Below are 112,681 nucleotides of genomic sequence, written 5' to 3' on the forward strand. Positions count from 1 at the left end.
TGTACTAATTGCTTCAATTGGATGTTCTATTTCAAAGCGGATAGTTTTATCAGGATTCTTTTGATTCCGAATAACTTGAATATGCTCCAGGAATTTTTGGGCAATTTCGACTGCATCACCAGAAGCGATCGCAACAGGTTGCCGATGTCCTTCTCGATACTCTAGCAATCTATGCACTTGTCCAGAGTCAATATGTCGGATATCGGTACGGCAGACGGTAATCGCTTCAGCTTCACTTGGTAAAATATCTGCGCCTATTAAGGCATTCAAGAAAGTGTTTTTGCCTGCATTCAGAGGAGCAATAACTGCAACTTGATACTTCTGCTCTTTTAAAGCATATAACGCTTGAGTAATGTCATTTTCGATGCGTTGTAACGCCTTGGTATCGTCTTCCTCCCCTTCGCGTGTTGCTCGAATTTCTTGAAGGGACTGTAAGAGTAGCCTACCTGTGATGTAAATGCTGTCGTGTGCTGCTTGAAACTGTTCAGAAGACATAGCAATCGTCCGCCGAAAGGGGCTAGCGTAAGTTAGCTAAAGCTTACATCAGCTGAACGCAGAAGAAACAAACAAGAGTGACAGTTGCGATAGCGAAACGCTGACTTGTCAGTTCGCAGGCTACTACACGCTCAAGCATTGCAGACACAAGTCGCGATCGCGTACAGCCCTTTGGGCATGAAAACAGCGAAGCGAGGCTTTAGTCTAGCGCCAACCTGTCGGTTCGCATCCGTCCACCCATCTTTTTTACGTCTCGCTTGGCTCCTTCCCCGCTAGGGAAAAACGAAGACAATGCTTTAGAAATCGAGCCGGAATCTCCGGACAGCCGCCAAAATGAAGATGGACGTAAGAAGCATGAACGTGATGCACTGCCCATCCCTCACTGGTAACAGGACTCTTGGGATCGTACCCCCGAATTTGAAAAAGTGGCGCTTCCGGTTCCTCAGTTAGGTGAGAACGGTGAAACTCATGCCCCCAAACGGTTCCCCCAGCCGGGAGGAGGGGACTTTCTTGCAGCGCGATCGCTTGCCGATACCCTAAACTCAGGCGCGAACTCATGGCGGCTGTGGTGGGTAAAACTCCTACCATTGGGTAAGAATTTCCCTCAAAATCTACAATTTTTTCAGACAAATACATTAAACCGCCACACTCGGCATAAGTGGGCATTCCCGCCAAAATAGCCTTCCGCACTGCATCACGAGTCGCGGTATTTTCAGCCAAGTTTTGGGCAAAAACTTCCGGGAAACCACCCCCAAAATATAATCCTTGGATGCCTTCTGGTAAGCTTTTGTCCGTCAGCGGACTCCAAAACACCAATTCTGCTCCCAGGGATGCAAGTATATCTAGATTGTCTTGGTAATAGAAGCTAAAAGCGCGATCGCGGGCAACCGCAATTTTTAAGGGATCGAGGATATCCCCTGAAGGCTGGGATGAAGGATGAATTAATTCTATTTGTTGCCTTTGTTCTACCTTGAGAAGTGGCAAGAGGTGTTCCCACTCAAAGCAACTGTCTCCCAAATCCGCAAGCCGATCGATTAAAGCGTCCATCTGAGACAGCTCTGCGGTGGGCACCAAGCCCAGATGTCGGTCGGGAATGCTGATATTCTCTTGCCGCCGCAAAATGCCTAGAACGGGCAACTGCAAGGGTTCTAGAGCATCTTTGAGAAGTTGCAGGTGGCGATCGCTTCCCACCCGATTTAACACCACTCCAGCAATCTTGATTCTAGAGTCAAAAGAACGATAGCCATGAGCGATCGCTGCCACCGAACCAGATAACCGGCTGCAATCTAACACCAACAGCACGGGTAAATCCAAAAGCCGCGCAATATGAGCCGTACTTCCAAAGTCAGTGCTGAGTGCAAAATTTTCCGTTTCTTGCTCAAGATTTAACTTTTCATTCTGAATTCTCTTGACTCCGTCAAATAGCCCCATGACCCCTTCCACGAGGGCATAGTCGCTTCCGTAACGATGAGCAAGAAAAGACTGCTGCACGTAAGTTTCAGAGGTCAGTACCGGGTCTAAATTCCGGCAAGCACGACCAGTCACGTACGTGTGAAACATCGGGTCGATGTAATCTGGCCCTACTTTAAAAGATTGAATCTGGTAACTCCGACGACATAAAGACGACAGCAGGGCGAGCGTAACTGTCGTTTTGCCCACCCCGCTGCGTTCTCCGGCGATCGCTAATGCCATATTTACTCATTGCTTGTTGTTCATCGTTCATCTATGTTGCGATGAACAGTTGCTATGAACAATGAACAATTCGCGATTAACCATTCGCGCTCGCTAATTTGAGAATTGCCGCCGTGATCGCCATACTTTCTACGTAAAGCATATCCCGGCTCCAACGCCGTAACTGCTGACTTAACAAGAACTCAGCTTTTTGGTCAGACATCGGCGTTACCTGTTGAATCCGGCAAGCTTGGGCACCACCACCTGCCTCCATCCGCATACAACCCGTCGTTTCGGAACACAAAACCGTACAACAGTCTGCATCCAGGTTCGTCGAACTCAGACGTAGCGCAATCAAGTCACCCGGTATATCGCCCCAGTCAGCAGTAGGAATCCCTGCCAACTCCGCTTCTATTGTCCGCTGATCGGGAGCAACAAATTCAATCCGCTTGATGTCATAATCACCGCCTTCTTTGGTATATGAAACGGGGTGCCACTGCAACCGGCTCGCCAGCCAACCAATAAACATCAATGCTTGGTCAGGATTGCCCTTTTCATAATTAATCGTCACCTTATCCACTTCCTTAAGAGCCTCGCGGCGCTCTGGTGGATCGAAAGCTTCAGCGGTTAATTCTTGCCACGGAGCCAGCCGACGCCAATTGAGGTCGGCAACCGGAATGCCTTGTTCCAGAAGGGTTTGTACCCGCAGTAAATCATCCTGTGGTTCGTTGAAAACACAGGAGTCAACGATCACAGAATTGCAGACTGCTGCCAGCCGCTTAAACAGAGCATCATTGGGATCGGGCGTACCCTTCCACCAGAGAAACTTAGGCAGACCGCCGATTAGCAACCCACTCACAATCCCACCGATACGTTCCAAAGCTTCGGCGGTGCCTTGCAGAGTAATGTATTCGCAGCAGATCAGCGTATTATGACTTTGCTTTTGAATCGGGCAATAGGCTGAGACTTGGGCAGTCACGCCTTCATCTTCCCCAGAGACGGGACACAGGGCAATGATGCGACAGGGGTTAGCGGCAGCGATCGCATCCGCAATTCTAAAGCTATCTGAGGAAGACTGCTGACCATTACTGGCATCTGCCTCTTTTGTATTCCCATCGGAGCGCTTCTTTGCTTGCTCTACTCGCAGTCGGTCGAGGATTCCGGCATCCGTCTTGCCCGTTACTGGCAGTCCATAAGCTTTCTGAGCCGTCTTGATCGCCGCCTCTGTCAGCGGGCCATCAATTCCATCGATCGGGCCTTTGTAAAATCCTAAAGCTGCCAACAGCTGCTGAGTTTCCTCCGGTTCGTAAACCACAAAAGTAAATGTGGTTGCCCGCGTAGCCATCGGAGACTCGCCATTATCATTGTCGCTATTGTAGCTTTGCCAAATTTGATGCAGTTCCGCCTCAATTTCTGTCATTGAGACATCTTTGGGCGGTTGTATTGAAACAATCGGAAGAGATTGTGTTGCCATATTCAGTGATTGAAGAAAAGGTAATTGGTAAAAAGGTAATTGGTAATTGGTAAAAAGGTAATTGGTAAAAAGTTTTAAGTTGTAGAGACGCGATTTATTGCGTCTGAGTTTTGAATGGAAGAGTTTCTTCTAACTTCAAACTCAATACTTACAACTCTGATTACCCATTACCGATTACCCATAAACCAACTACAATCTGCGCCAGCGGCGTCCATCTTGATTAATCAAGAATTCTGCTTCCTCTGGCTCCCAGGTTCCCGCTTCATACTGGGGAACCGATGCTGGGTCAGTGCTTGCTTCCCAAGCGTTTAATGCCGGTGTTACGACACGCCACGCTTCTTCCACTTCATCAGCTCTCGTGAACAAAGTTTGGTCGCCTAACATACAGTCGATTAACAGCCGGTCATAAGCATCGGACGTTGCCATCCCAAACGAGGAACCATAGCTAAAGTCCATATCTACCGAGCGCGTCCGCAGTTCTGTTCCCGGCATTTTGGCTTCAAAACGCAGAGAAATTCCTTCATTCGGCTGAATCCGCATCGTCAGCACATTCGGACTTGCTTGCTGGGCGGCAGATTGAAAGATTAAGAAAGGAACTTCGCGGAAGTGGATGGAAATCTCGCTGACCTTCTTGGGTAGACGCTTGCCGGTTCGCATATAGAAAGGAACTCCTTGCCAGCGCCAGTTATCAATTAGCAGCTTCATCGCTACATAAGTTGGCGTCGTGGAGTTGGGGTTGACCCCCGGTTCTTCTCGATATCCAGGCACCGGCTTACCCTTCATCCATCCAGCAGAGTATTGACCCCTAACCGCTGATAATTCCAGGTTATGCACGTCTGCCAGGTGAGTTGCTTGCAGAACCTTCATTTTTTCGGTGCGGATACTATCGGCATCTAGGGAATTGGGCGGTTCCATTGCCGTGAGACAGAAAGTCTGCATCAGGTGGTTCTGCATCATATCCCGCAAGGCTCCGGAGCTTTCGTAGTATCCGGCACGGTCTTCGACGCCTACGGTTTCTGCCACCGTAATTTGAACGTGATCGACAAACTGTCGGTTCCAAATCGGCTCAAAAATTGCGTTAGCGAAACGGAAAACCAGGAGATTCTGAACCGTTTCTTTACCCAGATAGTGGTCGATGCGGTAAACCTGTTTTTCTTGGCAAACCTGCTGCACTACGCGGTTTAGGGCTTGGGCGGAGTTGAGATCCCGTCCAAAAGGTTTTTCAATCACCAGACGGGTTTTCAGTGGGTCATCGAGCATACCCGCCGTACCCAATTGGCGAAGCGCTTCTGGGAAGAAATTTGGAGAAACGGAGAGGTAAAATACGCGGTTTCCTCGCGTTCCGCGCTGACCATCCAATTCTGCTAAGAAGGCTTTCAGTCTCTGGTAACTTTCGGGCTTGTCAATATCACCAGGGCAGTAGTATAGACCTTGGGCGAAGTCGTGCCAGAGTTCTTCTGAGCCAATCCCATCGCTAAATTCTTCGATCCCCTCGCGCATCTGCTCCCGGAAGTAGTCGTGGCTCCACTCCCGACGCGCCACGCCGACAATGGTCATTTCCGCTGGCAGGCGTCGTTGCAGCTTCATCTGATAGAGAGCTGGCACGAGCTTCCGTTGCGTCAAGTCTCCGGATGCCCCGAAGATTACCAATATCTGCGGCTCTGGTATCCGTTCCTGCCGCAACCCAACACGTAAAGGATTTTCTAGCAGTGTGACCATAGAAGGATAGTTTTGAATTTTGAATCTTGAATTTTGAATTTTGAGTTTTGAGCTTTGAGTTTTAAATTCCTAGCTGAATTGATAACTTTGAATTATCAGACCCCTTTCTTAACTTAAAACTCAGCACTCAAAACTCAAAACTTTCTTACACGGGTTGCAGATGTTTGATTTTCTCTTCCAAGGATGCGGTTAGAGATTCAAAGGGCTTCACAAATTTCTCAATTCCTTCGACTAGCAATTCGTCCATCACTTCGTCTAGATTGATGTCGATGTCGGGGTCTTTGAGACTTTCAATCAGCTGATAGGCTTCTTCCACCCCAGTTTCAATGCGAGAAGCAACGTCGCAGTGGTCGGCGCAGGCTTCGATGGTATTCGGTGGCAAGGTGTTTACTGTGTCTGGGCCAACCAGCTCATCCACATACATGACATCGCTGTAGCTGGGGTCTTTGGTGCTGGTACTTGCCCACAACAACCGCTGGACATTTGCACCTTTTGCTGATAGGGCTTTCCAGCGATCGCTCTTAACGATCTCTTTGTACTTCTGGTAGGCAATTTTGGCGTTAGCGATCGCGATTTTGCCCTTAATTGCCGTCAGTTCTGCCTTTTTCTCGATTCTATCCACGCCTGCTTTCAGCATGGCATCAATACGAGCATCAATATTAATATCGATGCGGCTAAGGAAGAAACTCGCTACCGAGGAGATTCTGCTGATGTCTTTGCCTTCCGCTGCCCGCTTTTCTAAGCCGCGAATGTAAGCCCAAGCGGTCTCAACATAGCTCTCAACGGAGAATAGCAGCGTCACGTTGACGTTGATCCCCTCTGAGATGACTTGCTCGACGGCTGGCAAACCTGCCGTAGTGCCGGGAATCTTGATCATGACGTTATCTTTACCGATTTCTTGGTAATAACGCCGAGCTTCCTCAATCGTGCCTTGGGTGTCGTGGGCGATGTTTGGCGGTACTTCAATACTGACGTACCCATCCAGACCTTCAGAGGAGTCATAGACAGGGCGGAGGATGTCGCAGGCATTGCGGATATCCTCAAACACCAAGGATTCGTAAATCTTTTCAACGGGCAATCCAGCTTTGATCCCGGCTTCAATATCGGCGTCGTAGATGGCATTTCCAGCGATCGCTTTTTCAAAGATGGCTGGATTAGAGGTGATCCCGCAGATCCCTTTATTCTCAACCATATCTTTGAGTTCGCCGCTTTGAATCAAATCACGGGTCAAGTTATCCATCCAGATACTCTGACCGTATTGTTTGATCTCTAATAGATGATTGTTTGGCATATCTGTCATTTTTTGGCTCCTAACAATTGTCTTTGTAACGCTAGATCGAGAATGTTCCCGTTGAGCAGCTTGAAAGGTCAATGCGGGAATTTTTCAAGAAAGCAAAACCTTATTGAGGCACGCGCGATCGCGCGATCGCGTTTTTATCCTCATCCCATGCCCGTTTCTGAATAAAAGATTCCACCAAGGTGACATCTTCTTTGCTACCGATCAGCAATGGCGATCGCGCATGAAGGGCATTTGGCACTACGTCCAAAATCTCTTGCGTACCCGTACTTGCTCGACCCCCGGCTTGCTCTATTAAAAAGGCTAAGGGAGCCGATTCATACAGCAACCGCAATTTTCCTTCTGGTTTTTTCACAGTACCGGGGTAAAGGAAAACACCTCCTTGGAAGAGAATCCGGTGAATATCGCCCACCAGCGCCCCGCCGTATCGAGCCGTATAGCCTTCCTGTCGATGAACATAGCGGATATAGTCTCGCAAGGGTTCTTCCCACTGCCAGAAATTTCCCTCATTGACACTATAAATAGAGCCGTGATTGGGAATCTGAATGTTTTCACTCGAAAGGATAAACTCGCCTAAGCTGGGATCGAGGGTGAAAGCATGAACCCCAGTACCAATCGAATAAACCAGCATCGTGCTAGGCCCGTATAGCACATAACCTGCGGCGATTTGTTTGCGCCCGTTTTGCAATAAATCACCGCCGGTTTGATTTTCATCCGTTCCTTCTTGTTGGCGAATTGCGAAGATGGAACCCACGTTGATATTGATATCTACATTCGAGGAGCCATCAATCGGGTCATAGAGCAGGGTATAGCGCCCGATGGGGCAATTTTCGGGAATATAGTAAGGCTTCTCCATTTCCTCGGATGCCAAACGGCAGACTAAACCGCTTTGCTTAAATACCGAGATAAATACGTCATTGGCATAGACATCCATCTTTTTGACGGATTCCCCTTGCACATTCACATCACCCGTAAATCCCAGCACGCCTTCGAGTAATCCTGCCCTGCTGAGTCGTCGCGCAATCAACTTTGCCGCGAGGGCAATGCGATTCATAATCGCGCTCAAGTCCTGGGCATCTGCCGAAAAGCTGTGGAGTTGCTGCAAAACGTGACGAGATAGCGTTGTGCAGTCGCGATCTAGGGCTTGTTCCTGAACGACGAAAGGCTGTTCCACGTTGGACATAGTTTTCGTCCTCCCTTTCAATAAATGCTTTGTTAACAGGGCAGCTCTCATTGAGCTACTGCCCCAACATATCAAGACCTGGTCGCTCTACCTTCTATCTTAGGGAGCCATTTCTCAGGATGGTGTTTAACTTTATATCAACTAAAGAAATAAAATCTTTAGACGCGCTTTATTGTCTAAAAGGCAACAAGGCTGAAATTAGATAATTACCGCTCGCAATCCAAAAAAACAAGATGGGAGAATACAAACGGATCGGAATCCTGACCAGTGGGGGTGACTGTGCGGGGCTAAATGCTGTGATTCGGGCAGTTGTCCGCTGTGCAAATGGTAAGTACGGCTGGGAAGTGTGGGGGATTTGCCGGTCTACGCTGGGCTTAATGAGCAGTCCGCCAGAAGCAATCAAGCTGGAGTTTGATAAGGTAGACCACTTGCTCACGATGGGCGGTACAGTGCTGGGAACGACGAACAAAGGAAATCCCTTTGCGTTTCCAATGGCGGATGGAAGTTTGCGCGATCGCTCAGAAGACATTATTGCGGGCTACCATCAACTAGGCTTGTCAGCTTTAATTGGAGTTGGCGGGGACGGCAGTTTAGCGATTCTCCGAAAACTCGCGCAACAAGGCGGGATCAACTTAGTCGGGATTCCCAAAACCATTGATAACGATGTTGGTAGCACTGAGCGTTCTATCGGATTTGATACCGCCGTCAACATCGCCACCGAAGCCCTCGACCGATTGCACTTTACTGCGGCTAGCCACAATCGAGTCATGATCCTGGAAGTGATGGGGCGCGATGCCGGTCATATTGCCCTGAATGCGGGGATCGCCGGTGGAGCTAATGTGATCTTGATCCCGGAAATTCCTTACACCATTGAAAATGTCTGTCGCAAAATTCGGAATCGTCAAGCGATGGGAAAGAATTTCTCGATCGTCATTGTCTCAGAGGCGGTTTGCACGGCTGAAGGCAATCCAGTTAAGAGTATGGATCGATTCGGGGAATGTCGATTAGGCGGAATCGGGCAGTATTTGGCAGAGGAAATTTCGATTGCTAGTGGTGCAGAAACCCGCGTGACTGTTTTAGGTCACGTTCAGCGAGGGGGACTGCCTTCGCCCCTGGATCGGTTACTGGCAACTGCCTTTGGGGTGGCGGCGGTCGATCTGATCGCTGAGGAAAAGTACGATCGCGTTGTTACCTGGCAAAACCGCGAGATTGTCAGCGTGCCAATTGCTGAAGCGATTGGACAATACAGAGCCGTCGATCCCCACGATACTTTGGTCAAGACTGCCAGAGGTTTGGGGATTTGCCTTGGAGATTAAAAGACTAAAGTTCTGCGATCGCGGTGTAGAAATATTTAACAGAGCAATCTGCGATCGCGAAGCTTTCTGTTTCGCTCTACCAGCTTAGAGACTTAACTTAGGAACTTAACGAGCCGCCGGATTCTCCACCGCCACGACTCGTCTCTTGTGTGAGCCATCAGCATCAATTCTGCTCGGTGTTGAGAACCGGTGGCAATGCGCGACAAAACCAGCACAGTTGTCCTTTTTTAGGAGTGTTTTTCAAACAACCATGCTGATTTCGCCCTATCTTTCCTTAAAATCTGCTTCGCCTCGCGCCGCCGCGATCGTCCTCCTTGGGTCGTGCTTTATTCACTCTAAGCTGACGGCCCATCCATTCAGCCCCATCTAATTCGGTGATGGCTGCGTCTTCTTGGGCATCATCTGTCATTTCAACAAAAGCAAATCCGCGCATACGTCCCGTTTCGCGGTCTGTCGGTAAGACAACTCGCTTCACCGCGCCGTACTCTGCAAAGACTGCTGTCAAATCTTCTTCGGTCGCTTGGTAAGACAGGTTTCCAACGTAAATGGTCATGTGGATCGATAAAGCTGAACGAGGAACTAAAGTTCAGAACCCCTAGATGGCTAGATGTGACCCATAATGCCAGGTCAAGACTTATTTACCAATGGTGAATTTTCATTAACCCAGCCCACAAATGTGGCTGCACGAGTCCCAAATCCGACCATTAATAGGACTGAACTTTTAGGTTTCGTCCTATCATAGCCTACTAATTTCATTGTGGGAGAGGATCTAGGATACACGCTGAGCGGTTCTCTAATTATTAAAATTCCCTGACTTTTAGCAGTGGCTCAGAAGACATTGCCCAAGGGAGAATTTCAAAGATTAGGGAGGCTAAATTTCCCAGAAAAATCGACCGAGCCGCTGCCAACTTTCCAGCCGTCTTTATCTTTAGCCTCCTTCAGCTTTCGATGCCAAGTTAGTCAATAGAAATTGACTGTGGGCCACTACCTTTGCCGTTACCACTGCCGTTGGAAGAAGCCGTAGGGGAAGGAGCTACACCTGCCTGTCCGTCAAGCCAGGTTTTCACGGGGTCATCATTCAGGTTGATGCGGAGTAAACCAGAAACCAATCCGCCTAAGAAAGCGCCTGGGTGCTGAGTGAATTCTTTAAAGAGCGGGGTTAGTTCATCGAGAAACATTGAGAGTCTCCTGTTGCTGCCTGATAGTAACTGCTGTCTATCTGTCGATCGTAGCGTGTCCGATTGCGGGTATTGGTATGGGAAGATGCGATCGCTTCTTCCCAAAAACAAGGTTTACGCCTCTAGCCAGACTTTTGGTCGGAGAATAAGCACTTATCCGAGTCGCACCCAGCGGGACCGACTTCCATCAAATAGCCTGAATCGTAGCGACTTAAGGCAGCATGAAAATTTTCGGTCTGGCGTCGCTTTTCGACTTCCTGAACTATCTGCTCATACTGCTCTTTGGCGATTGGCTCAAACGGCAAGCGCGGAAACGTCTGATGATCGTCGAAGCGAGCTAGAAGTGCTGCTGAGATGTAACCCTCATCGTCTCGGATTGCTTCGTAAATCCGAGTGCCTAACGCTTCGATCTCGCTCTCGCGCAACTCGATGGTCGCGGAGGTGTTGTGACGCACAAAGAATTTTTGAACTTGCATATAAAAATCCATTTGCGCGAGAGCGTTAAACTTGCCAATCTCGATTTGATCGGCTCCCGGTAAATCCGCCCAAGCGACAGCAACGGGGATTTCTACTAGCCATTCCGAGCATCTGGGATCGAAGGGATCGTTCAGGAGATTGCCGTTTTCATCTTTATCAGACTGAGACGGAATCACGTTGTACCCGTAGTCAATACACGCCAGAGCAACTGGGTCATTCTTTCTGAAGGTGATCCGGCGCAGAAAACGTTGAGCTTTTGGCGGATGCCAGCCGGGTGAAGCGCCTGTCAGCAAGGATTTTGTCCCGGAAGGCTGAACCGTGGTGCAGCGGTTGGGGCGTTTGATGCCGTGGCGATCGCAATAATCCCACACTACTTGATGCACTGTTTCCCGCCAGCGCGTCAGATATTCCTGCTCCTGTTTCTTAAAGCTTAATCCTGCCTCTGTTTCCGGTCTCCCTGCTTCCCACCAGCGCAACCAATCCACACCAAAGGCATTCACAAAGAAATCAAATAATCCTGTGAAAGAAACTCCCACAATTGGATCGAGTTCCCGTGACTTTCGATAGCGTTCTTCGGCAAATTCGTGATTGAGCAGTGAGGCGACTGATAATGCTCCAGCCGTGAAAGCTTCCTCTTGTTCTTTATAGTTATGTGGGTCAATTTGATTGAGATGAACCTCCGAAAGGTTGCAGTGGAAGTTTGAGCCGATGATTTCCGGTTTTGTTATCCACTATTTCTAGTGGTCTCGGACTATATCTTCACCTGGTCTAGGTGGAGGGCGCTATCTGACCATTATTGGTTTCCCGCAGGTCTAGTCTCTGAACCTTCTCCAGCTCTGGGGCTACCTGCCTTACATCTGGAGCTTGGCTGCTGATTACCTTGCACCTTTTTGGGTGTTTAGGCTTCCAGCAATTCACCCTCTGACTATCTAACCTGTTCCCAGGTTAGGCGGCAAAATCTAAGCTACCGCAAGGATTCAAACCAACACGAGCTAATCGATGCTCTATCTCATCAGGAGATAGGTCGGGGTAGTGTTCTCCTAACCACTGTTCAGCCTTAGCTTGACTATAAGCTTGCAGAAAATCAGTTTTCAGCTCAGGGGTTTCTAATAGATCGCAGTTGGCTCTTGCTACTGCTTCTCCTGCCCATTGAATTGCGCCTTCCCCGGAATAATGCTGCTGACGAACAGAGGCAAGGCATTCTTCTAGAGTGGGTTTGTGGTGGAAAACTCTAGTGTGATTTGCCATGCGAAGCGCATCCCGTTCTGGATCGATGCGCCAGTTGCCGTTTTCATCTTGCTGCCAAAGATTGCCTTTCGCGTCGGCAAATTTTTCATCATCGCTAGAACCTTGCCTCATTCCAGCTGAGCGCCTGACGTTGCCAGCAACCACGACAACGGCGGCTTCATCTATTAATAAACAGCACTCAACCGAATTCAGACGCCTTCCTAGAGCTTTATTTAAAATTGACGCGCAACGTTCGTAAAGACCTGACAACTTCACCGGATTGGCAACGCCACCAAAGCCTTTGAGGGGTTCTCCAGCTGCTCGGACATCGCTGAGGTCGATGGATACCTGTACTTCTGCTGTGAAGCGCTCATCGCTCGATAATTCCAGCAAAGTTTGATAAGACTTAACCCAGCCTTGGCGACTGTCTCCGACGTAAATTTTGACTTTTTCGCCCTCTACTTTCACTTCTGTCAGTTCGCGGCGCTGCAACGCAGGAGTAGAGCCAATCTCACCTTGTACCGTCACCACAAGGCGATTGCGAATTTGTGGCAGTTGATTAATGTATTTTGGTTCGAGAACGGCTCCAGTGCCACACCCCATCATTGCCAAATCCATCATCAGACCGAAGGCACGCCAGTCTACTACATTGGTGCTGGTGCAGTTGTAGGCTCCTGAGAAGTTTTCGGGTCTTTCAATCCACTCGCTGCCGCCCACCCACAGCCAACGTCCAGAGGCAAGAGCTTTCATCTGGCGCTGCATGCGATCGATCGTGTCAGCTTCTTTAGGGGTGAGCTTGCCAAGCTTCGTCAACGCCCTAATCGTGCGATCGCACACTTCATCCCAAGTCTCGCGCCCCGATTGGGTGCGACGGCTGTACGTCCTAAAAAATACAGGATTCGCAGCCGGTGCCGTTTCAGGAAACCGGCTCGTCTGGATTACTCGCTCAAGCTCTCGAACCATAGGTCAAGTCTGATTGGTTTTGGGAAAATTCACAGATCACTTACTATACGCGATCGCAGATATGGGGTCAAAGCTTGAAAAATCGAGGAAATTGCGCTATCCGTGTGGCTTTCTAGATAAAATTGGTACAGTAAAATATCCCATTGAGCGGCTCAATTGGTCACAGTCGTAATACTTAAAAGCTCGTCAAAAGGCAAAAATTAAGGGCGATTGTCAGCCGCCCTTTCCCATCGTTTGAGATTACTGTCTTGCTTTCAATTGCCTTTTTGAGAGGCGGTGCAAAAGTTCAACAGCAAACTTATTTTACGAGCGCAATGGACAGGATCTTCCCAGTTACAAATACTCCCTGTCGCAGTCATTTCGCTCATCAAATCGGAGGGTAGCAAGCTGCAAAGTTACCAGATTGCGATCGCGTTAATTTTTCCAAATCCGTTAAAGGAGCGCTAGGAAACGGCAATTAAACAACTCAAGATACTAAACTGATATTTTGGAAAATGGGTAATTGGTAATGGGGATGAACTCTTGACGATGATGCTTGCTCCCTGGCGATCGCTTCTTTCGGGTGCCCTACACCGTAACCGTAGCGAACCCCATTCTCGCTACTTACAGCTAGCCACCATCCAGGCTGATGGGCGTCCTGCTAACCGCACGCTCGTCTTTCGGGGATTTTTAGACAATACCAACCAATTAAAATTTGTCACCGATTCTCGCAGCCAGAAAGCCGATCAAATCGAGCATCACCCTTGGGCAGAAGCTTGCTGGTACTTTACCACCACTCGCGAACAATTTCGCCTCGCTGGGACGCTGACGCTGGTAGGAGCCAATCATCCTGATTCACTGCTCCAGCAAGCGCGTCAGGTGTCTTGGCAAGACCTTTCCGACGCCGCTCGCCTGCAATTTGGTTGGCCCCATCCCAGAGAAAGGAGAGCCGATGTCAGCACTTTTTCTCCGCCGCCACCCGACCCCCAAAAGCCGCTAGAGAGTTTTTGTCTCCTACTACTAGAACCCGTACAGGTCGATCATTTGGAGTTGCGAGGCGATCCCCAAAACCGAAGTCTTTATCGCCTCGAAAGTTCTCAAGCTTGGTCTATTCAAGCCGTAAATCCGTAAGAATTAAAAACGCAAAATTAAAAATTGAGAAATTCCATTTTTAATTTCTAATTTTTAATTACTCAAATCCCAGAACCATCTAAGAATTGCCGGATCAATCCATCTTGCACACGACAACTGGGCGCTGCTGCGGCTGGGATATCCGATACATGATGTCCGGCTCCTAAGGGAACAGGCATTGAGGCATGAGCCGGTTGTTGTAACTCTTGTACCTGTTGTTCTAGTGCTTCCAGACGGTCAACCAAAGCCCGAATTACCGCAGCCTCAGAATCGGGAAGGCTTCCATGTTCTAAGGGATTCACGCGGACGCCGGAACGATAAAGAATCCGACCCGGAACGCCTACTACCGTACAATCCGAAGGAACATCGCGCAATACAACCGAGCCAGCACCAATGCGGACATTATTGCCGATTTGAAGATTGCCGAGAACTTTGGCACCAGCACCGACTACGACATTTTCCCCCAAGGTAGGGTGACGCTTGCCACTTTCTTTCCCAGTACCGCCTAGCGTAACGCCCTGATAGATCAGAGCATAATCTCCCACAATGGCGGTTTCACCAATTACCACACCCATGCCGTGGTCAATAAAAACGCCCCGCCCGATTACGGCACCAGGGTGGATTTCAATGCCGGTAAAAAAGCGAGCTAAGTGGGAAATCAACCGGGGGATGAAGGGGATTCCCAGTAGTCTTAGCCAGTGTGCAAGGCGATGAAATAGCAGCGCTTGCAAACCGGGATAGCAAAATAAAACCTCCAGCCAGTTACGGGCTGCTGGATCGCGCTCGAAGATGATGCGAAAGTCAGCTAGAAGCGTAGATAGCACGAGTGGATATCCATTTTGGCACTACAGACCACTCACTATCATATCGTTCCGAGTGAGTTTCTAAGGTAGGGGAACCGCACCGAAGTTTTAAATTTTGGATGGCGGTGTGAGAATGATGACAGGTCAAGACTTAGACTCTAAATCATCTAAAAAATCTGGGGTTCTATTCTGGTTGTACAGAAAGCGTATAATCCCATCTTTGCCGCTCTTTGATGGAACCTACCCAAATACTATAGTTGCCTGATTTCCAGTCTGAGTCTGTGATACTCGCATCTTTGTTGGAACCCGTGTCATCGCCACAGCGAATGGTACCATCAGGCCCCTTGATGACTAGAGTGCTGTCCTTGCCTCCAGTATTTACTTTTACTGTCAGATTGGGGAAACCTTTCTTCACCACCATGATATGGTCGGGAGTTTCGTCGCCCCCATAACCAATACAGGGGTTGTTCTGGCGATCGCGATTCGCGATCGCTGACAGGGAGAATGCTCCGCTGGTATAACCAGTGACAGATGCCTTGCCACTTCCATCAACAATCAAACGGTCAAAATTTGCTTCTTTTGCTAAAACGGCTGTAGCGCTGAAAACGGTCAGTAAAGCTAGAATTCCAAAACGCCTAAATTGCATGGCAAGTACCTCTTCTCAACTACGGTATTTATTTTCTCTCCGTAGATGAGTACGGAATATAGATAAGCCTACTTATAGTTGTAATCAAAACGGTTCTCTCTATTGGCAGTATAGGTGCCAGATGTATGTCTGCCACATGAATCACAATTTTTTGTTGCAGTATTTTGTTGCCCTATTTTGTAGGAGGTTGTGTGCCCCTCGTTATCTTGATGATGCTGCTGTTTGTCACCAGCTGGTTCTTCTCGGAAGTTTTAGTGTTATTTCCTTTGAGCATTTTGAATTTAGTATCAATCCCCCACTGGTTGATGATGGTAGGGATCTTGATCTTTTTTGCCTGGTGTTTTGGGGAATAATGCTCAACTGTGTGCGTGTTAGCTCAAAAAATCGAGAGCATCTTCAGCCTTTTAAAAAATGCAAATTAAAGAACTCCACCCCAGCGGGAAGGTTTGGGGCGGGGTTCTTTAAAATTCTGCTACTAATGCTCTAGCACCGGCTAGCAAGCAAGAGAATAGCCAATTAACTACTACTTAAAAGGGAGAATCAGCTAACTCGCGCTCAAGCTCAGCGTCTGTCACTAGAGGCAGTACAACCTGCTGTTCCGAATAAGGGAGAGAGTGGGGACTCTTAAAGGTTTTCTGAGCATCCGCTTTTTGACACGCCATCATGGTTTTGACGTGTTCGCCTTCGTCATCCCGGATGTTGACGAAAACGTCATAGAGGTTATCAACCGCAGGGCGGCGAGATTCGGGGACTACGCCGGTTTGAAATTCATCAAATAGGTAGAGATCGCCGTCCCGGTAGTAGTTGATCGCAACTTGGGGCGCGGGTTTGGTTTTCAATTCGGCTTCATGCTCGCGCAAGAAGGTGTCGTAGGTATGATGGGCGTGTTCTTCCACCATTTCCATGAAGTTGTAGGCGGTGCGGGGCGACGCGATGTAAAGTCCTACAACTACCCAGTAGTAGAAGAGGGCTGTGGTTTGGGCAAGGAAGCGATCGCTCCAATGTTGGTTTCCCCCTAACGATTCCATAATCAGCAGGTGGTGCATTTCATTCCAAGATTCAGCGAAGTGAACCTTGAGCCAGTCAGCTTTTCGCCACCAACCGAGGGTTTCGTAAAGGTGTAAAACTGATAGGAAGGAAAAATAGGGGACGCGAGCCACTGTTTCTAGCACGTAGAAGCGCTGATAAGGGCGATCGCGATAAAGCGTGTCGATCACGAACACAAGCACGCTAACCAGAAATCGAATCATTAAGTCCTCCCTTAGGAGTGAGAAGAATGGCTGAAAATTCAGCCTGGAGGAAGATGCTGTTGGGTTTTTATTTCCTCTTACTTTGATCGTAGCGTTCCCCGGAGCGATGGGTATCGCCTGAGTGGGTGAACTAGGGTGAGAAGTCCGAACACTAGGGTTCGGGTTGCACTGACCTAACCCTCCAGCCATCTTCAAAGCCCCGCTCCGCTTCGGAGAGGGGTTTGGGGAGAGGTCTGCCAACTTCTACACTGTAGGGAACGCGATAGGGGGGCTAAGTTCCTACAGCACCAAGCTCAAGTGAGAACCGCTGGGGGTTTTATACACTTCAATCCGAGTCTGGAAGGCTTCTTTGAATTGCGGCATATGGGTGACGGTGAGGATGCAGGCGAAGTCAGGCGCGATCGCATTAATCGCTGCAATCAAGCGATCGCATCCTTCCGCATCTTGGGTGCCAAATCCCTCATCGATAATCAGCATTTGCAATGCCGTTCCCGCACGCTGCGCCAACAATTTCGCTAAAGCTAGACGAATCGCAAAGTTAATCCGAAACGCTTCTCCGCCCGAATAAGTTTCGTAAGGGCGGGTGCCGCGAGCATCGGCAATTAAAATATCTAAAGTGTCAATCATTTTGCTAGCTTTTTTTGCAGAGCGTCCACTCCGCCCTGCTTTCTGAGTAACAAACTGTACGTGTAACTGGTTCCCACTGAGCCGAGAGAGGAGAGTATTCGTTTCTGCTTCCAATTGAGGCAGAATATTTTCAATCATCAGAGTCTGGATGCCATTTTTGCCAAAAGCTTGCCCTAATTCCTGGTAAACGCGATATTGCTGTCGCACCTTGGCGTGCTGAGCAGTAAGTGCGTCATGCTGAGTTTGGAGCGTTTCTAGATAATGTTGTTGTTGTTGCAAGCTTCCTAACTGGCGTTGCTTCTCGTCGAGTTGCAGACGCCGCCGCTGTATCTGCTGTTCAATCGTTGTAATTTCGGCTTTCGTATCGGGTGTTTGTTGCAACTGGCGAACGATGGTGTCTATCTGAGTCGTCATCTGTTGCAAATCTTGCGATCGCATTTGCAACGATTGCTCCAAATCTTGCGATCGCTTTAATAAGGCAGGATATTGCTGTTGCGCGGAAGCAAGTTCCTGATAGCGAACTTGCCACGACTGAGACTTGCGTAAAGCGTTTCTGAGAGCGTCGTGCTGCGATCGCTCGTAACCAATTTCCGCCATTTCTCGATCGAGTGCTTCAATCTGCCGCGATAAGTCGGAATTCACTTGCAGTTGTTGCATTTGCGATTGCAGATTCGCAATTTTTGCCACCAATTCTGGCATTTGAGCGTCTATCTGAGCCTGACGCCGCTGCGCTTGTTTAACTTCTGCTTGCTTAATTTCTGCCCAGCGCCAGCGCTCTACCTCACCTCTGGCGAGGGCATGGTCTTGCTCATTGTAGTTAAGTTGTTGCAACTGTTGCTCAAGGTGGTGCAGTTCTTCTTGTCGATCCGGTGCATAGTTACCAGAGGCAAGCGATCGCTCTATTTGTTGCTTTTCCACCTCAATTTGTTGCAGGCGCGTCTGGATTTCAGCCATAGCAGAACTTTCCGCTGCTAACTGTCCTCGTTGTTCGCGCAAGGAATCGTAGTTTGCCAATGCTTGGGCAATTTCGGTAATTTCCTTCCGCAACCCCTGTAGCTGGTACTCACAGACCGCGAGTAGCCCCTCTACATCCCAGAATTGATCTTGAATTCCCTGTTGCTGATCGTGGGTTTTTTGCACCACTAGCTGCCAGTGGTGTTCGTCGAGAGGGCGATCGCATAAAGGACAACTGGCATTTGGCGTCTGGATCAGTTGCAGCTTTTGGTCGATTTCTGCAAGTTTAGTTTCGCATTCTTTTTGAGCCGCCTGAAGGCGATCGCGAGAACTCCGCTGTTGCAGTTCTTTCTCCTGCACCCGTTCCTGATAGACGCGCTTTTTGTCAAGTTGCTGAATTTGACTTTGAACTTGTTGTAATTGCTGTTGCAATTGAGGTAAGCGTTTTTGCCTGTCTTGCAACTGAGCGGCGGATTTGCGAAGTTCTTCTAATCTGGCAGATAATCGCGCTTGAGAGCGATCGAGTTCCATCTGCACCTGTCCGCGACGTTGCACCAAAGGAGCGACTTGTAACTGCAACCGATCGAGATAACTGACGTAACCCCGCGCCTCTTGGAGTTGTTTTAATCCGGCTTCTACTTCTTCGGTGCGGCTGAGGATTTGCTGAATATCTGCCCTAGATTGCCGTACCGCTTCTAGTTGTCCTTGAGCTTGTCGCAGTTGCAGGTTAAGTTCGTTAATTTGCCGCTCAAGCTGTCGTTGGAGTTGTTGCCGTTGCTGTTGGGCATCTTGGTAAGCTTGTGACTTCGCGGTGAGCGTTTCTTCCTGGGTTTGCAAATCTTGGTAGTGAGCATACCCAGCGGTAATTTGGTCTTTTTGATTCAGTAAAGCTTCTAATTGTTGCTGTTGCAGTTGAGTTGTGGCAATTTCTTGGCGATAGCGATCGCAATCTTTGGTGAGATTTTGATATTGCTGGCGAACAAAGCTCAGTTGTTGTTCCCAAGTTTGTCGCTGATGCTGGATTGCGAGCAAACTTTGGACTTTTTCATTGTCAGCAGCTTGGGCTTGTTGTAATTCTGCCAGTTGAGTTTCCAGAATTGGTTGTTGTTGAGCGATCGCATCTTTTTGTTGCAGTTGTTGCTTAATCGTCTGCAAATTCTGATCCAATTGCTCCGCCTGTCCTTTTAATTGGCGGGATAAATCCTTCGCCTGTTCTGCCAATTCTTCATATTGAGACAGTTTCAGCAAATCCGCGAGAATTTCTTTGCGTTCGCTGGGACGCTTGAGCATAAACTCATCCGCCCGTCCTTGACGCAGATAAGCCGAATTCACAAAAGTGTCGTAATCCAGCTTGAGGTGATGCACGATTGCTTCCTGCGTCGCCCGGATTCCGCGCCCAGTTAAAGAGCGAAAATCGCCAGATGATTGCACTTGAAATTCCAGCGATCCACCTTGTCCCCGGATGCGGGTGCGAATGATGCGATAGGTTTGGCGATCGCATTGGAAGGTGAAATCAACCCGAACTTCTTTAGCACCGGCGTGGATGACATCATCTTCTGTTGCAGCGCGGCTTTCACCCCAAATCGTCCAGGTGATCGCTTCTAGGAGGGAAGATTTACCCGCACCATTAGAACCGCAAATACACGCAGTATGTAGACCGCTAAACTCTAAGGTAGCCTCGCGGTAGCTGAGGAAATTTTTGAGAACCAGTTGCTGTGGGATCATTCAGGCTATAGCGCCATACCTTTTATCAGAAGTAGCAGTACATCTGCACTATTGTTTAGTTTAGCGGTTGAAAAATCAGGTTTTTGGCAATTAAGACCGAATTTGATGTAAAAATTTCTGCTAAATCAAAATATTCGTGGCGAATGGAATTCGCGGCTATACAAACGAAACCCGCGTAGGCGGGTTTTAGAAATGCTGCTAGCGATTGCTCTATCTCGGCTTTGCGCCTATCCTTCTGTTCTATTTCTTCCCGAATCATCCAAGAAGCCACTGCAATAATTTCCAAGCCTTCTTTATATGTAGGGGAGATGCGATCGCGAAGTGCGGACTTATCAATTTGCGCTTTCAAGGCTAGGTTACGCGATCGCTCTACACCTATGCTCAATACTTACGTTCAAAAGAATCCTCATTTGAACAATAATCTTCAGAATCGTAATCTACCGCTTGCCGCCACCCAAGATTCTCATCTTGCAAACGCTCATTCTCAGCGTGTAGACCATGTTCTAAGTAAGTCATTCTGTTCTTAATCTCTTGATTCTCAGTCTGAAGGGATTCAATTTGGTGAACTAGACTGTGGCAAAAGTCTTCCAAAACAGCGAGAACCTCCCGACAGTCCTCGCTGAGTAGCTTAACCTGAGGTCTTTTGAGACCTACGGATAACTGCTCATCAGTCATTCTTTGACTCCTGAACTTTTGTATAAGTATTGTATGCAAACAAAATGTGTGTTGTTTGAGAGTATAACTTAAAATAGACAACAGTCAAGTTTCGCGGTCTGGCTAATGGCAAGGCAATCACTACTGGCATCCCAACAAGGCATCACAAAGGCAAAAATGGCGCTTACCCTCAAGGGATGGTCGCAGGAAGGGCTGGCAACAGAGGCGGATGTATCTCGCCAGCCAGTTTGGAAATTCCTTACAGGTAAGCCTGTGGAGCAGTCTATATTTATCAAGATTTGCTCTGCACTTGGTCTGAATTGGGAGGAAATTGCAGATATACATCAGGATGCTGAATCTAGGCCAGCTGAGCAGCAACAGGGATCTAGCACTGATATTGATGCCCTCGTGCAAGAGGTACGCGGAAAGATAAAACCTAGCATTGAAGAGCGTTGCGGCACGATGCGGGTGTTAGATATGTCTCAACCCATCGGGTTGAATGACATCTACACTAATGTCAACATCTTGGAGAAAATCACTGGGCGCAGGCGAATAGAAATTGCTGACCTGATGCAGGGCTGCGACCCAGAGAACTTTGATCGTTTTGGGCTGAGCAGAGTTACTCAGAAACGAGTGCCGGGACTAGAGGTTGTAAATCGTCACTCTAAGTTGATGGTCTTGGGTAAACCAGGAGCAGGAAAAACGACTTTTTTGAAATATTTAGCAATACAGTGCATTAGCGGTGAGTTTCAAGCAAATCAACTGCCCGTTTTTATCACACTCAAGGATTTTGCTGAAACTCACGATCAGCCTGATTTACTAAAATACATCAATTATTTATTTGGTAATTTTGGGGTAGTAGATACTCAAATAGTTGAAATTTTACAGCAAGGTAGAGCGTTAATTTTACTCGATGGTTTAGATGAAGTTAGAGAAAAGGATAGTAAGCAAGTCTTAGAGCAAATCAAGAATTTTTCTTATCAATACCCTAATAACCCTTTTGTTATCACCTGTAGACTTGCAGCGCAGGAATACACCTTTGAAAAGTTTACTGATGTCGAAATTGCAGATGTAGAAGTTGCTGATTTTGATGATAAGCAGATTCAGACGTTTGTAACTAGATGGTTTCTGGCTAAAGAATCCGATTTAGCTGAACGTTTTATGAAACAGCTTAATTCAAATCTTGCAATTAAAGAATTAGCTGCAAGTCCTCTACTGCTAACATTACTATGCTTGGCATTTGAAGAATCAGGAAATTTTAGCACTAATCGTTCTGAACTGTATAAAGAAGGAATAGATACACTGCTGAAGAAATGGGATACCAAACGCGGAATTCAACGGGATCAAGTTTACAAAAATCTATCACTTCAGCGTAAGGAAGACTTACTCAGCAAAATAGCCTTAACGACCTTTGAGAAAGGTGACTATTTCTTTAAGCAGAAAGCTGCCGAGCAATACATCACAGATTACATCCGCAATTTACCCGATGCTAATACTGAGTCCGAAGCACTGCAACTAGACAGTGAGACCCTTTTGCGTTCAATTGAAGCTCAACATGGGTTATTAGTAGAACGAGCTAAAGGCATTTACTCCTTTTCTCATTTAACATTTCATGAATATTTCACTGCTAGAGAAATTGTTTTTGGGACACAGGCCTTAGACGAGAAGTTACAAAATCTAGCTAGCCACATCACTGAATACCGCTGGCGAGAAATCTTTTTGCTAGCAGTTGGGATGTCGCCAAATGCAGAGTGTTTATTGTTATTAATTAAACGCCAGATTGATGAGCTTTTAGCTAATGATGAGAAGTTACAGCAGTTTTTAATGTGGGTAAGCAAGAAATCTGTTTCAGTGGAGGTTAGAGACAAATTAGCAGCAGTTCGCGCTTTTTACTTCACCCTATCCAAGTATCTAAATGACCTATGTCCTAATCCATATATTAATTTTCCTGATGATCTTGAAGTTACACTTGCTATTTCTCTTGGTTTAAACATAGACGATAATGCTAGTCATCCTATTAAACTTGACTTTAAGCTTTTTAGCGCTTTTATTGATGCTCCTAGTTTCATTATCGAATCTGAGGATTTTGACTCAATCCCTGAACTCAAAGAGCTACTGCAACAGTTAAAAAGTAAATGTCCAGATCAATATAGCTGTAGTAATTTAGAAGTTTATCAATCCTGGTGTAACGATAGTATTAAATCTTTGGTTGAACACTTAAGAGATTTGATGATTCAGTATCATAATATTGGTCATAACTGGCAATTTAGCAAGGAGCAAATGGAATTGCTGGAGCAGTATTACGATGCTAATTTGTTGCTGGTGGATTGTTTGGATAGCGATTGCTATGTGAGCCGTGAGGTGCGACAAGAGATAGAGGATACTTTGTTGTTACCTATAGCAGAGATTGAGAAGCGGAAAAAGGGATAACTGTAGCGCGTTAGCGAAGCGGCTGCGTCAGCAGCATCGCATTCTTTCTCCGCCTCACTATGAAAGCGCAATCGCATTTTTTGCAATTCTTCCCGAACAGCGCGATCGCACATTGAAGATAGATTGTTTTACCTGTTTCAGGAATTGATACAGCTAATTAAGGTTTAATATCTCAACAAAAAAAGTTTTATTTTGCAGAAACTTTTTGAACCCACAACCTTCTAAGAAGGTATCAGTGAAAATACACAAAGTTCGTGGGTTCCCTATTTATGACACGCTTAAATAACTTAAAGTCTGGCGTTTTAGTATTGATGGCTCTGGGCACATTTGCCGGTTCTGTTGGCGCTGTACCCATCAATGTTCCCGTCCCTACTGTCCCTCGTGCCAGCAACCCATCTCAGACCAAGACTGTAATTTCTTCGGGAGCTTCTATTCCCGTTAGATATGACGGAACGGCTGAAAAAATCTTGCTATCTAGAACCGAAAAAGTGCCTTTAACTTTAACAGTTTCATCAACTGTTAAAAGCAGTTACGGGACAACTTTGATTCCAGCAGGAACAAAGATTCTCGGTCAATTGGAACCCGCTGGTCAAGGCTCCCGATTTGTTGCTACACAAATTGTTCTCCCCTTAGATGGAACTCGGACAATCAATGCCACTTCTCAAATTGTGACGAGAACTGAACAAATCAAAAAAGGTTCTAGAACTAACACAATCTTGAAAGGTGCCGCCTTGGGTGGAGCCGCTGCATCCGCGATCGCCGCACTGGTTGGCGACAAAGCGATCGCGACTGAAGAAGTCTTGGGTGGCTCAGGCTTGGGCGCTTTAGCTGGCTTATTCTGGGGACGCAAATCGGTTGATGTCATCTCCGTGAATCCCAGCCTTGATTTGAGGACTATCACCTTAGCTTCTCAGCTGCCAGTTACCGTCGCTCTACGCTAAACAAGAGACTTATTTTGCTCGAACCGCTCTCTATACCTAACCACAGCTTTCAAAGCCTCTCTCCGCGTCGGAGAGAGGTTTGGGGAGAGGTCTGCCAACGTCCACGGTAGCTACTTTGGGGAGAGGTTCTTTCCCCATCACTCTCCATTTTTCCTCGGCTATGCACTAAATCAGTGCAATTGTCAAGAAACAAATTTAGCCGCGAAGCGTCTTGACCCTTATCCGTATAATTGCTGAGAGTGTTCCCTATGTCTCGCTTCAATCGCTGGAAATCAGGAACCGCTGCACTCATGGCATTGACAATGACCGCCGGTGCAGCTGCCCCCTTCGTCATGCCTGCGCCTGCTGCTGCCCAATATTACGAATTTCCGCCTCCACCTGTCTCCCAAGTCAGCATTCCTTCAGGTACAACCCTCCCCTTGCGCTATAACAAGGCAAATAAAATCGTTGTGTCTCCTAAGGAAACGATGCCTTTAACGCTGACGGTGGCAACAAATGTCAGAAATACTCGCGGAACTATCTTAATTCCGGCAGGAACTCAGGTGATTGGTCAACTGCAACCCGCGACGAGAGGCGGTTCCCAGTTTGTTGCTAGAGAATTAGTTTTCAACAACGGGAAACGGCAGTATATCAATGCCTCTTCCAGAGTGATTACTCGCACCGAACAAGTTAGCCGGGGAACGAATACCAGTTCCATTTTGAAAGGTGCCGCCGTTGGTGGAGCCGCCGCAGCCGCAATCGGTGCTTTGACTGGAGACAGAGCGATCGCAACTGAAGAAATTTTGGGGGGTGCTGGTTTGGGTGCCTTAGGCGGACTGCTGTTGGGCAAAAAACGAGTTGATGTTGTTGTCGTTAACCCCAACACCGATTTAAATGTCACCCTGCGCTCGGCTCTGGCGCTGCGCTAGTCTTTTTTCGAGCCGCTGCGCTAGCCTTTTTTCGAGCCAAGGTGTTTTATCTCGTTGTCTCCAAAAATAACGCTGTAGGGCAGGGTATACCCCTGCCCTACGTTTGTATAAGCGGTAAAGACGTTGAACGCAATGTCTCTACAATCTTTATAGGTTTTCTAAAAATTTTCCTGTTAGAGAGTTACGCGCTAGGCTTGCCTACACCAGGATTTGCCTCTTTCTTGACTTCAGGTACGATATCCGGGCGCTCCTTATCTTCCCAACCCACAGGGCGCTTAGAGTTATACCACGCAACGGAACCGATACTTACAGCGGCAATAAAACCTACCGCGTACACAGCAGTGGCAGAGACTGGAAAATGGGGCGTATTCGTAGCAACTTCCATCAATAAATGCATTCTTTGTAACCCTCTTATCGATTTTTGGTTATCGTACCAAAACTCAGGGGATCGTCTATCACCCCTGAGTTTGATCCCCATTGTTTTCGCGATCGCGCTTGAGAGTTAGGAAGTTGTTCTAATCGTTCCTAATTTTCCTTTCGCGCTGCTGGCGGAGCAGGAGGTGGGGCGGCATCCGCTGTTCTCCTCGGTGCCCGTGGAGCGGTTGGCGCAGAATTGTAAGTTCGTCTTCTCCTTGGCTGTGCAGTGCTAGAAGTAGAATCTGATGATGCCCTTCTGCGAACAGAACGCCGAACGGGTGCCGACTCCTGAGAGCTTGTGCTTGCTTGGCGACGAGAACGGCGGTAGCGACGGCTGCTATTGCTTGAACTCTCTTGGCTTTGAGAATTGGTACTTACTTGGCGGCGAGAACGACGGTAGCGAGGTCTAGATTCTTCTTGAGGCTGGACTTCTTGGCTGCGACGCCGTCTCCGCCGAGGCGCGCTCTCGGAGCTTTGGACGCTGCTAGTACGGTAGCGTCTACGCCGGGGAGTTTCTTCGCTAGAGCTATCATCGCTATCCGTAGCCCGACGAGACCGGCTACGCCGGGGGGTATCATCGTCGTCGCTGTTTTTGGAGATGATGCTTCCAGAGAAGATGCTTTTAGGCTTGATGGGCTTGATCGTGAGCTGGGCTTTACGTCCTTCTAGCTCGGTGGGTCGATCTGGGAACTTCTCGACCGGGATATCTTTAACCACTTCCGCCATGAATTTATTCCAGGTGTAGGCGGCTGTACTGCTCGCGCCCCAAGTCGGTTTGTTGTCATCGTTGCCCAGCCAGACACCCGCAACCATTTGGGGGATGTAGCCAATAAACCACAGATCGCGTGCCTCATCCGAGGTGCCCGTCTTCCCAGCAACAGGTCGATCGTCTAGAGCAGCGGCGCGACCCGTCCCCTCATTCACGACACCCCGCAGCAACCAGGTCATAATCGCAGACGTATCTTCTTGGAGGACACGGTCGGGCTTAAACTTCGCTTCGTAGATAACGTTCCCGCGTCGGTCAAGAACGCGACGAATGCCGTAATTTTTGGTATGCATCCCTTTGGTCGCAAAGGTGCCATAAGCACTGGTGAGTTCCAGCAGGTTCACTTCAGAGGCACCTAAGGCAGTGGAATAGGTCGGCTTCAGTTCTGATTCAATGCCCATTTTGTGGGCGACATCGATCACCGTATCCCATCCCACATCGACCAAAACTTTGACAGCAACAGTATTGATTGAGCCAATCAGGGCATCACGCATGGAGATCCAGCCCCGGTACTCTTCGCTGTAGTTTTTGGGGGTATAGCCGTCTACTTTGTAGGGAGCGTCCAGGTAGCCGCGATAGGGCGTGAAACCGGCAGCCATTGCTGTCGTGTATACAAACGCTTTAAATGTCGAACCGGGCTGGCGCTGTGCCTGAGTAACGCGATTAAACTGTTGCTTATAAAAATCTTTTCCCCCGACCATTGCCCGAATCTCGCCGGTACGCGGATCGAGCGCCACAAGGGCGGCTTGCTCGAAGTTTTGACCGCGACCGCGGTTTTCAACGGTTTCGATAACGGCCTTTTCCGCCGCTTCCTGCCATTCTGGCTTCAGGGTGGTTTCTACTGTTAATCCTCCAGCCTTAATCGCTGCTGGCGAGACGTGCTTGGGCAGTTCTTGTTGGATGTATTCGGTGAAATAAGGGGCAAACCTTTCGAGCCGCTTAGGACGGCTGGGTTTTGTTATCAGGGTGTCAGCGATCGCTTTCTCGGCTTCGGCGGCTGTAATGAACCCTGCCTGCTGCATCTGTTGCAATACCAGATTGCGGCGCTCTTTAATCACTTGTGGATTTTTAATGGGCGAATATTGATTGGGTGCTGGTGGGATGGCGGCAAGTGTCGCCATTTCCGATAAGGTTAGTTCGTACACCGGCTTAGAAAAGTAAACCCAAGCCGCATCTGCCACACCATAAGCACCTTCTCCCAAGTAAACCAAATTTAAGTAGCGTTCTAGAATTTGATCTTTGGTATTTTCGTTTTCGATTTTTTGAGCGGTTCGGACTTCCTTCAGCTTGCGCCAGACGCTACGCTCCTGATCGAGAAAAACCATCCTCGCCAGCTGTTGGGTGATGGTACTACCGCCTTCTACAACATCTCTTGCTATCAAGTTAGAAAAGGCTGCCCTTAAAACTCCCTGGTAATCAACTCCCTGGTGTTTGTAAAAGCGTCTGTCTTCTATCGCAATGAAAGCTTGAATTAGCTGCTTGGGAATTTTGTCAATTTTGAGGGTTTCGCGAGTCGCTGGGCCGATTTGTTGAAGTATTTTGTTGTTTGAGGCTTTGATCGTCAAAGTCTCTGGTCGCATCAAGGTTAAGGCATCGCTGGTATCGGGTAAGCTACTCTCCAGCGACCACGCAGCAGTCAAAAGCGCGATCGCTCCTCCTCCCACACCTAAACCAATCCAAAATCGACGCTGATGATGGAGTGGGTTTTCTCCAGTGAATGGCTTCTTGACAATTTTAGGAAGCTCCTGAGTGGAGAAGCGCTTCAGCCGCAAGAGATTTCGCTTCAATTCCCGACGATGTCGTGATGCGTCTGCGTGTCCTTCGTCTTGTTCCTTGCCATCAATCGGAGTATCGACTGGTTCTTCTTTATTACCTACAGGAGTCTCGACTGGTTCATTTGACACCCCCGCATTGAACTTGCCTGATAAATCCTTCAGTCTTGAGATGAACTTGGTCACGTCAACTCCTCAATCACCAAAAACTTCTGGCGCAAAATTCCCTGCTTATTGTTGCCTATTTTATGGCTTGAATCCGGGATCTGTGCCTACACAATGTGAACTTATTCGCTTTTTGTCAAATTGTTATTTTTTTATTCCGTCAAAGAATACACCTAAAGTCATCCAGTTCCAAGCTTTGTTCCAGACCTTGTTGGTTGATAGCTTAAGTAACTTCAAGAAATGGGGCAAATCTCAAGGTATTTTCTACCAAACTCCTAATTATCAGCTTCTTGCTCTCTGGCTGAGCTTATTAGAGGAGCGGACGTGGTATTTGATAAAAATCTAGCTTTGAGAGGAGCGGGTTAGCGCTGAAGTCGGCGATCCCCCCTGAAAAATGTTTGCCAAGAACATTTCTCAGGGGGATCGCTTTTTGGGAACTTATCTGGAAAACAGTAACTTCGGTTTGTAGCTCAAAATATCCTTCTTAAGACAGATGCACCCGCTGGGATTAGTATAAGCGATCGCCCTTCTGATGCCAATCCATCATGGACAATTTGCTTAACGTTTGTGCGTAATCTTCAGCCACCAAGCAGATAAATACATAAGTTATGAAGATTGCGATCAAAACTACTGGGTGCAGTAAGTTCTGTCAGTCAATTGATTGTTGATTTTATTTCGTTTTGGGTTGCTGTATTACCGCCTTATCGAGGTCAAGCGATGTTAATTGAAACAATTCTGACCGATCCTATACTCTTTCTAAGAATTATCATCCTGGTTGTGGCTTCAGTGACGCTACACGAACTCGCTCATGGTATAGCTGCTTTAAGCCAAGGTGATGACACCCCCAAAAAAAGCGGACACATGACCCTGAATCCAGTGATTCACATGGGATGGGAGTCAATTATTTTTCTTTGCATTGCTGGTATGGCGTGGGGACAAATGCCTATCAATCCCGCACGGTTTCGCCATAAGAAAATTAGCAATATTTTGGTTTCTATCGCTGGCCCTTTGTTAAATCTAGGCTTGGGCATTCTGTTTCTTTTAATTCTCAAATTGGATTTCAGTTTGTTCTCAACAAGAATTCTGAGTTCTGAATTTCTCTACCTGGGTGCGTCTATCAATTTGAGCTTGTTTCTCTTTAATATGCTGCCTATTCCTCCTCTGGATGGGTTTCATGTATTCAGTGAATTTTTCCCGTCATTAAAACCTTTAGAAAGTAGCCCTTTTGGATTATTAGCTTTAACAATCCTCTTGGTTAGTGGTTTTTCTTTAGGTCTGGGTTTTATCGCGAATGCAGTCATCTGTGCGGTTGTTCCCTCAATGCAGGGATGCCAAGTTGTATTTTAGATGGATGCACTGCTTCCATCAGACTTTAGTCTGCGTCTATACAGAATAAGCTTGCGGACGCAGGCTTATTGTTTTCTAGTCAATTCCGGATTTGAGATTCATTGAACACAATCTCTATTAACGAACCGCATTGGCGGAGCCTGCGCGTTAGCGCTTAGACGCCTTAGCGTTCGCGAAGCGGCGCGGATGCGCGTTAGCGCTATAGGACGCGAAGAAAGAGAAAGAAGAGAGATTACAAATCACTTCAGAACCCCGACTTCTTAAAGAAGTCGGGGTTCTCACATTCACGAATCATATAGGACTGCTATAGTTAAATCTTATCTATAATTTTTTTTGCAAATCAATTGGCAGTAGCATGGATTTTGTGACGGGTTTGGGATTTTTGGCGGCAACTTTGACCACTGTAGCTTTTTTGCCTCAATTGTTTAAAGTATGGCAAACAAAATCAGCCAAAGATGTTTCCCTGGAAATGTTGATTATTTTCTGTTCGGGAGTGTTTTTGTGGTTGGTGTACGGTTTTTACATTCAATCTTTTCCGGTTATTGCTGCCAACTTGTTAACCTTAATTTTTAATCTGATAATTTTATCGCTTAAAATTAAATATGAATAGGATAATCTTTTAAGGTTTTACTTGCCTGTGATGTCTGGAGTTTTTGCCGCAGAACGTCTTTTATTTACACCCGCGACGCCTGACACCGACGCCATCCGAACTATATTTGCCTTCCCGAATGAGTACAGCGTTGGCATCACTAGCCTAGGCTATCAAGTGGTGTGGGCGTCTTTGGCAATGCGCTCCGATCTTGAAGTCAGCCGCCTATTTACAGATACTCATGAGCCGCTGCTGCGATCGCCTGAATTAGTCGGATTTTCCCTTTCTTGGGAATTGGATTATGTCAATATCCTCAATTTGTTGGAATTGCTAGAGATTCCGAATCGAGCATCTGCGCGTGATGACAATCATCCCCTCGTATTTGGGGGAGGACCCGTATTAACTGCCAATCCAGAACCTTTTGCTGACTTTTTTGATGTTATTTTGCTGGGAGATGGTGAAAATCTACTCGGCAATTTTATTGATGCGTATAAAGAAGTTAGAACTGCTACCCGACAAGCTCAACTAAGGCGTTTGGCGCAAGTACCAGGAATCTATATTCCTAGTTTGTATCAAGTCGAATATCACTCGCCCGACGGCTCGATCAAGTCAATTTTGCCCGTAGATGCGGAGATTCCCGCCGTCATTGAAAAGCAAACCTATCGGGGAAATACGCTTTCCGCTTCCACTGTGGTGACAGAGAAGGCGGCGTGGGAAAATATTTATATGGTGGAAGTGGTACGGAGTTGCCCGGAAATGTGCCGCTTCTGTTTGGCAAGTTATCTAACATTGCCGTTTCGGACAGCGAGTTTGGAAAGTTCGCTAATTCCAGCCATCGATCGGGGATTGGCGGTGACGAATCGGCTGGGATTATTAGGCGCGTCTGTTACGCAACACCCAGAGTTTGAAACCCTACTGGATTATTTGAGCCAGCCAAAGTACGACGATGTCCGCCTCAGCATTGCTTCGGTGCGGACGAATACGGTGACGGTACAGCTAGCTCAAACTCTAGCAAAACGAGACACGCGATCGCTCACCATTGCCGTAGAAAGTGGTTCGGAACGGTTGCGGCAGATTATCAATAAAAAGCTGACGAATGAGGAAATCATCCAAGCTGCAATCAATGCCAAAGCGGGTGGATTAAGCAACCTCAAACTCTATGGAATGGTAGGAGTTCCGGGGGAGGAACCCGAAGATTTAGAAGCAACTGTGACGATGATGCGATCGCTAAAAAAAGCCGCGCCTGGGTTACGCTTGACACTCGGATGCAGCACTTTTGTCCCCAAGGCTCATACGCCGTTTCAGTGGTTTGGAGTGAATCGGGATGCCGAAAAGCGGCTGAAAAGCTTAGAGAAGCAATTGCGCCGCGAAGGGATTGAGTTTCGACCGGAAAGCTATAACTGGTCAGCAATCCAAGCTTTAATATCGAGAGGCGATCGCCGACTTTCCCATCTTCTAGAACTGACACGACACTACGGCGACTCTCTAGGCAGCTACCGCCGTGCCTTTAAAGAACTGCGAGGACAACTGCCGGATCTCGATTCCTACATCCACGCCAGTTGGTCGTTAGATCAAGTTTTGCCTTGGAACCACTTGCAAGGGCCATTACCAGTCGCAACCCTCCAGAAGCATCTAGCCGACGCTAAGGCTCATTTTCGGGAGGCTTCACCCTGCTTAACCTAGCCTACGGGGTGATTACGACCGTAAGGACACGGATAAGCCGATTCTGGCATTTTATGAAAACAGCGATCGCACAGATGTAGTTGTTAGAAAGTCCAGTGAGACTCTAAGAAGAGTTTTATTCTCCCAAGGCAGGCTAACAGATGGTATTCGTAAAACCTCAATTTAATCGTAAATTTGCTTTTAAACTCACTCTAGTAGGTGCAGGAGCGCTTTTGTGCTTGATTCCCTCTGTAGAAGCGATCGCCAAAACCGTAACTTCCACAGGTGCTGCGGCAGTTGAACCAACTGTTTTGGCAGCTCAACCGCAAGGTCGCACCCAGCGGGTTCGATTTGCAAAAGGGAAAAGCTCAGCAGTTGTAGAATACTCGGTCGTGCGAGGAACGAGAGATATTTATCTGCTGGGTGCCAAGGTACGCCAGAAAATGACGATCGGCATTACCTCTCTTGAAGACAACGCTGTTTTTGATATCGTAGCTCCGAATGGGCGAATTATTGCACAAGAGGCAACTAGCTGGAGCGGCACATTGCCTAGAAGCGGGGACTATAAGATCGTTGTTGGCGGGACTAGAGGAAACGCCAGTTACAGAATGCAAGTGGGAATTAAATAATCGTTCCATTTATCAGATTTTCCCCCACCAGACGCTGTACTGGTGGGGATTTTTTTTTATAAATTGAATAGAGCAAGCAACCAAGGATAAGCAGATGTTAAAACAAGCTTTGGCGGGCGTAGGAGCATTTTTATTCCTGACCTCTTCGGTGTACGCTGGAGAACAGAGTGCCGAGAGCGATCGCTTTGAGTTTTCCCTGCAAAACATAGCAGAAATTCTCCAGGTTCAACCCTTATCAACTTCCAACTCGATTGAACTCGCTCAACTTCTGAACACCCGCTGCCCACCGAATACCTCTTTATACCGTGCTGCTGAAACTAGAAATCATTTCGCCCATATTTGTGCGGCTAAGGGGGGTACTTTAGTCTTTGTTGGGGGTGCCAAAAATGGAACCCAAAACAGCATTAATGTGACGATTCCTAGTAACAGTAGTGGTCAGTTTGTTGCTGTTCAAGGTAATACCCGTTATATTCTTACCCAAAGCCAGCTACGCATTATTCAAGGGAATCAAACCATCGTTAATGAAAGAGTGTTGCGATGGACTCAATAACGATGATTAGAGGAATAAATTAAATGCAATCAACATCTGAGTATTTTTGTGCCTATTGCGGCGAACCAAACGTTACATTTGTTGACCTAAGTGCTGGGGGTCAGCAGTCGTATATTGAAGATTGCCAAGTTTGCTGTCGCCCAAATATTCTCTACATCCGATTTGATGAAGAAACCCTTGACATTGAAATCGATAGCGAATACGAAGGCTAAAAATCAAGATTTATTGCTTCCTGCCTAGTTTACTCGCAAAAGATTTCTGGGATTTCTGGAAATGCCTTGCGCCCTTCTGAAGATAAAACTATCGACAAACAGATAGTTCCCCAAAAAACAACCGTAATCTTACGGTTATTATCTTACAAATAAGGTCAAATTATGGCATTTACGAAATCTGAATTCAATTGCAAACAGGCTTTGAAATTAGCTTTAGCGGGCACAGGAGCATTATTATTCTTAGCACCTTCAGTAGGTGCTGTACAACTAACTGAAAAAAGTGCCGAGAAGGTTGCTTTCACTTCTCAGCAACCTGCATCTCAAACTTTATCGACTTCCCACTCTATCGAACTAGCTCAAACAGAGGTGGGTTGTCATAGAGATGAAAGTACTTTCGTTGCTGCTGAAACGAAAAACTACTTAGTGTATATTTGCGGCGGAGATAATCCCCACACTTATGTCGGTTATGCCAAGAATGGGCGTGGTGGTATAACTGTTCCTCTTACTTCTTACAACCGTAATGTATTTACGGCTAAAAACGGTCCGTACACTTACACGGTGGACATGAGTAAGAGTCAGCTCGTTATTAAGCTCCCAAATGGCAGACGTTCTATTGAAAAGTTAATTAATAGTTTGGAGTAATACTATAGCAGCAACTCTCACTATTTAGTTGTTAGTTTTGTTTCAGGCATAATAGTGGGTGTTCAGCTTTTAGTTTTAGTACGAAAATTCATTTTTTCAGCTAATCCTTAAACAAAACGATTACTCACTTGATTACGCTCTGTCAAAGGAAGAAAATGAAATGGCATCCGTGAAACTTGGATTGAATGGCAAACAAGCATTGAAACTCGCTTTAGCAAACGCGGGAGCATTATTATTTTTAGCACCAACAGTACAAGCAGCAGAACTCACAAAAAGTGCTTCCGGTGCAAGCGATCGCCCAATCCAAATAGCTGCTTCTAACGATTGCATCAACGACATCGCAGAAGGTTTCTCTGTCGAAACAACCAATCATTATGTAGGGATTTGTTACACCCGCAAAGGTACCTTCTATGTCGGTCGTGCGAAGAATGGCAAAGGTAGCATTCTTCTCCCTGTTTCTTCTCCAAAGAGGAATGTTTATGTCGCCAAAAACGGTCGGTACACTTATACTCTAAATTTGAATACAAATCAGCTAATTATTACCTTGCCTAATGGCAGACGTTCTATCGAAAGGGTATTCAAAATTATCGATTCCTAATTTTTTACCTGATGACTTTTTAGTTTTGATTGAATCCCTGTCTTTTCACACCCAAATGAGGACATTTGGGTGTTTTTTCACGATTACGAATGAGTTTCCCGCGTCTGTCCATCAATGACAGCACTCCAGTCGTCGTTATTTACTGCCGCTTCTAGCTTTTGCTGCCGCTTGGCATCACTTTCCTCGGCATCTGCAAGATCCTTAGTGAGCGTGCTATCTGCCATCGCCTTGCGAAGTTTGAGCTTTTTCTCCTCATAGGCGTTGCGCTCTTCGGGCGACATGGCTGCTTTTGCAACTTCGCCCACCGTGCTAGCCCACATCTCACTGACCTCAGCGTTACCAGGCGGAACGCTGCCGAGTTCGGAAATCCACGCCTCTCGCAAATTTTCCATGTCCGTGCGTTTCGGGAACTTGAACGCCTGCACCCGCACAAACGCGCAAGTTTCTCTCCCATTTTGAGCGACATGACCATTCAGGGAAAGCAGCACATTCCGCGAGTAGCCGATATATTGCGTCTGGTATTGGGTATCTAACACAGCGTACACCCCAGCGATTTTCGCATTCTGGACGCGATCGCACCAATCCTGAAGCGGTAGCACTTCAGTTCCATCGTTTTCGAGATCGACAGGAGTCGCTATCTCAGGGGCAGCGTGTTCGTCGTCGGAGCTATACAAAAATTCGTGCAGCCCCCGATGCCCTTCAGGTACATTTTGGTGTTCAACGGGCACATTCTGGTTTGTCTCCACCTGAATTAGTCTCCATTCAATGAATTTGTTGCCGGGAGTCAGCCAATCCTGGGATTTATCCACTCCCGATAACTTGTTTATAGTTTAGGGCGTGGGCAGTGGTGATTTGAGTCCCGCTTAGTATGACTTAGTTCAACGGGTGGTTTGCATATAGCTCAACAGCCAATTCGCCGCTGTTGCCCGACGAGTCTGCCTGGGACCAAATTCACCCAATTTGTAGCCTTTAAAGCCGAGTTGTTCTTTTAGTAGCTGCTTGTTCTCTGGCGGAATCGAGCGAGTCAGCTTCACCGTTGGTGGACGGTTCTCAATAAAATCAGGCGGTTGTGGATATTCATCTCGCCATTCTGGGGGAACTTCGCTCGCGTCCCATTGATTCGCCGCTGCGTCGTAGCGATAACCCAAGCATTGCCACACTAGTTGGTTCACTGTGGCATCATCAATTTCATCGTTCAGGATAGCCCAAATCGTTTCGGTATTCAGCGGCGGTAAGTTAGACATGAGAATGAACAATTAACAACAAAAGCTGTATCAATAAAATACAACTTTTTCCTTGACTAAATATCTCTGGAGAATTCCATTCGCACTTTTTACAAAAATGGTGCGCTCTCACGGCTGTTAACTTGCCAAAAGTTGATTTCTTCTGTTAAGTGTTGATTCTTCCTGGGTGTGCCACACGGGAATCTCAATACAAAATTCTGTTCCTTGTCCAGGTACCGATACGCAATTAAGCGAACCTTTGTGCTTCTCTACTACAATCTGATAGCTAATGGATAACCCTAGCCCAGTACCTTTACCGACAGGCTTGGTGGTAAAAAATGGCTCAAATAATCGGGCTTTAACATCTTCATTCATGCCCTGCCCGTTATCAGCAATCCGCACAATAATCGTATTGGAAGAGGTCAGTTCTGTGCGAATCAAAATTTGACTGGGTTTGTTGAGTAATTCATCCGAACTGCGAACCCCCGAAATAGAACCTTTATTTGGGGTTTCGCTACTGTAACGCTCTAGCTCATCAATCGCATTACCGAGCAAATTCATAAATACCTGGCTCATTTGCCCTGGGTAACATTCCACCAAAGGTAAATCAGCATACTCTTTAATCACTTCAATTTCTGCATGGTTGCCATGTGCTTTTAGTCGGTTTTGCAAAATCAGCAGGGTATTATCAATCCCTTCGTGAAGGTTCACTTGCTGCATAACCTGTTCATCATTGCGAGAAAAATTCCGCAACGATAGCACAATCTGATGAATACGCTTTGCCCCTATTTCCATTGAAGACATCACTTTAGGCAAGTCTTCTCTGAGAAAATCTATGTCGAGTTCTGCGATTTTTTCTTGCATCAAGCAGCTAGGATTGGGGCACTCTTGCTCGTAAAGCGTCACTAAATCAAGCAAATTTTGCACATAGTCAACTGCATAATTTAGGTTCCCATAGATAAAGCTAACAGGGTTGTTGATTTCGTGAGCCACCCCTGCTACCAAACATCCCAAATTGGACATTTTTTCTTTTTCAACGAGTTGGGATTGGACTTGTTGCAGGTCGTGCAAAGCTTGCTCTAAATGCTTTGATTGAGCAACAGCTTTGGCAGCGGTGGCACAACTTTGCTCGTAGAGTTCCGCTTGATGAATATTAAGGGCGAGTTGTTCAATATCACTTTCTTGTTGATATTGGCTCACCACTGCATCTAGAGCCTCAAGCAGGTTGGTAGAAGACTCTGTAAGAATGTAATGTAGATGCGGATTGTCTGAGGTTAGTTCTTCAGGGGTTGCTTGGGCGATCGCTCTCGCTTGCGCGATATATTGGCGTATGTACTGGTCTAAATTTAACGGTGGCTCAAAGTACATTGACCGAACGACAGATGATGGTTGACCCGGTAGTTTCATCTCCGGATTGCCCTCGATCAAACCACTGTGAGATCGTTCCATCAAATCCAGGTCAGCTTGCAAAGTAGAGCGCAATTTCTCTTGCTCGGCAATATCTTTTGTACAGACTAGTCTTAAGGCGAACAGTGCCGTGCGTTGAGATAACATCCGCTGACGACCACTGATATTAACCACCGCTGCGTTAATTTCCCGCACTGTATTAATTTCGTTTAAATGTAAATAATTAGCCAAGACAAGTACCGGCAATAATTCAAATAACCCTAAAGATTGCGGAATTATACCATTAGCAGTTTTTTTTGTCATGGTACTTGTTAGATTTTTTTGAAGTGAAAAGCAAAAAAACCGCGAATCTACTGTATAGTCACGTAAATCTATGACTAAGTTCCAGTTTACTTGTAATTTAAAGATGCAGCTTTGAGTTCCTCCGAATTATTGCTTGGCTAGTATTGAAAAACTATGAACCAAAGCGGTACCAAATTTAGTGCATTTTTATACGGATTGGAAAAATTAGCGTCACTTAAAGGCCTTCGTGAATCTCAACCAGCTTCATCTCAGCTTCATCTAACCATGAGAAATTTCACAAATTCAAGACAATTTGCCGAATTCTATCTACCTCTTAGTTTATAGAGGCGTCAGATTTCAAGAAGGTCTCGGATATAATTATTGGTCTAAACCAGGTTGCCATAAATAAAATTCACAGAGTCGTTAATTTCGTGGGCGATATCGGCAACTAGACAGCAGAGGCTGGACATTTTTTCGGTTTAAATTCAGTTGCGTTTAGGTTCGTTGTAACTGTTTTACTGACTACAAACAAGGCTTGGGGAGCAAAACGGAACTGGCAGTTCAAGAAGACTTGTGTATACACAGTAGCTCAAAGAAAGGAGAACCCCAAAAGAGCTATCTCTTGGGGTTCCGGGAAATTATGGGAATCAAGCAATCATAATATGACTCAGCAGCGGGGGAGGCGGGAAGTTATTAGCGATTACTGATTACCAATTCCCTTCCCCAACTCGGATTTGCGAATCATTCCTCAGCCTTAGCACCTAGGCGGAGAAAGACTTTACTGCGGCGAACCCCGTCATCGCTGCCGTAGCTGCTAAAGGCAAGCGAATTTAGCTCGTTAAATAACGGTTTCGCCACCAATTCCACCACTCTGACAATTGGCAACTGACGCTCTAAGAACGCCTGACTAGATGCCCAGTCTAGATACAAATAGCCGTTATTTGGCTGGGGTAAAGAAGTAATGTTTGCCTGGAAGCGATCGCTCTTAACGAGAGAATTATCAGGAGCCTTAATCGCTTGATTCATTGCTTCGATCGAAGTGGTGAAAATCTCGTACTTGCCGATACTGGCGTGAACTCCTTTCACCTGTGCCTCTAGCTTGACTGAATCTTGGTCTTCACCCTGATTCTTATCGGCAGTGGTTGTGAGTTGTGTCCAGGCAGAGATCGGTTGATTCTCCAGGGTAAATGAGCTAACGCTCAACCCTTGCTGTTTGGCAACAGCATCTAGACGATCGATTGCCGCTTCTGCCTTTGTCGTTGCTGATTTCTCGGCGACAAAAATCCAATCTGAATCTTTGCGGTCGGCACGAGGTAGCATTCCTAAAGCGTACTCGCCTTGCACCCAACTAAAGATATCTTGCTTTAAATCAATGCCCCAACGAGCTTGGAGATTCGCGATGGGTTGATCGATCAGTTGGACAAGGCTATCATCGCTATCTAATCCAGAAGTGAGTTGAGTCCACAGTTGCTCTAAGTTACTACCAGAAGCTGCGATCGCTATTTTCTCTGGTAGATACTGCAACGCTCCGACTGGTTGAGATAGGCTGGGAGTTGTCGAGGGGATTTCCTGTCCGGTAGCCGCTAATAAAGCGGTTTCTGCCAGCAATCCTTGAGTTTTTGGAGAGATGGCGATGGCTAAACTCTCATAGGTTGGGTCAATTTCCATCTGTGAATTGTTCCCCAGCAACTTCGCCAGCGCGGGTAGATTTACATAAGTCAGACCAATTTTCGGCTGAGAGATGCTTTCGATTGCCCGCTGATAAGAAGTTGAATCGCTGAGGCTGAGATTGGGCGCTTGCACATTATTAATGGCTTCTTTCAGCACCCTAGGATTATTGGCAAACAACACAAAGCGATCGCCAACAACTGCGGTAGCAACCGAGTTTTGAGCTGAGGCGCGGTTTATTGCGTCTTTTGGCAATGCCGATCTATCGCGGTTGTAAAAGCCTTTATTGACCGCGTCTTGAGTTTTGACGACTGAATCCTGATTCTTATAAATCAGCTTGACACCTTTATAAGTCTCAAAGACTAAATCTGTCTCAACATTTGCTTGCTTGTGCCAGAACAAATCCACAAACTCGCGGCTGCGTTGCGGATTTTTGGTGGTGACAGCCAGTAGCAGCCCGCGCTGCTCTCCATTGTCACGGGTGCGATCGATATCTAAGCTGGTGAGAGCCAGCGTGATTTCATCCCCCAGCCAGGGTTGGATATCTCGGCGATAGTCCAGATCCGTGTTCGCGAGTAAGCTTTGTTTAAATTGGTTGAGTTCTGCACGCGATCGCTTGCGGTTCGCGGGACGCGCTACAGCCTGCCGCAACCCTTCCAACCGATCTGGATTCACAAGCAATGACACCATTACGGGTGCCTTTTTCGGCACAAATATGGTGGCAGATGGGTTCGTCACCTCCCCACCCCCTAGAAGGGCGAGAGGACTGTTTGCCCTCAGCCAGTAAAAGCCACCGGCACCAATTAACAGCAGCACTAAAACGCCAGCTGCCAGAACGTAGAAAAACGAGCGTCGCTTCATGGTGAAATGTAGACCTTGGGTGAGCGCGATTCAGCTAAGAACACTAATCCCGATGCCAGAACCTATTATTTCAGCTCATCGGACTGCCAACTATTAAAATCTTAGTTAATCTCCAGCGTTGCACAACCTCATGTCTGCTCAATCTTTTCGCCAAGATATTCCCCAGATTAGCGTAGAAGAACTTGCCAGCCGTCTTGCCGATTCCCCTGAGAGTCTGCAATTGGTGGATGTGCGAGAACCACAGGAAGTTGCGATCGCCAGCATTGAGGGTTTTGAAAACCTCCCCTTGTCGGAATTTGCCGACTGGGCTGACCAAATCCAGACCCAGTTCGATCCGCACGCCGAGACGCTGGTTCTCTGTCATCATGGCATCCGTTCGGCGCAGATGTGCCAGTGGCTACACATGCAAGGCTTCACCAATGTCAAAAATATTGCTGGTGGCATCGATGCCTACTCAATCCGAGTCGATCCGACAATTTCCCAATACTAATGATCCCAGTACAAAACTATCTTGAAGCTGGAACCTCTCCCCCAACCCTTTCCTGCAACAAGAGGGCAGAAATTCTCCTCTTCCTTACCAAGGAAAAAGGCTGGGGCTAGATTTTTTAATTAAATACGGTTCACGATATTGTTTTAATTTTTACTAGCGAAATAAGTATTTAGAGGTTTTGGCTGACAAACTTCGATGCAGTCGAGTAGACTACAGACAATCCTGATAGAGACTGTGGACTCTAGAGTTACGGGTAGCGATAATGTCCTAACTCTGCGATCGATCGTCATGGTATGTCTAAGGTTGAAGTTCGGCGGCTGTTATGCTTCTACTGGCTGGGTGTGGCGAACCGGCAGGCAGAAGGCAGCATCTGCTATTCTGTTTTAACCTATCCTATATTTAATCGGCTGCTTGCTTGACAAGAGCGCCGGACTTACTGAGAAATTCATCATCAGAAGTCCAGGAATTTCCAATTGTTTTTAAAACCCTATCCAATTCGGCTTTCGTTTAAATGGCTAGGCAAGTAAGTCTGACTGACCGTCAACAACGTATTCTCTGGGCAACTGTCCGTCACTATATTGCGACGGCTGAGCCAGTCGGCTCAAAAGCTTTGGTAGACGAGTATAATCTGTGCGTCAGTCCAGCGACGATTCGCAATGCAATGGGCGTCTTAGAGAAAGCGGGGTTGCTCTATCAACCCCATACCTCGGCTGGACGGGTTCCCTCTGACTCTGGCTATCGAATTTATGTCGATCAATTAATTAAGCCTTCTGAAGCCTTGGGGCGTCAGGTAGAGCAGTTATTCACAAACCGTTTGAACTTGGAACATCAGAGTTTCGAGACTGTGTTGCGGGGTGCAGCGCAAATTCTGGCAACGCTCAGCGGTTATATTACCCTGATCACGATGCCGCAGACTCGAACTAATCGTTTGCGGCATTTGCAACTGGTGCAGCTCGATCCGGGAAGGGTGATGCTGATTGTGGTGACGGATTCTTATGAGACGACTAGCGTCTTAATGGAGTTACCGCTCTCAGAATCGGAGGATGAGCAACCGGACGCAGAAATTGTAGATCGGGAGTTGCAAATTTTATCGAATTTTCTGAATAGCCACTTGCGGGGGCGATCGCTCAGTGAATTGGCAACTTTAGACTGGAGCGAACTAGACCGAGAATTTCAACGATATGTCGATTCCTTGCGAAATCTGCTTTCCGACTTGATCCGTCGCACTTCCCAACCTGCCACAACTCAAATTATGGTTCGTGGCGTCGCTGAAGTATTGCGTCAGCCAGAATTTTCCGAGTTACAGCAAGTGCAGACGCTTATACATCTATTGGAAGAGGAACAAGACCAGCTGTGGCCTTTAATCTTTGAATGGCCTAGACCAGATGTCACGGCTATCTCAGATGTCACTTCTGGTTCGCGGGTGACGGTGCGGATTGGTTCGGAAAATCCTTTAGAACCGATGCGTACCTGTACGCTGATTTCTGCAACTTACCAGCAGGGTTCAGTACCCGTGGGAAGTGTGGGGGTTTTGGGGCCAACGCGGATGGTGTACGAAAATGCGATCGCACTCGTTGAAGCTGCCGCCGATTATCTCTCTGATGCTCTTACGCAACCCGCTTAATTTAGAAAATGGCTAATAGCTAATCGCGATTAGCTAATGGGTAGCCGTTCACTACGAACCACGAACGATAAACATGGCTAATTTCGATTAGCTCTAATTTTTACTTTTCATTTTTCATTGATATTGATATGGTTAGAAAAGTTGGCTTTTGGTCGCTTTGGGCAGCATTTATTACCTATGCCTTTCTATTAGCACCTCCTGAACAACCAGGCACGTTTGAACTGATAAAAAATCTCTCTACAGGTCAATGGGCGGGGATTAACCCCCTAGTTGTCGCTCTATTCAATCTGCTGGGCATCGTACCGATGATTTACGCCTGCCTAATGTTGATTGATGGCAAACAGCAAAAGGTAAAAGCTTGGCCTTTTTCGGCGTTCTCTTTTGGAGTCGGAGCGTTTGCTTTGCTACCTTATTTAGCATTGCGAGAACCCAACCAAGAATTTCACGGACAAAAGAATTTATTTCTGAAAATACTCGATTCCCGGTGGCTTGGTCTTTTGCTGACATTGGGCGCTGGGAGTTTGGTTGTTTATGGCTTGTTGGGCGGTAATTGGGCAGATTATATTCACCAGTTCCAGACAAATCGCTTCGTTCATGTCATGAGCTTGGATTTCTGCTTGCTGTGGTTAATATTTCCTGCACTTCTGGGAGATGACATGGGGCGTCGGGGAATCAAGAATTCTGCACTTTTTTGGATAGTGGCACTGATTCCTTTGTTTGGCGCTTTAGCTTATCTTTGCCTGCGTCCTCCCTTACCAGAAACTAATGCCGAAGCTTTCTCCACGGAACGGCAACCCGCACAATCTAGAAATTAAAATTTGATGGAAATATGGCTAGAAAAACAGCACTTTGGTTATTATGGGCTGGATTTATCTCCTATGTTTTGCTGCTGGCACCGCCAATTACGCCAGACACACTGAGGCTCATTAAAAATATATTGACGGGTCAGTGGACCCAGGTCAACCCAATTATCCTTTCTATATTTTCCCTGATTGGCATCTGGATACTCATCTATAGCTGTCTTTTGTTCGTCGATGGGAGGATGCAAAAGATTCGTTTCTGGCCTTTTGCTTTGGGTTCAGCGGGAACGGGAGTGATTAGCCTAATACCTTATTTAGCATTGAGGGAACCGAATCAAGAGTTTTCCGGGCAAAAGGATACCTTGCTGAAAGTTTTTGATTCTCGCTGGACGGGTATTATCCTCAATTTCAGCACGCTTTTCTTGCTAGCATTTGGCTTGCTTGCGGGTGATTGGGCAGGGTTTATTCAACAATTCCAAAGCGATCGCTTTGTCAATGGCATGAGTTTGGCTTTTTGCCTGTTCTGTCTGTTGTTTCCGAGCGTTCTCGGGGATGATATGGTGCGTCGAGGGTTCAATATTCCCCCAGTTTTTTGGGCAGTATCGCTGGTTCCTCTACTGGGACCCCTTGCCTATCTCTGTATTCGTCCACCTTTACCAGACTCTGGTGCTGAACCGGCACCAGAGTCTGTTGCGAACACTACACGAGTGTGAACAATTTTCGAGGTTTTTAGGAAAGAACAAACCGCGGAGGTCGCAGAGGACGCGGAGGAAAGAAAGGAGAGGCTGTGGCTTTCTTTTGAATGCAAGTTGGTGTGACTTAAGACGGAGGTAAGTGCTGTTATCGGACTTTTAAAGTTAAATAATTGATGTATAAAGTTATGGGTCAAGATTATGGGCAGAAAAATTGCCTTGTTCTTGATATGGATTACATTTCTTGTCTATACCGTATGGTTAGATCCACTTGCTCAACCAGAGACGTTTTCACTGGTTTGGAAGTTGTTAACATTCCAGTTGGCAGATGTGAATGCAATTCTTGTGGCTATCTTCTGGCTCATGGGCGTTTGGCCTATGATTTATGCTTGTCTGATGTTTGCTGATGGCACAACGCAACCGTTTCGCTCATGGCCTTATTTCATTGGGGCAAATGGAACGGGTGTGATTTGCTTTATCCCCTATTTAATTTTCCGAAAATCAAATCAAGAATTTTCTGGATCGAAGGATAAATTACTAAAAATTCTAGATTCCCGTTGGACAGGAATTTTCCTACTGTTAACAACGATTGGCTTACTTGCCTACGCAATATTTGCTGGAGATTGGGGAGATTATATTCAACAGTTTAAAACCAGGGAATTCGTTCACCTCATCAGTTTGGATTTTTGTCTGATGTGCCTGGTGTTTCCATTAACGTCACTGTTTGACGATGATATGGCTCGTCGGGGCATAAAGGATGCTCGAATTTTCTGGGCGGTGGCGCTAGTACCTTTATTTGGACCACTTGCTTATCTTTGCCTGCGTCCACCTTTGCCAGAATCAAGTGCTGACGTCAGCTTTCAAGCGTCTAATTTGACAGCTTAGCTTGCGAGTTGTGCCAGGAGAATGTGAAAGGAGAAAATGAAAATATAGAGGGGTGCTGTAGCGTCTCTGGGAGGTGGAAAGCATGATTGCCACTTTTCCTGTATTTTCTTTTATAGCAATTCTCGTTTGGACGCAGTACCGTTTAACCCCACCCCTGCCCCTCCCCGCAAGCAGGAAAGGGTTCAATACTGCCCTCTCTCCGCAAGCGGAGAGAAGGGGTTGGGGGTGAGGTTAGGAGTGTGTTGCAACAATGTGAGAACTGCTATACAGGCGAGTTAAAGGGGCGATAACCGATCGGAATGCCAAAGAATCCTTACGCTTGGGTAGAGCAATCCCTCGCCACCATTCACCGCGCAGATTGGTATCGATCGGTGCAAGCGATCGCTAGTCGTCCGGGTGCGACGGTGTTGCTGGAGGGGCGTGAAGTCATCAATTTTGCCAGTAATGATTACTTGGGACTCGCGGGGGATGAACGCCTCATCCAAGCCGCAGTAGCGGCTACTCAGACATTTGGCACGGGTAGCACGGGTTCTCGGTTACTCAGCGGACATCGGGAACTGCATCGGGAATTGGAAAAAGCGATCGCATCCCTCAAACAAACTGAAGATGCCTTAGTTTTTAGTTCTGGATATCTGGCAAACTTGGGAGCGATCGCTGCTTTAGTCGGAAAACGCGATCTGATTGTGTCTGATGGGTACAATCACTCCAGTCTGAAAAATGGGGCGATTCTTAGCGGTGCAATGGTTATTGAATACCCTCACTGCAATGTTGAGGAGTTAAAAACCCAGCTGAATTTACACCGGGAAAAATACCGTCGATGCCTGATTCTCACAGATAGCGTCTTCAGTATGGATGGCGATTTGTGCCCTTTATCGGGACTGTTAGAGCTGGCGGAGGAATTTAGCTGTATGCTGCTCGTTGATGAAGCTCATGCCACAGGGGTACTCGGAGCAACGGGTGCTGGGTGTGTAGAACATTTTGGCTGTAGCAATGTCCCATTGATTCAAATCGGCACTCTCAGCAAAGCTTTAGGCAGTTTGGGTGGATATGTCGCAGGCAACTCGGCTGTGATTGACTTTTTGCGGAATCGGGCACCCAGTTGGATTTATACGACGGCTCTTTCCCCCGCTGATACCGCTGCGGCATTGGAAGCCCTTCGCATCATCCGAAAAGAACCGGAACGCCGCGCTAGTTTGTGGAATAATGTCAATTTTCTCAAACAGCAGATTGCCCAGAAGTTGCCACTACAATTCCTGCCTTCTGAATCGCCCATTCTCTGCTTTCCCTTGGAAAGTGCAGAAGCAGCGCTAAAAATGGGACATCAACTAAAAACATCCGGCATTTTTGCCCCAGCGATTCGTCCTCCCACGGTGCCTACGAGTCGAATTCGAATCTCGGTAATGGCAACCCATGAAGCTGCCCATCTTCAACGATTGGTGGAGGCGTTAAATGAGAATTACTTTTGATTATCTCGCGCAAAGGCGCTAAGACGCTAAGAAAAACTTTGCGCCTTTGCGCCTTTGCACGAAATTCTGGAAAAACTATTGCCGATGGTCAACGATGGTAACGCGATCGCTTACTTGGGTCACGTTATCCTGAGACTTAATCTCATTCACAGCCGTCAGATTCTCCTGAGGTTCGACGATGCGGTTGGTAGAATCGGTTCTCGAAGCTGTAGAAGGCGGCACATCGTAGATAGCCCACTCTTGAATGCCGCGATTGCTCAGAACTGATTCGGCACGTTCGATATCGTCTTCGGTGCCATCTACCATAACCAGATAATCACCGCGAGCCACAAGATTGTTATAAACTTGCGCTCGATCTTCAGGAATTCCTAAACCCAGCAGTGCGCCAATCAAGCCACCTGCGGCTGCGCCGATTCCACTCCCCGCAAGGGTGGTTGCGATCGCAGTTGCGGTAGCGCCAGCCAATAGAATTGGGCCAACTCCGGGAATCGCCAATACACCCAAACCGAGTAATAAGCCAGTCAGACCGCCTAAAGCACCCCCTGCGATCGCCCCTGTGGTTGCGCTTTCATCAACGTTATTGTCATCAACGCGATCGCTCATTTCAACGCCAGCGATTTGATCCTGGGGGTCTGCATCTCTGGCAACGACGGAAACTTTACTCATCGGAAAGCCAGAATTACTCAGCTCGTGAAGTGCATCTTCCGTATCCCGACGGCTGACAAAGGCACCAACGGCTCGCTTGTGTCGGCTGAAATCGCTGTCATTGACATTATCTTCTGTAGGAACATAGGTGATGGGAGAGGCGGCACCCAGCGGATTCATTCCTAACGAAGAGGAATAACCCGTCGCCAGGGGATCGAGTCCCAATGGGGAAGGATACGTGCTGCTGATCGGATCGAAGGGGGTTGAGGAAGAAGCGCCATAATTGTCAGGAACCGCCGAAACCCCAGTCACATTGTAGACACCCCAATGCTGAATACCTTGCCGGTTCAAAATCGATTCAGCACGATTAATTTCGTCTTGCGTACCCTCGACAATTACTAAATAATCTCCTTGGGAGACTCGGTGGTTGTAAACTTTGGCTTGTTCTTCAGGAATTCCTAAACCCATCAGTGTGCCGACAATGCCACCTGTCGCAGCGCCAACCGCACCCCCGATTAAAGCATCTCCCAGAATAGAAGCGATCGCACCTCCTGCGATAACCGGACCAAATCCCGGAACTGCCAACGCACTTAAGGCTCCTAGGACGCCAACTAAACCGCCGACCGCACCGCCTGCTAAGGCACCCGCCGCTGCACCCCCACCGGCTTCATTGCCACCTCCGTAAGGGTTGACTTCAACACCAGCTACCTCATCTTGCCGAGTGCTATCCCGTGCCACCACAGAAACTGTGTTCATGGCAAAACCAGAGTCCCTAAGCTCGTTGAGCGCATATTCCGCCTGTTCAGGTGTAGAAAATACGCCGACAGCTCGCTTGTTTTGGTCAAGGGTCATTTTTTTCCTCCTAGAAGTATTCAATAACTTCCGTCAGCACAAATACAGAATCAATTTTTTATTTATGCACTTTGCTTATCTTTCTGTTTTTTTCTACACTTTTCATCAGCCTGGAGATGTAAAATTTTCTCTATCAACAGATGGGTAAAAGATATTCTTCTATCAGCTCCTAATGCATTTTTTGCATCAGTTTTTTTGACGGAAAACTCTTTTTAGTTTTTGCTCATTTTTTTGTATGCCTTTCTTCCTTGCCCCTTAGCATGAGTGGAAAGACACTTATACTTTGTCTTATACAGTAAACTTAACCCCGAAGCTGCTTCTGTTTCGGGGAAGGGGAAAGAACTTATCTTTTATGAACTTACTTTTATAAGGAGAGGAGTTGCCAAGAGATTAACGGACATTTATCAGGGAGAACCGGCTCCTAGAGCATGAATGGGGAGATTGTGCCCCGATGACCCTGAGAAATTTTTCCGAACAGAGCGCGGGAATTGCCACTGATTCGTTCGGTTATACCACCACCGATAGAGGGCAACTATCGGTACGCTCATAATCAGAAGTAGTTTAAAAGACGCACCGCCAGTTGATTGCCGTTAAAGGGGTGGATCTTTGTGCAAAAGAAGTGGTTACTACCAACCATCAGTGAAATATTAGCCCAGAGCGAACACAGCGAACAAACTGGGGCAAATTCTGTTATGCCTTCTGTAGAGCAGACAGCAGAAAAAGCGCATGGATTGCGCCCTGCCAGCCGGACGGCACGAGAGTACGCCCGTGCCTCGCGGGAGTGGTGTGGAGCGATCGCTGCCTTGGAACAGTTGCTGCTGCAAGTTCTAGAACCTGCCACTGATTCGCTACAAGATTCGCCACAAACCTTGGGCTTAGTTTTAGCGGGCCCTGTGCCGGTTCTGAGCCACCCAGCGGTAATGACTCGCGTACATACCGGAATTTTTACAGCAGAGCGATTTAATCCTCTGGCATTAATGCCATTTCTGCTGCCTCCCGCAACAACTCAGCAAAAGGAAAACGAACCTCAATCCACTTCCAACTTCCCGTTAATCCCTGCCGATCCCTTAACAAGCGAACAGTTTTGCGTAATTTTTACACCACGGTTTAGTTTGGTGATGGTTGTTGGAGAAGATATTACAGGTGCCCCAGCTTTCCAATATTCTTTTGATCCGCAAGTGGTGGAGCAAGCGTGGCAAACTTTGCGATCGCGCTTGTTGCTGGCTAGCCTTCATCAAGTGAGTCAGTTAGAAACTTTAGTCGAACGCTTTGCACCCCAAGCGCCCGATTATCGAACCGTTATGCAGTTTAGCCGCTTGCTATTGAAACATCTGCCCGAAGAAATTAGAGGCGATCGGAAAGACGCCGAGTTTTCCCGTCTTGGGTGTGAGCAAGAAGCAAAAGGTAAAGAGCTAGAAGATAATTCCCAACTGCCCATTTTGAATCCTAAATTAATTGAAAATTCAAAATTAAAAATTCAAAATTCTAATGATGTGGAATTACTTCAAGCGTTTGCCCACGAAGTACGGACGCCCCTGAGTACCATACGCACCTTAACGCGGCTGTTGCTGAAGCGCCGCAACGAATTAGCACCGGACATCATCAGGCGTTTGGAAGCGATCGATCGCGAGTGTACCGAGCAAATCGACCGCATGGAGTTGTTTTTCCGGGCGGTGGAATTAGAAACAGAAACCGTTAAGCGATCGCCCGTTCACCTGACTGCGATGTCGGTGGCGCAGGTCTTCCAAAACAGCATTCCTCGCTGGCAAAAACAAGCAAATCGTCGCAACTTAACCCTAGAGGTGGTATTACCGCAAAAGCTCCCCGCTGTTGTCAGTAATCCCGCCATGCTGGATCAGGTACTAACTGGGTTAATTGAAAACTTCACTCGCAGCATCCCCGCAGGCGGTCATATTCAGGTGGAGGTGACACCCGCCGGAGACCAGCTAAAATTGCAACTCCAGTCTCAAAACCAACCTGACGAAAGCGGCAACTCGCTAGCCGCAGACAACAACCCACCAACGTGCAAGTCAATTGGTCAGCTATTGATGTTTCAGCCAGAAACCGGATGTTTGAGCCTCAATCTCAACGTCACCAAAAATCTCTTCCAAGCGTTAGGAGGAAAACTGATTGTACGGCAACGACCCCAGCAAGGTGAGGTCATGACGGTTTTCCTACCGTTAGATGTGGATGGTTCCGGCATTTGGAATGCTTAATTGGTAATCGCGGGATAGCGATCGCTATCCCGCCACCAATGCAAGTCTTAATATCTAGCATCCGCTCTTTGTTACAGCCGCGCTCGCTGGACAGTATCTTTGTGTCTGGGCTATGACAGTGTAGCTCCTGCCGCACATCTACACCTGTTGACCCAGCCATGCGACGCCCAAAAATCGGACTGATGCTATTCGCCATGCTTGTTGCCAATGGCGTGACGCCAGTTGCCAATCTTCCAGCACCCTTAACAGCACCCCAAGCGTTGGCTCAAACCCCAAATACAAGGAAAGCGGAAGCAGAGCGACTGGATGGGCAAGCATTTGACCAGTATCTTGCCAATCAACAGGAAGCGGCATTACAGTCTTGGCAACAGGCACTCTTGATCTACCAGGAACTCAAAGACCGCCGAGGCGAGGAGTTGGTCCTAGAAAAGATCGACATGGTTTATGAGACTCAAGCAGATCGCCTACGTAAACAAGGAGCTGGGCAGTATTTTACCAGTCAATGGGCAGCGGCATTACAGTCTTTGGAACAGTCACTCTTAATCTACCGGAACATCAAAAACCGAAAAGGCGAGGCATTGGCGCTAGGAGGGATAGGACTGGTTCATGACTCTCTAGGTGACTATGCCAAAGCGATTGATTACACTCAGCAGCAGTTGGGGATCGCACGAGAAATAGAAGACCCACTTAATGAGAGGGCGGCATTGGCCAATCTGGGAGGGATTTACCTTAACCTGGGAAACTACCCTAAGGGGATTGAGTATTCTCAGCAGGTATTGGCGCTCGTTGCAGCAGATGGATTTCCAGATCCACAAGCTGAGGGAAAGGCAGTAGCCAATATAGGAGCAGCTTACGTTTCCCTGGGAGACTATGCCAAGGCGATTGACTACCTTCAGCAGCAGTTAGCCAACGCCCGGGAAATAGGAGACCAACGAAGCGAAGGGGCGGCACTGGGCAATCTGGGAGTGGCTTACAGTAACCTTGGAGACTATGCTAAAGCGATTGAATCCTCTCAGCAGCAGTTAGCGATCGCACAGGAAGTTAAAAATCGACGAAGTGAGGGGTCGGCACTAGCCAATCTGGCAACAGCTTATCTTTTTTTAGGAGACTATACCAAGGCGATTGAGTACACTCAGCAGAGTTTGGCGATCGCACGAGAAATCAAAGATCGACGCAATGAAGGAGCTTTACTAGGTAATCTGGGAGTGGCTTACCGTCACCTTGGAGGCTATGCTAAAGCGCTTGAATATTCTCAGCAACAGTTAGCGATCGCACAAGAAATTCAAAACCGTGAAAGCGAAAGCATAGCGCTGCAAAATATAGGTTTTACTCTCTATAAACAAGGCAATTTCGTAACCGCAGAGCCAATTTTAATGGATGGAATTAAGGTTCTGGAATCTATTCGAGCGGGCTTAGGCAGTAACGATGCGAATAAAGTGTCAATCTTTGAAAGGCAAGTTGGTACGTACCAGACATTACAAAAAGTCCTCATTGCCCAGAGTAAAACTGAGCCAGCACTGGAAATTGCGGAGCGGGGAAGGGCACGAGCCTTTGTGGAATTACTCGCTGATAGGTTGCAGGATGACAGGTTACAGGTTGAAGGTTCAGCTCCACCTTCTAACCTTCAACCTCCTACCATTGAGCAAATTAAACAAATTGCTAAAGCGCAAGCCTCCACTCTTGTTCAATATTCGATTATTTACGACACATTCAAAGTTCAAGGTAAACAACAAGCTCAAGAATCAGAACTCTATATTTGGGTCATCAAGCCTACAGGTGAAGTAACGTTTCGCACAGCTGACCTGAAACCTCTGTGGCAAAAACAAAATATTTCTCTAGAAGAACTTGTTACTAGCAGCCGTGATTCCATCGGCGTTAGAGGTCGTGGCCTTGCCGTTGCCTCTAAAGTGGATAAAACCAGCACTAATAAACGATTACAGCAACTGCATCAACTGCTGATTCAACCGATTGCTGACCTATTGCCAAAAGACCCCAACGACCGAATTATTTTCATCCCTCAACGTGAACTGTTCCTAGTTCCCTTCCCAGCACTCCAAGATGCCAGTGGCAAATACCTCATCGAACAACACACTATTGTGACAGCACCCGCTATTCAGGTTCTGGAGCTAACCCACAAGCAACGGCAACGTGTATCGGGAAAGGAAGTGCTAGTGGTAGGCAATCCTATAATGCCTAACGTTGCTCCTAAAATTGGGGAGAAATCGGAGCCGTTATCTCAGCTACCGGGTGCGGAACAGGAAGCAAAAGCGATCGCTTCTCTCCTCAAAACCAAACCGCTCATTGGCAAGCAAGCGACCAAAATAGCGATCGCGCAACAGATGCCCAAAGCGAAGATTATTCATCTGGCGACACATGGATTGCTGGATGATTTTCAAGGTTTGGGTGTACCGGGTGCGATCGCTCTCGCTCCATCTGAGCAGGATACTGGCTTACTCACCGCTAGCGAAATTCTAGACATGAAACTGAATGCTGAGCTAGTCGTGCTGAGTGCTTGCGACACTGGCAGAGGCAAAATTACCGGCGATGGCGTTATCGGACTATCTCGCAGCTTAATTACTGCGGGTATACCCAGTGTAATTGTGTCCCTCTGGTCGGTTCCAGACGCCCCTACAGCATCCTTAATGACCGAATTTTATCAAAACCTTCAGAAGAATCCCGACAAAGCGCAAGCGATGCGTCAGGCAATGCTGACAACAATGAAGCAACACCCCGATCCGAAAGACTGGGCGGCTTTTACTCTTATTGGAGAAGCACAATAATTAAAACAGAAAAATAGAAATTTTTCTGTTTTAATTCCTTCGCCCGTTGGCTAAGCTCCGTGTAGCTGTTGCTCTTCATTTCGCTCAATGGCAGGCTTCAGACGACGGGGTGAATAGACACACTCAGTATCAGTTGTCTGTCGGATTGGAATTTGAATTACAAACTCAGTTCCCTCACCGGGTGCGGAAATACACTTCAGCTGACCGCCGTGTTTTTCCACAATCTGATAGCAAATTGATAATCCTAAGCCGGTACCTTTACCCACAGGTTTCGTTGTGAAGAAAGGGTCAAACATTTGACGCCGTACCGCTTCCGTCATCCCAATTCCGTTGTCTTCAATCCTGATAGCTACCTGATTTTTACCTACTAATTCGGTGCGTATCCAAATTGTTGGGGGTTGGGAATCGATACTGTCCTCTCCATGAGCCATCCCCCATGATTCCTTAGCAAAGACCTCTTCGAGGGCATCAATGGCATTACTGAGAATATTCATAAATACCTGGTTAATCTGCCCCCCCAAACACTCCACAGCAGGGAGATTGCCATATTCTTTAATAACTTTAATCCCAGAGCGTCCCGCTTTTGCTTCTAGTTGATTTTGTAATATCAGAAGAGTACTATTTATCCCATCGTGGATATTCACAAATTTCTGTTGCGCTTCATCCAATCGGGAGAAATTTCGTAAGGACAGTACCAAGTCCCGAATACGGTTAGCTCCCACCTTCATCGAGCCTAAAAGTTTCGGGAGGTCTGTCTTCAAAAAATCTAGGTCAATTGCCTCAATTTCTGTTTGAATTTCCGGTTCTGGTTGAGGATGATGCTTGATATAAAGTTGCAGCAGATTCAGTAAATCTTGGACATATTGACCGGCATAGCTGAGATTGCCGTAAATAAAATTAATCGGATTGTTAATTTCGTGAGCAATACCAGCTACCAGTTGCCCCAAACTGGACATTTTTTCAGTTTGAATCAGCTGGGCTTGGGTTTTTTGCAGTTGGTGTAAAGTTTGTTCCAGATGTTCGGCTTGTTGTTGTAGAGACGCGATTAATCCTGTCTTTTGTGCCTCGGATTTCCGCAAAGCCGTCTCTACTGCGACACGCTCAATAATGTCCTTTTTGAGAAGCACATTCGCTTGAGCTAATTCGGCAGTTTGTTCCTCTATTTGTCTTTTTAAGTTATCGTGCGCTTGTCGCAATGCCTTTTCAGCTCGTTTGCGCTCAGCAATTTCACAACGCAATCGTTCGTTGCTATTCTCTAATGCTTTGGTACGCTCTTCTACTGCCTGCTGCAATACCTCAATGACATTGTACATATCCGCCGGATTCAGCACTTGTAGCAGGCTGGTTTGGGAGACAATGCCGAGTAATTCGCCCTGATTGCTAGCAACTACCAGACGTCGCACGCGCCGCCGCTGCATTTCTTGATGGGCAACCCATAGGGAATCTGAGGGTTGCAGACAAAATAAGGGTGTACTCATTACGTCTTTTGCCTGCAATTTCGACAAGTCTAATTCCATCGCCTGAAACTGCACCACATCTCGCTCGGTGACAATGCCTACGGGCATTGGGAATTGAGAATTAAGCGTCTTTATTGGCTTGTTCTCAATTTTGTTTTCCCTCTGTTCTGTAATGACGACACAGCTGACTAGCTGACTCGCCATGATTTGGGCTAAATCGAGAACAGAAGCCGTTATAGGCGCATGAACGACTTGGGATGTCATCACATCCGCGACGTATCGCAATCGCGTTAGAAGATTAACGGGTTGCAACGCTTTGCGAATACTATCGTGCGTGACAATTCCGACTACCCCTGCATTATCGTCAATGATTGGCAGATGGCGAATTCGGTGCTGACGAAATAAGGAAAGAGCCGTGAAAACATCGTGAGCTTCTGATTGCCGGAGGGTAATGGCTGGTTGCGTGACGACATCGACAATTTTGACGTTAATTAGGGAAGCTCTGGCGGCAGTCAGTCTAACAATATCGCGCTCTGTAAAGACTCCCACAAGCTGCGATCCTTGCATGACTAAGACACAATGACCTGCGGCATCGGCAGTGTCAAAATCGGTCTCCTCTTGTGACAACCAACAGGATGCAGGGTGCGGCAAGGCGGCGTTCATTCCCTCGCTCGCCTCCCAGCTTGGGTCTTCTGATGCTGCACTGGTGTCTGCTTGTGTCCCTCTGGCTTGGGTTCCTCTGGGCAACTCACAACTACTACGTAACTGGCTCATTAGCGCCAACACATCAAGCAGGGGTGTATCAGGCGCTACAGTCAGAGGCTGACGGTCAATAGCAGGGTCTAGAGATAGGCAAGGAAGCGGCAGGGCGTTGGGCTGCATTGTGAACCCATCCAGTAATTTCCACAGGGGTACTGTTGGCAATTGTAAACTGTGATACACCCAAACTTCTGCTAATTCTTAGTTATGTGCAATAAATCATTACTTGATTGCAATAAATATTTATGTTTTATGAAAGAAAATAAATCCCTAGATAGAGGGCTAATTCATAAATTGTCTATATAAAATCCGTACAGTAACCTAAGAGAAAATATTTCCCTTTCTAGAATAAAGTTCAATGAGTCCAATAGTTCTTAGCTCTTCAAAAATGAGGAATCGAGGGTTATTTTTCTTATCAAAAAAGAATAATAAAAAGGCTCCAGCAACAACTCAAAATTAGGATATCGGGCAAGAACTGATACATGATACATTAAACCCAAATTCGTGCTGGTATATTGCACCTAAAATAATTTACAAATAAGCTTAATGATTAGGGTATAGGCTAATTGCTAATTGGGCAAAAAAGGGCTTTGATTAGCGACTAGCCATTCGTTATTCAGGCTTAAACAGCACCAGTATTTTATCAACAATCGCATCACCAGCGCGGGTTTGCAGGATGGAATATGCTAATTCAATGAACGCAAAATCAGGGCGATTGTCTGTTTTAATCAGTTTGCTAGCAGGATAAAAAGTAATGTCATTGACAATGCCTTCATTCGTTATCCCTGTTTGCCAACCTGCTCGATTCCACGACAGCGATTTCCCACGTAAAGTCAACTGAAACCACTCGATATCATCTTCTCGCAGGTCAATAAACAGATCGAAATAAGGTTCTCCACCCTGATACCATACTCTTTCGACGCCATCTCCCTTGGCTGAGGTCAATAGCTTCTGATTGATCCGTCGCAACGAAGCGCCCAGTCCTGCAATCTCATCCCGATCCATAGCCATATCCATTTTTCGCATAGCAGCAAGGTTAATTACGTCACAATCAATCTGGGCGTAGGTTGACAGTTCGTTAAATAAGTAAGGCACGGATTCTCTCTTTAGAACATATTGGTGGATACGAGACTTCTGAGGGTGACTCCGGATTTGAGAATAAGGTTAGAGGCTGCAAGCCAGCGATAAACACTAAAAAAGAAAGAACAACTTGTTGTAGGTGCAGGTTTATCCATCTAGTTGGCTATTTACAAATATTTGGCTTCAACCCGTCCTTATGCAACTAACAAACTTCATCGTTTTATTTGTCCTGCCTGAACAGAGAGAATTTGAGAAGAATTCAACCACTGGGCATCGAAGGAACCTAAGTGAGTAGTGGTAATCAGGGTCTGAAAGCGGTCTTGGATGGCATCTAACAGTTGATTTTGGCGGTTTGGGTCTAACTCGGCTAGAACATCATCAAGTAGCAACAGCGGCGGTTCTCCAACGACTTCTTCAATCAGCTTTAGCTCTGCCAGTTTCAGTGCCAAGACTAGGGTTCGCTGCTGACCTTGGGAGCCATAGATTCTTGCCGGTGTTTGGTTGATGGTAAACTCAACTTCGTCCCGGTGAGGACCGACGAGGGTTGTGCCTTGGTGACATTCGACGACCCGACGCTGTTGAATTTTCTCTAGAAAAGCTTGTTGCACCGCTTCGGCGTCGTCCTTCTCCAGGGTGACATTGGGGGCATATTTTAATTCCAGCACTTCCGCTCTACCGCTAATGCTAGCGTGCCAAGCCTGAGCGAGAGGTGCCAGCCGTGTCAGGACTCTGGCTCGACGACGGGTAACGCGAGAACCCGCGATCGCTAATTGGACATCCCACAACGCCAATTCTGAGTCACGATTCAAGTCCCCATCGGTGGAAATTTCCTCTTGCCTGTTACTAGAAGAAGGTTGGGCTTTTCTCGCTTCTTGTCTTAATAAGGCGTTGCGCTGCCGTAATACTTGGTTATATTGCTGCAAAATGTGGGCGTAGACGGGTTCCAACTGGGTGAGGATGGAATCTAGCCAGTTGCGGCGTTGTTCGGGGGCACCTCGCACTAGATCTAAATCTAAACTGGAGAATTCTACAGCGTTGAGGACGCCGAGAAAATCCATTTGGCGTCGCAAAGCTTCTTGGTTAATGGCTGCGGTACGACGCCCTTGAGTGCGGAGGGTTAAAGCCAGATCCACTAAGCCGTTAGCGCGTTCCAGCGTGGCTGTAATTTTACCGTCCGCCGCGCCTTCGCGGATCAGGTCGCGATCGCGTCCGGCTCGATGGCTTTTGAGGGTTGATAGTAACTCGACTGCTTCCAAAAGATTGGATTTTCCTTGGGCATTATTCCCCACCAAAATCGTCTTAGGAGCCTCGAAATCAACTCCACAATCCAAGTAGTTGCGAAATTGGCGCAGGTGGAGGGTTTTGAGATACATAGCTAATGGATCGTTAGTAATGGAATGGGTAATGGGGCATGGGTGATTATTTTCAGCCTAGATTCTTCCAATAACCAGTCCCTAATTCCCCATTACCGATGACCCATTACCGTCTGCCTTTGTAAAAAAAACGGATAAACAGTTTTTCCATCTCAACCCAAACGAACATTAAGGCACTGAAGCCGATACAAATACCGAGTTCAGTAAGAGTCAGGTAGTGAGTTCCAAAGAAAGAACGCAGAGGGGGTACGTAGACGAGCATTAGCTGCAACGCCGTGGTGACAACCACTGCTCCCCACAAATACAGGTTGGTAAAGGGATTCATCTCGATCGTCAGTCGGCTGTTAGAACGAACGGCCAAAGCGTGTCCCATCTGAGCGAGACACAAGGTTGTAAAGACCATCGTTTTCCAAACCTCTGGATTTCCCGGATAGCCTGGTGCATGAGTATAGTTGTAAGCCCATGCCATCAAAGCAATACTGATAATCGCAAAGACAATCCCAATCCGAACCATGTAAGAACCCAGCCCTTGGGCAAAAATACTTTCGCGGGGATTCATGGGAGGACGGCGCATCACGTCGGGTTCTGCGGGTTCTACGGCAAGGGCGAGAGCGGGTAAACCATCCGTAACCAGGTTCATCCAGAGAATCTGCAACGGCGAGAGCGGAACGCCCCCCAAGCCAAGCAGAGGTGCAGCGGCAATGGTCAACACTTCGCCGATGTTGCTGCCCAAAATGTATTTAATAAAGCGGCGAATATTACTGTAAACAGTCCGCCCTTCTTCTGTAGCGGCGACGATGGTGGCGAAGTTATCGTCCAGTAGCACCATATCGCTGGCTTCTTTGCTGACATCGGTGCCGGTAATGCCCATTGCGATGCCGATGTCGGCTTGTTTGAGTGCTGGGGCATCGTTGACGCCATCGCCGGTCATGGCGACAAATCTACCGCGACGCTGGAGGGCTTGAACAATGCGGAGTTTGTGTTCGGGGGCAACACGGGCGTAGATGCTAACTTCGTCAACGACTTGATCTAGCTCCTCTGGACTAAACTTTTGCAGTTGTTGACCTGTGAGGACGCGATCGCCTTCTTGGGCAATCCCTAAATCTTGGGCGATCGCTTGTGCTGTCAGCTGGTGGTCGCCAGTAATCATCATGGCTCGAATTCCAGCCGCTTTGCATTTAGCGACTGCATCCCGCACTTCCGGACGCGGAGCATCCTGCATTCCGACTAAACCCAGCCAAACTAATTCTTGCTCGTTTGTTTCCTCCGATCCTTCGGGCGGAACGGTCTCTAAAGGCTTGTAAGCAAATCCCAGTACCCGCAAGCCCTTACTTGCCATCTGGTTATTTTGCTCCAGAATTTGAGTTCGTTGCTCATCGCGCAGAACTTCGCTCTGGTCGCCTACCTGAATTTGGGTACAACGCTCCAAAATTAACTCTGGAGAACCCTTCGTAAACATCAGGTGGCTGCTAGAAAAAGGCGTGTTTTGAATCCCAGCGCCCGCTTCGCAGATCGCGCTCATCCGCTTGCGTTCGGAGGAAAAAGGAAACTCGGCAACGCGGCGCATTTGGCGGCTTAGCGGTTCCTTATCAATTCCTCCCTTCCCAGCCAGGACAATTAATGCCCCTTCTGTGGGGTCGCCGAGAATTGCCCACTCATTCTTGTCGTGCTGTAACATTGCGTCATTACAAAGCACGCAGCCAAGCATGAGGATTTGCAGATCCCGATACTGCTCTGCGGCTACCTGCCGCTCGTCGAGATAAAATTCTCCGGTAGGGATGTAACCTTCGCCGGTAACGCGGAAGGTATGGTTTGCCGTGTCTACCCGCTGCACCACCATTTTATTTTGGGTGAGGGTGCCGGTTTTATCCGAGCAGATAGTTGTGACAGAACCGAGGGTTTCTACCGCTGGGAGTTTGCGAATCAGTGCGTGGCGGCGTACCATCCGCTGGGTTCCCAGTGCCAACGTCACTGTAATGACTGCTGGCAAGCCTTCTGGCACTACCGCCACTGCCATCGATAGAGAAACTTCCACAAGGTCTTGCAAGACATTCCAGTTCCAACGCCCCTGGCTGAAGAAATTATGCAGCATTCCGCCGACGATGACGATGGCAACTAAGATCAAAGAACCCGTCACCAGCACGTTGCCCAGCTGGGTCATTCGCTGTTGCAACGGGGTGTCTTCAGCTTCGACGGATTGCAGCATATCGGCAATTTTGCCGAGTTCCGTCTTCATACCAGTGCCGGTGACGATGACCTTGCCGCGCCCTTGGACGACTTCAGTGCCTTGAAAGACTAAGTTAATGCGATCGCCCAATGCGGTTTCTTCACTCAGATGCACAGCTGCCTGCTTACTTGATGGATGAGCTTCGCCGGTTAGTGCCGATTCCCGCACTTGCAGATTTGACTCTTCAATTAGACGCCCGTCGGCGGAAACCTGCACCCCTGCTTCGAGGAGCATGATGTCTCCTGGAACAAGATCCTTGCCGTCCACCTCTAATTGTCTGCCATCGCGGATCGTTCGCACTTTCGGAGAGGAAAGCTTCTTGAGGGCGGCAAGTGCTTTTTCGGCGCGGCTTTCCTGGAGATAGCCCAAGACGCCGTTAAGGATGACAATCAGTAAAATTGCAATTGTGTCCTTGAAGGGAATTTCACCAGGGGCTAATCTGCCAGCGCGTAAATCCACCAGGTCTAGAATCCCGGAAATCAGTGCTACTAGAATCAGCATCAACAACATGATGTTCTTGAACTGATCGAGCAAGATTTCCCAGGTACTTCGACCCGCAGTTTCTTGCAGTTCGTTGGGGCCGTATTGCTGCAACCGCTGTTTGGCTTCCTGGGTCGTCAGACCAACTTCTGGGTCGCTTGCTAGCTGCTCCAGTGTCTTGTCCACTGGTAGAGTATGCCAGACGCTTGCTAGATCGGGTTTTGAATGTGAAGGAGATGGGGTCACGGGAAATGCTTTAACACCTACTAGCACTTAATCATAGGGCTTAAATCCGGTGACTGGGAGGTATTTTAAGGAGTGCGTAGGGGTGATTGTGGAACTAAAACCGATATTGCTTTAGGAATTAGGCGAAATTTGGCAGGGGTGTAAGTGGTGATTTCACCATCAGTATTAATCGGGAGAGGTTTTAGCGTGGATACCTCAATTTCCCGCCCTTGAAGACTTCGCACCTCAGGCCATTCTGCTTGTTTTCCTTTTAGCATGGAAGGTAGCAATCGGACGATCTGCCATGCATTTTGAACTTCCAAGCTGTACAGATCCAAGCGCTGGTCGTCAATGGTAGCATCGTCAGCAACGGTCATGCCACCGCCGTAATATCGTCCGTTGCCTACGGCAATCTGAACGGTTCTCACCTGAATAGATTCGCCATTGAGACGAATTTTTGCTAGAAAAGGACGCGATCGCCCAACTACCTGGATGGCGGTGACTGCATAGGCGAAGACTCCCCAGCGTTGCTTAGTTTCTTTGGTTAGCTGCTGAGTAATTTGCACGCTCAATCCGAGACTAGCAACATTGAAGAAGTGCTTTCCATTCACCCAACCTAAGTCAATTCGCTGTTTTTGACCTGTTGCAATTACCTCGCAAGCTTCGGGGAGGGAGACAGGAATTGAAAGGGTTCGTGCCAGGTCGTTGGCTGTTCCTAAAGGCAGGATGCCCAACGGGAGTTGCGTGTCAATCAGACCCTCGGCGGCGGCATTTAGGGTGCCATCTCCGCCACCGATGATAACGAGATCGACACGATCGCGGTAACGACGGATAATTTCTGGTATCTGCTGGGGCTTTTGTGTGGACTCTTCTTGCAGGTCAAAGCCTAACTCCTGCAATTTGGCAACCGCCTCTGATAGACCTTGTTTTCCTCGGCGTGCGTGGCGATTTAGCAGCAACAATGCTCGCCGGTTCATGCTGAGCCTCTTCCATTAATTGTCAATTATCTTGACAAACCTTTGATAAAAAGAAATCTACCTGGGGAGGCAAGAGGAATTGAAGCTTGAAGGAGAATCTTGAGCTGACCCCCAATCTTAACTTGACAATTTGCCACTTTGTAATTTTGATAATTTTCGCTGTGTTTACAAATATCGCTGAAGGACTTGGGCAGTCGCTTGTCCAGTTTTTGTCCAGCTAAATTGACTGGCTCTAGCAAGACTAGCTTGACGAAGACGCGATCGCCATCCTGAATCCGTCACCACTGCCTGCATCGCTTCGGCAATTTCTCCCACGTTGTAGGGATTGACTAAAAGGGCGGCGTCACCCGCGACTTCTGGCAGCGAGGAGAGGTTGGAAGTAATCACGGGGGTGCCACACGCCATTGCTTCTAAAACGGGCAGTCCAAAGCCCTCCCAGAGGCTAGGGAAGACGAGAGCGATCGCTTGATTAATTAGCGTCGGCAATTCCTCGTAGGAAACGTAATCTAGAAATTTTACTTGATTCTTTATACCTAGCTGTTCCACCTGCGCCATCAACACAGGCGTATAACGCTTATCCCCAGATCCAGCTATCCATAATTCATTGTCACGGCAACTTGGTAAAGTAGCGAATGCGTTAATTAACCGAGCAATATTTTTGTAGGGATCTTGGCGACCAATATAGAGGAAATAATTGCTTCTAGGAATATTTAGAAACCGAAAATGATTGACGTCATAAGCCAAATGAATTGGCGTAATTTTATATTCTGGAATGTGGAAGAAATCAATAATATCCTGAGCGGTGGAGCTAGAGTTACAAATAATATGCTCAGCTTGCGCTAAAACCTGGGGAATATAGTAGCGGAAGTAGAGCGTTAGGGGAGAAAAGCGTTTAGGAAACCGCAGCGGGATGAGATCGTGAACCATTACCACTGAACGGCAACCCGCATACAACGGCGCTTCAGGAACTGGGGAAAAGATTAAACTAGAATTCAATTTTTTGTAAATTTTGGGCAACTGCCGCTGCGTCCACAGCAGACGGCGAAAATGCCCTTTTGACCCTTGTGCGGGGGTTAGATCCGACGGAACTGGATAGCAGCGATAGTTGGGAAAATTTTGGGCTGTCAGTAAGGTTGGTTCGAGAGGCTGTAGATGAGGAAAAAGATTTATGGCATAGGTGCTGATGCCAGTAGGTTGAGAAAAAATGAAGGAAAGATTGATGAGCAAGTGATTGAATAAGCAATCCTCTAAATTACTCATGTCAACAATGACTTATATGCCTTAAGCGTTTCCTGTGCCGTTCTTTCCCAAGAAAATAGTTTAGCTCTTTCTTTACCCTTCTGAATTAATTCGCTACGAAGCTGAGAATCACTAATTACTTTCAAAATTGCATCTGCCAAGCTAGCCGGATCATCCGGGTCAATCAAAAGGGCTGCATCTCCTGCCACTTCTGGCAATGAGGATGTATTAGATGTGATAACAGGTGCGCCTAAAGTCATTGCTTCCAATACAGGCAGACCAAATCCCTCGTAGTAGGATGGATACACAAAAGCATCAGCTTTGGAGTAAAACACAGCAACCATTTCATCAGATAAATAGTCAAGGTGATGAATCTGGCTTCTCCATGCTGAACTTTCAATTTCTCTAAATATGGGTTCGTAATTCCATCCTTTCTGACCAATTAAAACCAATTGATGCTCTAATTTGTATTTTTCCTTCAAGAAATTAAAGGCTTTAATTAAATTATTAATATTTTTTCTTGGCTCAAGTGTACTCACAAATAACAAGTATGGTTTGGAAAAGTCATATTCACTAGATGCCTCCATTTGATGCGCTAGTTCTTCAGATAAATATCCGGAATAGTAGCGACTGGCCAGCGGAGTTACATAAATCCGTTGAGGATCTACGCCCAAGTAGTCAACAATGTCTTTTTTAGAGCTTTCTGAAATTGTTAGTACTAAATCTGTCCATTCCAAGCACTTTTTGACTCGCTTATTGTATGTTTTTACGACAGAGTTAGTATAAGCTGGAAATTTAATAAACGTTAAATCATAAACATTCATAATTTTTAGAGCGTTTCTACAGGGATAAACGTAATAATTTGTTCCCTGTAATATATCTGGTTCATCCAGATGCTTTTCAAAGTACTTAGATACCATCCAATTCGAAGGTATAGACAATAAAATGTTTGAAATTCTAACTGGTATGGGAACTATATGAAACTGAGAATCTATATTTAAAGATTTAGGAGGAGATATATTCCGGCGTAGCCAATTTCTTAAGCCAGGTTGGTAAGAAATACTTAACTGAAACTTTTCTTTAACCTGTAGTGGATGGAGGGAGCGAATTAAGTTGGTAACATAAAGACCGACCCCGCTAGCATTTGGCTGTATGGGTGTTGCATCAATTGTGATTTTTAGCATTTAGGTTAAATTGTATAGATTCTTTCATAAATGGTTACTAAAATTTAGTTGTAAACCATTCATAAACTATATCGGTAACAGGTTCTTGCTCCAAGCTTATCCACATGGGTAAACGAACCAGCCGTTCACTTGCAGTATCTGTTACGTTCAAGCTGCCATGAGCTTTCCCATATTTTTTACCTGCTGGGGATGAGTGCAGAGGAATATAATGGAACACTGCTCCAATTTTTTTAGGCTTGAGGTATTCCAGTAGTTCGGCCCTATGTTCTCCATTCTGGAGTAACAGATAATACAAATGCCCATTTTGTTGGCAATTTTTAGGTATTATGGGGCGTCTGAGAATGCCTTTTTCCTCTACATCCAAAAACCGTTTGTGGTAGTTTTCCCAGATTTTTAATCGATTCTGGGTAATCTCTTCTGCTAATTCTAGTTGAGCTAAAAGGAATGCAGCCACAAGTTCACTAGGTAAGTATGAAGAACCAATGTCCACCCATGTATATTTGTCGATCTGTCCTCTAAAAAACTTGCTACGGTTTGTACCCTTCTCACGGATAATCTCAGCCCGTTCAATTAATTTAGAATCATTAATTAATAAAGCTCCCCCTTCGCCAGAAATCAAATTTTTAGTTTCGTGAAAGCTTAGAGCAGCCAGATGTCCAATACTACCCAAAGGTCGCTCCTTATATTTAGACATTATGCCTTGAGCAGCATCTTCAATGACTAAAAGATTGTATTTGTCTGCCAGTGCCATAATGACATCCATTTCGCACCCTACACCTGCATAATGAACTGGAACAATGGCTTTGGTCTTGGATGTAATAGCAGCTTCTATCTGAGACTCATCAATATTGAGAGTATCTGGGCGAATGTCTACGAAAACTGGCACAGCCCCACGTAATACAAAAGCATTAGCAGTAGATACAAATGTATAAGATGGCATAATTATTTCATCCCCTGGCTGGATGTCTGCGAGAATTGCTGCCATCTCTAATGCTGCCGTACAAGAATGAGTTAATAATGCTTTGTAACAGCCAATTTTTGACTCTAACCAAGCATGGCATTTTTTACTGAATTCACCGTCTCCAGAAAGGTGCTGGTTCTGAATGGCTTGAGCAATGTACTCAAGTTCGCGACCCGTAGCAAAAGGAACATTAAAAGGAACTTTATGAATATTCACGGCTTTTATAAAATTGCTTGCTAAATTACTGCTAAAAAACTTAATAATTGCCCGTTTGCGTTACATACATTAAATATACTAAACCATTAATAAAATGCAACCCAAAAAGTAATAAGCAAAAGAAAAACTTGGTTTTTAATTTATAAAAAATACTAGCAAAATAAAAATCTTTTAAGTTTTGTTGCTTAAATAAAAATAAAATTGAATAAACAAAAAGTATAAATAAAGTAATTTGTCCCCCCCATAAAAAGTTACCAGCATACATCCTACTTGATTCTCCTAAAAAGTAAATATAAAAAATAGAGACTAAAAATACCAACCAAGCTAAATTAAGACTAAACTCAGTTTTAGCTTTTTTCCAAAACAAAATATAAACAGATAATGGGAAAAGAATTGACATTATAAAATCATACAAAAGGCTATTTGAGTAGAAGCTCATAACTTTAAAAGGAGCAAAAACTATGCTACTCTTTCCTCCTTTGATAAAAGTTGGATCGCTTAGGTATGTCAAGCTGAACTGCCACCCAAGAACTATGAGGGCTGGAACACAGAGACTCCAAATTATTAGCCTACTGTTTATAAATTTATTCATATATAATTTATATATTATTACAAAAAATATAGCTGGTATCAGGCAAATAATATAATTAGGCTTAGTTATCAAAGACAGTATCGTTAGAAAAAATAAACTTAGATTTATTTTCTTAGTCTTAGAGTATGATTCTGGATGCTTAAAAATCTCACTTATTGTATTGAAAATCAATAGGCATATCGGTTTAGCAAGCAACGTTGTGGCACTATGATACATAGTTATTCCTATATACCCAAGATAAAGCCTAGGGTATGTAAATAAACTAATAGGTGTAATAATCATTAAAGCTAAAGTTATCGGTATGGAGTAAAATTCCTTTTTAGAAAAAGGAATGTTTTGACGAATATTACACTCAGCAATTATAGCTAAAATCCAGCAAGCACATATAGGAACAATATAGTATCCAGCAATATTAAAACTAATAAAAGGAGCAAGAATATGTATAATAATAACGAGTAATTGATATAAAAAATGAGGAGTTCCAATAAATTTTCTTTCTGCCATTTGTTGAGCTAATTCAATGTGAAAAGTATAAGTTCCTGTTGGATCGGCTGGGTAGAGACGAGAAAGAGGTAGACCCCAGAGTACAGTGACTCCAATAAGTAAAATGATTATTGTAATTAAATTGCTTTTTTTCACTTTTTGGCAATTAATAGTAGAGAGCCGCCCAATGGAAATGACAAACCTAACCGGATTGCTGCACGTTCAAAATCAAGCACTTTTCCTAGAATAGAATTTGCTAAACCGCTTATTCTCAGTTCAGATAAAGGATCGTAGTTTAGCTGAGGCCGTTGCTGCTGCGAGCGAGAAAGAAGCATGAGTGGTAGGAGGAGCGAGACAAAAGATGTCATTCTCACAATCTTAAACCCAGCCCGTTGTACTTTTGTTTTTAACTCTTGAGCGCGATATCGGCGTACATGATGAGCATAATCGTCGGCTTGGCTCCATAGCCAAGGATGCTGTGGAACTGTTAGTATAATTCCCCCTCCTGGTTTTGTTGCTCGATACATTTCCGCTAAAACTATGCGATCTTCTTTAATATGTTCCAGTACGTCAAAAGCGCCGATAATATCAAATTCTTCCTCAAAGGGAATTTTACAGGCATCCATCTGGAATAAGTCGGCTTTAGAAAGCCGTTGGGCAGCGAAAGCCAAGCCAGTGCTGAATATTTCACTTCCAGATAAGGTTAGTTTAGGGAATGCTTTCTCAATACCAGCTAAAACAAAACCAGTTCCACAACCAATTTCTAAAAAGTTTTGAGCTTGGGGAAAGTAGCGTCCTAGCGCCCAAAGTAGTAAATGGTTGCGAGAACAGAACCAAAAATTTTCGGCCTCTAAAGTGGCCAATTGGGGAAAAAAATTAGGCTCGTAGTTATCATTTATTTGTGCAAATTCAGGTGAAAATGATAAAAAGCCATCAATCCGTTTGGGTCTATAGGAACATGAAAGACATGCCCAGTTCAAGCTATCAAATCGCGTGCCACACTTGCTACAAATTTTCATGTTAATTTAGCAAATCAGTATTATTTCACTAAGATATGGTAAACATCGACTGGATTCCTAAACTTAAATCCTAGCGAGGAGTAAAGATTGAGAACTGAAATATTAGAAGCTGAAATTGAACTTGTCAGTTCCTGATATTTTTGGCTAAATACTTCTTGACAAGCAGCGCTCCAGAAGTACTTAGCCATTCCTCTTCCTCTATATTCTTCACTTAACGCATGAAGAACGATTTTATTTTCAACACATCCCCAAAATCCAGCTATCTGACCATCAGACATTAACCCGAAAACATTTTGAGAGTTATAAAGTTCTTTAAGCCATAAGTCATATCTAAGATCGGCTAGATTCCGATCTAGATTAAAATCTTTATGGAATCGACCATGAATAAAAGCTCCATGAGAAATTTTAATTAAATCGTCTATAGAAACTAACTTAGAAATTTGAATTCCTGCTTTTACATATTCCACAAAGCTATTGCGATTACAGTAAGGTTCAATTAAGGTATCACAGTAATAAAAACCATATTCATGCAAAATTTTTTTAGAGAAAAGTGGATTGACTTTTACGGTGTAATGTCCAGGCTGGAGTACCTTAAAAACTGAATTAAAGATTTCTTCGGATTTAGAAACAATTTCAAAGGTATCGAAGCCAAATACTTTGCTATCCCAAGGAGTCGGCAAAATATACTCAGAAATGTCCATTATTTACACCTTGGATTCGTTTGGAATCAGCTAGGGTTTTTAAAGTTGAAGGAGTAAATGTAGAATTTCTGATGAGATATAAAGGTCTTTTCTTAGCTTCATCAAAACTTTTCCCTAAGTAGATGCCAATAATGCCAAGATTAGAAATAATAATTCCTCCTAGGAAATACAAAGAAACAATAAGGCTAGTCCAACCTGTAACAACGGAACCATAAATAGCTGCATTTATAAAAATATAAGCTCCATATAAGAAAGCAAAAAACGATATCATAAATCCCAAGCGAATAGATAACCGGAGCGGTTTATCAGAATAAGCAATTGTAGTTTCAGATGCTAATTTCCAAAGCTTGCGGAATGTGTATGTACTTTTCCCGGCTAGGCGAGAATCATGCTTTACATCAATGCTGGCAGTTGGAAAACCCATCCAGTCTACCAAACCACCAAAAAATCTCAATTGTTCGCGCATAAGACGAAAACTTTCTAAAACTTTCCGCGAAATCATCCGGAAGTTGCCAACTTGAGCATCATATTTAATATCTGCAAGGTAGCTAAATATTTTATAAAATAGCCTCGAAGTCAGACGCTTCAAAATTGGATCTTTTCGCTTACCTCTCCGAGCAAGCACTACATCATAACCTTCTTGTGCTTTGGCGTAAAATCGGGGGATTTCTTCAGGACGATCCTGCAAATCACAGTCCATCACTACTACCCAGTCACTATCACAATAATCTAAACCAGCTGTAATTCCGTAATGTTGCCCAAAATTGCGACTGAACTGAATTCCCTTTACTCGCCGATCCTGATGGGCTAACTCCAGAATAATCTCCCAGGAGCGATCGCCACCACAGTCCTCTACCAAAATTATTTCAAAATCTTCTGAAATTGTTTCTAAAGAATCTTTTAAACGTTCATAGAGTTCATGCAAACAATCCTCAGCTTTATAAACAGGAATAACCACAGATATATGAGGCATATTTTTTTACCTAACCTCAGATGTCGTACAAGATTTGATTATCATTTAACAACATGAGATTGTTAGCTTCATTGAATGAATTGAAAGTTCCTGCATCCATCCAGCGTCCATTTACAAAGCTGAATTGCAACTGCCCCTGTTTTAGATAGAGTTCGTTAATATTAGTAATTTCCAGTTCTCCCCGCTCGGAGGGCTGAACCTTACGTATCAAATCAAACACTTGGCGATCGTACATATAACAACCGACAACAGCATAGTTAGTCTTGGGTTCTGTAGGTTTTTCTTCAATTTTAATAATTTGCTTTTCATCAAGAGCTGCGATTGCAAATCGTTCTGGATCTCCAACTTCCTTGAGGAGAACTCTAGCTCCCTCAGCTTGTTCCGCAAAAGCTTCAACGTGTTGGCGGATAGAATACTCGAAAATATTATCACCTAGTAGCACAACTATTTTTTTCCCTTGTGCAAATTGCTCCCCTAGGGATAAAGCGTCAGCGATACCTGCTGCTTCTTCTTGGACTCGGTATGTAAATTCACAGCCAAATCTTTTTCCCGACCCTAAAGAATTTACAACATCTCCCATATGGTTGGTGGAAGTCACTATTAAAATATCCGTAATGCCTGAACTTGCTAGTTGTTTAACTGAATGCCAGATCATGGGTTCTTTCCCAACTGGCAACAAGTGCTTATTCGTGACTTCCGTCAAGGGGGCAAGCCGTGTCCCTTTACCACCAGCAAGAATGATTCCTTTCACACTAATCTCTGTAGTTTTTGAATAAGAAACTAACTCAAGCATCGAGATTTTCTGTTATAAGCTGCGATAAAAACTGAAACTCACGAAGTTTTGCTTTTTTTAAGGTTGCACCTAAAAACTACCTTGTGAGATTGCGATAACCCGCCAGAGTACCATATTGCGGACTTTCTAGGACGAAAATTTGTTTCCAGTTCGGATCGTTGCGTATCTGCTCTGCTACATATTTGGCTACTAAACGAGTTTTGGGGCTGGGTTTGACCTGCCACCAAGTATTCGTTTCTGCCCGCCCTGGGTCATTAAACACCACAGCAATGTCAACCTGTTGAGTAGTATCAGCGTAAACACGCTCACTCAATTTGTTTGCAGACAGGTTGGGGTAGAAGCCTGACCAGTAAGATTCATGGACAGTAAAAAGTTTATTAGCTGGTAACGGTAATTTACCATAACGGTAGAACGTTTCCATGCTAGGTATATAGGTATATTCGTCGAAATAAGAACTCCAAACCACTGAGCCTCCTGCTCTAATCAATTCTTGAGCTAGGGCAACATCAAGCGCTTTTAGTTCTTTCGCTTCAGGATAAGGATGTGTAGCAAAGGAATAGTTGTCTAGAGTCGCACGTCCTCCTAACAAAAGTGCTACAGAAATTAACATGGCTGACAACCGCACTAGCACTCGGTGGTTTGACCAATTCTGGCTAATAGTAACAGGTGATACAACTGCAAAGAATATCAAGGGCACGGCATACATAGTGGAATGTCCGCCCTCCCCTGCACGGAGTACAAGAACTAAGAAAAGAATAACGGAACTGGCGTACCAGATTGAAATTATCAGGTCTTTCCATCTCCGACTTATATCTTGCCAGAACAATACTAAATTAACTAAACAAATAGTACCAAGGATAAAAGTTCCAGGAATTCCAAATAAGTAGTCTACTAAGAAATGGATTACAAAAGTAGTTGATGCTAGTAAGCTCCGATTCAAAGCATATCCATAGACCGTGTAATACTCTAGGTTGCTCTTAAGGTGAGAAATCAAGAAGTATCCAGCTAATAGACCAGTTGTAATACCGATTACGCAAAGCGGCAACAAGATTGTCTTGACAGGAGCACCCTCGCGCCGCCATCGCTGAATAAGGTAGCCCGCCAAGACAGGTACACAGATTACAAAAGCATAGGCTGCGGCAATATAGCGGCTAAGAGTAGCACATGAGGCTAGTACAGCAAATCCAACCAGCCACTTCAAACTTCGCCCTCCGGAGGAGTTTAAAAGGCATAAGGCTGCTCCTCCAATGAGAATAGCTGCGGGGAGATCTAGCCAGTAAGCGCTTAAGCCGAGTCTTGGATGAAATATTCCTGGTATTGCACAAAATAGAGCCATACAGGAAATTGCGTAGGGAGTGCAATCAGTTCGACGGTGAACTGTCCAACCAAGCAGCCCTAAAAAAATGAAGAGCATTGGCAGCACAGTAGCTACATGGCCTACATTATTAGCTAGCAAACTAGGAGCAAAAAGGATCAGCGGTACTGTCCGTAATGGATGTCTGTTGTTGACCAACCATTCTTGTATAGCTAACCCAAGACGCCCTTCATTTGCTAGGCGGACATATAGACGAGCATTCTGTAAAGAATAGGATATAGGATCGTAGAAGTAAGAATAATTCTCTAGGTAAGCTTGCTCAATCTTGATGGTAATAAATCCTATTACGCTGGTTAGAAAAAAGGCCCATAAAAATATAACAAATAGTGGTGACTTTAGCCATTCTCGCATCCAGGTCATATAATTATTCTCTACCAGATAATTTTATTGCTTTTAGGATTTGATAGTACCGATCTTCTAAACCAAGATAAATTTGGGAAAAACCACCAAAATGCCATTTTGGCAAGGATAATAGGTGGGATCCATCTTTTCCATCGAAGAAATCCCCAGAAGCTATTCCAGATTAATGCTTTAGTAAACTGCCTAACTTGATTATCATCATATCTACTTAAATTAGTAGTTTCTTCAACTTTTATTAAAGCATATCCAAAAATCCAATTCTCTGGAACATTTTTAAAATTTTTATCTAACATCTCATTAATTTCACAATGGGCTTCCAATCTTTTCCCAAGAGTTTTATTAGTTTTATACATCCGCGAACCTGCCAATTTTTGGGGCAAATAGTAAAAATCAATATTTTTCCCATAACGGAGCCATAGCTCATAGTCCATACAGTATTCTAAGGAAGCATCTAAGTTGCCGAACTTTTCCACTAAGCTGCGTCTAAAAAATACTGCTGGTTGGCAAAGATAGCAGATTGACTTCAATCGGTCATAGTTCCAAGGCTCTGTGGGAAAAGAAGCTATGATCCTCCCTTCCTCATCAATCCAGTCAGCATCTCCATATACAGCTTGTACGTTTGGATAAGCTTCAAATACCGCTTTAACTGCTTCAAAAGCTCCTGAATAGTAAATATCATCGGAATTAATCCAGGCAATAACATCACCCGTTGTCATTGATATACCTTTATTTACGGCATCCGCTTGTCCGCGATCAGGTTCCGATATCCAGTGAATTTTATGATTGTAAAAATTTAGGATTTCTATTGTTTCATCCTGACTACCCCCGTCACAAATAACGTACTCCATGTCGGGCATTTTTTGTGCTAATACGCTTTGGACAGTATGTTTAATGAAACGCCCTTGGCAAAATGAAGGGGTAATAACGCTAAATCGCAAACTCACAGCACACTTCCTGACGCGAAAATTGAATAAATAATATGTAAAGGCTATCGAACTAGCTCAATAATTGCTTTTGACATTAGCTTGAAAAAAGCTATATTATAACCAATCGTAAGATAATAACTGTTAGGTAAGGTTCAAAATGTCTACAAAGGGTAATCAATCTCTTTTTGCTACACCTCTGCAAGTAGATAATTTAGAGGAGTGTTCATTTTACCATGTCATGGACATACCAGGCGTAGGTGAGGTAGGCGACCACTGGGATCTGCGTAAAACGATAGACAGTTATTTCGGGCAATTTGATTTTAATTCCAAGACTGTTCTAGATGTTGGCGCTGCCAGCGGTTTTCTAACATTTGAAATGGAGCGCCGAGGAGCTTCAGTAACATCGTTTGACATAATTGACGGTTCCATGTGGGATATAGTTCCTCACAACAAGAAATACTTTGACCGCGATCGCTTAGCTAAAAACTTACAGTGGCATATTGACAGAATTAAGAAGGGATACTGGTATGCACACAAAGCTTTTGCTTCTAAAGCATGCGTATACTACGGGGACATTTATGATTTTTCTAAGGCGTTGGGCGAATTTGATGTTGTGATGTTCGGAATGGTTTTGCCCCATTTGCGAGATCCTTTCAAAGCGCTGCATTCTGCATCAGAGTTATCCAAAGAGTGGATCGTTATTACTCAGCAGGGATCGAGCGATAAAAATCCAACTATGCACTTGATGCCTCGAAAGGGCGATACGTCAGATTCAATTAGCTGGTGGTTAATGTCTGATTCATGTGTTCAACAAATGTTGGAAGTTATCGGGTTTGAGATAAGCTCAATTAGCAAGTCAAAGCATTTTTGTAAAGTGCGAAACCACTTTGAAGAATGCACAACATACATTGCTCGTCGAGTTGATTAATCATTAACCTCTTATTTCTCCTTTATCGCTCTTCTGTCACTTTCATGGAATTCAACGAGTTTACGTTGTTTCAGACCAATAAAAATCAAGGCTTCATGACAGTTTGACAGAAGAGCAATACTTATTAAGACATTAGAAGATGTAGTGATTAGTTTTGTAAGTAATAGTCTATTTCTTTGCAAATATACTACCACTGCTTCGCTTTGGTAAGCTAGCCAATACATCCAACCAGTCTGTAAGGCGCGGCAAATTTGAGTCCCAGGTGTAGTAGCGTTCCACTACTTCGCGTCCCTGTTGTGCCAGTGTGTTTGCCAGCTCTGGATTGTCAAGCAAGCGCACAATAGCCGCAGCTAATTCCTCATCACTGTGACCCACCAGTAAATGTTTTTCATCCTCAAGGTTTAACCCTTCTTGAGCTATGGGCGAACAGACCATCGGTACGCCAGCGCTGAGCGCCTCCAATACCTTGTATTTAGTGCCGCTGCCTGAAAGCAACGGTACACAAGCTACTGAGGCAAGAGCTAAGTAGGATCGCACATCATCTACTTTGCCGGTCACGACTGTCTTGTGACCATCGCTCTGCGCTAGCAGTGCTGGCTCAGGGGATTGACCCACAATCCACAAGCAGGCTTCAGGATAACGCTGCCGCACCAGTGGCATAATGCGATGCAATAGCCGCCATGCTGCTTGTTGGTTGGGTAAATAGGCCAGACTCCCAACAAACATAATGTGTGGTTTGTCGCTACCTTGCCGCTCGGTAAAAGCAAAATAGTGGGGATCTACACCATTTTCAATTACTAATACCCGCTCGGGGGCGAAGCCATACTTAGCCACAAAAATATTTTTATCAAGTTCGCTCACAGCGATCACCCCATCATAAGCACATAGGTTTTCTTGCTCAAAGCATAAGGCACGGCGAGCCTCCAAGGAGAGCGCCACTTTTGCTATGCCCCGTTGCGAGGCAGCAAGGCGCTGCATTCGCACTGCTTCAACATCGTAAGATGCCATAATGAACCGTGTACGCAATCCTGCGGTTTTTAGTGTCAGCGCCACAGAATTGACTTGTGGACTAACAAATAGAAAGTCTGGCTGTTCGCGCTCGATAGTTTCTTGTATTGCACCTTTAAGGTATGCTGAAATAACCGATAGTGTTTGGGCGATATCCCCGTGGAAGTGCGGTCCTAGTACTGGCAAGTTGCGGCATCGCATCTGGCTAACTATACGGCTTTTGATCGTCCGCTGCAATGCTTTTATATCTACCAAGTCGGGCTGCTGTGCAGCAATTGTCTGGGGAGTATGTAGTTTTTCTAAAAATGGTGCCAGTATATTTTCCCGATCGCTAAATAGGTTCTCTTGTAAGGCAAAAAACTCGATTTTGCTAACTGTAAGCAGGTGCCGTATCAGATGAAAATCGCGAATTTCGCCACCGGAATAACCCGGATGACAAGGCAAAAAGAAAGAGCAAAATACTGAGGAGTAGCGTATGTTTTTTCTGTAAATACGATAAGCTGATGAGACTGGTATTAAGTTCGCATGAGCATCCAGTTTAACAGTAGGTGGCTGTGGTGATGTTGGGGTTTGTGGCTTTAACCTTCGTAGAGCGACAATGGGCAGCCATTGCTCCAGTTCCTCTGGATTACCAACGCGGGTCACAGTGGAAAGTCCCACTAATGTAGCAATCGCCCAGAAACGCGCATCACGAGGGTAGTTTTCGTACTTACGGGACATATAGCTGCTGACAAAATCCCGGAAGGTTGAGCGAAACTCCGTTGAACGTAGAGACGGCCACCAAGGGCGGCTGAAGCGATACAACTCAACTAAAAACTTGTTCCAATCGCTAGTTTTACTTGCCGCATGGATACGGTAAAAAGCCTGTGTGCGTTCGATCTTCTTAATTTTGGCTTTCCAGGCAAAGCGCCAAAACAGCTCAAAGTCAAAGATGTAATGATATGTTTCATTCAGATAACCGCATGATTTCAGCAGGCGATTGCGGAAGAATACGGTAGGCTGGGGTACAGCATGGACATACGACCAGTAAGCTGGTATGCGATTTAGTGGCTGCACCTCGCCATAGTACAAACCTGTGCGAGAACCGTGGTTCGCTAGGTAAAGCTTGTTTTCTTCATCAATGTAAAGCGCATTAGCGAATACCATATCTAGTTCAGGGTCTTCAACGAATGCCCGACCAACCTGCCACAAAGCATCGCTAGCTAACATATCGTCTGAGTTTAGCCATGCGAGAATTTCACCCGTAGCCATAGCAAACCCTTTATTAATAGCATGAGCCGGACCGCGATCGGGTTCTGATATCCAGTAGGTTAACTGTTGTTGGTAGCGAAGTATCACATCTACGCTACCGTCTGTAGAACCACCGTCGAAAACAAGTATTTCCAACTTCGGGTAGCCCTGACACAATATACTTTCTAGCGTCTGACTCAGGAACTGCGCCTGGTTAAAGGAAGGGATGATAATACTAATTAAGGGTAATGTAGAGAAGTCAAGTTGGGGTAGGTGTTGAGGAGTAATTGCAGTTGCAAACGGTAGATAAACTTTATCTTGTGGATCGCTTTGTTCGGGAAAGCCATCATCGTTTCCGCATTGCTGAGCCAGCTGTTGTCTAATGGCATTCATGCCCTCAAGCAGATGGTGGCGTAGCTGAGTTGTTGCACTTGTCGCACAGTTATTGGTTACACTCACAAGGGTCTCCAACATATAAAACAAGCTGCCAGGGGTTGCCTCCTGTTGAGTATGAAATTGGATCATGTGAGCGATCTCAAAGGCACGGCTAAGCTTACCGCTACGGGTTTTGGTTTCCTCGTACTCGCGGCTTACCGCCAAAAACTCGTTGATCAATACAGCGGGGTAGCACTTGGCAATGCGGATGAGAATATCCCAGTCCATGCAGAAACATAGTTTTGAGTCTAGCCCCCCAACTTCATCCCAAGCCCTGCGCCAAAAGAAGACAGATGGCTGAAGAATGTAGTCAAGGCCTTGCATCAGCGCCTCACGGTTTAGTGCCAGGTGCCGTCGGCAGAAGGGAGTATAGGATTCGCTTGATTGGTTGTAGCGCAGACCATTGCCAATGTAGAGTCCGTGTTCTGGAAAAGCTGCATAGGCACGTCCCGCACTCCAGAGGGAGTCACCCCAGTAGAAGTCATCTGAGTTGAGCCAGGTTACAAGTTCGCCTGTGCAGTGTTGCATACCCAAATTGATTGCCTCTGACTGACCACCATCGGGCTGGCTTTGCCAGTATGTCAACTTTGGCTCATATGAGTGAATAATATTTAGACTCTCATCAGTAGAACCACCATCCATTACTATGACTTCAAGGCGTGGGTACCCTTGACAAAAGATGCTCTCCAGCGTCTGACCTAGGTATTTGCCTTGGTTAAAAGATGGCACGATAATGCTGATTGAAGGTAGTTTATACATCATTACTGGTATGCGTTGAACCAATTCTGTTCATTTAGCAATCACTTTTGTTTAAAAGGCTTGTCTATGCCTCTGCCATCGGTGGGGAACTAATTAATAATAACTTCCTGCTGTAATAAAGTGTCAAAATAGACTGCAATCTCAACTTTGAACACGAGCAGTCAAACAATTATTTGTACGCCAATGTCAGCATCATCTTAACTCTTAATCTAAAGCCATGATTACAGTTGATTTTGCTTGAATCATAACTCTTATTTAAGCTTAATTAATTTTCTAAGCCACCTAGATAATCGCTCTATATTTTTGAAAAGAATCAGACGATCAGCTTCGCTTCGCTGGAGCTGCTCAGACAACTGTTCAATGACTGTCAAACGAGCCGCACGATCAGCTTCGCTTCGCTGGAGCTGCTCAGACAACTGTTCAATGACTGTCAAACGAGCCACACGGTCAGCTTCGCTTTGCTGGAGCTGCTCGGACAACTGCTCAATGACTATCAAACGAGCCGCACGGTCTGCTTCGCTTTGTAGGAGCTGGGACTGCGAGCGCTCTAATTCTGCTTGATTTTGCTGGAGCTGAGAGTGCGAACGCTCTAATTCTGCTTGATTTTGCTGGAGCTGAGAGTGCGAGCGCTCTAATTCTACCTGAGTCTGATATTTTAGATCGTTAGCTTTTGTGAGGGCTTGGTCGCGAACCTCCACTATTCTCCAAAAAGCATCGACTTGTTTTTCAATTTCCATATTTTCATAGCCCAATAGTTGATCTGCTTGCTGACAATTTTTATCTAAACTCGCAGCAATGTAAGACTCAGCTCCCTGGTTACTTTCCATTACAGCTATTGTCCTTATTTTACCCCCTCTAGAGGGTTTAGATAAAGTATTATCACCTGTACAATAAGTAAACTTACTAAAGTCATTCACAAAATTATCACTGTAGTTGATATTAAGAACATCACACATTCGTGTTAATTCTTTTTCTGGCTTCCGGCAAAAATTTTCATAGTGAAACAATGGATATTTTGAAATTTTTTGCACATAAGCTAGGTAACAAATTCCAAATTCTTTGATTGGTAATTTTCGTAAATGTTTGAAAGTGCGTGTCAAAGATTCATAAACATCAGCAGACCGTCGTGCTAAGACTACAGGAGAGATAGTAAATCCAGATTGCTCTAAATATAGTTCTTGCTCCAGAACCATACTTGGTGCATAAATATCATCACTTGCGTTATCCAAAAAGTTTATTGTTGTCCAATCACGAATTATTAAGTGGCTGTTCTGCTGTCGCGCCACCTCCACTAGTAATCGAATTTTCTCTACGTATTTTTTTTTGCTAAAATCTGAAAAATCACCAGACGAAACTAACTTAAACCAGTCACGTGCTTGAACTTCAATTGGAACAAGTGAAGCATGAGGATTTACTTCTGAAAGAATAATATTACCTGGTATACATCCTAAGCAGCGATTAATTAATGTGCCACCAGAACGTGCAAAAGTGTAAAGTACGGGGAGTTTTATTTGCTTTAATGTTTCCCGCATAGAATTGAGCTAATGGATTTAAACAAACAACTATTCTAGATAATATTTTATTCTTCTGTAACACAATTCAATGATAAAATTTTTGATTTTACACCGAAATCTACATAGCCTGATCTTAAAGTATCTGATTCTTCAGGCTGTACTCTAAACATTGCTGCATCAACTAGACGATGAACAAAGACTTCAGAGTGATTTAACCTACCCAAAACTCCTGCATTTAAAAAATATACTCCTGGTTGTAGATAACAGGAAAATCTAAACTTGACTTGGAGTTCTTTGCCTTTATCTACGTATTCTATTGGCTTATCTATTGTGTGAGATGCTGCTCCTCCTAATTCAAATCCTTCAATTGTTTTAATTACCATTCCGAACCTAACTCTATGTATCTTTTCCAGAAATTTTACTGAGTAAGTATAAATGTATTCTTTTCTTCTTTTTAGAAGATTTACTCGCCTACCTTCTATAGTAGTAACATAAGGTTTTTCAATAAGCGCTCCACAAGATACATACGACAAAGTACTTTTTGGAATAAGGTTCGGATCGTAGGTCTCATAAAAATCATCGATATTTTTAGTTTGGCTTGAAGTTTTATACTCTAATTCTTCTTGACTGGCTTCTAATAAAATTTCATTTTTTTCATTTTTTATAAAATGCTTCCCATTCCGGATGTTTTCTCGAATTTTTTCTGCTTCATCTACAGGTGCATATATCAATTTTTGATAGTTAGAAATTACTGTCTTAGGTGTTGCTACTAGCAGATTCTCTCCTTTGTCTAGTAAAACTGCTGATCTACATAAGCCTATAACTGAAGGTGCTGAGTGTGAAACAAAAAGGATGGTTACACCTCTTTCCTGAAGAGCTTGAATACGTCCAAAACACTTTCGCTGAAAAGCTTCATCACCAACTGCTAGAGCCTCATCCACAATAAAAATGTCAGGTTCAACGCTAATAGAAACTGCAAATGCTAGCCTCACAAACATTCCACTGGAATAAGTCTTAACGGGTTGCTCCATAAAATCACTAATATCAGCAAATGCAGCAATTTCATCAAATTTTGCTTCTATATGTTTTCGCTCTAAACCTAGTAGCTGTCCATTAAAAAAGACATTTTGTCTTCCTGTAAATTCAGGATTAAATCCGCTGCCAAGTTCTAATAAAGCTGAAATCCGTCCATTGACCCTTACCTCTCCAGTAGTGGGTGTTATTGTTCTGACAATAATCTGCAATAACGTACTCTTCCCAGAACCATTGCGCCCCACAATTCCTAAAGCTTGCCCCTTGGGCACTTCCAAGTTAATATCACGCAGTGCCCAAAATTCATCTGCCCTACTATCTCCCGGCAACAATAACTCCTTGAGCCGGTCTACAGGTCGCTCATAGCGCTTAAAGCACTTAGAAACATTCCTCAGCGAAATTGCAATCTCACTCATTACGCCACTGCTTCAAACACCACAACTCGCAGACTCAATTACACCCTAGAGTACATCAGCAAACGCCGGACGCAATCTTTTGTATAGCGATAACCCTGCAAAAAACACTACCAGAGAAACCACCGCTACAAGACTCCACTCTCCCCAGTGTTTTATTTCTCCCACTAGCACCAAATCTCTATAAACCTCAGCGATCGCTGTCATCGGATTTAACCAAAACACCCAACCTCGCCATTCCTCCGGAATCGCTGATGCTGGATAAATAATCGGTGTTACGTAGAACCAGAGGTTTAAGATAACTCCCAGCGTTTGAGGAATATCTCGCAAAAACACCGTCAGTCCTGCCACTAAATAACCCAAGCCAGCGGTTAACAACAACTGCGGTAGCCAAATCAGGGGCAACAGTGCCAACGTCGTGTGTAGAGTTCCAGCCGACACCGCCACTAACAGAATCAACGCCATCAAGCCAAATGAACTTTCAATAAATGTCGATAAAATCGGTACAAGCGGTAACAACGCCAGCGGAAACACTACCTTCTTGACCAAGTTTGGCTGTCCCACCACCGAACTTGCTGCTTGGGTAAGTCCACTCGTAAATGCAAGCCAGGGAAGCAACCCCGCAAATAGCCATAAACCATAGGTAATATTATTCGCTGGCAAACCCTTTAAAGTCAGCTTTACCTGCAAGACAATCGAGAAAACATAGGTATAAATCAGCAACTGCGACAGCTGATTAACTAAAGGCCAAAAATTGCCTAGAACCGAACCCTTATATCGCGCTTCCAAATCCCGCCGCACCAGGGTTCTCAACAAATCCAGCTTTGCCCACCACAGGTCATTAACCGGCAGCAAACGCCTCACCCTGCCAGCTTTGCGAACAACTGCTTTCATCGACTTCAACAAATCCCGCTACTCTCTCACAACCAAAACACGAAGCCACTTTTTTCTATGAAGCTGAGTCAAACCTTAGAGTTCCCATTGTCGCTTTTTGGCATTTGTTTGGATTTTGTAACAAGTCTAGTCTATTAAGTTAAAGATGATATAGGAAATTTGCTGCAATACAAGCAGAAGTTTTGCGAGTGGCAGCTTCTGCCGAGGTAAAGCTTAGCAGCCTCAAGGTCATCTTGGTGCTACGCCAAAGCGGTAGAGCAAAGAGTTTGGGTCTAAATACCGTCCCTGGGTATTGATTCAGAGGTGAGCTGAACCAAAAGAAAGCGATGTCCTAAGAGGACGACCTTCGGTTCGCTACTGCTCGATCAAACCAATCTCCGAGGTTTTGCCCTAAACTGTGGAATGATTCGGAATGGTTCATTTGCATCGGAGCAGCAATGGAGATCGGTCAGAAAGTAAAAGTATACCGCCTCAGAGACAGGGTTTCTCCCGCCGTTGTTAATAAACTGGGGAAAGTCGGCACCATCAAAGGCTACAAAATGACGGATGGTAGTGGCGTTGGGGTCGTCGTGCAATTTGACGACAACTCGACCACTTGGTTTTTTGAAGATGAACTGAAACCCGCACAATAAGAACAGATGGCCCTGATTTTAACGTTTTTGGGCAAAGGCGGCACGGGTCGCACCACAGTCGCGATCGCAGCCGCCAAACAACTGGCAAGCAAGGGAGCGCGAGTGCTACTTGCCGGACAAGACCCCGGCCCCACTCTCGGATTGCTCCTAGGGGCGTCCCCTAGCGTTGACCCCCAGGAACTGGAGCAAAACTTACAGGTAGTCCAGTTCCAGTCTGCCGTGCTACTCGAACGCAGCTGGGAAGAAGTCAAAAAACTGGAAGCGCAGTATCTACGGACGCCTCTGCTGAAAAATGTCTACGGTCAGGAGCTGGGCGTTCTGCCAGGGATGGACAGCGCCTTGGCTCTCAACGCCATCCGCGAGTACGAAGCCAGTGGCAAGTATGACGTAATCATCTACGACGGCAGCGGCGACCAGACTACCCTACGGATGCTGGGGATGCCAGAGATACTCAGCTGGTATATTCGCCGGTTCCGAAAAGTCGTGGAAGATTCCGACCTGTGGAGAACTGTTTCGCCGTTCATTCAACCCATTAGCAGCGCTGTTCTCAATGTGTCATGGAGTGGGGATAACTTTGCCCAACAGCCCACCAATGAGGTGAACAATCTGCTGGAGCGAGGGAGAGCAGCCGTTGCTGATCCTAACCGCGTTGCTGCCTATTTGGTGACGACGAGTGCGCCAACTGCTGTTGCAACTGCCCAGTATTTTTGGGGCAGTGCCCAACAAGTCGGACTGACCGTGGGAGGCGTTCTGCTCAACCAAGAGTCGGACACAGAAGCCATTTCGGCAAACTTTACCCCTCTTGCAGTCAGCTCCCTTCCCAGCTCACCACCGGGTGACTGGCAACCGCTAATCGACGCCCTCCCGGATTTGCGTCAAGTATCGGGGCTGCCCAAACCTATCGAGATTGACATTCCAGCTCGTCAGGTACGTCTATTCTTGCCTGGTTTTGATAAAAAGCAGGTAAAACTCACCCAATACGGCCCTGAAGTCACCATCGAAGCCGGAGATCAGCGGCGCAATATCTCCTTACCCCCCCAGTTGAGCGGTCAACCCGTCAAAGGCGCTAAATTTCAAAATAGTTACTTGGCGATTTCGTTCTAATTGGTCATTGAGAATTGGTAATGGGTAATGGGTACTTGATAATGACCATTACCCGTTACCCATTACCTATTACCTATTACCCATTAGCAAATGACAACCGACAAACAACAAACAACCGATAACAACCCATCTGAGCGGAGTGCGAAAACTCGGCAACTGCTGGGCATGAAAGGTGCGGCTCCTGGCGAGACTTCTATCTGGAAAATTCGCTTGCAGTTGATGAAGCCGATTACCTGGATTCCCTTGATTTGGGGCGTTGTCTGCGGTGCGGCTTCTTCGGGTGAATACACTTGGACGCTGGAAAATGTTCTGAAAGCCGCTACTTGTATGCTGCTGTCGGGACCTATTTTAGTTGGGTATACCCAAACTTTAAATGATTTTTACGATCGCGATATCGACGCGATTAACGAACCCTACCGTCCGATTCCCTCTGGTGCCATTTCTGTTCCCCAAGTGGTGACGCAAATTTTGGTACTGTTATTTGCGGGGTTAGGGCTTTCCTACGTTTTAGATAGATGGGCGGGGCATGATTTTCCTACCATCACCTGCATTGCCTTGGGCGGTACGTTTCTCGCCTATATTTACTCTGCGCCACCGCTGAAGCTGAAGAAAAATGGCTGGCTGGGCAATTACGCTCTGGGTGCCAGTTACATTGCTCTGCCTTGGTGGACTGGTCACGCGCTGTTTGGCGAGTTAAACCCTACAATTATGCTTCTGACCCTGTTCTACAGTTTGGCGGGGTTGGGAATTGCGGTGGTGAATGACTTCAAAAGCGTTGAAGGCGATCGCCAACTCGGTCTACAATCGCTTCCGGTGATGTTTGGTGTTGGCACGGCTGCATGGATATGCGTGCTGATGATCGATATCTTTCAAGCTGGAATTGCCGCGTATTTGATAAGCATCCACCAAAATCTTTATGCGGCAATCTTGATATTACTCATCATCCCCCAAATCACTTTTCAGGATATGTATTTTCTGCGCGATCCCCTGAAAAATGATGTGAAATATCAGGCAAGCGCTCAACCTTTCCTAGTTCTAGGAATGCTTGTTGCTGGTTTGGCGTTAGGTCACGCCGCTTATTAGTAGTAGCGCGTCTAGCCTAGAATGCTTGGTTAAACAAATGCCCAAAAGCTTACATTTCAAGCTTTTCAGGTCTGAGTAAGCCCACTAAATTAGACTGGACGCGCTACTACTTTTGCTTGTAAGAATTTGTTGGTAAGCTTTAATCGTTGTTTGAGCGATCGCTTTCCAACTGTAATTTTTCAAAGCATACTCTTGGGCATTGATTCCCCGTCGCTGTCGTTCAAAAGCATCAGCCAGCGCCTCGCGCAATTGTTCAGTTAAACTACCTACATCGCAGACACAAACCCAGCCAGCTTCCGCTTGTTGAATTTCCTCCCAGATATAAACTTGGTCAGAAATTACCACTGGGGTTCCATTACACATTGCCTCTGCTACAGCAATGCCAAAGTTTTCGTAGTAAGAAGGGAGGACAAATAAATCGGCATCTTGTAGTAAGGCAGTTTTCGACTCACCAGTTACAAATCCGGTTATAGTCGTGCGATCGCGTAAAGGTGACGCTTGCAACTGTTCTCGAATTTTGTTCTCATAAGCTGGATCTTGCGGATTTCCACCTGCCAGCACAAAGTGAAAATCAGCACCCTCTTCTAAAAGTTTTTCCAAGGCTGGAATCAGTAAATTTAGCCCTTTTTTCGGGTCAATCCGAGACATAAACAGCAGCAAAGGCTGAGTCTCCGGAATGCCTAATTTCCTTCTAGCTTGACCTTTCGGGAGGATTGCTGGCTGCTTTACGCCTAAGGGAATTACCACATCCGGCGTTGAAGTTCCGAAGCGTTCGGAAATCTTAGCTTCTTGGGGGCTGGTGAAGTGAATTCCCGCCGCACCTGCTAAATTGGGACGTTCTAGCAGTGCCGCGTAAATCTGCTTCAACTGCTTCTTCTTGCGTAAGTCTGAGGGGTCTAGCGTCCCCAGAGGACGCATTAAATAGGGTAAATGACGCGATCTCGCCACAGTCGCTGCCGCCGTGCTTACAGGCGAAAACAAAGCGTGGATATGAGCTAAATCAAATTCAGCCGCGTGTCCTGCTAACCAGCGCAACAAATCCAGGGAAAACTTATAGCGCCGGAACGGGGAACAGGGGAAATAACGCACCTGATAGCCGTTTTGTTCCACCGGGCGGTCGAGAGGCACATCCAAGGGCGGCTGACCGACATCTCCGTTGCTATTTGTTGTTAGTACCGTCACCTCTACCCCTTCAGACGCCAGTGCCTCTGATAGCCCCAGAACCATCTGACTGGGACCCCCATAAACTAAAGAAATTGAAGGGACAATTTGTAAAATTTTCATTTTGTTTGTCAGGTGTCAAGTGTCAGTTGTAAGCACTACTGACTCTTAACTAACTGTTTATAAAAATCTAACTGCTGCTTAGCTAATGCAGTATTTGTATATTGCGCGATCGCTCGTTCATAACCCAGCTTACCCAACTTCTGGGCTAAATCTGGTTGTTCCATCAATTGCCCCAGGCAATTTTGCAAAGCTACTGCATCTTTCTCTGGAAAGATTAACCCCGCATCTCCAATGACGTGCGGAATTTCCCCGGAATCAGAACCAATTACAGGAACTTGGCAAGCCATCGCTTCAATCAGCACATGACCAAACTGTTCCTTCCAACCAGCGGCAGTCAAAGTTTTAAACTTATAAGTTGTTTCTGAAGGTAACACTAGCGTATTCATCAGGTTGATATAGCAGGGAACTGCGTCATGAGGAACGCTTTCCACCAAAATCAATTTATCTTTAATCCCCGCCTCAGCGGCTTGTTCTAGTAGTACCGATTGCAATGGACCGCGACCGAGTAAAAGCAATTTCCAGGGGCGTGACTGCAAGCCTTTCAACGCTTGCAACAGCGTCAGCAGACCTTTTTCTTCCACAAACCGCCCCACAAACCCGACCACAAATTCATCCGGTTGAATCCCCAGTTTTGCTGCCAATTCTGGCTGCGGTGTTGGTGAGAACAATCTCTCATCTACACCCAGCTGGGGCATTACCTTGCTAGGGCCGTGGTAGCCATGCTGCCGCAATATATCCACACCATCTTGATTTCCAGCAATCAGTCCGTGAGTGTGTCGTAGGTTATAAGCTTCTAGCAAGGAAACCGGAAATTTTAGTTCGTAGGGTAAGTTCCACCAGGTAAAAAACACATTTTTTGCCTTCAGCCCCAACAGTCGATTGAGCGTAATCAGCTGAGCATAACCTAAAGCTTTTGAACCCTGTTCCACTTGAATAATCTGGGGTCGAAACTGGCGCAACAAGGAAATCAAGTCAGCCCCAAAGGTAAGCATTCCCTGGTTGTTCTGGCTGAAATTAGAAACTGGCACGATTTGAAAAGAGCCTTCTTGACGCAGCTGAGTTTCAATCGTCTTATTTTGAACACCCCCAGGTTGCCACTGGCGCGGCACAACGACAGTTACTTCAATTCCGGGTTCCAGTTGAGCTAACGCCCTTAGTTTCTCGCAGTTGAGGTCAACGATATAAGTGTGACTGGCAACTAAAATTTTCATTGCGAATATCAAGAACTATTTTTGAATGTTTAGATTTCGGCTATTAGCTTTAGTTTTTTTCTAAACGCCAAATATCCTGTATTTTAGGTGAATTATTCTGTGCTACCAAAACAGGTTCTATTTTATAGTTCTGCTCTTGCTTGAGTTTCTGAAGCAGTCCTTTAGACACTTCCAATAAAAAAACATCGCTATAACCGTCTGGTACATTGACTGAGCTAGCTTTTTTAGTCAGTATTTTAAACTGTACTTTTGAATCTAGTAGATAGCTGAGCGTGAATGCACGACCTAAATTATCAGTAATTACTAGAGGACGAGTTGCTTGGTTGATTGTACGAGCTACCGCTGGATAGTGTGGGCTGCCAAAAGCCGACCAAGAAGGAGTTTGAGCAATAATTACACAGGATATAATTCCGCTTAGAAGTACGGCTGATGCTGCTACTTTTCCAAATGTTCTTTGCCAAGATTGTTTGGAACTTAACCAATTAGCTAAAAAGTACGAAACTACTATTTCTAAACCTAAAACGGTAGGGATTAAATATCTAAAACGGGTCGTAATAGAACCTCCGGTAATTATATCCTTGAGCATTAGTAGGACTCCTGTCATCCCAATTAATGTCAAAATAAATAACCATACCCGTTCTGGATTTTTTTTGAAAAGTAGATATAAAGAAAAGCCAGTAATTATTAAGATTAAAGGAGTAAAAAATAATTGTAAATATCGTAAATTTTGAGTAAGACCAGCCCAAGGATCGTAAAAATCAACAAAAGTAGTTACTATATTGTCTATCCAGACCTTAATCAGTGATAGCAAAGGGATGCGGCTTGATACCTGATCGACTGAATACGAAGACATACCCGATGCCATAAAAAGATAAAACCACGGCAAAAAAATTAATCCACTACAAGCCGAGGCAAGTAGATAACATATTAAATTTCTGTTAAATCGAAATCTTTCGATAAGAAAAACATAGGCCCCGTGTGCAATTAAAACAAATCCAAATAGTACATTAGAATATAAACCACCAATAGCAGTTATTCCATATATTACCCAACTAAGTTTTGTCTTTGTTCGCATCGCTCTCAAAAGAGCCGCGCTGGATAATAAAGTGACGACTGCCAGTAAACTATACGGTCGCACCACTTGAGCATATTGTAAATGAAATGGAGAGACAGCGACTAGAGCTGTGGCGATCCAGGCGACAAGGTGAAATTCAAATAATTCCCAACATAGCCAATAAATACCTACTAAAACAAAAAGACTAATAAATGCTGAAAAGCTTCTTTGAATGATTAACGGATTACTAAATATATGGGTTCCTAATTCTGACCAGATTCGCATTCCCAATGAAAAAATAGGTGGAAATACATAGGGTTCTACTACCAATCTTTGAATAGATTGACTGAAACTTATATCAGGGTTTATCCACTGATACTTCTGTAGCTCGTCAACTCCAACTACCGAATCATCAACTGCTAAGAACCGTTGACCGAATATGTATGTGGTGCTAAAAGTCTCATCATTTGAATAAATTTTTTGGTCGAGGTGATAGAACCTCAAAAAAATGCCTAAAACCAAAGAGAGAATGAGCAAAGCTTTTAGAAAAAGGGGAAGCACATGAAGATCGGGTGTTGTTTTATTTTCCATAGCTACGCCTCCTTTTTGTCGAGCTGGGTGTATATTTGACCATCTGCCCAGTTAGATTGAATAACTGTACCCAATGCTTTAAAGAATCCGAGAGTGTAGGAAACACCGCGACTAAGGATTTTGATGGGAGAACCGCTTTTGTAACAAGGGGGATGACCTAAAACGTGACAGTCAAATAGCTTGGCAAAGAATCGCAGACATTGAGCTGGGGTGAGGTTTTTGAAGCCTAATAGAAAGTGGTTGTGATAGAAGGTAAGTTGGTACTGGAGCGATCGCGTACTAATATCGTGACAGCCGCCAGTTTCTTCTCCTAGGTGAACTAAATCAGCATCGGGGTCGTACCAAATCTGATACCCTGTCTGCCGCAACCTTAGACAAAAATCTGACTCTTCGCGCACCGCACTCCCTCGAAACCGCTCATCAAAATGCAGTCCGTGCTTCGTAAAAATTTCTCGCCGGAAAGACATATTGCAGCCTCTGGCAGTCAGAACGCGCTGCGGCTTCACGGTATGCACTAAGTCAATGTGGTACCAGGCAATTCCAGGGTCCATCGCTTCTGGGGGCAAATCCTCAATCGTCAACTTATTGCCGGAATCTTCCAACTTCATCCGGTCAAATACTCGCCCTGCCACCGCACCCACTTCCGGACGCTCTAAATAATTGCGAGCATGAGCCTCTAAATATCCAGGCTTTAGCAGAACATCATCATCCAGAAATAACACAATTTCCCCAACTGCCCGCCGTACCGCATAATTTCGGGCACCCGGTAAGCTTGCCCAATCTACGCGAAACCAACGAATTTTACCGCTGTTTGCCAACTCCTCAAGATACGCTTGAGTTTCGGGCTGGTGCGTGGCGGTTTGATCGACCACTAGCACTTCAAAGGCTGGGTAGTCTTGCAGCAAGACATCTTTGAGCGTATCTCGCAAAGGTTCTTCACGTCCGTAAGTGGGGATAATAACCGAAATCAAAGGCTTCACGGTTTACTGCTCCGAAATGCAATTGAATAGTGAGCGATCGCTGAATACTGAGCGATCGCTGCCGTAATTATGTGGCAGGTACCGGGCTTGTTTTGCCGATAGTACGCCTTCCAGATGATTTGCGGCGTCCTTTCTTCTTCGTTTTAGCCTCATCATTTTCCTCCTCTGCCAATCGCTTCTCTTGTTCCTGCTTATCTATTTCTGGCAATTTAAAAATAACACCGGCAAAAAACCAGTAATAAATTGCCACCTCGGTATCCAAGGGATACCAGTAAGTGTTATAACTTAGCACTAAAATCAAAACCCAAAAACTGGCACCAAAACTGCGTAAACTTTTGTCTTTCACCGAGCGGTAAATTTTGAAAGTAATCGCTGTCAAGCAAGTCACGAAAACTAGAAACGCCAACGTGCCTGCCGGACCAATTTCGTATAGAACCTTAGGGTAGTAAGTTTCAACCAGCGCTGCATCACCAAAAATTCGGGTGGAATTGGTAGCCGTTCCCAAACCGCGTCCCAAAAATCCCCGCTGTTTCTTCATTGCCCAATTAAATTGCTCCACAATAAATGCTTGGGGAGGTGAAGCATTCCAGCGGCTGACAAAACTATCGATCCGCTCCTGAATTAAAGCTGGGTTGGCGGCGGCGGCGATGCTCAACACCACACCTAGCCCGACTCCAACGGGGATAAACCGTTTGAGGTTTGCTACTTGTCCTGTAAGCACCAGCAGCAGTACGAAGACAACGGGAACCAGCGACAGGGCAATTCTTTGACCGGAAATCACCGCATTGGCAAAGACAAGTGCCATACCGACTAAACCACCAATCCGCCAGAAAAACGAAGTGTCACAGAAGGCAGTTGCAAAGGTAAAAAAGGCGTTGGAAATCAGGAACCATGCCCAGTGCCAAGGAGAGACAAACGTACCTGGTAAGCGAATCATCCCGACTTCCGGGCTGTAAACCAAAGCGCCACCGACAAAACACTTGGCATCCAGGGTTGCCTTAAACAAAGCATCAGCAACCAGTCCTCTGGTACCAGCACATCTACCGCTAGTCAGCATCGAGTACTGAATAAAGCCAAGGATACAGCAGATGATGGCGAGAACCAGATGCATTCGCGTCAGGAAGAGCAATTCCTTTTTTGTCCGAATCAGATAGTAGGCACAAAAAGCCAGGGGAACGTACCCCAGAAAAACTTTTAGACCCAAAACTCCCTGCAAAAAGGGTTGTCCCGACCTACCGCCCGAAAATTGTAGGAAGCCGTTAACAAGAAATAGCGTCAGCCCAGAAAAGACTAATAAAATGTACAAGCTCGGCTTGATCTCTTTAGAAATCAGGATGGGTAGCTTTTTCCTTTGGCAGTCCTTTACTAGAGCAATCAATGCGGGAATATAGATTCCATCTTTAGCCAGCTGGAATACAGGATTTCCGCCACCAATCCAATAGGTGACAGTGCCATTAATCGGTAGGTAAAGGAGGAATGCCCATAGGGCTTTACGGGGGTATTTGTAGGAAAATCCCAGAGCCGGAATTGCTAAAGAGGCTAAGGCGGCTTTTGGTCCAGCGGCGAGAAACAGGAAGATAGCAAGAACGGCGGCAATCCCCACGCTGGCAAAGGCAAATTGAGTGAATTCTTTTCGCGCCTGCTGCGCCTTGCGCTTTTGGGCTAACTGCTCCTTAAGACTTAGGGTTGGCGTTTGAGACTGCTGTTTTGTATTTTTAGACTTTTTGGATTTTAGCTTTGATTTCGGCATGGGGGAGCTTGAAGCTGCCGGTACCCATCGATTTTGGCATACATGATTTGAGATGCGTGGATTAGCGATCGCATCCACCTATCCACGCATCTCTTTCTCAAAATCACGCCAGATGTTGTTCGACGGCGAGAACCAGCTGTTCTGTCCAGTGATTTGTTAAGTCGGCACTGGCGGCTTCCACCATAACTCGGATGACGGGTTCGGTGCCAGAGGCGCGAACTAAAATTCTTCCTTGGTCTCCCATCGCTGCTTCCGCTTGAGCGATCGCATTTGTCACAGCGTCGCACTCTTGCCAACGCCGTCTCTTTTCACGGTCTTCCACCCGCACATTCCGCAGCAGCTGCGGATAAGTCTGAAAGCTTCCATCGATCAGTTCCGAGAGGGATTGCCCAGTGCTATGCACCAGTGCCGCTATATGTAAAGCGGTCAGCAAGCCATCTCCAGTGAGACTGTAATGGTGGCAGAGGATGTGTCCCGATTGCTCGCCGCCCAGCTTTCCTCCAGTCCGGAGCATTTCCGCCTGTACGTACTGATCGCCGACGGCTGTCCGCACGAAAGAACCGCCTAGCTGTTTCCAGGCGCGTTCAAAGCCCAAATTCGCCATAACGGTCGCCACGATCAAATCTCCAGGCAACTGTCCAGCTTGCCTCAGGGTATTGCCCCAAAAATAGAGGATATAGTCGCCGTCAACGACGCGACCTTGGGCATCGACTGCCATGACTCGGTCGGCATCTCCATCAAAAGCAAAGCCTAAGTCGGCACCGTGCTGCTTGACGGCTGACTGGAGGGAGCTGAGGTGAGTCGAACCGCAATTTACATTGATGCGATCGCCGTCGGGACGATCGTGCAAGCAGATGACTTCTGCCCCCATCTCTTGAAACACCGCTGGTGCTAGATGAACCGCTGCGCCCCAAGCCAGATCCAGCACGACTCGCAACCCTTTTAGGCCGATCCCTGGTGCGAGCGATCGCTTCAGCAAGTCCAGATAATTTGTCACTAACTCCGGTCGATGATAATGCTGTCCCCAGCTACCATTCAACGTGGCGAAATTCGCCCTTCCTCTTAAAGCCGCTTCAATGTCCTGCTGCAACGCGGGGGGTAGCTTTGTACCATCCGATCCAAAAAACTTGATTCCGTTATCTTCTGGCGGATTGTGGCTAGCAGAGATCATCACCCCGCCTACGGCTTGGGAGGCGCTGGTGAGATGAGCCACGCAGGGAGTCGGGCATAGCCCTAGATTCCACACTTCCAGTCCCGCTGACGTTAAACCAGCGGCAAGCGCCATTGCTAGCATATCGCTGGAGTTTCTAGAATCCTGCCCTAAAATCACCGGCCCTGAGGTGGTTGCCGATGCCCGCAGCACTTGACCTGCCCAAAAGCCCACTTGCAAGGCTAGGGATGCACTCAGCAATTCTCCAGCTTTTCCGCGAATGCCATCGGTGCCAAACAGGGGAGTCGTTGGCAACGCGAGGAAACTGGAAGCAGGATTATTACCAATCCGGATGCCTGGTTGCTCTACCTCAGTCACAGGACTAGAGAGCTGAGGACGGCTTGGGGATGAAACCATATTTTTAAACCACTCCAACACACAACACACTTACAGTGGAGGATAGCACCTTCCGGAATAACCCAAACCTCTCTTAGGGTCTGCCGTTGGCTTGCTCTAGCTCAAGGCGGCTGCTGAGTGCGATCGCATTCGGATGTTTGCTGGGCAAGACCAGTGCAAACTCAGTTCCCTTCCCCGGCTGCGAATTCACCTCAATTTTGCCTTGATGCTTTTCCATAATTTGGGCGCAAATTGCCAGTCCTAGCCCGGTACCTTTTCCCGCAGGCTTAGTCGTGAAGAAGGGATCGAACAGTTTGTTTTGAATATCTGGGGGAATACCGAGACCGTTATCTCTAATCCGCACTCGTACAAACCCGGGATTTTCTGTTTCTATTTCCGTCTGAATCAAAATCTGCGGGCTGGTTTGCTGGCTTTGCTCAAGCAAGGCGTCAATTCCATTGCTCAAGATATTCATAAATACTTGGTTAAGTTGTGCTGGATAACACTCAACTAAAGGCAACTCTCCATATTGCTTAGTTACTTCAATGCCGCGTTTAAGGCGATGGTTGAGAATCAATAAAGTGCTGTCAATTCCTTCATGAATGTCAACTGGTTTCATGTCCGCTTCGTCTAGGCGAGAGAAATTTCGCAAAGACAGCACGATTTGACGGATGCGCTCAGTTCCCATCTTCATCGAAGAGAGTATTTTCGGCAAATCATCAGCGACAAATTCCAGGTCAAATGCTTGAATTTGAGCTTGGATTTCCGGGGCGCTGTTGGGATAATGTTGCTGGTAAAGATCGACCAGAGCGAGTAAATCCTGCGTGTACTCGCTGACGTGGCTCAAGTTGCCGTAGATAAAGTTAACTGGATTATTAATTTCATGAGCCACTCCTGCTACCATTTGACCCAAACTAGACATTTTTTCCGTTTGAATCAAACGGGCTTGAGTTTGCCGGAGATCGTGCAAAGTATGGCTGAGTTCACCAGCTTGAGACACTAACTCAGCATTCAGTTCTTGCAAATGAGCACGAACTGCTTCTAGCTGCTCATTTTTGCCCTCTAGTTCTTCAGTCCGTTCTGCTACCCGTCTTTCCAAAGTCTGGCGAGCGAACTCCAATTCTTGAGTATAATTTGCAACTCGTTGAATGAGGGTGTTGAAGGAAATCGCTAATACTCCAACTTCATCTTGAGTAAGGACAGGAGCTTGCAGGTCAAAATTAGCTTCCTCATTCGCTTGAGTCACTACTTTAGTAACTGCTTCAATCGGATGTGCGATCGCGCGACTGGTATAAATGGCGATCGCGGTTGCGATCGCACTCGACAGTAGCATGGCAGCGATCGTAACCTGGGTTCCTACCTTTTCTGCCTCTTCTAGACCCTCATAGGCTTCTTCTTCTGCCTTGTGAGCGTTTGTAATTAAGATTTCTACGTCTTCTGAGAAGTTGTCAAACTCAGTAGCTACTTTATTATTCGTAAAAGCGATCAGTACCTGCTGTGCGGCTGAAACATCCTGCGTTTTTAAATTCAACTCATTAATTTTTTTAAGGAGAGATTCTACTTGCTGAAAGTAACTTTCTACCGGATTCTGGTTATTTTGAAGAAATTGCTTCAAATCCCGGCGATTAGTCCTATCTGCTAAAGCTCTGATTTCAGATAGCCGATTCTCAACCTCCGCTTTATGCTCAATGAAATGAGCATAGTGTTCCCTAAATACCTCTGGTTGCGATATTAAAGAAATAAATTGTTGCTGGTGGTTTCGTGCCTCTAGGACGTTAAACCTCAAGTCATTGAAAACAAGTGTTTCCTTATGTACCCTCTCTAGATTCTCCCTAGATTGATCTTCATAGTAATAATCTCCTACCGTACGTCCTATGGCGGTTCCTACAATCGCCACAGCAAGAGTTAGGGCATATCCAAAACCAATTTTCTTTCGGATACTGAGACGATGGAGCAATCGGTTTGCCCAGTCTGGAGAAGGTTCTGGGGGTCTGAGTTGGCTTTGTGGCTCAGACTTAGCAGCAACGACCCGTTCGTGTGGGGTAAAGCTAGCGTCTGGAGATGGCATAGTCGAAATTCCAGTGGGATACTCAATGATAGTTTTCCCTTAAAAATATTTAATCTAACAATAGATAAATATTAGATTTTGTCTGACCTAAGCCGCTAATGTTTATTTCTTACCTACTTCCTTAGCTTTCGCAAAGCTAAACTAACTGGTCGATTAAACTCCCGCCTCTAACAACAAGGGTTGGATTGTCTCCCAAGTTAATCCTTGCTCTATATACTGGGGAGTTTCGGGATTGTAAGGGGAAAGAACTCTATCAATAGAGATAATCGATGCCTTATCTGGTAGCACCGGCACATCCGGATCGAACGCTGTTGGGCGCATCAAAGAACTAGAATATCCTTTAAAGATGGCAATTTTGTCTTCTTCTCCAGCAATTTCAGCCGTGACAACCAGGACTTCATGAGGGCGCTTGGCGGTGTATCGCTCTAGACGCTGCCCAACAGCATTACTCATATTTGATGCGGGGTGTAAAAGGTTAAGGACAAACAATTAAAAAGCCAAAATTAAAAAATATTGATTTTTTAATTTTTAATTTTTAATTGTTTTTACTGTTCCATTGCTGAGCGTCCCTCCTTGCCCAGCCGGATCAAGACAAAATAACTCAAGTAAAGTACATAAATCACCAATCCCACCATCGCCAAAAAGCCTAAAAATCGAGGTGTATAACTGGGATGGAAATACTGTTTGTACATCCTAGGTGCTTCTAACCAAACGTCACAAAATGGTTTCTGGATTGCTCCTGGGGAAAATGCACAAGACAGGAAAGGAAGGAAAGCTAAAGCGCCCAATGTTAAATAAACACTGACAGCCCAACGCCACGCTGTTAGCACTAGCTTTAGAGGACGCAGTGGTTGATCGTCAATTTCATCGTTGATATCTACCCAAAACCAGAGGGATATGGGAATCAACAGGCGGGCAAAGAAAGACGACACGTAGGAAATAGGCCATCCAGCAATCATCAAGTAAATTGTAATCGCCAGTAGACTAGAAACCCGCCAGTAGATGATTAACAAGCGCACCATTGCATCGGCTTTCTGGATAAAAGCCCAGATCAGCAGAATCAGCGGAATGATAACGGTAAATAGTAGCGCTAGTCGGTAGTCCATCCAAACTAACGGTCGAAACCAGAGGTTGTCATTGTCCATTGGCTGTGTATGGCAGAAAGGGGAATTTTACCCACTCATTTTAACTGTCTAGGTGCAACTGCCACTCAACGAATCTCGTTGCTCTAATTGCCTGCAACAGCTCCCTACACTTGAGGAAAGGGAATTTTTTCTCTTTCCCTTATCTTTACTTTCCCGCTCCAAAACTGCTTCTTTTTCACTTGTGGGGGCAGGGAGCTTAGATTCATTTCCCGATTGCTCAGTAGGGGCAGGGAAACCCCTGCGCTACTTTTTTGGCTTACGCGAGAAGCCGCTTCAGAGCGATCGCATCTGTCGCATCAAAACAAATATCGGTATAGATAGCTACGCAAAACGAAAAAACAAGCAACTCGAACGACTTCAATCAGGTTCTTGTTGCTTGTAAGTGCCAGAAATTTATCCGGTGAATTCGTGCAGCGAAAACCAGCTTGGACTGGCGGCATTTAGCACTGAATTAAGTTTATTCTTCGTAGACCCGGCACTCATCGGCTCCTGGATTAGCGTCACAATACCGCTCTAGAGAATTCTTCGGCTTGGTTTCCCGCTGATGGGATGCTTCTGCTTGCAATTCTTCAACGGCATCCCAGGCAGCCGCACACTCACCGGAACCTGCGCCCTTTGTATCGCACACAGTCCGGGCTTGCTCGCGCTCTTGTTCAATTTGGTCTTGGATGTTGCTCATAATTCTCGTCCCCGTTTCTTGTTTTAATTCAGGAAACCTGGTGAATTTCGACCGTTATCGGTAATCTCCAATCAGGTGTTCTGCTCGCTGACTCTAAGTTTTCAGTCGTTCTTTCTTTGTCATATCAGCAAGTGACAGCACCTGAACAGGATCGATCTTTATCTTTTAAGATTTGGTCGTTTCTGACTCACCGAGGTGCCAGTATACACTTAACCGGCTAATCTATGGTTATCTTCACCATATTAACTAATGTTAAGGCGCTACTGCCACTCGCCAACTCCTCCCCTAGGGTTGAAGTAAGGGACTCTACAACCTGTGCCTTGCGAGTGTTAGGGTAATGATAAGGCTTTGATACCCTGCCAATCCGCCCAAGAGCATTGGCTTACAAAAGCGCATTTTTGTGTAATCCCTATGGCTAAGCAGATCAAGTGGACGAACGCCTTATCAACCCGTCCGTCTTTAGAAGCGGCAGTGGCAGAAGTGGTTGAACGTACGACTCTGGCGTTGCAGGCACCGGCTGACTTGGGGCTGGTGTTCATCTCGTCTGCCTATGCGAGTGAATATTCACGGCTGATGCCATTGTTACAAGAACAACTTAATATCAAAGCGCTGATTGGCTGTGGTGGCGGCGGCATTATTGGCATGAATTCGCAGGACGAAGTGGAAGAAGTCGAACAAGAACCCGCATTAAGCCTTAGCTTGGCTCATCTTCCTGGAGTCAATGTTCGCGCATTTGAGATTTCTAGTGATGCTCTGCCTGACCTGGATAGCTCACCGGATAATTGGGTTGACCTGATTGGCGTATCACCCGCTGATGAACCCCAGTTCATCTTGTTAGCCGATCCTTTCTCTTCCAAGATTAATGACTTACTTCAAGGACTGGATTTTGCTTATCCAGGCTCGGTGAAAGTGGGGGGACTGGCTAGCACTGGCAGTTTGGGTAACAACACGGGCTTATTTTGTAACTACCAGCTCTACCGCGAAGGAACGGTTGGCGTCGCTTTAAGTGGCAATATTGTACTGGAAACAATTGTGGCACAGGGCTGTCGCCCGATTGGGAAGCCTTATCGAATCACGAAAGGAGAACGGAATATTCTTCTGGAACTGGCTCCCCAAGAGGATAGTGCCGATGTGAATGACTGTGTCGGAAAGTCTGGGACGCCTCTGGAAATCTTACAGGATTTAATCGAGAATTTGAGCGAGGCAGACCGACAGTTAGCACAGCATTCGCTGTTTGTAGGCTTAGTGCGGGACGAATTTAAGTTAAACCTGGAGCCGGGAGATTTTTTGATTCGCAACTTACTGGGCGTAGATCCTAGAGTGGGGGCGATCGCAATTGGCGATCGCGTCCGCCCCGGTCAGCGCATCCAATTCCACCTCCGAGACGCCCTAACCTCCGCAGAAGACTTAGAACTCCTCCTCCAGCGCTATCAAAAACAGGCACCTAACGATTCTCCATCTGCCGGTGCTTTGATGTTCTCCTGCCTGGGGCGAGGAGAAGGGCTTTATGGGCAGCCTAACTTTGACTCCGAGCTATTTCGTCGCTATCTAAAAGACATCCCCCTGGCGGGTTTCTTCTGTAATGGTGAAATTGGCCCTGTAGGAGGAAGTACCTTCCTGCATGGATACACTTCAGTCTTTGGTATTTGTCGCCAAAAATAAATTGATTACAGTTTGGAAACTTTATACCTCAAGACGGGGAACAGGTAATTCCTGAAAAAACAATTACCGATTACCAGTTCCCAAACTATTTGTTTCACAATTCCGGCACAGTTAGATTAAATGTTGCTGGAATCGGTAAGTTTAAGACCCCCAACTTTTACTAAATTCTCAGCCGTACCATTGCGTTTGGAAACAACCTTAGCCGGTACACCTACAGCAACCGAATAAGGAGGAATATCTTTAGTTACGACTGCGCCTGCACCGATGACACTACCCTTCCCAATCGTGACTCCATCCACGACGGTTACTTTGCTTCCCAGCCAACAATCATCTTCAATCACAATTCCCTTGCAGGTATCACCTTGGCTGACAATCGGACTTGTGGCATCGGCAAAGTTATGATTGCTAGCATAAATGGTGGTATGCGAGGAAATTAAACAGTCTTTGCCAACTTTGATTTGACTGCCAGATAAACAAGTGTATGGACCAACATACGTATTGTTTCCAATTTCAATACAACCTCCGGGCATAACTTTGATATCAACACCACGGTCGAGCCTAACCCGCTTTTTCAGACAAATTTTACTGTTTTGACCACCAGCATATAAATAAATATTTCTGCCTAGGGACACCTCCTCTTCAAGATAAATTCGACTATTCTGGTCGCCGCTTTCTAAGAGAGTTCCCCGAAAAATTTTAACTTTATCTCCAATTTCAATACAACAAGCGCGAATAAACTCAACACCTGGTTGAATCAAAACAGACGTACCTATGCGTCCTAAAATACTCCGGTAAAAAAAGTTTCGCAGTTTTAAACCGATTGATAAGGGGAACCACCCAAAAAATGTAATGAATAAAGATTCTTTCTGACGGTTCCATTGGGAAGGATAACGGTAATTTTGAATGTCCATTGCTGTTTCTGTCAAATCTGATTTGGGTAATAACAGATATCAAGCGCTCTGTAACAGGAATTGAGTTTTTGCTCAGCAGCAGGAAGGCTATTTAAAATAGCCTTCTCTATTCAATTGTTAAGATTCTGCAACTAAAATTCCCTGTTTTATTTCGCGTTCGCAAACGCTATTTCGCTGAGAAATAACCCTAGCAGGGACACCAACGGCAACTGAGTAAGGGGGAATATCTTTGGTTACAACTGCGCCTGCGCCGATGACGCTTCCCTTCCCAATGGTGACTCCATCGAGGACTTTGACTCCACTGCCTAGCCAACAGTCATCTTCAATCACAATTCCTTTGCAAGTGATACCTTGCTTCCAGATATAAACTGTAGGATCTGCAAAGTTATGATTGTTGGCATAAATTCCTACGTGTGATGCGATTAAACAGAATTTGCCAATTTTGATATGACCTGGGCCACCTAAACAGGTGTAGGGAGAAATATGCGTTCGTTCCCCAATTACAATATTGCAGTTACCTCGTTCGGTAACATTAATATCAACGCCTCGATCGAGGCATACTAAATCTCCCAGAGAAATCTTACTGTTTTCGCCGCTAGCGTTTAGGCGAACGTCTCGAAGAATTTTGACATTGTCTCCAACTTCAATAGAAGAAGCATTCAACAATTCAACTCCACTTTGAATGTATAGAGCTTTACCTACCCGACCTAAAATTGTTGGGTAGAGTAGTCTTCGCAGCATCGTACCCAACGGTCGCCGAATTCCTCCTATTAAGGTAATTAAGAGGAATTCGTTCATCCGCGACCATCGGGAAGGTTCTAAATATTTTTGTGATAAAGGTTGGGATTTTTCCGCACTTATGTTATTAGTCATGGCAAATGCACTCCAAAATCATCCTAAGGAAAACTAACATTTGATGATTTGTAGGAGTAACTATCTCTTGAGCGAAATCAGTACAGCTTCAGCAAGCTTGTCTTTGACTTCAAGCCATCAACCTAAGGCAACGATTAGAGGCAAGATTCTCCAAAAAAGCTGGAGTTGTTGTTAACTTACAGCCATTTCAAAAGTAATACCTGCTCGATACAACAGACTCTTACTCGTGTTAGTTTCAATGCCTCCAAACCCAAGGAAGCTTAGAAGCCTAAGCTATAGGCTTTAAAGATAGTTACTATGAGCAAGCAAAATTTTTACCTATGCTTGCCAAAATCCTAAAAATTTTAGGAAACTAGCTTAGTTTCTTTTCACTGCGATCGCCTAATCGTCTGGCTTCGCCTCTAAACCGCCTTAACTAAGGAGGAGTATCTCCAACTTCAGCCATCACATTAAATTCCACCATCGGTGCAAACAACATGGCACTTCCGCGATGGCTATGACGACTTTCTTCTATCCAGTTTCGTTGGTCTACTACTAAGGTCACGATGTAGAGCGTGGATTTAGAGACTTGTATCTAGACTGAAAGTGAGCTTAAGCAATGCTATGGCACTTTAGAGACACTTTACTGAAGGTAAAGATTTAACAGCATCTTACTAAAGATAGATCAAAGAGCTGATGAATTAGGTTATAGAGATAAAGTTGTGTAATTGTCAATGAGGGCGGGGGTGCCATCGGGAGCGATCGCGCCAAATGACTCGAAATAACGCTTTGCGACTGGGGGGAAGTGGGAGAAATCAAATAAAGCATCCCCCTTGGCAACATCTGCCCAGAAATAGCGTAAATTGGAGGCGAGTCCCTCTGCCTCTGTCATCGGGATATTTAAGGGTGGCTCAGTCAGCAACTTGAGCATGAAGGGAAGTGAGCGATCGCCCATCCAATCTCGTGAGAATTGTGGCAGCGTTGGGAAATGGGGGACAGATTCCACCCGATGCGACTCAATCTGCAAGGATTTTTTGCCTTGGTTATCGGTGCGGAAGTTCAAGCTCCGGTAGGGATGAGGATAGCTAACCAGAGAACCTGTCGTGATTTCATAAACACCGCGATCGCGAGCAATATCCTGAATATGCAAATGCCCTGTAAAAATTAGATTTACCCCCGCCTCGCGGAGCATTTGCAGCAGCACTGGCGCATTCTCTAACATATACCGACGCCCTAGCTGGTGGGTGGATTGTCCGGGTAGATGCTCGACGACGTTGTGATGCACCATCACCATCACTAACTCATCATTAATCTCTTTGAGATGTTGTTGCAGCCATGCCAACTGAGCATCATCCAAACGCCCTATCTGTTTCCCGCGATCGCTAAAATTATTGGAATTCAGCCCAATTAAACGCACTCCGGGTAGAATTTGAGTCGTGTAATACAGTTGCTCCGGATGCTCGTAGCCAAACTGTTGGTAATAGCGGGGAAACTCTTGGAGTCCAATGGCGCTATCAGTAGGGAGTAAACTGGGTACATCATGATTCCCCGGCACCACGTAGACGGGGAAAGGGAGCTTCAAGAGGCGTTTTTGCAGCCAAGCATGATTTTCTGGTTCCCCATCCTGCGTTAAGTCTCCCGGTATCAACAGAAAATCTAAGTTGAGTTGTTCCAGATGTCTCAGTACAATCTCCAATGCTGGGATGCTGACTTCTACCATGTGAAAACGGCTGGGATGATCCGTAATCGTGTCAGGAAGTGCAATGTGTAAGTCGCTGATGACAGCAAAACGAAAATTGAGACTCATAGCGCCAACGCAAAAATGGATGAGGGAATGTGATAATAGCGATCCCCGTCGATCATAACCTTTGGTACATTCTCTTCCGCACGCGAAGCAGTTAGTGCGCCAAGTTCGCATCAAAACCTAACCCTCAACCTCCTTCCCTACCAGGAAAGGGAGGCGAAATGCGCTCTGGAGGCTAAAATATGCCTGTTTCTTCTCCTTGTAGGAGAGAGTTAGGGAGAGGGAAAAACTTTGTGTTGAATAATATTAGTTACTAAATCGCTAACATCCAAAAAAGGAGTTTCATATTGTCACCCGTCCGAGTTCGCCAACACGTTAATCCACTTTCCGCCAAGTATCAAACGCCGGTAAATCCTCCCGACTGGCAGAATATTTATGCCGATCCGACAAAGCCGCTGCATTTAGATATTGGTTGCGCTAAGGGGCGGTTTTTATTGAAAATGGCGACTGTAGAACCCGATTGGAATTATCTGGGTTTAGAAATTCGAGAAACGTTGGTAGAAGAAGCCAATGAATGGAGACAGCAGGCGCAATTAGAAAATCTTTACTACTTATTTTGTAATGCCAATAACTCATTAAATCCTATTTTGAGTTCCTTGCCAGTCGGCACCTTGCAGCGCGTCACCATTCAATTTCCCGATCCGTGGTTTAAAAATCGACACGCCAAACGCCGCGTGGTGCAGCCAGAAATGCTCGAAGTTTTGGCAAAGTACCTGGTTAGTGGAGGAGTAGTTTGTGTTCAGTCAGATGTTGAGGCGATCGCAGTGGAAATGCGCGATCGCTTCTCCTGTTCCCCAGCCTTTCAAAGACAGGGAGGCGATGACTGGTTAGACACAAATCCCCTGCCAGTGCCAACTGAGCGCGAAATCAGTACCCTTTCTCGCGGCGAACCCGTTTATCGCGCTTTATTTATCAGGAGTTGAATTTTGAGGGTTGAGTTTTTAATGATGAGATTAATGGCGAGAAAATGAGGAAATTTTCAAAACTCATCACTCAACCCTCAACCCGCAAAACTTTCCTAAATCCAATTCGGCACCCACTGGCGCAACCAAGGCGGCACAGACCGAACATTGAAACGCGGTATCAAGATTTGATAATCTCTGGGGGATAAGGGCAAACCTAAATAGATTGGCATCCAGAACACAAAAGCTGCCAAGATCGCAAAAATTACCGTCAGCGCGATCGCTCTTAATTCACGCGCCGGACTTTGCAGCCACCTATCAACAATCCAGGCAAGCGCCAACCCCGCAAACACAGACGCTCCCATGTAATGGTACAAAAACGTGCAGCGAGTTACCCGCACCCAAGGCAGCACATTCGCCAACCAGTTTAGAACCAAGTACAAGGCAATCCAAGTTGAAACGCTTGGAGTAAATTTCCACCCTTTCCCAGTCAAGAAGTATTGAGCTAGCAAAAACAGCAGCAGTAAAATTGCCGCCGTTGAAAGAATCCACAGCACTGGATTTCCCATCGCGTGGACATCGTAAATCACGTTACCCACCCCTTTCGGTAAAGGCGGAAGTGCGGGTACCGCCGTATTCGTATTTTGAGCCGTTTGGTAAAAGTACGCCACCGGGCGCAGCATCAACAGCCAGGTATACCATCTGGAGCAGTAAGGATGAATTTTCGGCCCATCACCCACTCGTTGATGGTATGCCAGAATTTGCCTTTGCACCTCCCAAAATCCAAATTCTGGGTTGAGTTGAATGTGAGGAATCCAAATAACGGCGTAAAAAAGGAATGGGATGATTGCTAAATTCACTAATATGTGCAGTAAATTTAGCTGCGTCAGGTTTTGTAACGGGGTCAGAGTCAGGGCTGAGGAGCTAGGATTTAGGACTGAGGACTGAGGGCTGAGGACTGAGGAGTCAGGAGTCAGGACTGAGGAATCAGGAAAAAATCGCCTCTGCTCCTCCGATCCTTGACTCCCAGGTTCTCCGGTTTTTTTGCTCGCTTTGTCGGATGCCTGTTGCACCCATTGCATCGCCCAGGCAAAACCCCACATAAAGTAGGCACCTAACAGAAACCACAAGCCATTCCACTTGATAGCCACTGACGCCCCGAAAAAAATACCGGCTAGCGCTAGCCAAAACCAGCGTCGCATCGCTTGATTCGCGAGACTTAATAAGAAAAACCACTGCCCTAGCAGTCCAAAAATAACCAGATAAACGTTATTCAGGGCATAGCGTGACTCTACCAGAAATAAACCATCAGCGGCAGCAAAGATAGCAGCGATTAACGCATAGCTGCGCCGATAAGTGAGTTGATAGGCAATTCCCCCTAGCACTAAGGGAATAAATGAGCCAGTCAGCGCATTTAGCCAACGGTAACTCCAAGGCGAATGCAGAGAACCCGTCAGCCCGTTCATCGTATCTTTCCCGAAGGGTAAGCGATCGCCTATCCACATCCCCACGGCGATGATGTACTTGCTCAAAGGGGGATGCCCATCAAAAAAGGGAGTCCGGGTTAAATAGTTGTTGGCAAACTTCGCATAGTAAACTTCATCAAACACTAAAGTATTAAATCGTTCCAGCCCCCAAAAACGCAGGGCAAGCGAAACCAAGAATACGCCAGCCATTCCAATCCAGAACCACCGTTGGCTGATAGAACGTTTGTTAAACAAGAACATAAAAACCTGCTCAAACGCTTCAAGGCATTTCCAAACTGTGTAGCATCATCCCAAAAATTTCTCAATAAAACTTTACTCTGAGTAGAGTGCGTGTCAGACAAAAAAATGAACAAGGATGAGTTGAGCAAAACTGAAGTCGTTGCCAGTCAAGGATCTTCGCCCCCGCCGACCGGGTGGCAGGGTGCGATCGCTCGATTTTTTAAATTTGAGGAATTCCACACCAACTTTCGCACCGAAGTGTTGGCAGGCGTGACCACGTTTATGACAATGGCATATATTTTGGCAGTCAATCCGGGAATTTTGTCAAATGCCATTTTTCTGGAACAACCCCAGGATTTATTTGGGGAGTTGGCGATCGCAACCGCGATTTCCAGCGCCATTGCGACCTTGATGATGGGATTAACGGCTAATTATCCGTTTGCCTTGGCACCGGGAATGGGACTCAATGCCTTTTTTGCCTTTTCTGTCGTTTTGGCACTGAAAATTGATTGGCGAGTTGCCCTCAGCGCCGTTTTGATCGAGGGGCTAATTTTCATTGCTTTGACCCTATCAAGTATTCGCAGCCAAATTATCCGCGCCATTCCTGAATGCCTCAAACAAGCGACAGCGGCGGGAATTGGTTTATTTATCGCTTATATTGGCTTGGCTGGCGATCCGAAAACGGGGGGTGCGGGGATTATTGTGGCGAACCCCGTCACGAAAACCGCCTTGGGAAACTTGCAACAGCCGCAAACACTGGTAGCGATCGCGGGGATTCTCATCACCTTTGCTTTTGTCGCTCGCCGTGTCAAAGGAGCGCTATTATGGGGAATTCTCGCGACTGCCTTGTTGGGATGGATTCTTCGCATTACACCCCCGCCCTCTGGAATTATCGCACTTCCCCAGTGGCCAGGAGCTTTGCTCGGTCAAGCTTTTCAGGGGTTGAGTCAGATTAACCAAACCAACATCTGGAATTTGATCGCTGTCACCTTTGTCTTTCTGTTCATCGATCTCTTCGACACCATCGGCACTCTCGCCGGTGTTGGCATCCAGGCAGGCTACATTGATGAAAATGGGGAACTGCCCCGCGCGAGTGAAGCGCTGATGGCAGACGCCGTGGGAACCACTGTGGGGGCAATTCTGGGAACTTCCACCGTCACAACCTATATCGAGTCAGCCGCTGGCGTCTCGGAAGGGGGACGCACCGGGTTTACTGCCGTTGTCGTCGCCGCCTTATTTACTCTGTCAATATTTTTTATCCCTTTGTTGGCAGCAATTCCCGCCTTTGCTACAGCACCTGCACTGCTCGTTGTTGGCGTCTTGATGGCAGGAAATGTCCGTCTAATTCGTTGGGACGATCCTGCCGAATCAATTCCCTCTTTTTTGACGATTCTCCTGATGCCTTTGACTTACTCAATTGCCGAAGGTTTATCAATTGGTTTTATGACTTATCCACTGGTAAAAACATTTCAAGGAAAAGCGCACGAAGTCAGTTTAGCTGTGTGGATTTTAGCTGGAGTATTTGTACTGAGATTTGTATTTATGGCGGTAAACTCTGCTACGTAAAGTAACGACTTAGAAGCGAGCAGAAACTCCATTTCTAAATCCTTTTGCCAAAAAATTGCTTTTTTAAACCACAAAGGCACTCAGACACCAAGATGAAGAACTTCGTGTTTCCTGAATGTCTGAGTAGCTTTATGGTTCATCTTATCCAATCCCTTGCGTCATCAAGCTGGGTAGTGTGGAAATACTAACTTGTATGTCTGAATATTGAGCTTTATTTAGGATTCGAGAATTTGTAGGGGGGTTTGGGAACGATAAATCGACTGGCGAATTATCCTTATTTTTAGGGATTCCCATAAATTTATTCCCAATTAACGCTACCCACACTCTTATAAAAATGATTCTTCCCCTTCCCGGTTACGAACTCGTTGAAGCCCTACATGAAGGCACCGATACCGTTATTTATCGTGCTTCTAGGAAGTTGGATAAAACACCAACGATCGTTAAAGCGATCAAAGCCGAGTATCCCACCTTAGAAGAGCTGACCCGGCTAAAACATGAATATAAAATTTTAGAAACGCTAGTAGATATAGAAGGAGTTGTCAAGCCCCTAGCTTTAGAAAACTATCAGAATGGTCTAGCACTTATCTTGTCAGATTTTGGGGCAATCTCGCTAAAAAATTATATTAGCGATCGCTCTTTAGACTTAAGCGAATTTTTAAACATAGCCATTCAGCTAGCATCCACACTTGCTCAACTGCATTTAGCCCAAATTATTCATAAAGATATTAAACCTCAAAATATCATCATTAATCCAGAGACAAAGCAAGTTAAAATAATCGACTTTAGCATTGCTTCTCGTCTAGAAAGAGAAAACCAAACCCTTGGCAACCCCGCCTTACTTGAAGGTACTCTCGCCTATATGTCACCGGAACAAACCGGGAGAATGAATCGGTCGCTTGACTACCGCACCGACTTCTATTCTCTAGGTGTCACCTTTTATGAAATACTCACAGGTGAATTGCCTTTTAATGCTAGCGAGCCTCTGGAATTGGTACACAGCCATATCGCCAAAATGCCACTTCCACCTCATCAACTAAATACGGAAATTCCAGAGGCAATTTCCAATATTGTAATGAAATTGTTAGCTAAAAATGCTGAAGACCGCTATCAAAGTGCAGATGGCTTAAAGTTTGACCTAGAAATCTGTCTAATGAAGCTACAGACTACCGGAACGATTTCTGACTTTATTTCCGGCAGTGCTGACAAGGCAGGTCAACTACTGATTCCTCAAAAGCTTTATGGTCGTGAGGCGGAAGTTACTACCCTGTTAAATACCTTTGAGCGCGTCTCCGATGGTACTGGGGAAATGATGCTTGTTTCTGGTTATTCCGGCATTGGCAAAACTGTTTTAGTTAATGAAGTTCACAAACCCATTGTTCGACAACGGGGATATTTTATTACCGGAAAATTTGACCAGTTTAAGCGCAATATTCCTTATGCTTCCCTGATTCAAGCATTCCAATCCTTAATTCTGCAACTGCTAACTGAGGGCGAAGCAGAAATCCAAATTTGGAAAGAGGAACTCTTAGTTGCTTTAGGCGTTAACGGGCAAGTCATTACAGACGTGATTCCCGAAATCGAACTGATTATCGGCAAACAGCCGCACATTCCGGAACTTGGAGCAACTGAATCGCAAAACCGTTTCAGCCGAGTATTTAAACAATTTATTAGCGTATTTACAACTAAAGAACATCCACTAGTTGTTTTTCTAGATGACTTGCAGTGGGCGGATTCGGCATCGCTTAAATTAATTGAACTGCTGATGATCAATACTGATAGCCAGTATTTATTGCTAATTGGAGCGTATCGAGATAACGAAGTTTTTCCCACGCATCCGACATTTCAAACGATTGACAAGATAAGAGAAATGGGTACGACAGTGAATGATATTGTACTTCAACCTTTACAACTGCTGAATGTTGAAGAATTAATCGCCGATACTTTAAATGAATCGGTTCAAGCAAAACTGCTAGCGGAGTTACTTTTTAGCAAAACTCAGGGAAACCCTTTCTTCTTAACTCAACTTCTCAAAACACTTTACCAGGAAGATTTGCTGGTTTATAACTTGCACTTAGGAGAGTGGCAATGGAATCTTGAGCAAATTCAAGCGATTGGTATCACCGATTATAATGTCGTCGAGTTGATTGCTAGAAATATTCAGAAACTGTCGGATGAGACGCAGAAAGTATTAAAATTGGCAGCTTGTATTGGCAACACTTTTAATTTAGAAGTTTTGAGTGTTGTCAATGAAGAATCCTCCTTAGTTACTGCCACACAATTGTGGTCAGCACTTCAGGCAGGTTTAATTTTGCCCTTGAGCAATGAATACAAAATTCCCCTCGTATTTAGCCAGGAAGAATCGGGCGGTATTACCTTAACTGACCTCAAGGTTGACTACAAGTTTTTACATGACCGCGTACAGCAAGCCGCTTATTCTTTGATTCCTGATGAGCAGAAAAAACAGACTCATCTAACAATTGGTCAATTACTACTACAAAGCACGACGCCGGAAGAACAAAAAGAAAATATTTTTGCGCTGGTTAATCAACTTAATTACGGGACTGACTTACTCCATTCTGAGTCAGAAAAATACGAACTAGCTCAACTCAATCTTATCGCTGGTCAGAGAGCCAAAGCAGCAACCGCGAACGATTCCGCCGTCAAATATTTACAGGTGGGTTTATTTCTTCTGGCGAGAGATAGCTGGAACAGTCAATATGAACTGACATTAGCACTGCATGAGGAAGCAGCAGAGGCAGGTTTTCTGAGCGGTGATTTTGAAGGAATGCAGAGGTTAATTGAGAGCATACAAAACTGCGCCAAAATGCTGCTAGACAAAATTAAAGTATATGAAGTCCAGATTCAAGCTTATGTATCGCAGAACAAGCTACTAGAAGCAGTTAATACAGCATTAGAAGTTTTAAAGCTGTTAGGGGTGGAGTTTCCCGCTCAGCCCAATCCATCAGATATTGAGCAAGCATTGGCGGAAACTGCATCAATTTTGAACGGGAAGCGAATTGAGGATTTAATTGAGCTACCTCACATGAACGACCCCTATAAACTAGCAGCCATAAAACTTATGTCAAGTATCTTTTCTCCTGCATATATTGCAACCCCAGAACTGTTGCCCTTGACATTGTGCAAACAAGTAGATTTATCAGTCCAATATGGCAATGCTTCCGTGTCTCCGTTTGCTTATGCCAATTATGGTCTTCTGCTTTGCGGAGTTGTCGGAGATATGGATTCAGGCTATCAGTTTGGTCAATTGGCTTTAAGTCTAATGTCCAAGTTAAATGCTCAAGAAATTAAAGCCAAGACAGTTGTCGTAGTAAATTCATTTATCCGACCTTGGAAAGAGCATCTGAGAGAAAGCTTAGAGCCTTTAGTGTCAGCTTACGTTAGCGGAATGGAGACGGGAGATTTAGAATATGCAAGCTATGGTCTAATGCAGTACTCCTATTTCGCTTACTTTAGGGGCAAAGAACTGGCTATCCTTGAAAGAGAGATGGCTACTTACAGAGATGCTGTTCATAAAATCAATCAAAAAACAGCACTTCACTATATAGAGACCTATTGGCAGGCCGTTTTAAATCTACTCGGAAAAAGTGAAAATCCTAGCCTTCTCAAGGGTGAAGCCTGCGATGAGCAGATCAGGTTGTTATTGCACGAGCAAGCAAATGACAAAGCGGGAGTTGCTTACATATATTGGAACAAACTTTTACTTAGTTACTGGTTTGAAAATTACTCAGAAGCAATTGAAAATATAGCCATAGCAGAGAAATATTTAGATGGATTGGTAGGATTGCCCCCTGTTCCTATTTTCCATTTTTACGATTCTTTAGTACGGCTAGCAGTGTATGTCGAACGCTCAAAGTCAGAGCAACAGGAAATCCTCGTTCGCGTACAAAGTAATCAAGAAAAAATGCAAAAATGGGCGCATCATGCCCCAATGAATCATCTGCACAAATTCTATTTAGTAGAGGGAGAACGGCATCAGGTTCTAGGAGAAAAAGTCGAGGCGATAGAGATGTACGACAAGGCTATTACCCTCGCCCAAGAAAACGAATATATCAACGAAGAAGCATTGGCTCACGAACTCGCAGCTAAATTCTATTTGTCATGGGGTAAAGAAAAGATTGCCCAAACCTACATGACCGATGCTTATTATGCCTATATGCGCTGGGGTGCTTTAGCTAAAGTCAAACATCTAGAAGAAAAATACCCCTCATTAATAGCGCGATCGCCTGTTGCCACCGAAACCCCTTTCGTTCATACGATGACCATTGCCTCGTTAACTACTACAGGCAATCAAACAGGGTTGCTAGACTTGGCAACTGTAATGAAAGCATCTGCCGCCATTTCTGGCGAAATTGTTCTGTCTAACTTGCTCAACAAGTTAATGAAGATTTTGATAGAAAATGCAGGCGCTGAAACTGGCTTGCTTATCCTATCAAAAGAGGGTCAACTGGTTATAGAAGCGGCAGGGGCTAAAGATGAAGTCCAAGTGCTGCAATCTGTACCAGTATCAACATCTGGGCAGTTGCCTGTCTCGGTACTTAATTACGTCTCCAGAACTCAGAAAGATGTCGTTTTAAACGATGCTATCCACGAGGAAATTTTTAACACCGACTCCTACATTACCGAACAAAAACCAAAATCTATTTTGTGTGCGCCTATTCTATCTCAAGGTAAGTTAAGTGCCATCCTGTACCTTGAAAACAACTTGATTGCTGGCGCTTTTACACCGAAGCGGGTAGAAGTGTTGCGGATGTTATCGGGACAGGCTGCGATCGCTCTAGAGAATGCACGACTCTATGCCCACTTAGAATCTGCCAACCAACAATTAGAAGAATACAGTCGTACTCTGGAAGCGAAAGTAGAAGAGCGAACCCTGGAGTTACAAGAAAAAAATGTCCATTTGCAAAAAGCCCAGGAAATTGCTCAATCAGCCAACCGTGCTAAGAGTGATTTTCTCGCAAATATGAGCCATGAATTGCGGACACCGCTCAATGGCATTTTAGGTTATGCCCAAATCCTCAAGCGAGACAAAAGTTTAACTGATTTACAAAAAGATGGTTTAGGTATTATTCACCAGTGCGGCGACCATCTGCTAAACCTGATTAATGACATTTTAGACCTTTCCAAAATTGAAGCCAGGAAAATGGAACTTCACCCAACAGATTTTCATTTTCCAGAGTTTCTAGAAGGCATTGCCGAAATCTGTAACATCCGTGCCGAACAAAAAGGCATTTCTTTAATTTACGAGCAGATTACTCAACTTCCCACAGGTGTTAGGGCTGACGAGAAACGATTGCGGCAAGCTTTGCTAAACTTACTCGGCAATGCTGTCAAATTTACTGAAACTGGAGGCGTGGCTTTTAAAGTCGGCTATTACAAAGGCAAAATCCGGTTCCATGTGGAAGATTCAGGAATTGGCATGGCACCAGAGCAATTAGAAGAGATATTTTTGCCGTTTCAGCAGGTGGGAGAAAACCATCGCAAATCTGAGGGAACCGGATTAGGATTGGCAATTACCCGCCAATTAGTTCAGATGATGGGTGGCGAAATTCAAGTCCAAAGTATTTTAGGAAAAGGCAGTATTTTCTTCTTTGATTTAGATTTGCCTGAAGTTTTTCAATATGCTGAAGGTGTCAAACAAGATCAAAAAAATATCGTAGGATTTAAAGGCTATAAGCGGAAAATCCTCGTAGCAGACGATAAGCGAGAAAATCGCTCAATTTTGCTCAAGATGCTATTGCCTTTAGGGTTTGAAATTTTGGAAGCGATAGATGGCAAAGACTGCCTGAAGAAAGCGGCTGAATTTAATCCCGATTGCATCTTAATGGACTTGATGATGCCTGAAATGAATGGCTTTGAAACGACTCGGCGTATTAGGCGATCGCCCGAACTAAAAGATGTGATAGTGATTGGAACTTCTGCCAGCGTTTTTGATTTCGATCAGAACAAAAGTAAGGAAGCAGGCTGCAATGATTTTTTACCCAAGCCAATCCGAATACCAGAGCTTTTAGAAAAGTTACGACTTCACTTAGGGCTAGAGTGGGTTTATGAAGAAAACGAAAATCAACTAGAAAAAGACAATAAAGAAGAAAATTATCAGCCCAAAAACCGAAGCAATCAGCATTCATTAGCTACTCCATCAGCAGAGGAAATTGCAGCTTTATTTGATTTAGCAATGAAGGGCGATCTCAAAGGCATTGTAGAGCGAAGCGATCAACTAGAAGAATTAGATATTAAATATGCACCTTTTTCAGGCGAATTGCGTCAATTAGCTAAAAGCTTTCAAGTTAAAAAGATCCGCGAGTTTTTAAGGGCTGTAGGAAAAAATTAATGAATCCTTCAAATATTGAAAATGGGGTGATTTTAATCGTTGATGACAACCCTACAAATTTAGGAGTGTTGTTCGATTTTTTAGTGAATTCAGGCTTTCAAGTATTGGTAGCGCAGGATGGCGAGGATGCAATTGCTCAGGTTGATTATTCCCCGCCCGATCTGATTTTATTGGACGTACTCATGCCCGGTATAGATGGGTTTGAAACTTGTCAGCAATTGAAAGCGAAGAAATCAACGAAAGACATCCCCGTAATTTTTATGACGGCGCTTTCTGAGACTGTGGATAAAATCCGGGGATTGAATCTTGGGGCGGTTGATTACATTACTAAGCCGCTTCAACATGAAGAAGTTTTATCCCGAGTCAAAATCCATTTAAGCTTGCGAAATCTGACTAAAAGATTGCAGAAACAAAATGTGCATCTGGAACAGGAGATTGAAGAGCGAACTAAGGCAGAGAAAGCACTTTTAAAACTTACATCTGAGTTAGAAGGGCGGGTAAAAGAAAGGACGGCTGAACTTTTTTTATCCAATCAGCTGTTGACCCAATCAAATCAGCATCTGCAACAGGAGATCCAAGAGCGCATCTCTACTGAAGCAGCCTTGCAAGAATCAGAAGCACGCTATCGAGAACAAGCGCATCAGCTTAAACTTTCCTTCCGCCAACTTCAAGAAACTCAAAGCCAACTGGTTCATAGTGAAAAAATGTCTAGTTTGGGGCAACTGGTAGCGGGTGTCGCCCATGAAATTAACAATCCCGTTAACTTCATCTATGGGAATCTCACTCACGCCGATCACTATAGCCAAGATTTGCTCGACCTCTTGAGCCTCTATATGAAGTACACTCCTGCACCGCCACCTGAAATTAAGGAACACGCTGAGGCAATAGATTTAGAATTTTTAATTGAAGACCTGCCCAAATTGCTGAGTTCGATGAAAGTTGGATCTGACCGCATCCGCGAGATTATTTTGTCGTTGCGGATTTTTTCCCGCATGGATGAAACCCAAATGAAGCCTGTGGATATTCATGCTGGGCTAGATAGCACGCTGCTGATTTTGCATAGTCGGTTCAAACCTAGCGCCAACCATCCAGGTATTCAACTTGTCAAAGAATATGGCAATCTGCCTCTGGTGGAGTGTTATGCGGGTCAACTCAACCAGGTGTTTATGAATTTACTGGCGAATGCAATTGACGCTTTGGAGGAGTATGACAAAAAGCGATCGCCTGAGGAGATTTTCTTTTGCCGCAGTACGATTCGGATTCGCACCGAAGTAACGGACAATGAGTTTGTGACAATTTGGATTGGGGATACTGGCCCCGGTATAGCAGAGGAAGTACGCGATCGCCTATTCGATCCCTTCTTTACGACGAAAGCAGAGGGTAGAGGTACGGGTTTGGGATTATCGATTAGCTACCAGATTGTAGTCAACAAACATGGTGGTCAGATGACGTGTATTTCAGCACCAGGACAGGGGGCGGAGTTCATGATTAAAATTCCAATTCGCTCGTGCCCTCCAGAATTAGGTTGCCAATGCGTCATTTTGGAAGAAAGCGGAAATTCGGTCTAATATCAGAACCCGTCAGGTGTCAACTTAAGATTGGCTTAGCGGTTGAAACCACCGCGATACAGACAAAACCTGCCTTCTCCGGTTCAAAACTTATGATTCCATGAGTCCCCGCAAGCCGGACTTAGTTTATTTAGGCGTGGCTTCCAGTCGCTAGGGCTTCAGTAAAACTAGCAGTATAGCAACCGCCAAGATAGTTAGGACGTAGAGTAGAGAGCACCTATTGTCCTGAAGTTATTCAAGCTGCTCATGGCAAACCCCTATAGTTATGACCTGCGTCAGAAGGTGATCCAAGCGATCGAGTTAGACGGCATGAAGAAAAGTGAAGCCGCACAG

Annotated in this window: 87 protein-coding genes and 3 pseudogenes (1 of these 90 running past the window's edge); 33 read left to right on the forward strand and 57 right to left on the reverse strand. The window is 45.7% G+C overall.

Annotated elements, in window-relative coordinates; genetic code table 11:
* From NDI44_RS13765 to fbp, 6 genes are all read right to left on the reverse strand, one after another.
* Window positions 1-495, reverse strand: the 5' portion of a protein-coding gene (locus NDI44_RS13765; RefSeq protein WP_190410348.1) for a dynamin family protein. The gene continues 921 nt to the left of window position 1, outside the view; 495 of the gene's 1,416 nt are visible here — the first part of the coding sequence; it begins with the start codon at window positions 493-495; the stop codon falls past the left edge of the window.
* Window positions 496-741: 246 nt separating this feature from the next.
* Window positions 742-2,187, reverse strand: coding sequence for a cobyrinate a,c-diamide synthase (locus tag NDI44_RS13770; RefSeq protein WP_190410349.1), 1,446 nt, complete (start codon window positions 2,185-2,187; stop codon window positions 742-744).
* 76 nt (window positions 2,188-2,263) lie between these two features.
* Entirely contained in the window at window positions 2,264-3,640 is a 1,377-nt protein-coding gene (gene opcA, locus NDI44_RS13775) for a glucose-6-phosphate dehydrogenase assembly protein OpcA (protein WP_190410350.1), read from the reverse strand.
* A 189-nt stretch (window positions 3,641-3,829) separates the two neighbouring features.
* The gene (gene zwf / locus NDI44_RS13780) at window positions 3,830-5,359 is read right to left on the reverse strand and encodes a glucose-6-phosphate dehydrogenase (protein WP_190410351.1); all 1,530 of its coding nucleotides are present in this window, start codon (window positions 5,357-5,359) and stop codon (window positions 3,830-3,832) included.
* Between the two features lie 145 nt (window positions 5,360-5,504).
* Entirely contained in the window at window positions 5,505-6,650 is a 1,146-nt protein-coding gene (gene tal / locus NDI44_RS13785; RefSeq protein ID WP_190410432.1) for a transaldolase, read from the reverse strand.
* A gap of 109 nt (window positions 6,651-6,759) precedes the next feature.
* Window positions 6,760-7,839, reverse strand: a complete 1,080-nt coding sequence (gene fbp / locus NDI44_RS13790) for a class 1 fructose-bisphosphatase (RefSeq protein WP_190410352.1) — start codon at window positions 7,837-7,839, stop codon at window positions 6,760-6,762.
* A 233-nt stretch (window positions 7,840-8,072) separates the two neighbouring features.
* Here fbp and NDI44_RS13795 point away from each other — a divergent pair, with 233 nt between their 5' ends.
* Window positions 8,073-9,155, forward strand: a complete 1,083-nt coding sequence (locus NDI44_RS13795; protein WP_190410353.1) for an ATP-dependent 6-phosphofructokinase — start codon at window positions 8,073-8,075, stop codon at window positions 9,153-9,155.
* A gap of 274 nt (window positions 9,156-9,429) precedes the next feature.
* Here NDI44_RS13795 and NDI44_RS13800 read toward each other — a convergent pair whose 3' ends face one another.
* The 4 genes and pseudogenes from NDI44_RS13800 to nrdJ (NDI44_RS13815) form a co-directional block, all read right to left on the reverse strand.
* Window positions 9,430-9,708 (reverse strand): RNA-binding protein, encoded by a 279-nt coding sequence (locus NDI44_RS13800; RefSeq protein ID WP_190410354.1) that lies wholly within the window; start codon window positions 9,706-9,708, stop codon window positions 9,430-9,432.
* Between the two features lie 403 nt (window positions 9,709-10,111).
* Window positions 10,112-10,333, reverse strand: a complete 222-nt coding sequence (locus NDI44_RS13805) for a hypothetical protein (RefSeq protein ID WP_190410355.1) — start codon at window positions 10,331-10,333, stop codon at window positions 10,112-10,114.
* A gap of 122 nt (window positions 10,334-10,455) precedes the next feature.
* Window positions 10,456-11,526 (reverse strand): annotated as a pseudogene (nrdJ, locus tag NDI44_RS13810) (ribonucleoside-triphosphate reductase, adenosylcobalamin-dependent); the annotation flags it as partial.
* Window positions 11,527-11,770: 244 nt separating this feature from the next.
* Window positions 11,771-13,000: pseudogene (nrdJ, locus tag NDI44_RS13815) on the reverse strand (ribonucleoside-triphosphate reductase, adenosylcobalamin-dependent); the annotation flags it as partial.
* A 528-nt stretch (window positions 13,001-13,528) separates the two neighbouring features.
* Here nrdJ (NDI44_RS13815) and NDI44_RS13820 point away from each other — a divergent pair.
* Window positions 13,529-14,110 carry an Npun_F5749 family FMN-dependent PPOX-type flavoprotein gene (locus NDI44_RS13820; protein WP_190410357.1) on the forward strand — a complete coding sequence of 194 codons (582 nt, stop codon included), beginning with the start codon at window positions 13,529-13,531 and terminating at the stop codon, window positions 14,108-14,110.
* A gap of 62 nt (window positions 14,111-14,172) precedes the next feature.
* Here NDI44_RS13820 and cysE read toward each other — a convergent pair whose 3' ends face one another.
* Entirely contained in the window at window positions 14,173-14,934 is a 762-nt protein-coding gene (gene cysE / locus NDI44_RS13825; protein WP_190410358.1) for a serine O-acetyltransferase, read from the reverse strand.
* A gap of 163 nt (window positions 14,935-15,097) precedes the next feature.
* The gene (locus NDI44_RS13830; protein ID WP_190410359.1) at window positions 15,098-15,559 is read right to left on the reverse strand and encodes a hypothetical protein; all 462 of its coding nucleotides are present in this window, start codon (window positions 15,557-15,559) and stop codon (window positions 15,098-15,100) included.
* Between the two features lie 191 nt (window positions 15,560-15,750).
* On the opposite strand from NDI44_RS13830, the gene NDI44_RS13835 reads away from it, so the two are divergent.
* On the forward strand, window positions 15,751-15,912 hold the full coding sequence (locus NDI44_RS13835) for a hypothetical protein (RefSeq protein WP_190429304.1): 162 nt from the start codon (window positions 15,751-15,753) through the stop codon (window positions 15,910-15,912).
* Window positions 15,913-16,086: 174 nt separating this feature from the next.
* On the opposite strand, the gene NDI44_RS13840 is transcribed toward NDI44_RS13835, so the two are convergent.
* From NDI44_RS13840 to NDI44_RS13855, 4 genes are all read right to left on the reverse strand, one after another.
* Window positions 16,087-16,809, reverse strand: coding sequence for an alternative oxidase (locus NDI44_RS13840; protein ID WP_190410360.1), 723 nt, complete (start codon window positions 16,807-16,809; stop codon window positions 16,087-16,089).
* 279 nt (window positions 16,810-17,088) lie between these two features.
* The gene (gene sbcC, locus NDI44_RS13845; RefSeq protein WP_190410361.1) at window positions 17,089-20,115 is read right to left on the reverse strand and encodes an exonuclease subunit SbcC; all 3,027 of its coding nucleotides are present in this window, start codon (window positions 20,113-20,115) and stop codon (window positions 17,089-17,091) included.
* 55 nt (window positions 20,116-20,170) lie between these two features.
* Entirely contained in the window at window positions 20,171-20,500 is a 330-nt protein-coding gene (locus NDI44_RS13850) for a hypothetical protein (protein ID WP_190410362.1), read from the reverse strand.
* Entirely contained in the window at window positions 20,497-20,790 is a 294-nt protein-coding gene (locus NDI44_RS13855; RefSeq protein WP_190410363.1) for a hypothetical protein, read from the reverse strand. Before NDI44_RS13855 ends, NDI44_RS13850 begins: the two co-directional genes overlap by 4 nt.
* A 105-nt stretch (window positions 20,791-20,895) precedes the next feature.
* On the opposite strand from NDI44_RS13855, the gene NDI44_RS13860 reads away from it, so the two are divergent.
* From NDI44_RS13860 to NDI44_RS13870, 3 genes are all read left to right on the forward strand, one after another.
* On the forward strand, window positions 20,896-23,199 hold the full coding sequence (locus NDI44_RS13860) for an NACHT domain-containing NTPase (protein ID WP_190410364.1): 2,304 nt from the start codon (window positions 20,896-20,898) through the stop codon (window positions 23,197-23,199).
* A gap of 269 nt (window positions 23,200-23,468) precedes the next feature.
* Entirely contained in the window at window positions 23,469-24,140 is a 672-nt protein-coding gene (locus NDI44_RS13865) for a hypothetical protein (RefSeq protein WP_190410365.1), read from the forward strand.
* Between the two features lie 248 nt (window positions 24,141-24,388).
* A complete protein-coding gene (locus NDI44_RS13870; RefSeq protein WP_190410366.1) occupies window positions 24,389-25,048 on the forward strand; it encodes a hypothetical protein in 660 nt (219 codons plus the stop codon).
* Between the two features lie 181 nt (window positions 25,049-25,229).
* Here the strand turns inward: NDI44_RS13870 and NDI44_RS13875 are convergent, their stop codons facing one another.
* Both NDI44_RS13875 and NDI44_RS13880 read right to left on the reverse strand, forming a co-directional pair.
* A complete protein-coding gene (locus NDI44_RS13875) occupies window positions 25,230-25,445 on the reverse strand; it encodes a hypothetical protein (protein WP_190410367.1) in 216 nt (71 codons plus the stop codon).
* A 128-nt stretch (window positions 25,446-25,573) separates the two neighbouring features.
* Window positions 25,574-28,189: a PBP1A family penicillin-binding protein gene (locus tag NDI44_RS13880; RefSeq protein WP_190410368.1), complete on the reverse strand. Its 2,616-nt coding sequence runs from the start codon at window positions 28,187-28,189 to the stop codon at window positions 25,574-25,576.
* Between the two features lie 594 nt (window positions 28,190-28,783).
* On the opposite strand from NDI44_RS13880, the gene NDI44_RS13885 reads away from it, so the two are divergent.
* The 8 genes from NDI44_RS13885 (at window position 28,784) to NDI44_RS13920 (ending at window position 34,397) form a co-directional block, all read left to right on the forward strand.
* Complete coding sequence (locus NDI44_RS13885) at window positions 28,784-29,515, forward strand: site-2 protease family protein (RefSeq protein ID WP_199304697.1); 732 nt, start codon at window positions 28,784-28,786, stop codon at window positions 29,513-29,515.
* Between the two features lie 355 nt (window positions 29,516-29,870).
* On the forward strand, window positions 29,871-30,125 hold the full coding sequence (locus tag NDI44_RS13890; protein ID WP_190410369.1) for a SemiSWEET transporter: 255 nt from the start codon (window positions 29,871-29,873) through the stop codon (window positions 30,123-30,125).
* Between the two features lie 27 nt (window positions 30,126-30,152).
* Window positions 30,153-31,787 carry a radical SAM protein gene (locus NDI44_RS13895; protein ID WP_190410370.1) on the forward strand — a complete coding sequence of 545 codons (1,635 nt, stop codon included), beginning with the start codon at window positions 30,153-30,155 and terminating at the stop codon, window positions 31,785-31,787.
* Between the two features lie 140 nt (window positions 31,788-31,927).
* Window positions 31,928-32,395 (forward strand): hypothetical protein, encoded by a 468-nt coding sequence (locus tag NDI44_RS13900; RefSeq protein WP_190410371.1) that lies wholly within the window; start codon window positions 31,928-31,930, stop codon window positions 32,393-32,395.
* Window positions 32,396-32,489: 94 nt separating this feature from the next.
* Window positions 32,490-32,945, forward strand: a complete 456-nt coding sequence (locus NDI44_RS13905) for a hypothetical protein (protein ID WP_190410372.1) — start codon at window positions 32,490-32,492, stop codon at window positions 32,943-32,945.
* 23 nt (window positions 32,946-32,968) lie between these two features.
* Window positions 32,969-33,157, forward strand: coding sequence for a CPXCG motif-containing cysteine-rich protein (locus tag NDI44_RS13910; protein ID WP_190410373.1), 189 nt, complete (start codon window positions 32,969-32,971; stop codon window positions 33,155-33,157).
* Between the two features lie 162 nt (window positions 33,158-33,319).
* On the forward strand, window positions 33,320-33,799 hold the full coding sequence (locus tag NDI44_RS13915) for a hypothetical protein (RefSeq protein ID WP_190410374.1): 480 nt from the start codon (window positions 33,320-33,322) through the stop codon (window positions 33,797-33,799).
* A gap of 160 nt (window positions 33,800-33,959) precedes the next feature.
* Complete coding sequence (locus NDI44_RS13920) at window positions 33,960-34,397, forward strand: hypothetical protein (RefSeq protein ID WP_190410375.1); 438 nt, start codon at window positions 33,960-33,962, stop codon at window positions 34,395-34,397.
* A gap of 83 nt (window positions 34,398-34,480) precedes the next feature.
* Here the strand turns inward: NDI44_RS13920 and NDI44_RS13925 are convergent, their stop codons facing one another.
* From NDI44_RS13925 to NDI44_RS13940, 4 genes are all read right to left on the reverse strand, one after another.
* On the reverse strand, window positions 34,481-35,143 hold the full coding sequence (locus tag NDI44_RS13925) for a GIY-YIG nuclease family protein (protein ID WP_190410434.1): 663 nt from the start codon (window positions 35,141-35,143) through the stop codon (window positions 34,481-34,483).
* 132 nt (window positions 35,144-35,275) lie between these two features.
* Window positions 35,276-35,641 (reverse strand): DUF1823 family protein, encoded by a 366-nt coding sequence (locus NDI44_RS13930; protein WP_190410376.1) that lies wholly within the window; start codon window positions 35,639-35,641, stop codon window positions 35,276-35,278.
* A gap of 117 nt (window positions 35,642-35,758) precedes the next feature.
* Window positions 35,759-37,330, reverse strand: a complete 1,572-nt coding sequence (locus tag NDI44_RS13935; RefSeq protein WP_190410377.1) for an ATP-binding protein — start codon at window positions 37,328-37,330, stop codon at window positions 35,759-35,761.
* Between the two features lie 720 nt (window positions 37,331-38,050).
* On the reverse strand, window positions 38,051-39,838 hold the full coding sequence (locus NDI44_RS13940) for a DUF3352 domain-containing protein (RefSeq protein ID WP_190410378.1): 1,788 nt from the start codon (window positions 39,836-39,838) through the stop codon (window positions 38,051-38,053).
* A gap of 130 nt (window positions 39,839-39,968) precedes the next feature.
* Between NDI44_RS13940 and NDI44_RS13945 the strand changes: the two genes are divergently transcribed.
* The 7 genes from NDI44_RS13945 (at window position 39,969) to bioF (ending at window position 45,795) form a co-directional block, all read left to right on the forward strand.
* The gene (locus tag NDI44_RS13945; RefSeq protein ID WP_190410379.1) at window positions 39,969-40,328 is read left to right on the forward strand and encodes a rhodanese-like domain-containing protein; all 360 of its coding nucleotides are present in this window, start codon (window positions 39,969-39,971) and stop codon (window positions 40,326-40,328) included.
* Between the two features lie 195 nt (window positions 40,329-40,523).
* Window positions 40,524-40,715 carry a hypothetical protein gene (locus NDI44_RS13950; RefSeq protein ID WP_190410380.1) on the forward strand — a complete coding sequence of 64 codons (192 nt, stop codon included), beginning with the start codon at window positions 40,524-40,526 and terminating at the stop codon, window positions 40,713-40,715.
* A 124-nt stretch (window positions 40,716-40,839) separates the two neighbouring features.
* Window positions 40,840-41,952 (forward strand): heat-inducible transcriptional repressor HrcA, encoded by a 1,113-nt coding sequence (hrcA, locus tag NDI44_RS13955; RefSeq protein WP_190410381.1) that lies wholly within the window; start codon window positions 40,840-40,842, stop codon window positions 41,950-41,952.
* A gap of 128 nt (window positions 41,953-42,080) precedes the next feature.
* On the forward strand, window positions 42,081-42,767 hold the full coding sequence (locus NDI44_RS13960) for a DUF2834 domain-containing protein (protein ID WP_190410382.1): 687 nt from the start codon (window positions 42,081-42,083) through the stop codon (window positions 42,765-42,767).
* Between the two features lie 14 nt (window positions 42,768-42,781).
* Window positions 42,782-43,465, forward strand: a complete 684-nt coding sequence (locus tag NDI44_RS13965) for a hypothetical protein (protein ID WP_190410383.1) — start codon at window positions 42,782-42,784, stop codon at window positions 43,463-43,465.
* A 180-nt stretch (window positions 43,466-43,645) separates the two neighbouring features.
* Window positions 43,646-44,329, forward strand: coding sequence for a DUF2834 domain-containing protein (locus NDI44_RS13970; RefSeq protein ID WP_190410384.1), 684 nt, complete (start codon window positions 43,646-43,648; stop codon window positions 44,327-44,329).
* Between the two features lie 299 nt (window positions 44,330-44,628).
* Window positions 44,629-45,795, forward strand: coding sequence for an 8-amino-7-oxononanoate synthase (bioF, locus tag NDI44_RS13975; protein ID WP_190410385.1), 1,167 nt, complete (start codon window positions 44,629-44,631; stop codon window positions 45,793-45,795).
* A gap of 75 nt (window positions 45,796-45,870) precedes the next feature.
* Here bioF and NDI44_RS13980 read toward each other — a convergent pair whose 3' ends face one another.
* Window positions 45,871-47,292: a general stress protein gene (locus tag NDI44_RS13980; RefSeq protein ID WP_190410386.1), complete on the reverse strand. Its 1,422-nt coding sequence runs from the start codon at window positions 47,290-47,292 to the stop codon at window positions 45,871-45,873.
* A gap of 608 nt (window positions 47,293-47,900) precedes the next feature.
* Here NDI44_RS13980 and NDI44_RS13985 point away from each other — a divergent pair.
* Window positions 47,901-49,508: a HAMP domain-containing histidine kinase gene (locus NDI44_RS13985; protein ID WP_190410388.1), complete on the forward strand. Its 1,608-nt coding sequence runs from the start codon at window positions 47,901-47,903 to the stop codon at window positions 49,506-49,508.
* Between the two features lie 158 nt (window positions 49,509-49,666).
* Window positions 49,667-52,288, forward strand: coding sequence for a CHAT domain-containing tetratricopeptide repeat protein (locus NDI44_RS13990; RefSeq protein WP_190410389.1), 2,622 nt, complete (start codon window positions 49,667-49,669; stop codon window positions 52,286-52,288).
* A 50-nt stretch (window positions 52,289-52,338) separates the two neighbouring features.
* Here NDI44_RS13990 and NDI44_RS13995 read toward each other — a convergent pair whose 3' ends face one another.
* The 15 genes from NDI44_RS13995 to NDI44_RS14065 form a co-directional block, all read right to left on the reverse strand.
* Window positions 52,339-54,627, reverse strand: a complete 2,289-nt coding sequence (locus tag NDI44_RS13995; RefSeq protein WP_190410435.1) for a CBS domain-containing protein — start codon at window positions 54,625-54,627, stop codon at window positions 52,339-52,341.
* Between the two features lie 489 nt (window positions 54,628-55,116).
* On the reverse strand, window positions 55,117-55,599 hold the full coding sequence (locus NDI44_RS14000) for a hypothetical protein (protein WP_339380831.1): 483 nt from the start codon (window positions 55,597-55,599) through the stop codon (window positions 55,117-55,119).
* Window positions 55,600-55,796: 197 nt separating this feature from the next.
* The gene (gene recF, locus NDI44_RS14005; protein ID WP_190410390.1) at window positions 55,797-56,957 is read right to left on the reverse strand and encodes a DNA replication/repair protein RecF; all 1,161 of its coding nucleotides are present in this window, start codon (window positions 56,955-56,957) and stop codon (window positions 55,797-55,799) included.
* A gap of 106 nt (window positions 56,958-57,063) precedes the next feature.
* The gene (locus tag NDI44_RS14010) at window positions 57,064-59,910 is read right to left on the reverse strand and encodes an HAD-IC family P-type ATPase (RefSeq protein ID WP_190410391.1); all 2,847 of its coding nucleotides are present in this window, start codon (window positions 59,908-59,910) and stop codon (window positions 57,064-57,066) included.
* A 65-nt stretch (window positions 59,911-59,975) separates the two neighbouring features.
* Window positions 59,976-60,866 carry a lipid kinase gene (locus NDI44_RS14015; protein ID WP_190410392.1) on the reverse strand — a complete coding sequence of 297 codons (891 nt, stop codon included), beginning with the start codon at window positions 60,864-60,866 and terminating at the stop codon, window positions 59,976-59,978.
* A 165-nt stretch (window positions 60,867-61,031) separates the two neighbouring features.
* A complete protein-coding gene (locus tag NDI44_RS14020; RefSeq protein WP_190410393.1) occupies window positions 61,032-62,126 on the reverse strand; it encodes a glycosyltransferase family 1 protein in 1,095 nt (364 codons plus the stop codon).
* Window positions 62,123-63,289 (reverse strand): glycosyltransferase family 1 protein, encoded by a 1,167-nt coding sequence (locus NDI44_RS14025; protein WP_190410394.1) that lies wholly within the window; start codon window positions 63,287-63,289, stop codon window positions 62,123-62,125. The genes NDI44_RS14020 and NDI44_RS14025 overlap by 4 nt, the downstream gene beginning before the upstream one ends.
* Before the next feature lie 37 nt (window positions 63,290-63,326).
* Entirely contained in the window at window positions 63,327-64,466 is a 1,140-nt protein-coding gene (gene rffA / locus NDI44_RS14030; RefSeq protein WP_339380833.1) for a dTDP-4-amino-4,6-dideoxygalactose transaminase, read from the reverse strand.
* A gap of 40 nt (window positions 64,467-64,506) precedes the next feature.
* On the reverse strand, window positions 64,507-65,697 hold the full coding sequence (locus NDI44_RS14035; protein WP_190410395.1) for a hypothetical protein: 1,191 nt from the start codon (window positions 65,695-65,697) through the stop codon (window positions 64,507-64,509).
* Window positions 65,694-66,404 (reverse strand): class I SAM-dependent methyltransferase, encoded by a 711-nt coding sequence (locus tag NDI44_RS14040; RefSeq protein WP_199304700.1) that lies wholly within the window; start codon window positions 66,402-66,404, stop codon window positions 65,694-65,696. Before NDI44_RS14040 ends, NDI44_RS14035 begins: the two co-directional genes overlap by 4 nt.
* Window positions 66,405-66,580: 176 nt before the next feature.
* On the reverse strand, window positions 66,581-67,261 hold the full coding sequence (locus tag NDI44_RS14045; RefSeq protein ID WP_190410397.1) for a GNAT family N-acetyltransferase: 681 nt from the start codon (window positions 67,259-67,261) through the stop codon (window positions 66,581-66,583).
* Window positions 67,248-68,234 carry a glycosyltransferase family 2 protein gene (locus NDI44_RS14050; protein ID WP_190410398.1) on the reverse strand — a complete coding sequence of 329 codons (987 nt, stop codon included), beginning with the start codon at window positions 68,232-68,234 and terminating at the stop codon, window positions 67,248-67,250. Before NDI44_RS14050 ends, NDI44_RS14045 begins: the two co-directional genes overlap by 14 nt.
* Before the next feature lie 16 nt (window positions 68,235-68,250).
* The gene (locus NDI44_RS14055; protein WP_190410438.1) at window positions 68,251-68,985 is read right to left on the reverse strand and encodes a sugar phosphate nucleotidyltransferase; all 735 of its coding nucleotides are present in this window, start codon (window positions 68,983-68,985) and stop codon (window positions 68,251-68,253) included.
* 118 nt (window positions 68,986-69,103) lie between these two features.
* Window positions 69,104-70,762: a hypothetical protein gene (locus NDI44_RS14060; protein WP_190410399.1), complete on the reverse strand. Its 1,659-nt coding sequence runs from the start codon at window positions 70,760-70,762 to the stop codon at window positions 69,104-69,106.
* A gap of 11 nt (window positions 70,763-70,773) precedes the next feature.
* Complete coding sequence (locus NDI44_RS14065) at window positions 70,774-71,706, reverse strand: glycosyltransferase family 2 protein (protein WP_190410400.1); 933 nt, start codon at window positions 71,704-71,706, stop codon at window positions 70,774-70,776.
* 139 nt (window positions 71,707-71,845) lie between these two features.
* Here NDI44_RS14065 and NDI44_RS14070 point away from each other — a divergent pair, with 139 nt between their 5' ends.
* Window positions 71,846-72,616, forward strand: coding sequence for a methyltransferase domain-containing protein (locus tag NDI44_RS14070; protein ID WP_190410401.1), 771 nt, complete (start codon window positions 71,846-71,848; stop codon window positions 72,614-72,616).
* A gap of 168 nt (window positions 72,617-72,784) precedes the next feature.
* Here NDI44_RS14070 and NDI44_RS14075 read toward each other — a convergent pair whose 3' ends face one another.
* From NDI44_RS14075 to NDI44_RS14090, 4 genes are all read right to left on the reverse strand, one after another.
* Window positions 72,785-76,051: a glycosyltransferase gene (locus tag NDI44_RS14075; protein WP_190410402.1), complete on the reverse strand. Its 3,267-nt coding sequence runs from the start codon at window positions 76,049-76,051 to the stop codon at window positions 72,785-72,787.
* Between the two features lie 248 nt (window positions 76,052-76,299).
* Window positions 76,300-77,580 (reverse strand): hypothetical protein, encoded by a 1,281-nt coding sequence (locus tag NDI44_RS14080; RefSeq protein WP_190410403.1) that lies wholly within the window; start codon window positions 77,578-77,580, stop codon window positions 76,300-76,302.
* A gap of 47 nt (window positions 77,581-77,627) precedes the next feature.
* The gene (locus NDI44_RS14085; protein WP_190410404.1) at window positions 77,628-79,010 is read right to left on the reverse strand and encodes an ABC transporter ATP-binding protein; all 1,383 of its coding nucleotides are present in this window, start codon (window positions 79,008-79,010) and stop codon (window positions 77,628-77,630) included.
* A 45-nt stretch (window positions 79,011-79,055) separates the two neighbouring features.
* Window positions 79,056-79,901 (reverse strand): ABC transporter permease, encoded by an 846-nt coding sequence (locus NDI44_RS14090; protein WP_190410405.1) that lies wholly within the window; start codon window positions 79,899-79,901, stop codon window positions 79,056-79,058.
* 437 nt (window positions 79,902-80,338) lie between these two features.
* Between NDI44_RS14090 and NDI44_RS14095 the strand changes: the two genes are divergently transcribed.
* The 3 genes from NDI44_RS14095 to chlG all read left to right on the forward strand — a co-directional run bounded on the left by NDI44_RS14095 (window position 80,339) and on the right by chlG (window position 82,720).
* Window positions 80,339-80,533 carry a DUF2862 domain-containing protein gene (locus NDI44_RS14095; protein WP_190410406.1) on the forward strand — a complete coding sequence of 65 codons (195 nt, stop codon included), beginning with the start codon at window positions 80,339-80,341 and terminating at the stop codon, window positions 80,531-80,533.
* Window positions 80,534-80,539: 6 nt separating this feature from the next.
* Complete coding sequence (locus NDI44_RS14100; RefSeq protein ID WP_190410407.1) at window positions 80,540-81,637, forward strand: ArsA family ATPase; 1,098 nt, start codon at window positions 80,540-80,542, stop codon at window positions 81,635-81,637.
* A gap of 90 nt (window positions 81,638-81,727) precedes the next feature.
* Window positions 81,728-82,720: a chlorophyll synthase ChlG gene (chlG, locus tag NDI44_RS14105; protein WP_190410408.1), complete on the forward strand. Its 993-nt coding sequence runs from the start codon at window positions 81,728-81,730 to the stop codon at window positions 82,718-82,720.
* Between the two features lie 84 nt (window positions 82,721-82,804).
* Here chlG and hpsP read toward each other — a convergent pair whose 3' ends face one another.
* From hpsP to NDI44_RS14155, 10 genes are all read right to left on the reverse strand, one after another.
* The gene (hpsP, locus tag NDI44_RS14110) at window positions 82,805-84,004 is read right to left on the reverse strand and encodes a hormogonium polysaccharide biosynthesis glycosyltransferase HpsP (RefSeq protein WP_190410409.1); all 1,200 of its coding nucleotides are present in this window, start codon (window positions 84,002-84,004) and stop codon (window positions 82,805-82,807) included.
* Window positions 84,005-84,039: 35 nt separating this feature from the next.
* On the reverse strand, window positions 84,040-85,215 hold the full coding sequence (gene hpsO, locus NDI44_RS14115; RefSeq protein WP_190410410.1) for a hormogonium polysaccharide biosynthesis glycosyltransferase HpsO: 1,176 nt from the start codon (window positions 85,213-85,215) through the stop codon (window positions 84,040-84,042).
* 49 nt (window positions 85,216-85,264) lie between these two features.
* Window positions 85,265-86,860, reverse strand: a complete 1,596-nt coding sequence (locus NDI44_RS14120) for a glycosyltransferase family 39 protein (protein ID WP_190410411.1) — start codon at window positions 86,858-86,860, stop codon at window positions 85,265-85,267.
* A 2-nt stretch (window positions 86,861-86,862) separates the two neighbouring features.
* Window positions 86,863-87,840: a hormogonium polysaccharide biosynthesis glycosyltransferase HpsN gene (gene hpsN / locus NDI44_RS14125; protein ID WP_339380834.1), complete on the reverse strand. Its 978-nt coding sequence runs from the start codon at window positions 87,838-87,840 to the stop codon at window positions 86,863-86,865.
* 67 nt (window positions 87,841-87,907) lie between these two features.
* The gene (gene hpsL, locus NDI44_RS14130) at window positions 87,908-89,590 is read right to left on the reverse strand and encodes a hormogonium polysaccharide biosynthesis protein HpsL (protein ID WP_190410412.1); all 1,683 of its coding nucleotides are present in this window, start codon (window positions 89,588-89,590) and stop codon (window positions 87,908-87,910) included.
* A gap of 103 nt (window positions 89,591-89,693) precedes the next feature.
* On the reverse strand, window positions 89,694-91,157 hold the full coding sequence (glmM, locus tag NDI44_RS14135) for a phosphoglucosamine mutase (protein ID WP_190410413.1): 1,464 nt from the start codon (window positions 91,155-91,157) through the stop codon (window positions 89,694-89,696).
* A gap of 73 nt (window positions 91,158-91,230) precedes the next feature.
* Window positions 91,231-93,204, reverse strand: a complete 1,974-nt coding sequence (locus NDI44_RS14140; protein ID WP_190410414.1) for an ATP-binding protein — start codon at window positions 93,202-93,204, stop codon at window positions 91,231-91,233.
* Between the two features lie 153 nt (window positions 93,205-93,357).
* Window positions 93,358-93,657, reverse strand: coding sequence for a hypothetical protein (locus NDI44_RS14145; RefSeq protein ID WP_190410415.1), 300 nt, complete (start codon window positions 93,655-93,657; stop codon window positions 93,358-93,360).
* A 92-nt stretch (window positions 93,658-93,749) separates the two neighbouring features.
* On the reverse strand, window positions 93,750-94,349 hold the full coding sequence (locus NDI44_RS14150) for a DUF3177 family protein (protein ID WP_190410416.1): 600 nt from the start codon (window positions 94,347-94,349) through the stop codon (window positions 93,750-93,752).
* Between the two features lie 457 nt (window positions 94,350-94,806).
* Entirely contained in the window at window positions 94,807-95,028 is a 222-nt protein-coding gene (locus NDI44_RS14155) for a Calvin cycle protein CP12 (RefSeq protein WP_190410417.1), read from the reverse strand.
* A 411-nt stretch (window positions 95,029-95,439) separates the two neighbouring features.
* Between NDI44_RS14155 and NDI44_RS14160 the strand changes: the two genes are divergently transcribed.
* Window positions 95,440-96,690, forward strand: a complete 1,251-nt coding sequence (locus tag NDI44_RS14160) for an FIST N-terminal domain-containing protein (protein ID WP_190410418.1) — start codon at window positions 95,440-95,442, stop codon at window positions 96,688-96,690.
* A 116-nt stretch (window positions 96,691-96,806) separates the two neighbouring features.
* Here the strand turns inward: NDI44_RS14160 and NDI44_RS14165 are convergent, their stop codons facing one another.
* The 4 genes from NDI44_RS14165 to NDI44_RS14180 form a co-directional block, all read right to left on the reverse strand.
* A complete protein-coding gene (locus tag NDI44_RS14165) occupies window positions 96,807-97,601 on the reverse strand; it encodes an acyltransferase (RefSeq protein ID WP_190410440.1) in 795 nt (264 codons plus the stop codon).
* 117 nt (window positions 97,602-97,718) lie between these two features.
* A complete protein-coding gene (locus NDI44_RS14170; protein WP_190410419.1) occupies window positions 97,719-98,474 on the reverse strand; it encodes an acyltransferase in 756 nt (251 codons plus the stop codon).
* Window positions 98,475-98,889: 415 nt separating this feature from the next.
* On the reverse strand, window positions 98,890-99,018 hold the full coding sequence (locus NDI44_RS14175; RefSeq protein ID WP_277877460.1) for a hypothetical protein: 129 nt from the start codon (window positions 99,016-99,018) through the stop codon (window positions 98,890-98,892).
* Window positions 99,019-99,159: 141 nt separating this feature from the next.
* Window positions 99,160-100,260 carry a metallophosphoesterase gene (locus NDI44_RS14180; RefSeq protein ID WP_190410420.1) on the reverse strand — a complete coding sequence of 367 codons (1,101 nt, stop codon included), beginning with the start codon at window positions 100,258-100,260 and terminating at the stop codon, window positions 99,160-99,162.
* 284 nt (window positions 100,261-100,544) lie between these two features.
* Here NDI44_RS14180 and trmB point away from each other — a divergent pair, with 284 nt between their 5' ends.
* The gene (gene trmB, locus NDI44_RS14185) at window positions 100,545-101,180 is read left to right on the forward strand and encodes a tRNA (guanosine(46)-N7)-methyltransferase TrmB (protein ID WP_190410421.1); all 636 of its coding nucleotides are present in this window, start codon (window positions 100,545-100,547) and stop codon (window positions 101,178-101,180) included.
* Window positions 101,181-101,275: 95 nt separating this feature from the next.
* On the opposite strand, the gene NDI44_RS14190 is transcribed toward trmB, so the two are convergent.
* Window positions 101,276-102,886, reverse strand: a complete 1,611-nt coding sequence (locus NDI44_RS14190) for a phospholipid carrier-dependent glycosyltransferase (RefSeq protein ID WP_190410422.1) — start codon at window positions 102,884-102,886, stop codon at window positions 101,276-101,278.
* A gap of 105 nt (window positions 102,887-102,991) precedes the next feature.
* Here NDI44_RS14190 and NDI44_RS14195 point away from each other — a divergent pair, with 105 nt between their 5' ends.
* The 4 genes and pseudogenes from NDI44_RS14195 to NDI44_RS14210 all read left to right on the forward strand — a co-directional run.
* A complete protein-coding gene (locus tag NDI44_RS14195) occupies window positions 102,992-104,431 on the forward strand; it encodes an NCS2 family permease (RefSeq protein WP_190410441.1) in 1,440 nt (479 codons plus the stop codon).
* A 334-nt stretch (window positions 104,432-104,765) separates the two neighbouring features.
* Window positions 104,766-110,780: a hybrid sensor histidine kinase/response regulator gene (locus tag NDI44_RS14200; RefSeq protein WP_190410423.1), complete on the forward strand. Its 6,015-nt coding sequence runs from the start codon at window positions 104,766-104,768 to the stop codon at window positions 110,778-110,780.
* Entirely contained in the window at window positions 110,780-112,348 is a 1,569-nt protein-coding gene (locus NDI44_RS14205) for a response regulator (protein WP_190410424.1), read from the forward strand. Before NDI44_RS14200 ends, NDI44_RS14205 begins: the two co-directional genes overlap by 1 nt.
* Before the next feature lie 246 nt (window positions 112,349-112,594).
* Window positions 112,595-112,681: pseudogene (locus NDI44_RS14210) on the forward strand (IS630 family transposase); the annotation flags it as partial.

The organism is Trichocoleus sp. DQ-A3 (assembly GCF_039961975.1).
Taxonomy (GTDB): Bacteria; Cyanobacteriota; Cyanobacteriia; order Cyanobacteriales; family FACHB-T130; genus FACHB-T130.

What these genes read in the sequence shown, in the direction of transcription:
- NDI44_RS13770 (WP_190410349.1), bottom strand. Translation starts at nt 2,187, where the DNA reads ATGGCATTAGCGATCGCCGGAGAACGCAGCGGGGTGGGCAAAACGACA.
- opcA (WP_190410350.1), bottom strand. Translation starts at nt 3,640, where the DNA reads ATGGCAACACAATCTCTTCCGATTGTTTCAATACAACCGCCCAAAGAT.
- zwf (WP_190410351.1), bottom strand. Translation starts at nt 5,359, where the DNA reads ATGGTCACACTGCTAGAAAATCCTTTACGTGTTGGGTTGCGGCAGGAA.
- tal (WP_190410432.1), bottom strand. Translation starts at nt 6,650, where the DNA reads ATGCCAAACAATCATCTATTAGAGATCAAACAATACGGTCAGAGTATC.
- fbp (WP_190410352.1), bottom strand. Translation starts at nt 7,839, where the DNA reads ATGTCCAACGTGGAACAGCCTTTCGTCGTTCAGGAACAAGCCCTAGAT.
- NDI44_RS13795 (WP_190410353.1), top strand. Translation starts at nt 8,073, where the DNA reads ATGGGAGAATACAAACGGATCGGAATCCTGACCAGTGGGGGTGACTGT.
- NDI44_RS13800 (WP_190410354.1), bottom strand. Translation starts at nt 9,708, where the DNA reads ATGACCATTTACGTTGGAAACCTGTCTTACCAAGCGACCGAAGAAGAT.
- NDI44_RS13805 (WP_190410355.1), bottom strand. Translation starts at nt 10,333, where the DNA reads ATGTTTCTCGATGAACTAACCCCGCTCTTTAAAGAATTCACTCAGCAC.
- NDI44_RS13820 (WP_190410357.1), top strand. Translation starts at nt 13,529, where the DNA reads ATGATGCTTGCTCCCTGGCGATCGCTTCTTTCGGGTGCCCTACACCGT.
- NDI44_RS13830 (WP_190410359.1), bottom strand. Translation starts at nt 15,559, where the DNA reads ATGCAATTTAGGCGTTTTGGAATTCTAGCTTTACTGACCGTTTTCAGC.
- NDI44_RS13840 (WP_190410360.1), bottom strand. Translation starts at nt 16,809, where the DNA reads ATGATTCGATTTCTGGTTAGCGTGCTTGTGTTCGTGATCGACACGCTT.
- sbcC (WP_190410361.1), bottom strand. Translation starts at nt 20,115, where the DNA reads ATGATCCCACAGCAACTGGTTCTCAAAAATTTCCTCAGCTACCGCGAG.
- NDI44_RS13855 (WP_190410363.1), bottom strand. Translation starts at nt 20,790, where the DNA reads ATGACTGATGAGCAGTTATCCGTAGGTCTCAAAAGACCTCAGGTTAAG.
- NDI44_RS13860 (WP_190410364.1), top strand. Translation starts at nt 20,896, where the DNA reads ATGGCAAGGCAATCACTACTGGCATCCCAACAAGGCATCACAAAGGCA.
- NDI44_RS13865 (WP_190410365.1), top strand. Translation starts at nt 23,469, where the DNA reads ATGACACGCTTAAATAACTTAAAGTCTGGCGTTTTAGTATTGATGGCT.
- NDI44_RS13870 (WP_190410366.1), top strand. Translation starts at nt 24,389, where the DNA reads ATGTCTCGCTTCAATCGCTGGAAATCAGGAACCGCTGCACTCATGGCA.
- NDI44_RS13875 (WP_190410367.1), bottom strand. Translation starts at nt 25,445, where the DNA reads ATGCATTTATTGATGGAAGTTGCTACGAATACGCCCCATTTTCCAGTC.
- NDI44_RS13890 (WP_190410369.1), top strand. Translation starts at nt 29,871, where the DNA reads ATGGATTTTGTGACGGGTTTGGGATTTTTGGCGGCAACTTTGACCACT.
- NDI44_RS13900 (WP_190410371.1), top strand. Translation starts at nt 31,928, where the DNA reads ATGGTATTCGTAAAACCTCAATTTAATCGTAAATTTGCTTTTAAACTC.
- NDI44_RS13905 (WP_190410372.1), top strand. Translation starts at nt 32,490, where the DNA reads ATGTTAAAACAAGCTTTGGCGGGCGTAGGAGCATTTTTATTCCTGACC.
- NDI44_RS13910 (WP_190410373.1), top strand. Translation starts at nt 32,969, where the DNA reads ATGCAATCAACATCTGAGTATTTTTGTGCCTATTGCGGCGAACCAAAC.
- NDI44_RS13915 (WP_190410374.1), top strand. Translation starts at nt 33,320, where the DNA reads ATGGCATTTACGAAATCTGAATTCAATTGCAAACAGGCTTTGAAATTA.
- NDI44_RS13920 (WP_190410375.1), top strand. Translation starts at nt 33,960, where the DNA reads ATGGCATCCGTGAAACTTGGATTGAATGGCAAACAAGCATTGAAACTC.
- NDI44_RS13930 (WP_190410376.1), bottom strand. Translation starts at nt 35,641, where the DNA reads ATGTCTAACTTACCGCCGCTGAATACCGAAACGATTTGGGCTATCCTG.
- NDI44_RS13935 (WP_190410377.1), bottom strand. Translation starts at nt 37,330, where the DNA reads ATGACAAAAAAAACTGCTAATGGTATAATTCCGCAATCTTTAGGGTTA.
- NDI44_RS13940 (WP_190410378.1), bottom strand. Translation starts at nt 39,838, where the DNA reads ATGAAGCGACGCTCGTTTTTCTACGTTCTGGCAGCTGGCGTTTTAGTG.
- NDI44_RS13945 (WP_190410379.1), top strand. Translation starts at nt 39,969, where the DNA reads ATGTCTGCTCAATCTTTTCGCCAAGATATTCCCCAGATTAGCGTAGAA.
- NDI44_RS13950 (WP_190410380.1), top strand. Translation starts at nt 40,524, where the DNA reads ATGCAGTCGAGTAGACTACAGACAATCCTGATAGAGACTGTGGACTCT.
- hrcA (WP_190410381.1), top strand. Translation starts at nt 40,840, where the DNA reads ATGGCTAGGCAAGTAAGTCTGACTGACCGTCAACAACGTATTCTCTGG.
- NDI44_RS13960 (WP_190410382.1), top strand. Translation starts at nt 42,081, where the DNA reads ATGGTTAGAAAAGTTGGCTTTTGGTCGCTTTGGGCAGCATTTATTACC.
- NDI44_RS13965 (WP_190410383.1), top strand. Translation starts at nt 42,782, where the DNA reads ATGGCTAGAAAAACAGCACTTTGGTTATTATGGGCTGGATTTATCTCC.
- NDI44_RS13970 (WP_190410384.1), top strand. Translation starts at nt 43,646, where the DNA reads ATGGGCAGAAAAATTGCCTTGTTCTTGATATGGATTACATTTCTTGTC.
- bioF (WP_190410385.1), top strand. Translation starts at nt 44,629, where the DNA reads ATGCCAAAGAATCCTTACGCTTGGGTAGAGCAATCCCTCGCCACCATT.
- NDI44_RS13980 (WP_190410386.1), bottom strand. Translation starts at nt 47,292, where the DNA reads ATGACCCTTGACCAAAACAAGCGAGCTGTCGGCGTATTTTCTACACCT.
- NDI44_RS13990 (WP_190410389.1), top strand. Translation starts at nt 49,667, where the DNA reads ATGCGACGCCCAAAAATCGGACTGATGCTATTCGCCATGCTTGTTGCC.
- NDI44_RS13995 (WP_190410435.1), bottom strand. Translation starts at nt 54,627, where the DNA reads ATGCAGCCCAACGCCCTGCCGCTTCCTTGCCTATCTCTAGACCCTGCT.
- recF (WP_190410390.1), bottom strand. Translation starts at nt 56,957, where the DNA reads ATGTATCTCAAAACCCTCCACCTGCGCCAATTTCGCAACTACTTGGAT.
- NDI44_RS14015 (WP_190410392.1), bottom strand. Translation starts at nt 60,866, where the DNA reads ATGAACCGGCGAGCATTGTTGCTGCTAAATCGCCACGCACGCCGAGGA.
- NDI44_RS14020 (WP_190410393.1), bottom strand. Translation starts at nt 62,126, where the DNA reads ATGAGTAATTTAGAGGATTGCTTATTCAATCACTTGCTCATCAATCTT.
- NDI44_RS14025 (WP_190410394.1), bottom strand. Translation starts at nt 63,289, where the DNA reads ATGCTAAAAATCACAATTGATGCAACACCCATACAGCCAAATGCTAGC.
- NDI44_RS14045 (WP_190410397.1), bottom strand. Translation starts at nt 67,261, where the DNA reads ATGGACATTTCTGAGTATATTTTGCCGACTCCTTGGGATAGCAAAGTA.
- NDI44_RS14050 (WP_190410398.1), bottom strand. Translation starts at nt 68,234, where the DNA reads ATGCCTCATATATCTGTGGTTATTCCTGTTTATAAAGCTGAGGATTGT.
- NDI44_RS14060 (WP_190410399.1), bottom strand. Translation starts at nt 70,762, where the DNA reads ATGACCTGGATGCGAGAATGGCTAAAGTCACCACTATTTGTTATATTT.
- NDI44_RS14070 (WP_190410401.1), top strand. Translation starts at nt 71,846, where the DNA reads ATGTCTACAAAGGGTAATCAATCTCTTTTTGCTACACCTCTGCAAGTA.
- NDI44_RS14075 (WP_190410402.1), bottom strand. Translation starts at nt 76,051, where the DNA reads ATGATGTATAAACTACCTTCAATCAGCATTATCGTGCCATCTTTTAAC.
- NDI44_RS14080 (WP_190410403.1), bottom strand. Translation starts at nt 77,580, where the DNA reads ATGCGGGAAACATTAAAGCAAATAAAACTCCCCGTACTTTACACTTTT.
- NDI44_RS14085 (WP_190410404.1), bottom strand. Translation starts at nt 79,010, where the DNA reads ATGAGTGAGATTGCAATTTCGCTGAGGAATGTTTCTAAGTGCTTTAAG.
- NDI44_RS14090 (WP_190410405.1), bottom strand. Translation starts at nt 79,901, where the DNA reads ATGAAAGCAGTTGTTCGCAAAGCTGGCAGGGTGAGGCGTTTGCTGCCG.
- NDI44_RS14095 (WP_190410406.1), top strand. Translation starts at nt 80,339, where the DNA reads ATGGAGATCGGTCAGAAAGTAAAAGTATACCGCCTCAGAGACAGGGTT.
- NDI44_RS14100 (WP_190410407.1), top strand. Translation starts at nt 80,540, where the DNA reads ATGGCCCTGATTTTAACGTTTTTGGGCAAAGGCGGCACGGGTCGCACC.
- chlG (WP_190410408.1), top strand. Translation starts at nt 81,728, where the DNA reads ATGACAACCGACAAACAACAAACAACCGATAACAACCCATCTGAGCGG.
- hpsP (WP_190410409.1), bottom strand. Translation starts at nt 84,004, where the DNA reads ATGAAAATTTTACAAATTGTCCCTTCAATTTCTTTAGTTTATGGGGGT.
- hpsO (WP_190410410.1), bottom strand. Translation starts at nt 85,215, where the DNA reads ATGAAAATTTTAGTTGCCAGTCACACTTATATCGTTGACCTCAACTGC.
- NDI44_RS14120 (WP_190410411.1), bottom strand. Translation starts at nt 86,860, where the DNA reads ATGGAAAATAAAACAACACCCGATCTTCATGTGCTTCCCCTTTTTCTA.
- hpsL (WP_190410412.1), bottom strand. Translation starts at nt 89,590, where the DNA reads ATGCCGAAATCAAAGCTAAAATCCAAAAAGTCTAAAAATACAAAACAG.
- glmM (WP_190410413.1), bottom strand. Translation starts at nt 91,157, where the DNA reads ATGGTTTCATCCCCAAGCCGTCCTCAGCTCTCTAGTCCTGTGACTGAG.
- NDI44_RS14140 (WP_190410414.1), bottom strand. Translation starts at nt 93,204, where the DNA reads ATGCCATCTCCAGACGCTAGCTTTACCCCACACGAACGGGTCGTTGCT.
- NDI44_RS14145 (WP_190410415.1), bottom strand. Translation starts at nt 93,657, where the DNA reads ATGAGTAATGCTGTTGGGCAGCGTCTAGAGCGATACACCGCCAAGCGC.
- NDI44_RS14150 (WP_190410416.1), bottom strand. Translation starts at nt 94,349, where the DNA reads ATGGACAATGACAACCTCTGGTTTCGACCGTTAGTTTGGATGGACTAC.
- NDI44_RS14155 (WP_190410417.1), bottom strand. Translation starts at nt 95,028, where the DNA reads ATGAGCAACATCCAAGACCAAATTGAACAAGAGCGCGAGCAAGCCCGG.
- NDI44_RS14160 (WP_190410418.1), top strand. Translation starts at nt 95,440, where the DNA reads ATGGCTAAGCAGATCAAGTGGACGAACGCCTTATCAACCCGTCCGTCT.
- NDI44_RS14165 (WP_190410440.1), bottom strand. Translation starts at nt 97,601, where the DNA reads ATGGACATTCAAAATTACCGTTATCCTTCCCAATGGAACCGTCAGAAA.
- NDI44_RS14170 (WP_190410419.1), bottom strand. Translation starts at nt 98,474, where the DNA reads ATGACTAATAACATAAGTGCGGAAAAATCCCAACCTTTATCACAAAAA.
- NDI44_RS14180 (WP_190410420.1), bottom strand. Translation starts at nt 100,260, where the DNA reads ATGAGTCTCAATTTTCGTTTTGCTGTCATCAGCGACTTACACATTGCA.
- NDI44_RS14190 (WP_190410422.1), bottom strand. Translation starts at nt 102,886, where the DNA reads ATGTTCTTGTTTAACAAACGTTCTATCAGCCAACGGTGGTTCTGGATT.
- NDI44_RS14195 (WP_190410441.1), top strand. Translation starts at nt 102,992, where the DNA reads ATGAACAAGGATGAGTTGAGCAAAACTGAAGTCGTTGCCAGTCAAGGA.
- NDI44_RS14200 (WP_190410423.1), top strand. Translation starts at nt 104,766, where the DNA reads ATGATTCTTCCCCTTCCCGGTTACGAACTCGTTGAAGCCCTACATGAA.
- NDI44_RS14205 (WP_190410424.1), top strand. Translation starts at nt 110,780, where the DNA reads ATGAATCCTTCAAATATTGAAAATGGGGTGATTTTAATCGTTGATGAC.